The organism is Parabacteroides sp. PF5-9 (assembly GCF_029893105.1).
In the GTDB taxonomy this organism is placed as follows: Bacteria; Bacteroidota; Bacteroidia; order Bacteroidales; family Tannerellaceae; genus JARXWG01.
Genome location: NZ_JARXWG010000002.1, coordinates 1 through 115,343 on the forward strand (window position 1 = coordinate 1; position 115,343 = coordinate 115,343).

Consider the following 115,343-nt stretch of genomic DNA (forward strand, 5'->3'; position numbering starts at 1 on the left):
TGAAAGTTTCGCTGTACATACGATGTTTCTTTTTTGACATAAATTATTTGTTATTTATGTGGCAAAAAAGTGTCAACCTTTTTCAGTGTAAGACAGTTTATGCCAAGTATTTGGCAAACTGGTTCTAATTTACCTGAAAAATTGTCATACGACAGTTTTTTTATGATCGAATCCGCTTTTGGCACTCCTTTTGTTAGATCATAACTGGAAAAATGATCGTATTCATTTCGGGCAAATTGTTAATAAATATATAATATAAAAATAATTGATTGATTATGAGCAAACAAGGAAACATTGGTGTAACAAGTGAAAACATCTTCCCTATCATTAAGAAGTTTTTGTATAGTGATCAGGAGATCTTTCTTCGTGAACTGGTTTCGAATGCAGTTGATGCTACTCAGAAGTTGAAAACCCTCTCCTCTGTAGGCGAATTCAAAGGTGAATTGGGTGATTTAACTGTTCATGTAAAATTTGATGATCATACAATTACCATATCGGATCGTGGTATTGGTATGACAGCAGAAGAAATCGATAAATACATTAATCAGATCGCTTTCTCCGGCGCTGAAGAATTTGTCGAAAAATATAAAAATGATGCTGCTTCTATTATCGGTCATTTCGGATTGGGTTTCTATTCTTCGTTTATGGTAGCCAAGCGGGTGGAGATCGTGACCAAGTCGCACAAAGAGGGTGCAGTAGCGATGAGATGGAGTTGCGAAGGTTCCCCGGAATATACCCTTGAAGAGACGGAAAAAACAGATCGTGGGACCGACATTATACTTCATATTGACGATGAAAGCAAGGATTTTTTAAATAAAGAAAGACTGAATGGTCTGCTTACAAAATATTGTCGTTTCTTGCCTGTTCCCATTGCATTTGGAAAAAAACAGGAATGGAAAGAGGGAAAATATGTAGACAGGGATGAAGATAATATAGTCAATGATACTACGCCGGCATGGGTACGTAAACCGGCTGACATGAAGGATGAAGATTATAAAAAATTCTATCAGGATCTTTATCCGATGAGTGAAGAGCCGCTTTTCTGGATTCATCTGAATGTCGATTATCCGTTTAATTTAACAGGTATATTGTATTTCCCTCGAATAAAAAGTAATCTTGATCTGAATAGAAATAAGATACAGTTGTATTGTAATCAGGTATTTGTTACTGATTCGGTTGAAGGTATTGTGCCCGAATTCCTCACACTTTTGCATGGTGTATTGGATTCACCGGATATTCCTTTAAACGTATCTCGTTCGTATTTACAAAGCGATCAGAATGTTAAAAAAATCTCTTCGCATATCACAAAAAAAGTAGCAGATCGTTTGGAAGAAATTTTTAAAAACGACCGGAAACAGTTTGAGGAGAAATGGGATAGCTTGCGCTTATTCATTCAGTATGGTATGCTTTCGGATGAGAAATTCTATGATCGTGCTGCAAAATTTGCTTTGTTAAAAGATGTGGATGACAACTATTTTACTTTTGAGGAGTATAACACATTAGTCAAAGAAAATCAAACCAATAAAGAGGGCCATTTGATCTATTTATATACAAACAGTAAAGAAGATCAATACAGCTATATTCATGCAGCCAAAGATAAGGGATACAGTGTCTTAATGATGGATGGTCAATTGGATACTCACCTGATCGGTCAATTGGAGCAAAAATTTGAAAAAACACAATTTGTGCGTGTCGATAGTGATACGGTTGATAATCTGATCCGCAAGGATGATGCAGGAAAGGTTGAACTGCTTGAAGATCAGAAAACAGCTTTGCAGGAGATGTTTAAAAGTCAGATGCCGCAAGTGGATAAGGTTGATTTTTATGTCACATTTGAGGCGCTTGGAGAAAAGGCGAATCCGATTATGTTGACACAGAGTGAATATATGCGTCGTATGCGTGAGATGTCGGCGATGCAACCGGGAATGTCATTCTATGGTGAGCTTCCGGATACTTACAACCTGGTGTTGAATACAGATCATTCATTGATTAAAGAAGTGCTTTCCGAAGAGGAGAAAAACTGCAATGAAAAGTTGGCTCCAATACAGGCCGATATCAAAGGTTGGGAAGCGCGTCTAGCTGATCTTCGCGAAGCGCAAAGTAAAAAGAAGGAGGAGGAAATCTCCAGTCAGGAAAAAGAGGATTTATCCGATACGGAGAAAAAGTTAAACGAATTGCGTGATCAACAAAAAAGTATTCTTGCAATGTATGCAGGTACAAATAATATGATCAATCAGTTAATCGATTTAGCGTTGTTGGGCAACGGCATGTTGAAAGGAGAAGCGTTGAGTCGCTTTATTAAACGAAGTGTTCAAATGATCGGAAAATAAAGGGATATCCCCTACTCTATTTAGGGAGCATAAAAATAGGCTGGAATACAAAACTCCAGCCTATTTTCTTGTTATAAAAAAGGAATGATCCATTTTATTTTTTATCCATCTCCTTTAGCTTCTTGATCTTGATTTCAATTTCTTCCCGTTCTTTGATGAGTCGGAGTTCTTCCTGTCCCATTTTTTCTTTACGCATTCTTAATGCATAGGCAATAAGTTCTTCTAAATCGGTAAAAGATAGATGATTAAGGTTGCTTATCATCGTTTTCAACGATGCATCTTTACTTTGTTTTTTAGCTTCTCTTTTTGCACGCATTATTGCTTTTTGCTCTTCTGTCATTTTCTGACCTTTTACTCTTGCCATAATATTATTTAGTTAAATGAAAACTCCTATTTATTAATATAACAATTGTAGCTTTAATTTTGTTTTGGTCGATCTGTTTTTTGAATCAATAAAAACCGTCTAATTTGTTTATATTTGCGCTTATATAAAGGGATGTATATGGTTTTCAATTAATATTAAAAACAGATGAATGATAGCATACAACAAGGAGTAAATCTGCCTCAAAAGGATTATTATGCCCCTATGCATACGGCAGAGCATATTTTAAATCAAACAATGGTTCGAATGTTTGGATGTCCGCGTTCAAAAAACGCACATATCGAACGCAAAAAGAGTAAATGTGATTATCTGTTGACAGACTCTCCTACCCCTGAACAAATGACTGAAATCGAGCATCGTGTGAATGCAATTATAGATCAACATTTGCCGGTAACGGTTGAATTTATGCCGAAAGAAAAAGCCGGGGAAATTGTTGATCTGAGTAAACTGCCGGAAGACGCGAGTGAGACACTTCGGATCGTACACGTTGGAGATTATGACGTCTGTGCTTGTATCGGTGTGCATGTGGAGAATACTTCTGAGATCGGGCATTTCAAAATACTGAGTTATGACTATACAGATGGCAGACTGCGTTTGCGTTTTAAACTAACCGAATAATTTAGAGGAACGAACCACTTGATATACCATTTTTTTGTGTAAGTTTGCAATCGCGCAAAAAAAGCCATTTTAATATCAATTTAATATAATATTATGCAAACGATTGACAATTTCAATTTTGCCGGTAAAAAGGCATTTGTAAGAGTTGACTTCAATGTGCCATTGGATGAAAGTTTCAACATTACCGACGATACGCGTATTCGTGCTGCTCTGCCTACCCTGAAAAAAATTATAGGAGATGGAGGTAGTGTAATTATCGGTTCTCATCTGGGGCGTCCTAAAGGTGTTGAAGAAAAATTTTCATTAAAACATATTTTGGGACATGTTTCCAAATTGTTAGGTGTAGATGTTCAGTTTGCGAACGATTGCGCCGGTGAAGAGGCTGCATCAAAAGCAGCCGCATTACAGCCGGGCGAAGCGCTTTTACTTGAAAATCTTCGTTTTTATGCTGAAGAAGAGGGCAAACCGCGCGGATTAGCAGCAGATGCCACTGACGAAGAGAAAAAAGCGGCCAAAAAAGCATTAAAAGAAAAACAGAAAGAATTTGCAAAGAGATTGGCTTCTTATGCTGATTGTTATGTGAATGATGCATTTGGAACAGCTCATCGGGCGCATGCTTCAACGGCGATCATGGCCGATGATTTTGATGCCGACCATAAGATGTTTGGTTACCTGATGGAAAAAGAGGTTATTGCTGTAGAAAAGGTAATGAAAGATATCAATCGTCCTTTTACGGCAATTATGGGTGGTTCAAAAGTCTCTTCTAAAATTGAGATTATTGAAAACCTGTTGAGTAAGGTAGATAATCTGATTATCACCGGTGGTATGACCTATACATTTACAAAAGCACAGGGAGGAAAAATCGGTAATTCGATTGTTGAAGATGATAAACTCGACCTGGCTTTGGATTTGATAAAAAAGGCAAAAGCAAACAATGTCAATTTAGTGTTGGCTGTGGATGCTAAAATTGCGGATAAATTCAGTAATGAGGCAAATACTAAATTCTGTAAGGTTAGTGAAATTCCTGATGGTTGGGAAGGATTGGATATAGGTCCGGAAACCGAAAAAATCTATGCGGATGTGATTAAAAAATCAAAGACTATCCTTTGGAATGGTCCTACAGGGGTGTTTGAGTTTGAAAACTTTACTCATGGATCACGCTCTGTTGGTGAAGCTATTGTAGAAGCAACTAAGAATGGTGCGTTTTCATTAGTAGGCGGTGGCGACTCGGTCGCTTGTGTCAATAAGTTTGATATGGCAGATAAGGTTTCTTATGTCTCTACAGGCGGAGGTGCTTTGTTGGAAGCTATAGAAGGAAAAACACTTCCAGGTATTGCTGCAGTAAAAGGTGAATCATATTGATTTGATCGCATATGATCTGTTTTAAGAGAGAGACTGTTTGGTTTTCAGGCAGTCTCTCTTCTTTTTTATTCAAGTAAAAGCGGAGCGTATATGCTCTTTTTGCTACCGAAAATATAAAAAATATTAAAAGCCGGAACAAAACGAACAGTTCAATTGTTTTACTTTTTAAACTCGTTAAGAGTTTATGATCATTTAGTGAAAAATACATTTGAAGAGTTTAAAAACACATTTGATACATGAGATCAAAAATTAATCGGTATAAACTTGACGAATAAATCATTAAAAACAAATATAATAAAGGCGTAAAATATGACAAAAAGCGGCAAAGACAAGCGTATATGAGATGGAAATAGAACCCTATTTTCTGAATAATAGACGAAAATGGTGCCGGAAATTGTGTGGTTTACAACTTTATTAATACATTTGTGAGTTGATAGAGTTTGGTTTGATAAAAGTAAAGTGACTTAATGAAGAATTTGGCTTCTGATTATAAGATATTAATCGTTGATGATGTTCCTACGAATGTCATCCTGGTGCAGGCTATTTTAAAGAAAGAAGGTTATACGTTGTTAACCTGTGACAATGGCGCTGAAGCGTTGCGTATTGCACAAGATGAGCATCCTCACTTGATATTGCTGGATATTATGATGCCGGAAATGGATGGTTATGAAGTGTTGCAACGGCTGAAAAGCAATCCTGAAACTAATGATATCACAGTCATTATCATGTCGGCATTAAGCGATATGCAAAGTATTGTGAAAGGATATCAATTGGGAGCTATTGAGTATGTGACTAAACCGTTCCAACGCGAAGAGTTATTGAAACGAGTAGCGCATCGCTATGAGTTATTCAGCATTGAACGTATCAAAGCAGAACTGGAGAACACGATTGAGTCACGGGATACGTTATATTCTGTTATCGCTTATGACTTACGTTCTCCTCTGGGTTCTTTAAAGATGATGAATAATGCGATCTTATCGATGGTCGATAAAGATAAGGTTGGCGGAGATGTCTTTGATATGCTCCAGATGATCAACAAAACATCTGAAGAAATATTCCTTTTATTGGATAACCTATTGAAATGGACTAAAAACAGACTAAAAAAACAACATGTCTACAAGCAGGAAACGGACATTAATACGATTATATCGAAATCGGTCGACGTATATGTACCTATCATGCAACAAAAAGGCATTAAACTGACTCAGGAAGGTCTGGATAAGGAAATTGTGGGTGCAATAGATATTGAGATGCTGAAAACAATTATTCGGAATCTACTCTCAAATGCGATGAAATTCAGTTTTGAAGGAGGCGAAGTCGTTGTCAGTTCAAAAGTAGATGGTGATTTTATTGTAGTGAGTGTTAAAGACTCCGGTAAAGGCATAAAAGCAGAAGATCAGTCTAAATTGCTACAAGCAGATAGCCATTTTACCACTTACGGTACAAATAATGAAAAAGGATCTGGATTAGGTCTGTTACTTAGTAAGGATTATATCGAATCGCATGAAGGTGAAATTTGGTTCGATTCGGAAGAAGGAAAAGGATCTACATTCTATTTCTCTTTAAAAATAGGTGATTAAGAAAATCTATCAGATATAAAACCAGAAACCCTCCCCTAATCAGGAGGGTTTTCGTTTTTTAAATAAGCCGTTTCGACTTTACTCAATCGGTTTTTTAAGCGTTCGGCTTCGCTTTTACGAATACGAAGAATCATTTCGCAATTCATATCAAATTGTTGGGAGACGATAACCGGATTATCTTCTTTTACAATACGCATAATCCCGTTTAAATAAGGATATTCGAACACGACTGTGATCTCTTCATCAACAGTCAGCTCTTCTATCTCCGCAGCAGCAATAGCTTCTGCAGCAGCACTACGATAGGCGACAATCAAACCACTTGTTCCCAGTTCGATTCCTCCAAAATAGCGGATAACAAGAATCAATATATCAGTCAGTTCGTTGGAGTTAATTTGTCCCAGGATCGGTTTTCCTGCTGTCGATGATGGCTCACCGTCATCGTTTGCCCTGAAGGTGGTACGTTCAGGGCCTAACATATATGCCCAGCAAACATGGCGGGCGTCGTAATACTGTTTTCTGTATTTCTCGAGTTCTGCTTTAACCTCTTCAACTGTTTTAACAGGAATGGCATAGGCAATAAAACGACTACGTTTTTCGGTATAATAACCTTCAGCTATAGCTTTGATTGTCTTGTAACTATCATCTGTCATTAATCTGGTATTTTTGTTTTACTCACCTCTTCCCGGTAGGCTTTGAAGTCTTTCATTATTTCTTCTATTTCTTCGATAAAATACGGGTTCTTCACTTTTTGTCTGACCTCTTTGTAATAGGTCTCAATAGCGGCTAAAGCACATATGTCTTGTCCGCGCAGCACAAAATACGGTTCATCTTTTTCGATGCACTGTTTAATCATCTGAATAGGATTCTTCATCTCTCTTTTTTTGAACAAAATTATAAATTTATCGCCTAACCCGCCCCCTAATACAACCTTATTTGAAGGTGCAATTGTTTTAATATTTCATTTTTAAACAATTATCGGCTCAGAATAACCGTTTAAACAGCAAAAAGTCAGTAAAAATGAAGCAAAAGTCATTAAAAAATTGTTTTTTTGTATACAAAATCGTTTTAAGAGATATAGCTTTATTAAAATATGCGTACTTCAGCACTTCAAGATCTTTATTTACAGCGACCTGTGACCATGATGGTTCTCATTTGTATGATATCCGTTCTTCCATGGATCTGTTTAGGTGATTTTTCAACTAAGGGTGAACCTCGTGAGGCTGCTGTTGCCATATCAATGTTAGATAGTGGAAACTGGATTTTACCGCAGACCTATGCCGATGAGTTTGCATATAAACCTCCAATGGCTCATTGGCTGATGGCCATTTTCTCTTACCCTCAGGGATATGTTTCCGAATTCACATCACGTCTGCCCTCTGCTTTGGCAATTATTCTTCTGATAGGATTTACATTGGTTTTTATTGGAAGGAGGACTGCCAAATTTCAGGAAGCGTTTATTGCAGCTTTGTTATTAGTCACCTGTATTGAAATTCATCGTGCCGGCATGACGACACGGGTTGATATGTTGTTGACTACTTTTATTGTTTTAGGTCTGTTTCAACTCTATCGATGGGAAAATATGTTGGAATTAAAGGGACTGCCTGTCATGATTCCACTTCTTTTTGGTTGTGCCATATTAACCAAAGGCCCTGTGGGAATAATTCTTCCGCAGTTTATTTTTGCTGTTTATCTATTTTTATTAAAGAAATATCGTCTACAGACTATTTTCAAAGCAATCCTTTATATCGGTGTTTCATCGTTGTTTTTGCCGCTATTATGGTATATAGCGGCCTATAAACAAGGAGGAGAAGATTTTCTGAATGTTGTCCTGGCTGAGAATTTCGGTCGTTTTTTCCGGATCGAGTCTATAGATATTGACTATAACTTAGGTCATGAAAATGGAGCATGGTACAATATTATGACATTGATTGCCGGTTTTATGCCGTGGACAATTCTGTTTTTCTTTTCCCTGTTTGGAATGAAATTTAAAAAACCGACGAAATCGATCAAAGAAATCCTGAAAAATAGCTGGCAACGAATACTCTCATTAGAAAAAGTAAAACTGTTTAGTCTGGTCGCATTGGTTTGTATCCTCTTTTTCTATTCCATACCATCCAGTAAACGCAGTGTTTATCTGATGCCAGCCTATCCGTTTATTGCGTTATTTCTGGCTCAGTTTACCCTTTATCTCACCGAATACCGGACAAAGGTCACACGTGTGTTTGCCGGTTTTATATCCTCTTTAATCATCATCGTACTGATCAGTGTATCTCTTACAATGATAGGAGTTATTGATCCGGTAAATATGACCAGTCAATTTACAGACGATTCGGTAACGATAGCCACAGTCGATGCTGTTTCCGCTATGTTTACATCTCCGGATTTTATAACCATATTCATATTGATGGTCACATTGGTGGTTTTAGCTACGGTTTTATATCAGATGTTTAAGAAGATTAATATCAAAATATTATATGCAACTATCGCGCTCGCTTTTTGTGTCAATCTCATTACCGACGGTATTGTGATGCGTGGTGTTCGTCAATGCCAATCTTCTCGTCCTTTTGCCGAGCGGATCAAGGAAGAATACCCATTGGATAGCAAAAATATGTTTGTGATGAATAACCTGAAAGAATACCGAAATTTATATGGACTAAATTTCTATATGGGAAACAAGTTTCATGATTTCGCCGATGTGCAACCTTCGGAAGGTTATTTTTTAGCGTCTGAGATCGACATGGGAAAGGTGATGAAAAAATATGAAGGCCAATATACGTTCCGTATATTGACCTCCACTGAAAATAAAATAGACGAAATTCACGATAAAATCGTATTGAGTAGTTTTACTCGTAATCAGTAAATTATTTCAATTCTTTTATCTTTATATTTCTGAAAGCAACTTCATCCCCGTGATCTTGCAATAACAAGTGACCCACGGGTGCTTCCCCGAAAAGTCCGGCTTCATTGTATGCTGCAGCAACATATTTGCTCCCTTTAACCAGTTCACGGAATTCATCACTTCCTCTTTCATATTCAAGTACTTTCAATCCATTCAGCCAATGCTCCACATGGTTGTTGGGAAATACTTTGACGACAGCTGTGTTCCACGCTCCTATTCCATTGAAAGAGATATTTTCACTGGCTTTCAGGTCGTATAAACTGCCGAGTGTACGGCTTCCCGGGAAGGTAGTATACAATTTGGCATCCGGATGAACAGCGTCATCCAATATCTGAAATTCCAGACCGAAAGCAGACCCTTTTTGTTTCTCTTTTTCTGTTACAAAATATTTGATACCGCTATTCGCCCCAGTGGTTATTTTAAAATCAACACTGAATTCAAACGCATTATATTCACCAACAGTGACGATGTCTCCACCATTTGTAGACTCGCTGCCATCAGACTTCAACACAATCAATTGTCCGTCTTCCACTTTCCATCCATGTGTCGGAAAAGCATCTAAATGTGCTCCTCGCCAACCGGTTGTTGTTTTTCCGTCGAAGAGAAGGATCCAACCTTCCGCTTTTTCTTGTTCGGTCAGTTGATTAATGATTGGAGACAGATTGGCCGATGACTCCTGAATAACAGGTTTTTCATCCGAAGGCGACGTTTTTTTACCACCACAACTACAAAACAAGGCTAATGAGATAGCCAGAGATACTGGTAATACTTTCATATAATTTGAATTTAGATATTTGTTATTTGATGTGTTCGCGCACAAAGGTAGAAAAAAATCAGAATAAACAAGAGTCAGACTGTTTCTAATATTTACTTTCTATCTTTGCAACTCCATATAAAAAACAAGGAATAAATGACACTTATGAAAACAGCTCTTTTTGATTTTGATGGGGTTATAGTGGATACAGAACCTATATATGATCTGTTTTGGAACGAAGCCGCCCAACGGTACAATCTGGGTATCGATAATTTTGCAGAACTAATCAAAGGGACTACCCTGCCCTATTTATTAGAGACTTATTTTTCGAAATATCCGAAAGAGATTCAACAAAAAGTGTGTCACGAAGCTACAACATTTGAGAGTAAGATGGATCTTCCCCCTATGCCTGGTTCTATTGAATTTCTTCGCCTTCTTAAAGATCAAAAAGTGAGAATGGGATTAGTCACCAGTTCCGATCTGGCGAAAGTGAATCGCGCAATAGAGATGTATCAGTTAGAAGATCTATTTGACACAATCGTGACAGCAGACCGGATCACTAAAGGAAAACCAGACCCGATGTGTTATTTATTGGCTGCATCTGATTTAGCTGTTTCACCGCCGGACTGTCTGGTGTTTGAAGACTCTTTTGCAGGGATACAGGCCGGAACAGCCGCAGGGATGCGGGTGATTGGTTTGAGTACAACGAACTCACCAGAATCGTTGAAAGATAAAGTATACAAAGTTATTCCCAACTTTTCGGAAGTCAGCTTTGATGATTTCCTTCAATGGTAAATGCGAGTCACCGAGTCGTTTTATTCACAGTATCGATCGATTTATTTGTATCATTACGCATACTTTTTTGTTAGAGGTACGTCTAAAATATTTTAGACGTACCTCTAAACGGATTTACACCTACCTCTAAATGGATTTACACCTACCTCTAAATGGATTTAGACGTACCTCTAACAAAAAACAGAGGTACGTCTGACAGAAAATAGATTTGGATACTTCGAAAAACACTTCATAGCAATGCAAAAAAGAGTCTGGGGGAAGCCCGGAGAGTAATTTTCTCAATAAAAAGACTCCCGGATAACAGCTATCCGGGAGTCTTCAACCTTTTATTTTGATATGTAGAGTGCGTTGTTAGAAGCGATATCCAACCCGCATGCCGATCATCGGTTGGCTAAAGTCTTTTAATATAAGATATTTAACTTCAAATCCCAGGCTGATCTCTTTCGTTGCATAGAATTCACCACCCAGACCGATATTTCCTCCGAAACGGTTAAACGTTTTACTCCAGCCAGCTGCCGAAGTACGCCAGAACGACAGGTCGAAACCGGCTAATGGGTAAAAACTAAATTCATCGGTTATCGGAAAAACGTATTGGGCATTCAGATCAATCGCCCAAGCACTTAAATGATCATTTTTTACAAAATGTGTAATAGAGGGTGTGAAACGAATTTCATCGGTGAAATTATAACGGTAATCTATGCCGATGGTAAAATGATTGATACTATCAAAACCTCCACCGATCGTTAGTCCGAAAGAAGAATCACCTTCTTTTGTCTGCGCCATAGTTCCCAAGCTGATCACAGCCATCATCATCAATAGTGCTAATTTTTTCATGATTCAATTTGTTATACTGTTTAACATTAAATACTTATTTAACCTTCAATCGATCACCGGCACTTCTTACGATACTCCGGTAATACTCTTCGTCATATCCGGGAAAACTCGGATAAGCGGAAAGGCCATATCCGTTTTGTTTGAACTGTCCGTTTTCTTCTTTCTTGACATTGCCATCAATGTATTTGACAATCAGGTATTCTCCCAATTTCTTCCAACGAGCAGTAGCGTCGTCGGCGGTTGTCGTACTGAACCAGGTCAGGAATTTCCTTGCTTCATCCGGGTTTTTACTGTATAATTCCAAAGCGGCCTTATCAATTGCCGGTAAAACATCTTGAAAACCATTTTCCAATTCCTGTTGTACCTTACGGATATCTTCGATCATAAAGCTGTATTTATGATAAGCCATATTAGCCACCCAGTTATGAATCCAGAAAGCAGCTGTCCAGGAGAAAGTCATCATATCGCCATTTCCTACACGGAAACATTCAGGAGAATCCAGGATCGAACAGTAAAGTGGTGCAAAAACGGCCATATCGGCATCGTCGGCCCCAAACCAAAGTACTCCGCCGATTGCATCAGGAAGCCAATTACGCATTTGAGGAACAATCACAAAACCGGTTTGTTGTGTAGCGATTGCCCGTTCATTGATATAGGTTTCTCCATCGACCTTAAACTCCATCGGACGCCAACGATAGGGTACTTTATAAGGACCGGCTCCGGCATCTTTTGACATATCCAGATCTGTTCCTTCATAATGATCGCGCATGCAATTTTGAACATCCTGAACGGATAGTTTACGATTAGGTTTAATATACAGCGGCATTGGCTCTTTCGAAGCATCTCCTTTGATAAAATCGGCATATTTCTCCATCGACTGATCATATTTGCGGAAAAAAGACCATACTCTGGCTTCACATGCTCGTAATGCACTGAAATCGTATGGACAATAGGCTTTAGCAAAACTAAACTCTTCATCTTTACCTTTGAAATAACCTTTCTCACGAGCCAGTGAAACAACATCGGGCGAGTAGATACAGTTTTCTTTATCATTGAATGGGATCTGCTGAATACGAGCTTGGTTGGCATGCGCCGAGATACAATCATCAGGGATGCGGATGGCAACCCATACGGCTCCTTTTTTACCAGGTCCTTTACCGACCAGTTCCATCACCCACGCTTCATTCTTATCTGCAATAGAGAACGATTCTCCTCCACTGCAATACCCATGTTCAGCCACAAGATCAGTCATCACTTTAATGGCTTCTCTTGCTGATTTAGAACGTTGGAGAGCAATATAAATCAAGCTGCCGTAATCAATAATACCGGTTGTATCAACCAACTCTTCACGTCCGCCCCAGGTACTTTCGGTGATCGCCACCTGATATTCATTCATATTTCCGATGACGGAATAGGTTTTTTCGACTTGTGGAATCTGTCCCAGAGGTTTTCCGGTATCCCACTCCGTAACCTGAAGCATCGAGCCTTTAGGCCAGGTTGCTGCAGGCCAACGATAAAGTTCGCCGTACAAGGAATGTGAATCGGCAGAGTAACTGATCATCACAGAACCGTCTGTCGAGGCATTTTTTCCAACTAATAAACCAGTACAAGCCATCGCTCTTGTTCCGGCAAACATTGTTACAAAGGCAACAAATAGTAGTCCATACTTTTTCATATACAATCGTCTTTTTCATTGTTTTGACAGATGCAAAAGTAATGAATTATTAGAACGGTTAGTCTGTATTAAATGAATAAAAAAGAAATAGACCAAACTATTGTAAATACGAACCAAAACAACTATTTTTGTAACTTCATAGTTAAGGTTTTGGTTAAATGTGGGAGGGACAGCTTGTGAAAGCCGTCCCTCCTTTTTATAAATTATAGAGATAACTGATTTCCTGCTTCCACAACGCTTCATCCGGGGTTTCCAATATTAATGGCATTTCATCGAAACGGTCGTCTTCAATCAACATTTGAAACAAAAGGTTACCCATAACTCCTTTGCCAATACTATCGTGTCGGTCTACATGCGTTGCAACCTCTTTTTTAGAATCATTCAGATGCATCCCCATCAGATACTTAAACCCGACAATTTTATCGAACGCGTCAAATGTTTGTTTGTAACCGTTTGCTGTTCGGATCTCATAACCGGCCGCCAATGTATGGGCTGTATCAAGACAGACCCCTACTCTACTTTTATCTTCTACTTTATCAATGATATAAGCCAGGTGTTCAAACCGGTATCCCATATTGCTTCCTTGTCCTGCCATATTTTCTATAACAGCCGAAACACCTTTTGTCTGATCAAGTACCCAGTTTATCGATTCGGCAATCCGGTCAAGACAGGCCTCTTCAGATATTTTATTGAGGTGGCTGCCGGGATGAAAGTTAAGTCGGTCTAATCCTAATTGTTCGCATCGCCTTATTTCATCCAGAAACGCATTCCGGGACTTTTGCAACCCTTCCTGATCCGGATGACCCAGATTGATTAAGAATCCATCATGCGGAAGAATCTGTTTAGGCGTATATCCATACTCCTCACAACGCGCTTTGAATAATTGAATACTCTTTTCGGTTAATGGACTGGATACCCATTGCCGTTGGTTTTTGGTGAATAAAGCAAACGCTTTTGCACCGATTTCATACGCATTCACGGGGGCGTTTTCGACTCCCCCGGATGCACTGACATGTGCTCCTATATATTTCATATTCATCTGATTTAGAAAACAAACATACATATAAAAAATGATTATGTTGTTTTTTGAACGTAATGTAGACAGCGCGAATTGTCTATTTCTGATTAATTGCTATCTTTGGTTGCATAACACTAAAACGTAATGAATATGTTTGCCAAAGAGACTTATATCGCTCGACGAGCGAAACTTAAACAAACGCTGGGATCAGGTTTATTATTGTTCCTTGGAAATGACGAATCAGGCATGAATTATGCCGATAATACCTATCATTTTCGTCAGGATTCTACTTTTTTATATTTCTTCGGCCTTCCTTATGCCGGATTATCAGCTATTATAGATATCGACAATAATCGGGAGATCATCTTTGGAGATGAGTTGACGATTGATGCGATTGTGTGGATGGGTACGCAACCTACGCTGAAAGAGAAAAGTGAATTGGCCGGTATTACCGAGGTGCTCCCCTTTAAAGAAATAGAAAATTACCTGAAGGCTGCCCAAACTAAAAAGCAAACGATCCATTATCTGCCGACATACCGCGCCGAACATCAGGTCAAATTGCAGAACTGGTTAGGCATATATCCAGGAACGGAAAAACCATCCGTCCCGTTTATTATGGGGGTGGTAAATCAGCGTAATTATAAGAGTGATGAAGAAATTGCAGAGATAGAGAAAGCCTGTCAGGTAACAGCAGATATGCATCTGACGGCAATGCGTATGGTTCGTCCGGGTATCCGTGAATCAGAGGTGGCCGCTGCTGTTGCTCAGGTGGCTTATGCGCACGACTATCAACTTTCATTTCCTATCATCGCAACAATTAATGGACAAACATTGCATAACCACTATCATGGCAATAGGATAAAAAGCGGCGATATGTTGTTGTTAGACGCTGGTGCTGAAACAGAAATGGGTTATGCGGGTGATATGTCCTCTACAATCCCTGCCGATTCAAAATTCACGACCCGCCAGAAGGATATCTATGATATCGCTGTTGCTTCGCATGAAGCAGCAGTAGCCGCACTTAAACCGGGAGTATTATTCGAGGATGTGTATGACCTGTCTGCAAAAGTCGTTATGGAAGGATTGAAAGATCTTGGTTTTGTAAAAGGAGATGCAATGGAAGCGGTAAAAGCCGGTGCCCATGCTTTATTTTATCCTTGTGGACTCGGACATATGATGGGTTTGGATGTGCATGATATGGAGAATCTGGGCGAAGTATACGTGGGGTATGATGGACGTGCCAAGAGTACGCAGTTCGGGCGTAAATCACTTCGTTTGGGACGTAAATTGGAACCGGGATTTGTACATACCATTGAGCCGGGTATCTATTTTATTCCGGAATTGATTGATCTATGGCACGGGCAACACAAATTTGAAGAATTCATTAATTATGATAAAGTTGCCACATATAAAGATTTCAGTGGTATACGTAATGAAGAAGATTATTTGATTACCGAAACCGGTGCGCGTTTGTTAGGCAAGAAAATTCCTATTCATACGGAAGAGGTAGAAGCGATACATTGTTGAATCAGTTTTTCCGACTAATAAATATAAAAAATGGCTACTCGGAAAGGATAGCCATTTTTTATATGATAGAATACTTATTTTAAACCTCTGTTTTTAAGCAACGGTTCAGTATTCGGCTCTTTGCCTCTGAAGTTTACATACATCATCATCGCATCATCTATACCTCCAGGAGTAAGTACATAAGTACGGAATTTTGCCGCTACTTCCTGATTGAAAATATCTCCGGTTTCAACAAAGGCCTGATAAGCATCTGAATCTAATACTTCAGACCAGATATAACTATAGTATCCGGCTGTATACCCTCCTCCCATTGTATGGTTGAAATAAGGGGTACGATAGCGGGATGGTATCTGTTTCAATAGGCCACGGTCTCCCAACACTTTATTTTCAAAAGTCATTACCTCAAAATTATCAGGGATTTGTTTTAGTATATGATAATCCATATCCAGATAAGAAGCTGCCAGATATTCCGTTGTAGCGAAGCCCTGTCCGTATTTACCGCTCTTATCCAATTTTTCGATGAGTTCGTTTGGAATAATTTCTCCGGTTTGGTAATGTTTGGCATATACTTTCAGCAATTCCGGTTCAAATACCCAATGCTCCATAACCTGAGAAGGTAATTCAACGAAGTCGCGCGGAACTCCACCAATACCGTAATAATGTACATCACGGAAAAGACTATGCAGACCATGTCCGAATTCATGGAATAAAGTAGAGGCTTCATCCGCACTTAATAATGCAGGTTGTCCTGGTGCTGGTTGGGTAAAATTACATACGATAGTGACAACCGGTGCTACACGTTTTCCGTTTTCATACGTTTGACTGCGATAACCGCCACACCATGCACCGCCTCTTTTACTTGCACGCGGGAAGAAGTCCATATATAATACACCTAAGTGTGTTCCGTCTTTATCTTTACATTCATAAGCTTCAGCATCCGCATGAGGCAATGGTATATTCTTTATCGGAGTAAATGTAATACCATAAAGTTTGTTTGCCAGTAAGAATGCTCCATCACGCACATTGTCTAACTTCAAATAAGGTCTGACTTCATTTTCATCCAGATTAAATTTTGCTTTTTTAGCCTTTTCAAAATAATAACGCCAATCCCAGCCGGCTGCTTCAAAGTTGTTACCTTCTTTTGCAATTTCAGCCTGAATATCTTTTAATTCATCTTTTGCTTTAGCTAATGCCGGAGTCCACAGTTCATCCAAGAGATTATACACATTCTTTGCATTTTTGGCCATACGTTCCTCTAAAACAAAAGATGCATAATCGTCATACCCCATTAACTGTGCCTTTTCCAAACGTTTTGTTACCAGTTTTTTAACGACTTCTTTATTATCTTCACTATTACCGTTATTTCCCCGGTTTATATACCCATTGAAAATCTTTTCACGTAACTCACGTTTATCCGAGTATTGCAAGAAAGGCATTACACTTGGATTGTGTAAGGTAAACAACCATTTCCCTTCCAAACCAGCAGCTTTAGCCGCTTCCGAAGCTGTAGCAATAAGGTTCTCTGGTAATCCGGAAAGATCTTCCTGTTTGTCAATAATCAGTTGAAAAGCATTTGTTTCTTTCAGCATATTCTGACCAAAAGTGAGTTGAAGCATTGCCAGTTCACTATTCAATTCACGTAATTTAGCTTGCTTATCTGCTGGTAAATTCGCTCCGCCACGCACAAACCCTTTATATGTTTCTTCCAGTAATTTGGTCTGTTCTTTATCTAATGCAAGTTGCTCTTTCTTATCATAGACGGCTTTGACCCGTGTAAACAACACTGGGTTCAAGCGAATATCATCACTATGTTTGGAGAAAAGCGGTGACATTTCACGGCTTAAAGCTTCCATTTCACTATTGGTATCGGCACTGTTTTGCCCACTGAAAACGATTCTGGCTTTAGTCAACAATTGCCCACTTTGATCTAAAGCAACAATCGTATTTTCAAAAGTCGGTTCTTCTGAATTATTACAGATCGCTTCAATATCTTTTTTCTCTTCCTCCATCCCCTGTAAAAAGGCAGGTTTGTAATGTTCCAGTTTGATTTGATCAAAAGGAGGAACTCCAAACGGAGTCGTGTATTCCGTCATAAACGGATTTCCTGAATCATCGTTATTAGTCTTTGTTCCCGAGGAACCACAGGCGTTTAACAGAACGGTTAGCCCAGCTACCATAATCATTTGTTTCATTCTTGTGTAAATATTAAAATTAGATTTGTTGCAAATATAGTGAAAACCAGATAAGGAATGATATAACTTCTTTGAACATTTTTATTTACATCTACTTTGGAGAATACGCCGTGACATAATTCCAGGGCAAGCTTGATTCTGTATTCAGCTTTCACTATATTTGTTTGTAGAATCACTTTAAATATTTGACAGATGAACAGGATATGCACTCTTTTCAAGATAAAATACCCTATTATTCAAGGAGGAATGGTTTGGTGTAGCGGTTGGCGACTGGCATCCGCAGTAAGTAATGCCGGAGGTTTGGGACTTCTGGGAGCAGGTTCGATGCATCCTGAGACCCTGAGAGAACATATACAAAAGTGTAAATCAGCTACCAACAAGCCTTTTGGTGTAAATGTGCCATTAATGTATCCGGATATAGATCAATTGATGCAGATTATCGTCGAAGAAAAAGTACCGATCATCTTTACATCAGCAGGAAATCCAAAGACATGGACTTCTTATTTAAAATCAAACGGTATATCTGTTGCACACGTAGTTAGTAGTTCCAAATTCGCATCAAAATGTGAAGAGGCCGGTGTCGATGCAATAGTAGCTGAAGGTTTTGAGGCGGGGGGGCATAACGGTAGAGAAGAAACAACAACTTTGTGTCTGATTCCTGCAGTGCGTCGTGTAACGACTCTTCCTTTATTAGCTGCCGGAGGTATTGGTACGGGTGAAGCGATCATGGCTGCTATGGCGTTAGGTGCTGACGGTGTACAGATAGGAACGCGCTTTGCTCTATCCGAAGAGAGTTCGGCACATCTTAACTTCAAGCAACTGGCTTTGAATTTGAATGAAGGTGACACCAAATTATTATTAAAAAAACTATCTCCTACCCGATTGATAAATAGCAAGTTTTCAACTTTAATTGAAGAGGCCGAATCTCGTGGCGCTTCTACTGAGGAATTGCGGGAATTATTAGGTCGCGGTCGTGCCAAAAAAGGTATTTTTGAAGGAAATCTGGAGGAAGGAGAACTGGAAATAGGACAGGTTTCCTCTCTTTTCCGCAAAATAGAGTCGGTTGATGAGATTATGCGGGATTTAATCGAAGGATATCATTTAATCCGGCAAAAGATACAGGACGATCGTCTATTTCCTCCGGCCTGATATTATATTTTTAGACGAATCCTCATTTTCATCAATATCCAGGCTATCCCAATGATCAGTAATGAGAAAACGAATGACTTGGCTAGTCCCGGTATGCCGGACTGAAGCCAGTCGGGATATTGTATATCCAATAATTCCTGAACACTATACCACGCATAAGGGATAATATAACAGGTTAATGTGACTGTTCCCGCCGGTTTGATAAGATTAAACCAGTGACTTCTTCCTTTCACATCTGTCAGGTGATAGACGAATGCAAAAAGCGGAAAAAACAGGGCACAACAATAGAACAGCCAGGTTGGGGTTGCCTGTATCTTGGATATAATCCAATACTGATGTGCATAGATTGCTGCCGCCAGCATAACAATACCGATACAACTCATAATCAGATAAAAACGTCTCGGATTATACCTGTCGGCAAATCGCTGCATCAATAAAGATGCCCATATACCCGCCATACCAAAGGTATGGAGAGTAGCTTCGCTGGGTATATATGATGTAAATTTCCATTGATCAAATGTGCCTGTTTCGGAGAGAATGGAGCATCCGATCAAAACGATCAACATAAGTGTATTCAAAAAGAGATTTTTCTGTGTAAACAAATAAATAACGGCACAGACCAGATAAGTCCAACCAATCAATCCCAAAATCCCCCACCATTGCGGTGAAAACAACATACCGTTTCTCCCTTTATAAATATAGAACAGATAAACCAGGATCGCTATTCCGATCATTTTCATAACCAAAATCAAGTATTTTTTCCAACCTTTTACCGAAGGGTATACACTCCAGACAAGAAAAAATCCCAATACCATCAATAGCGAAAAGTAAGGCATAGACATCCCTGTAGCCAACGGATCGATTGTATCCCTGTTTACCGTAAACACTCCCATCACCAATAATGCGATTGTTCGTGCAAGTATATGTGCTCCGACCTGTGGGTAAGTATCGCCTTTCTTCAATCTGTTTTCAATGGCAAATGGGATAGCCATACCCATCGCAAATAGAAAACCGGGAAATATCGTATCGGAAAAACCGAGCATATCTTCATTGGCGGTAGCATGCAGTAACCAGTGAGGGATATTTTTCAATCCGGGGATATCATTGACAAAAAGCATCAGGAACATCGTTAGAGCCCGAAAGATATCCAATGCTTCTATCCGACCTGACCTATTGGAGCGCATGTATGTGGTTCGCATGTGAAATTGTGTTTAACGATTGTACCCCAGGTTTTTATACCTGGGGTTATTTATCTGTTTATCTGATCGGAATATACTGGACAAAAGCTTCTATGGCTTCATAAGAGGCTAATCCCAGTTCTTTATACAATTCGGCAGTCGCCCTGTTTCTGTCTTCGGCGCGTTGCCAGAATAAACGTTCATCGTCACCAAGGAAAGGAGCACTTTCCATCTGTGATTGATGTTTAAGGATGGCATTTCGTTTCAGGCGCAATTCTTCCGGACTGATCGGCACAGCCATTTCGATATGGTCCATTTCCCATTCGGCCCATGCTCCGCGATACATCCATACCCGGCAGTTTTTCATCCACGCTTCGTCTTTTATCATATCTATAGCAGCCAAGATAGCATCCAGGCAGACTTTATGTGTGCCATGAGGGTCAGCCAGGTCGCCGGCCACAAACATCTGATCCGGTTTTATTTCATTCAACAGATCAAGGATAATAGCTATATCCGCTTTGGACAAAGGCTTTTTTTGCACCATGCCTGTTTCATAAAACGGCAAATCGAGGAAGCGAATATGATCTTCTTTTGTGATACCGGCATATCTTGCTCCGTGCCGTGCCTCTTCCCGACGGATTGTACCTTTCATAAACAGTACATCCTGACGCTCGGGCTGACCGTCATCTATTTTATCAAACCGCAGATATTGAATAATCTCTTCTGCTTTATTTTTTATACTGTTATCGTTGGGACTGTATCTATCGCTAACATCCCGAAGGTATTCACAATAGCGAACCACCTCTTCGTCTCCTACCGCAATATTCCCGGATGTCTGATAGGCCACATATACATCATGATGTTGATCGCATAACCGGCGGAATGTTCCTCCCATTGAGATCACATCATCATCCGGATGCGGACTGAAGACAATCACTTTTTTGGGATAAGGCGTTGCACGTTCCGGACGATTGGAGTCGTCTGCATTCGGCTTTCCTCCCGGCCATCCGGTGATTGTATGTTGTATATCGTTGAATATTTTGATATTCACATTATAAGCAGAGCCATAAAGAGCCAATAACTCACCCAGACCATGTTCGCTGTAATCTTTGTTGGTCAACTTCAAGATCGGTTTACCTGTTAGTTGACAAAGCCACACGATAGCTCTTCGAATCAGTTTATTATCCCATTCGCAACTGGTCACCAACCAGGGGTGGCTGATACGTGTCAGTTCATAACCGGCCGACAAATCAATAACGACGCTGGCATTCGGGTGATTCTGCAGGAAGGAGGAAGGGATTTGATCAGATACTTTATCTTCAACCGTCTTATAAATAATATTCGCTTTACTTTCCCCCCAAGCCATCAGAATCACCTGGCGGGCTTTCATCATCGTGGAGATACCCATGGCAATAACACCAGCCGGAACACTGTCGACAGAAGGGAAAGTGCGTGAAGCCTCTTTGCGTGCAGCACCTTCCAGCAGAACCAGACGTGTACGGGATGAAATGGTAGTCCCTGCCGCATTAAACATGATATTACTGGTCTCTCCCACTCCCATCAGCATAACGTCTATCCCTCCTACTCTGTCGATCATCTCTTCGTATTGGATACAGAAATCCAAAATCGTATCTTTCGGCATAAATCCGTCAGGGGCATATATATTTTCGGGATGGATATCGATATGATCTAAAAATTCACTTTTCAGTTGGGCTAAATTCCCGGAAGAAATGATGGTCAGTGGGTAAAATTCATACTCAACAAACACAATCACATTGCTAAAACTGAGCGCTTCTTCTTTGTGCATCCGGATAAGTTCCTGATACACATCGAGCGGAGAACGCCCTCCCGGCAGAGCCATCACAAATTTTTGTCCGGCTTCCTGCTTTTTCCGAATCTGTTTGGCAATACCCTCTGCAATCGCATTGGAGCCTTCATGAATCGATTCGTAAATAGATGTCGGAATTTTTTCAAGTCGTGTTAAAACAGAATGTTCAAATGCATTTTCAGGACGATAATACCTCACAGGTATACGTGTCAACGTAATTTGTGAACTAAGGTTCGTTTTCATTTCTTTCGTTTTTTATAGTATTTCAAATCAGTGTAGCAAAGATACATAATTCTGTTGATCTATGATTCTTTGTTTACAAAACAATCCAACTCCATTGTCAGTTCAGTCCACTGATCCATCACGGCGGATAATTTCTCTTTTAATTCGGAATATTGGGCATATAGTGACGGATCGGCCGCCCCTTCGGGGGTTGCCAGTTGCACTTCAACAGAAGCGATATTCAGTTCAAGTTGATTTATTCTTTCTTCTACATCGGCGATCGCTTTTTCTATTTTTTTTATGACCCGGTTTTGCTCTTTTCGGGCTTCATACGACAACTTGTTTTGTGATTGAGCCAATGTCTCTTCCTCTATCACATTCGATAAAGAGGGATTCTTGGGAATACTACGTTCTAATTCACGCAGGTTATCCATTTTTTTCCGTTCCAGAAACTCATAGATCCCTCCCAGATGTTCAATCACCCGTTGATTACCGAATTCATAGACTTTATCGACCAACCCGTCCAGAAATTCACGGTCGTGCGATACCAGGATAACCGTTCCGTCAAATTCACGCAACGCATTTTTCAATACATCTTTGGAACGCATATCCAAATGGTTGGTCGGTTCGTCCAGAATAAGCAGATTAACCGGTTCCAATAATAAACGTATCATAGCTAACCGGCTGCGTTCGCCTCCGGAGAGTACTTTCACTTTCTTATCCGAAGCCTCTCCTCCAAACATAAACGCACCCAGAATGTCTCGTATCTTTGTGCGGATATCTCCCTGAGCCACATAATCGATGGTATCGAATACCGTGAGATTTTCGTCCAACAACTGCGCCTGGTTTTGAGCGAAATAACCGATTTTCACGTTGTGGCCTAACTGGAGTTTCCCGGTGTATTCAATCTCATCCATAATACATTTGACCAAAGTGGTTTTCCCTTCACCGTTTTTTCCGACGAAAGCGACTTTATCTCCCCGGTTAATTGTGAGGGTCACCTGATCAAATACGATATGATTATCATACTTTTTTCCTACATTTTCGGCAATAACCGGATAGGAACCGGATCGCGGGGCCGGCGGGAATTTCAGACTTAACTTAGCGTTGTCGACATCATCAATTTCAATCCGTTCAACTTTATCCAGCTGTTTGATGCGCGATTGCACCTGTACAGCTTTAGTCGCCTTATACCGGAAACGTTCAATAAACGCTTCGGTATCTGCTAATTTCTTTTGCTGGTTTTCATAGGCTCTTAATTGTTGTTCGCGTCGCTCCTGCCGTAAAACCACATAATCGGAATATTTGACCTTATAATCATAGATCTTACCCAGTTCGATCTCAATCGTCCGGAAAGTCGTATTATCAATAAATGCCCGGTCGTGTGAAACCAATATGACGGCATTTGCCCGGGTAGCGATAAAGTTCTCCAACCACTGAATAGATTCGATATCCAGATGATTGGTCGGCTCATCCAGTAAAAGAACATCCGGTTGACGTAATAACAGTTTGGCTAACTCGATACGCATCCGCCACCCTCCGCTGAATTCGGAAGTAGGACGTCTAAAATCATCCCGTTTGAATCCCAGTCCAAGCAGTGTTCGTTCCAGTTCCGCCTGGTAATTATTCCCTCCCATCATCTGAAACTGCTCAGACAGATGAGTGACCCGGTCGATGATTTTCTGGTAAGCTTCCGATTCATAGTCTGTCCGCTGAGCAAGTTCTTCATTCAACTGATTCATCTCTTTCTCCATCTGATGAATATGTTCGAAAGCCATTTCAGCCTCTTCATAGACCGTTCGACTATTGACAAGGCTCATTTGCTGGGGAAGATACCCGATGGTAATATCTTTGGGGATACTGATATTTCCGGAAGTAGGTAGTTGCAAGCCGGCAAAAATTTTAAGCATAGTCGACTTACCTGCCCCATTTTTACCCACTAAAGCCACCCGGTCTTTTTTATTCAACACAAATGAGACATCATCAAACAGAGTAAAACCTCCAAATTCAACTGTTAATCCTTCAACCGAAATCATTTTCTTATCTATTTATGGGCACAAAGATAAGAAATGTAGGAGGATTCGTAAAATTCGTTTTTTTACTGCCCGTGACTCTTATCTGTTTTATTCAAATTCATTCGTTTATTGAAGCTTATACCTTCTCTTTTTGGCTTCGTAAGTTAATCGTCTACCAATTGGAGCCCGATCGTCTACCAGTTGGATCACTTTCGTCTACCAACTGTGTCACTATCGTCTACCAATTGGTAGACGATTAATTTTTTAGGAAAAAACAGTTAGTGGTTCATTAAAAAACGGGGAAGAGTTCTAAAAGAAAAGATCAGGAGATGTGAAAGCTTTTACGGGCTACCTCTTTCCCTTTATACAAAACGGAAAGTATCCACTCTCCGCGTTTATTTTCAATGGGTTCCCAGACTGTGTCACCGAGGAAAAAGAGAAAATCATTGCTGTTCACAAAATAAACGCCTTCAAAAGGAGGAGTGATTTCCCCTTTTTCGTCCGGAAAAGGAGGATGATCGATGCGAAAATCGAGTGATTCGCCTTTACCTCCTTTTACAGAAAGAATAAAACCAAACTCTACCCCTATTTCTGCCGGTATATCCAGGGTATGTCTGATAATTTTAGGCAAAGCCTTTGAGGCTCTATCCCATTGGGTATAGAGGCCATAACTCTTAATTTCGAATGTCGGTTTTATTTTAGGCATAATTGTTCATGCAAAAGTACAAATTTCAGGATAATTGAACTCATTGCTGTCGTTCACTAAATTTTAAATAAAAGTTTTTATCTTCGTACCGATTAATGTAACTAAATAATTAAAATCATGAAAAAAAGAAGTTTTACTTTGTTACTATCAGCAACTGTAGCTTGCAGTGTTCTGTTCTCTTCTTGTATCGGTTCATTTAACTTATCCAACAAACTTTTATCGTGGAACAAAAACATTGACGGTAAATTTGTGAATGAGTTGGTTTTTCTTGCTTTCTGGATCGTTCCGGTTTATGAAATTGCCATGTTAGCCGATGTTTTGGTGTTGAACTCAATTGAATTCTGGACAGGTGATAACCCGGTTGCAGATGCTGGTAGTACGCAAACAATTAATACTGAAAATGGTATATATACTGTAGAAACAAAAACAGACGGATATCATATTCAGAAAAATGGTGAAGAAAAAAGTATCGACCTTGTTTTTGATAAATCCGACAAAAGTTGGAGTGTAGAAGCTGATGGTGAAAGCAGTAAATTGCTTCGTTTTGAAGATGATGACAAAGTGGTTATGTATTTACCTGATGGTGGTGAAATGAACGTAGAACTAAGCCAGGCAGGTGTACTTGCATTCCGTCAGGCTGTTCAAAGTGCTTTTTATGCAGCGAAATAAATCGCTCTAAATAGGATAAAAGAAAAAGCAGACTTATCATAAGTCTGCTTTTTTTTATGTTTTAACATTAAGAGAATGATAGACTTCAAATCGAAGGATATGTGAAGATGTAAAATATAGTGACCAATGCTATCTGGGCTCCTCTCCTGGCCAGGAGAGGGGAACCGCCGCTTGCGGGGGTGGAGAGGTTGTGTTTTAAAGTTAAATGTTTATTACTAAAACACTTGCAGTACTCTCAACCACTCCACCGCTGCGGGGCAGCGGTCCCCCTCGCCTGTCCAGGCAAGGAGCTGAGAATGTCCACTTGCTAATTTTGAAATATTCAAACATTACCCCAACTAAAGATTGTTCGTTATTATTCACCTTATTTTAAGAGTGGCAATAACTCCTTCTCAAAGATTTCGCGACTAATAATCCGGTAATGTGGTGAATAGTTTTCTTCAAACAACAAACTGTGATGTCCGACATATTCACCTCTCTTTAATCGTTCATGAATCTCCTGCTTATCTCTTTCATAATCAGGCAATGACAGGTTCATAGAATGTATGATCGCTTCGATCTGATACCATTGCCTCTCCCACTCCGGAACAGTGATTGGTTGAATGCCATTTACACTTCTGACAAAAGCATCAAAGAAAACCGGATATGAGATTTGTCCGGTTTTAAGCACGGATAGGTTTACCCGTAAAAAATGATGTTGCCAGCCAAGTGGTTCAGTGAGATCTCCGGATATTTCATTGTAGGACGCTAACTCACGTCTCAGATAATTTCCGGCAGAAGTGGTATCACTGATAATATGTCCAGGTCCGAATACATCCTGAAAAAAATTCTTATATAAGTCTTTTAACGTAGATTGGGGATAAAGCTGAAGTTGCCGCGAGACAGACTCACGTACTGCTGTTTCAAAGTCTTTTTCTTCAGTAGCTACGACTGAGATACAGTTGTTAATCATTAGACAAATAAACAGAATTCTCACGACTCCCTTCATTTGATCAATTCTTTTAATGTATTGGGCAGTTCTTCGCCTGTGATGTTTTTTGCCTGAATCACTCCGTTGGGATCAATCAAGATATTCGCAGGGATACCACGCACGCCGTAAAGTGCCGGTATTTCGGAATCCCAATATTTCAGGTCGGACAGATGTGTCCAGGTCAGTTGATCGTCGCTGATTGCTTTCAACCAACTCTGTTTATTATAATCCAGAGAAATACCCAGTACAGTAAACCCTTTATCTTTATATGCCTGAAATGTGTTTACCACATTTGGATTTTCCCGGCGGCAAGGAGGACACCAAGCTGCCCAGAAGTCAATTAAGACATATTTCCCACGGAAATCAGACAAGGATACAGCTACTCCGGCTGTGTCGGGTAATGAAAATTCGGGTGCGATCTTACCGATTTCTACATTTTCCAATTGTTTGATAATCCCATCCAGATCTACAACATACGGGCTGTTGGCAAGAGCAGGAACGAGTTTAGTACGGGTTGCTTTCAATTGATCCAATGTCAGCCGGTAAGTGAAATAACGGTATAAATAGAAGGCGGCTACCGGTGAATCCGGATATTTGGAGACTAAGCTGTCAATATTGAATCCATCTTCTTGTATATGGGCTTCATTACCCAGAAAAATGTCATTAGCAGGAGAATTCAATACGGTAAACTGACTACCGTCTTCATTCATCTTGATCTGCATCGGTCTATTTTCGATAAAGAATTGATTGGGATAACGCATCGTTTCTGTGGCCAGACCAAACAGAAGCGGTTGATCCACTTCGCCGGAAAAGGTAAATTTACCCTCTTTTATTTCTGTTGAGTCTACGTTAAAAAACATCTTGTTACGAAATGTTTTTAAATAGACTAAACCTTCGTTGACTCCGGCTATTTCTCCATGAATAGTATATCCTTTGGGAGACGGCTGGCAGCTTATAAATGCAAAAATGGTCAATACGATTAAAGATAGCTGTTTCATAATCTGCTGTTATTTGTTTGAATGTTTGAATATCGGATGATGATATCGTCCTTTTTTTATGGTGCCTTTTCCATATTCGATCGCTCGAACCGGACAACGGTGAATACAGGCGACACATTGCACGCAGGTATTGCCCCACAACGGTTTACCCGTTTCTGATAAAGTGATTGTTTGGGTGGGACAGACGCGTTCGCATAAGCCACATGCGATACACGCTTCTGTGGCATAAAATGAGTTACGACCAATCGCATAACGACTGAATAACGGATAGATAATGCGGCTCTTCAGAAAAGGCAGACTGCCTGTTTGGTATAAATTTCCTGAAGAATTGTTTGTTATCTCTTGGATAATCTCTTTTATACGGGAAGCTGATTTTTCCAATTTTTGTTTTTCTATTTCTTTGGAATCAACATCAAATCCGGGCAACAATACATAATTATTCGGCATTTCTACCGAATAACTTCCCGATAGGGATATCCCCGATCGATTCAAGCTTTTTTTAAGTATATCTGTGGTGTATCCACATTCATCGCCACAGGTACAGACCGAATAAACCGCTTGTTTATCATAATTTTCGAATCTGAGTCTGGAAATAAACCGCATAACAAAGACAGAAGGTCCCCAAGAGTGTACGGGATAAACGAAAAAAACCTTTTCGTTCTCTTGCAGTACGTAGCTTAATTCAAAAGTGTTTTTACTTAGTTCTTCGGTTATAGAAGATAAAGTCTCATTAAAAGCATCACCTAATGCTTGGGCTACATACAACGAATTACCTGTTCCGGTAAAGTAAAAGATCATCTTGTTGTTTACTTGTTTACAAACACAAAAATAATACATTTCGAATATAAATGATATCTTTGTTCATCTGTATCTAATAATAATGCTTATATGAAAAGAATACTACTTATCTATGCAGTAACAGTCTGCATGTGTATACCAGCACTTTTAGCTCAAGATGCCACTGTAAAAAAAATCATTGAAATCGGTCAGACCGATAATCAAACCATGCGTCATCTGGATATCCTAACGAATCGGTTCGGCGGTCGTCTGGTAGGTTCGGATGCCTATGAGAATGCAGCGGAATGGATGGTTCGGGAGTATAAAAGCTGGGGACTCGATGTGGAGATCGAAGAAGCCGGTAGTGTGCCGGTAGGTTTTAATCGCGGGCCATGGTTCGGACGAATGTTGAGCGACAACGGCATGAACCTGCATTTTGCAACCCCTTCTTACACCTCCGGAACAAAAGGATTACAACGTGGACATGTATTAATTGAACCACGGACCCAGGAGGAGTTTAACCGCATCAAAGGAAAATTAAATGGGGCGTGGGTATTGATCTCTGGGAAAAATACCGGATGGCCGATCGATCGTTCGGTAAGTGGTGATTCAACGCGCGCAGTCATTAAAGCGGAAAATGCTGAAATCACTTTAAAGAATCGTGATTTATCCCGCCGCAATATGCAACAGGGAGAAAATAATGAGTTACAGCCTTATCGTGAGTTTCCGGCGCTTTTCTATCATGAAATGTGCGAAGCCGGCGCTTTAGGTTTTATTCAGTCGTCAACTGTTCCTATTCGTGCGTTATACGACAGGAAGATGTTGAATGAAGGGATGACCTTTGATGAGTTGCCTGAACTTCCGGATATCAAACTGGATGAGCATCAGTTTGCCATCATCGAACAGATGGTGAAAGAACGCCGTGAATTTCAGTTAGAGTTTGATATACGAAATCATTTTAAAATAGGTCCGGTTAAATATCATAATATCATTGCCTCCATAAAAGGAACTGAATTTCCGGATGAATATGTGATAATCAGTGGTCACCTGGATGCTTTCGACGTGGCAACAGGCGGTGTCGATTGCGGAACAGGTATTGCTCCAATGATGGAAGTTGCCCGTATACTTGCAAAATCGGGTGCCAAACCTAAAAGGACAATCCTTTTCATTGCTTTTGCGGCGGAAGAGTTCGGGTTGCTTGGTGCTAAAGCTTTTGTCAAGAGACATCCGGATCGTTTGACCAAAATAGCGAATGTCTTCAACCGGGATGGCGGACCGGTTCCTCCGGTTAGTATTACGGTTCCTCCGGCAGTATATGAGGATTTCAAAAAGTTCTGTGAACCGATCAAACAGATCAGACCGGATTATCCGTTTGAAGTAATCTTACAAAAGGAACCGCGTACCAAACCGGCTCAACCGGGTAGTCATGACGGAACGGTCTTTGCTGTGGAAGGAGTACCGACGATCTATTTTGAAACGGCAGATTTCAAGGGGTACGATTTCAACTACGGAGAAATATGGCACACAGAACGTGACCTTTATACCAAAAACATTCCCGAATACCAGGAGCATACATCTACTGTCACGGCAATTGTCGCATTGGGTATTGCAAATATGAAGAAATTAATGTCGCGCGAAGGGGTTTATAAATAAAGGGGATTTACCCAACGAAAAAAGGTGGTCGGAATTACTCTCTGACCACCTTTTTTATAGGTTATCAATACTGTTCTTTCTCGTTGGGGAAATCGAGTGTTTTCACATCTTCAATATAGGCTTGAACAGCTCCTGTGATGATGTTTTCCAAATCGGCATAACGGCGAAGGAACCGTGGGGAAAACCCTTGTGTCAATCCCAGCATATCATGCATCACCAAAACCTGGCCATCAACACCGCCCCCTGCTCCTATTCCAATAACGGGAATAGTCAGTTCGGATGCAACCTGTGCTGCTAATGCGGCCGGAATCTTTTCCAAGACCACTCCAAAACAACCGATCTCTTCAAGCATATGCGCATCGGATAAGAGTTTTTCAGCTTCAGCTTCTTCTTTGGCTCGGACAGTATATGTTCCGAACTTATTAATGGATTGTGGCGTCAATCCCAAATGTCCCATGACCGGAATCCCAGCCGAAAGGATACGCACAATTGAATCTCTGATCTCCTCTCCTCCTTCAAGTTTCAGACAATCGGCATGTGTCTCTTTCATGACCCGTATGGCTGAAGCGACTGCCTCTTTAGAATTTCCCTGATAAGAGCCAAAAGGCAAATCAACAGCCACTAAAGCTCGCTTAACAGCTTTCATCACAGATTTACCATGATAAATCATCTGATCCAAAGTGATGGGTAATGTGGTTACATTTCCGGCCATCACGTTAGAGGCGGAGTCTCCTACCAGAATCACATCCATACCTGCTTCGTCAATAATTCGTGCCATGGAGTAATCATAGGCCGTCAGCATCGATATTTTTTCACCACGACGTTTCATTTCGATCAGGCGATGAGTAGTCACCTTCCTGTTTTCCAAATCCCTTTTTGCAACTGACATAACTCTTGTTTTTTTTATTGTTACGGCGGCAAATTTAAGGATTAATCCAATCAAAGAGTAACATATTCTTTTATTTTCGTTCAATCTACGGTAAGTCTATGAAAACAAAAAAGGTATCCGCTTTTGGGATACCTTCTTTTTCTTTTATCATCAAGTGATTATAGTTCTTCGATTACAGCTTGTGCAGCAGCAACCCGTGCAATAGGTACACGGAAAGGCGAACAAGAGACATAATTCAGTCCAACTTTATGGCAGAACTTCACCGAAGACGGTTCTCCGCCATGCTCTCCACAAATACCACATTTCAATTCCGGACGTACCGCACGTCCTTTTTCGGTGGCCATACGTACCAACTGTCCTACTCCATTCTGATCCAATACCTGGAATGGGTCAAACTTCAATATTTTCTTCTCTAAGTAGATCGGAAGGAAAGAGGCGATATCATCACGTGAATAACCAAAAGTCATCTGTGTCAAATCATTTGTTCCGAAAGAGAAGAATTCGGCAGAAGAAGCGATACGGTCGGCTGTTAATGCTGCACGTGGGATTTCGATCATTGTGCCTACTTTAAAGTTGATTTCATCACCCTTTTCGGCAAACAATTGTTTGGCTGTGTTGCGGATAATCTTTTCCTGTTCCAGGAATTCGTAAAGAATACCGGTCAACGGTACCATAATTTCAGGAATAGCCGTAATACCTTCTTTCTTTAGTTCCAGTGCAGCACCCAAAATAGCTCTTGTTTGCATTTCTGTAATTTCCGGATACGTATTGCCCAAACGACATCCACGGTGTCCCAACATCGGATTGGCTTCGCATAATGCCTCTACACGTTGACGGATCGTTTCAACAGGTAATCCCATTGCATCAGCCATCTCTTTTTGTCCTTTTTCATCATGGGGAACAAACTCATGCAAAGGTGGATCCAGTAAACGAACAGTAACCGGGCAGTCGTGCATCGCTTTAAATATACCTTTGAAGTCTGCTTGTTGGAACGGAAGTAATCTTTCCAATGCTTTGCGGCGATCTTCTGTTGAGTCAGCCAGGATCATTTCACGCATAGCTACAATTTTTTCGCCTTCAAAGAACATATGTTCTGTACGGCAGAGTCCGATACCGCAAGCACCGAATTTGCGGGCAACACTTGCATCATGAGGTGTATCGGCATTGGTGCGAACATCCATCTTTTTATATTTATCGGCCAACTCCATCAATGCGTTGAAATCGCCTGTTACTTCGGCTTCCTGTGTATCTATTTTGCCTTCATAGAGTTCTCCGGTAGTACCATTGATAGAGATAAAATCTCCCTCTTTGAATACCTTTCCATCGACTTCCATTGTTTTCTTTTTGTAGTCGATGTTCAATGAACCGGCACCCGAGACACAACATTTACCCATACCGCGTGCCACTACGGCAGCGTGTGAAGTCATACCTCCACGAGCCGTAAGAATCCCTTCGGCTACCGCCATACCAGCCAGGTCTTCCGGAGAGGTTTCTATACGTACCAATACGATTTTCTTTCCACCTTTATACCATTCGGCAGCATCCTCTGCATGGAATACGATCTGTCCTGTAGCCGCTCCGGGAGATGCCGGCAATCCTTTAGCAAGGACTTTAGCCTTTTTCAGCGCATTTTTATCAAATACGGGGTGAAGCAATTCATCCAGCTTATTGGGTTCAATCCGCAGAAGAGCTGTTTTCTCGTCAATCATACCTTGGCGAAGTAAGTCCATGGCGATTTTAACCATCGCCGCACCGGTACGTTTTCCGTTACGTGTTTGCAAGAACCACAATTTACCTTCCTGAACGGTGAACTCCATATCCTGCATATCGCGGTAATGGTTTTCCAGTTTGGTTTGAAGGTCATCCAACTCTTTATAAATTACAGGCATTGCCTCTTCCATTGACGGGTATTTAGAGGCTCTTTCCTCTTCAGAGATATTGGCCATTTGTGCCCATAACTGAGAACCTGCTTTTGTGATTTGTTGTGGGGTACGAATACCGGCAACCACGTCTTCACCTTGTGCATTGATCAAATATTCTCCGTTGAATATATCATCTCCATTTCCGGCATCGCGAGAAAAACATACGCCTGTAGCAGAAGTTTCTCCCATATTACCAAAGACCATGGCCTGAACATTCACCGCTGTCCCCCACTCTGCCGGAATTCCTTCCATTTTACGATACAGAATGGCACGGTCGTTCATCCATGAATCGAATACGGCACAGATCGCTCCCCAAAGTTGTTCATATGCATTTGTCGGGAAATCTTTTCCGGTCTGCTTTTTTACAGCAGCTTTAAATTTGCTGACCAATGATTTTAAGTCGTCAACACTTAATTCGTTATCCAGCTTAACTCCTTTGGCTTCTTTTACTTCTTCTATAATTTCTTCAAAAGGATCAATATCTTCTTTATTGGTTGGTTTCATTCCCAATACGACATCACCATACATCTGAACGAAACGGCGGTATGAATCCCATGCAAAACGAGCATTTCCTGTTTTACGGGTCAACCCTTCAACAACATCGTCATTTAATCCAAGGTTAAGAATGGTATCCATCATACCGGGCATAGATGCTCTTGCACCCGAACGAACCGAAACAAGTAACGGATTTTCAATATCTCCAAATTTCGAGTTCATCAATACTTCTACACCGGCAATAGCTTTTTCTACATCAGCTTTTAATAATTCAACTACCTGATCTCTCCCGAGATCATAGTATTCGGCACATACATCTGTTGTAATCGTAAATCCCGGAGGAACAGGTACACCAATCAGATTCATCTCTGCAAGATTTGCACCTTTACCTCCCAGCAGGTTTTTCAACTCTGCTTTACCTTCAGCTTTTCCATTACCAAAGGTGTAAACTCTTTTCTTTTCCATGATACTATTTTCGTGATATTAGATAATTATTGTGTCAAAAAATATGCACAAATCGGTTGTAAAAGTATAACTAATTTTCAAGACTTGACGTAATAAATTTTGTGTTTTAGAACCATATTTCGATTGTTTTTTAGTTGCCCTGAAATCGACAATAAGGTTCGCTCTTTTCCTCTTTTTTATCCGGTTTTTAAGTAGTCGAAAACAAAAATCCCAAACAACGGATTGGTTTTTTTGTACCTTTTGCGACACTTTTTTGTTAGAGGTACCTCTAAAATGTTTTACACCTACCTCTAAATCGATTTAGAGGTACCTCTAAATTTGTTTAGACGTACCTCTAACAGAAAACAGATGTAGGTGTAACAAAAATAGAACTGCGATCTTGTTGCTTTTTCTATCAGATGGAGTAAAAAAAGCGTATAAGAGAAAGTGAAAAAAATAACCGGGTATTGTGATTACTCCTTTTACTTTTCCTGAACCTGAATATATGCATTAAAATATCTACCTTTGCCCCACAAATAATTAAAGACTACTGAATTGGCAAGAAAAAAGAAGGTGTTACCGCTGTTGGAGAAGGTAACGATAACTGATGTGGCGGCTGAAGGGAAAGCGATAGCAAGAGTGAATGAGCAGGTTGTTTTTGTTCCTTTTGTTGCTCCAGGCGATGTGGTGGATATACAAGTGACCCGTAAAAAAAACAGTTATATAGAGGGAAAAGCGATTCATTTCCATGAATATTCGGCTCAACGGACAACGCCAGTCTGCGAGCATTTCGGTGTTTGTGGCGGATGCAAATGGCAACACCTGCCTTATGAAGAACAGATCAAATATAAACATAAACAAGTTATTGATAGTCTGACACGTATCGGAAAGGTCGAACTGGGAGAAATTCTGCCGATTATGGGATCGGAACGAACCACCTTCTACCGTAATAAACTGGAGTTTACGTTCTCAAATAAAAAATGGGTCACCGAAGAGCAGATAAAATCAGGCGAAACGCTTGACCGGGAAAATGCATTGGGTTTTCATATTCCGGGAATGTTTGATAAAGTATTGGATATCCGGAAATGCTGGTTGCAGGATGATGTATCGAACCGGATCAGACTGGTTATCCAGGCGTATTGCTTGTCTCATGAAGGATACCCTTTTTATGATTTGCGTAATCATGAAGGATTTGTCCGGACGTTAATGATCCGAACAGCATCTACGGGTGATTTGATGGTGGTGGTGGTATTTGCCTATGAAGAGAAAGAAAAGCAGGAAGCACTTCTGTCTCATATCGCCTCTATGTTTCCGGAGATCACTTCTTTGCAATATGTGATCAACCGTAAATTAAATGATACGATTACCGATCAGGATGTGATTGTTTTTCAAGGGAAAGATCATATTTTCGAACAGATGGAGGGTTTATCGTTTAAAATCGGACCTAAATCTTTTTATCAGACAAATAGCGAACAAGCGTATAACCTCTATAAGATAACACGCGATTTTGCGGGATTAACTGGAAATGAAGTCGTGTACGACCTATATACCGGAACAGGGACGATCGCTAATTTTGTTTCCAAACAGGCCAAGCTGGTGATCGGTATCGAATACGTACCTGAAGCTATTGCGGATGCCAAGGTGAATGCTTCGCTGAATGGGATTGAAAACGCCCTGTTTTATGCCGGCGATATGAAAGATATATTGACCGAATCGTTCATCAACGAACATGGTCGTCCGGATGTGATAATAACAGATCCGCCCCGCGCCGGTATGCATGACGATGTGATTCAGACTATCTTGTTTGCCGAACCGGATCGGATTGTCTATGTCAGTTGTAATCCGGCTACTCAGGCACGGGATTTGAGCTTATTGGATGCAAAATATGTTGTAGCCAAAGTGCAACCTGTCGATATGTTTCCGCATACGCATCATGTAGAAAATGTGGTGTTGCTTGAAAAACGATAAACAGTTAGATGTTTCGGAAGAAAAAATATAAGCTGCGATTAACGACATTTTTTCTTTTCATATTCTTATTTGTAATTAACACAGGATGTTATAACAATAAGAAAAAGAGTAATGAAAATAATGCTTCGAAAGATCTTCCTCAGTTAAAGGAAGAAGGTCGGATAAAGGTTGTAACTCTATATAGTTCAACATCTTATTTCCAGTACAGAATGGAGCCGATGGGGTATGAATATGATCTGATCAGTGACTTTGCACGTTCTCAGGGATTGAAACTGGAGATCAAGGTGGCGGAAAATAGTGGCCGCCTGATTGAAATGCTGGAATCGGGTGAAGCGGATGTGGTGGCCTATCCCCTTCAGATAACCAATGAGAGAAAACAACGTGTATTATTCTGTGGAGAGGAGACACATTCAACCCAGGTGCTTATTCAACGGGCCAATCGTGGAGACAAGATTTTAAAAGATGTCACGGATTTGATTGGCAAAGAAGTACATGTAAAGAGCCATACGCGTTATGCAGAACGTTTAAAGAGCCTGAATGAAGAATTGGGTGGCGGCATACAAATTACGGATGTCGAAAAGGATACGATCACTTCGGAGGATTTGATCGAATCTGTCTCCAGAGGTGGAATTGCCTATACTGTGAGTGATGATAAAACAGCCCGGTTAAATAAAACGTATTTTCAGAATATAAATGTCAATTTGCCGATTAGTTTTATGCAACGTTCATCCTGGGTCGTCCGCAAGAGCAGTCCCGAATTGGCAAAAGCGATTGATGAATGGGCGTCAGGAAATACAAGCCAGCAGCGTATCAGGGCGATCACCAAACGGTACTTTGAACTGAGTAAACAGCCGTTTGAATCGACCATTCCTGAAGTGATAGACGGGAGAATCTCTCCTTATGATGATTTATTTAAAACGCATGCACCGACATTAGAGTGGGATTGGCAACTGATTGCTTCCATTTCGTATCAGGAGTCACACTTTAATCCCTCAGTGGTTTCATGGGCTGGCGCACAAGGGTTAATGGGGGTTATGCCCAATACAGCCAGGGCATTCGATGTCGATCCGTCCCAATTGAACGATCCTGAAACAGGTATTTTGACCGGTATTGCCTGTTTGCGCCGGTTTCGAAACGGTTTTTCTGAGATAGAAGATCCGCTGGAGAAAATGAAATTCACTTTGGCCTCATACAATGCAGGTATCGGTCATATTTATGATGCACAGCGTCTGGCTGAAAAGTATGGAAAAGATCCTAAAAAATGGGACGAGAATGTCGCCGAATTTGTGCGTTTAAAGAATGACCCTGAATATTATAACGATCCGGTTTGCAAACATGGATATTTGCGGGGATCAGAAACTTATAAATATGTCTTTGAGGTACTTCAACGTTATGCATATTATAAAAAGAATACCTGAAATTATTTACCTTTTTGAACTTGCGATTGAAGGACTTTCGAGTGTGGCGCGACACTCTGTGTAAGCCATATATTACCTCCGATAACAGATCCTTCTCCTATTGTGATACGTCCTAAAATAGATGTGTTTGAATAAATAATCACATGATCTTCAATAATTGGATGACGTAAATTATTTACGGGTAATCCCTGGTCGTCGTAGGTGAAACTTTTTGCTCCTAAAGTCACTCCCTGATAAATTTTTACATGGTTTCCAATAATTGTCGTTTCTCCGATCACGATGCCTGTTCCATGGTCTATGGCAAAATATTCACCGATCTGAGCCCCTGGGTGAATGTCGATCCCTGTATTTGCATGAGCCATTTCTGTTATAATACGAGGAATGATAGGTACATCCAATAAAAGTAATTCGTGAGCGACCCGTTGATGAAAGATGGCTAACAGACCTGGATATGAAAAAATGACTTCACTTGGACTGGTTGCCGCAGGATCACCGTCCAGTATCGCCTTTACATCGGTAGATAATAAGGCTTTGATCCGTGGAATTTCATTGATAAAGGTAAGGGCAATCTCCGATGCCTTACCTTTAGAATCAGGACATTGTATTTCTCTTTCAAAGCATAACCCGTTATAAATCTGCTCGTATAGAAGATCATAGAGATTTTCCAGGTTAACCCCCATATAGTAACGAATAGAACTGACCTGCGACTCTTGTTCTGTTCCGAAAAACCCGGGAAATATAATCTTACGTAACAAATGCATGATTTCCTGCAGTGAGTGAACAGAAGGAGAAGGCTTCTGATGAAGCGGAATATGGGTATACTCTGCCTTGTCTACCGCAGAAAGAATCTCGGCATTTTTCTGAATTTGATGGAGGATGTCTGATCTGTCCATAGGGGGTTATTTATCCCAGCGTGGGTCGTAGCTAATTAATTGTCTGGTGCCTGAACTAAAACCGATATATATACGGTTGTTTAGTGCATACATACAGAAAATCTCACGATTGTTTTCCTGTAGTCGCGATTTTTTTGTCCATTTTTTTTCTTCCGTATTGTATTGCCATATATAACCATTATCATCTATCACATAGATCGATTGATCCAAAGCTACTCCGGCGCGAATAAGACCACCGGTAGAAGGCAGATCTGTTTCAGAGACCCAAGTGTCTCCTAAATCAGAAGATGACCATAACTTTCTACTGCCAGTAGGAGATGTTCCTCTCTCAGTCTCCCCTAATCCGGTATAAATGACGTCATTAATCACGACTGCAATACTGTTGAATTGTGCTTCAGGAAGAGGTGTTTTTTGAATCCATCTTCTTTCTGGTTCGATATAATTCAATACTTCATTTGTTTTAACCCGGTTTTCCTTTTCCCCCCCAATGAAAAAGGCATTATCTTTCACATAACATCCGGCGCTACTGGAACGTGCTTCCGGCAAATCACCATTTATATTAATCTTATACCAGGAGACAGTATATATATTATGATAATAAAAGTCGTTTGTCGGTTTATTATTCTCGTTAATACCGCCAAAAACCATTACAGATTCACTTGTACATGCCGTAGCCATCCAGGATCGTTTCAACGGATAACTTGGGTATTTTTGTATCCAGGTTTCATTGCTGGATTCTTTGTTTGGAATAAACGTCCAGAATTCATCAATCATTGAATGTAAATCGTTTCCTCCTAAAAGATATCCTTGTCCTTTGATCGCGAAAAATGCAGCAGCTCCTCTCATTCGAGTTCCACCATCAAAAACAGCAGAATTTGTAAAAATCAAAGGAGTTGTAAATTCTTTTGTTTGACCATAACTAATACCGGCATCATTTCTGGCATATACCCTTATGTTATAAGTCGTACTTCCTTTAAGTTTTATTGTATGACTAAACGACACCCCATTGAAAGCAGCATGAATCGTATCATTTTTTTCAATTGTTGGTTCAGCAACATCAGATGCCCCCCAACATATACCAACTTCTGAAATTCTCGATATGCCAACATCTTGTATTTCTCCCTTTACAATGACAGCATCTTCACTTGTGGTTAGTGCTATAGAAAGTGTCGAAACTGTAGGTAGTGCCTTTAAGGTTGTAAATTGCAATACTTCAGTTTCTTCTACGCCAAAAGCCTCATTCTCGGCATAAGCTTTGATAAAATAACTCTTTTCAGGTAATAAATTTTCTAAAAATCCACGGAATTGTCCTATACCTCCTCCGACAGTGATTGTATCTGCTATTGCAAAATCTTCCCATTCACTATAATAAAATCCTCTTTCTATAACAGGAGACGCTCCTTCATCAATTATAAGCGCAGAGAATAGAGCACCTGTGTAACCTACTGATTCTTCGACAAATGAGGCAATCGTTGGTTTCCCTTTTTTTGTTGTAAATTCTTTTTGATTACCTATAATGATGCCATATTGGGTTTCTATATATGCCCGGATATAGTATTTGGTGTTTTCTTCAAGATCTTCAAATTTTAATTTAAACGTATAAATATCAGGTTCTAATGCATTGTTGACCTGAACTGAATCTTTATTGATAGAAGATGTGGACATATCTTCTACCGAATAATAAATGCCATAACGTATGACTTCTCCTTCTAAAGTAGGATCAATGATACCACCAGATATGGCAGAAGTGACAGATATCTCTTCCGGATCAATTGTTGTTATTTTTCCTGAACCGGTACGGGTGATTACCGAATCAATTTTGCTGAGTCCAATCTCACCAAGTGAATTTTTTGCATAAGCACTGACATAGTATCTTGTTGAGTCAGCCAGATAATCAATCGAACTTGTAAAATCAGAGGCTATATCTATAACTATTGATTTCGCTTTACCGTTCTTTACTTCAACAGAATCCGTACTCCAATAGAACCCTTTTTCAACGACTTTATCTCCATTTTCCCGAACAACCTGTGCATTTATATTGAACGAAAATGCAGTAATATGGTCTATTCCTATTATCTCAACAGACGGTGCATGTGCATTCTGTATACCATCAGGCATATCAGGGTCATCTATACAACTGAAAAAAAGTGGGATAGTCAATAAAAACGTGATATATAAATATAGTTTATTCATTGTTTTCTGAATTAAAAGAATACTCCTACTCCAGCATTAAGGTCGATATATTCAAAACTGATCGTACTACAACCGATACTCATAAATAACGAATTGTATCTTATCATAAAATCGACTTCTGCAGCAATACCTTTATACGATGTATCCACATTCTTACACCATCTGTCCGATTGGGTGTTTCCATCATAGTCTGTTATACTGACAGGCCATAACAGCGTTCTTTCTCCATATCCCAAACCGATAGAGGTATATAGCCATGGGGTAGTTCTTACTACGCCACCGGCCGTAATAGAATAGCTATTGATCTTTTTTGACCGGCTTTTATCAAACGTATAGGCCAGTTCATCCTCTTTCCCTATTTCCGTAATACTCCCTTTTTCCCAGGTATAATTATTTTTACGAAAGGAGGCATTTGTTTTTGCCCGTACATACCAGCCAACTTTGTCGAACATACCACCTATAGTCAATCCGAATGGTGCCTGAATGGAAAAAGCATAACCGACAAAAAAAACCATATCAGGTTTAGATGTAATCCTTTGTTCATTTTCTATGACTGGGGTAACCGGCTTTTGTAATTGTTTTAACTGACTTTCCCATTGAAGAGCCAGTTCTTCGTTTCGGGAATGTCCAATCCCTTCTGTATAGTAAGTGATTAATTGGGAGATTGCTGTTGTATCATTTTGTACAGCTTTAGCTTCAAGGCAATCAAAGCATTTACTCATCAATATTCGCATGGAAGGGCGCATTTGTTCATTGGCCAGCCATATTGTAGTCAGCTTTTCAATACTATACGGATCACAATAAACAACCCCTTCTTCATACCACATCTGTGCATCTGAAAAATCGCGACGAGCCATTGCTTCATCACCTTTTCTATTATATTCTTGTAGTTGCTGCGCCACAACATAAAGAGGTAGCATTGTATATATTAATAACAATAAAAGTTTTTTCATAAAGCATTTTAATAAGACGTTACACCACCACTTATCAACATTCCTTCTTCATTATAGATGTCGAACAAATTATCTTCACGCTCAAAAGCCCGGTTATTTTCCGATCTTCTGCTCATCAAATATTTACAAGGTATACGTTCATTAGCTTCTTTATCAATCGCTCCATATTTCTGTGTTACTATTTTTCGCACGATCGTTAAATCTCCAAAAGTCATCTTTTCTTCATACAACGATCGTTTTTCATTTATCGCTTTTTCTTTTGCTTTTTCTTTTGCTTCAAAGAGCAGAGCAAGCACCTCTTCTGTTGCTTTAAATTCTGTAGCGCTCGTAAAATCATGTTCGGCTCCCATAAAATCACCCTCACTCATTTTCTTTTTTCCTGATTCGAGAAAAGCTACATATTCGGTATCGGCATTTATTGGAGGAAGACCTTCTTCTGTAATAGTAGGAATCGTATTCTCTTCTATTTGACTGACTATTGCATTATTGGGAACACTTACGCTTTGTTCTGAAAGAGTGCTCTGCTGAATATCAGAAGCGTTTGTTGCCGGTGTCGTGAGCGTTTCAATATCCTGTTGTCCGTTTAATGGATGCTCCTCGTTGTTATTGGTTTCCTCCTGAATAGGATTCACAAATTCAGTCGTCTCTATAATCGTTCTTTGATTATACCAAAACAAGGTTACAGCCGAAGCCACAATAGCAAAACCAATAAAGGCTGCAATTATAGAGCCTTTTCTTTTTTTCCTTTTAGGAAGTAATGGCGGAGTTTGTACCTCTGTTTGTTCATCTTCCAGGTTGAATACTTTTTTCCCTTTTATTTGAGGGTATATAACAGTTGTATCTCCTTCTTCCGATATGTTTTCATCTGAAATTTTTCTTTCCGCAGCAACACTTTTTTCAATAGCAGGAAGTTCTAACGCTTCCATCATTTCACCGATACTGTCAAAACGATCTGTAGGAACAACTTGCATCGCCTTAATAATGACAGCATTCGTCTTTGGGCTAATGTGTGGATTAAGTTCTATCGGCTCTATTAACGGACGTGTCGCTCTCAATATGGACTCAGTCGGTATTTTGCCTGTCAGCAGATTATACATCGTAGCTCCTAGTGAATACACATCAGGACGGGGTGAAAAAATTTGAGTCCCTTTATTATCGTATTGTTCGATTGAGGCATACCCTTTCGACAGTGTCATCATCGTTGTACTGGTCTCATGATGATCGTCGTCATATTGTTTGCTTACACCAAAATCAATCAGACGCGCATTATCATGTTTATCAACAATGATATTACTCGGTTTTATATCTAAGTGAACAATATTATTTTCATGCACAAACTGTAAAGCCTCTCCTATTTGGCGAACATATCTTAAGACTTTTGCTTCCGGCATCAAGCCGTTTCTCTCCATCAATTGTTTAAGAGACAAACCTGAAATATATTCCATGGCAATGTATGCCGTATTATTCTCTTCAAAGACTTCAAGTACATTCACAATATACGGATGATGTACAGCCGACAATATACGTGCTTCCTTGAGTAGCTTTTCCTTAAATTTGTGAAATAAATTTCTTCCGGTTTCAGAATGAACCTGTACTTTATTTGAGGTATCCCTATAGCAATAATCTTTAAAAAAATACTCTTTGATGCAGACAGGGACGTCAGTTTGTATTGTGCCTAATGAGCCTTTTACTTCTGTGTACCAGATGCCTTTGTAGGTAATGCCGAAGCCGCCTTGACCAACTACATTAGCAAGCTTGTATTTTCCTTTTTGCAGAAGATATCCATCAGGCAAGTTCATAGACACAAACGTAATTCTTTTATTAGCCAAAAATACGTTTTTTATACAAAAGAATAAAGAAAAGAGAGAATATTTTGTTTAAAACCTCCATTATCCTGAACATTTTGTATCGGAATAATGTAAAATGAAAAATTATCACGTGTCCGGCCATTACATGATTCAAATAAAACATCTTTAATATTTTCTGATGATTTATGTTGAGAGACGATTTGACTTAATTCAAGATCGTTGATTTGTTCAAGTACTCCATCCGTACACATAAAAAAGATGTCATTCTCTTGTATATCATCTAAAAGTACGACATCTGCTTCTGTGGGACGATCATCGCCCTGTATAGCTCGTAAAATGACATTTTTTTGCGGGTGAAAAGAGGCTTCTTCTTTTGTTATTTTTCCCAATTTCACCAAAGAATTTACCAGTGAATGATCTTCCGTCTGATAGAGAATCTGATTGTTTCTGAATTGATAAATCCGACTATCCCCGATATGGGCGAGTAAAACGCCCGAATGCCCGGTATAAAGAAGGGTCATAGTGGTCGCCATACCTTTGGCTTCAGGATGTTGAGAGATATAACTATCGAAACAAGTTTCAGTATATTGAATAGATTTTTGAATAAAATCAGGAGAAGGGTCTTTGTCTCTTTCCAGATAGGTCGAGAAGTAAGTCGCAATTGATTCACAAGCTAATGAACTGGCTATTTCCCCTTTTTCGGCACCTCCAACGCCATCACACACTAAAAACAAGCGTTGATCAACCTGAATGGCTTCGGGTTGCGGATAAATAGAATCTTCATTATTCAACCTTCCCCCTTTCTCACAGATAGCATTAGGTTTACCAATAGAGATGTTCATATAACAAGAGTCGTTTTATTCATTAAAACGAAGTATTGTACGTCCGATAATTATTTCGTCATTATCATTCAATACAACTACTTCTCCGTTTTCCAGATAGTTCCCATTATATAACGTATGGTTCTTGCTATTATTGTCGGAGAGATAATGTTTATAGTTTTCTTTTGTCTCTTTTTTTACTTCGATGATGATATGCTCCCTGCTCATCGATTTGTCGGTAGTAATAACTCCTATCGTCGCTTTTGACGCTTGTGATTTACGACCGATTATATTAATGCCTTCGAAAAGTTTAAACGTCTGTTCAGGCGTATTTTCGTCCGATGAAACCGTTATTTTACCAGCTGTAAATAGTTTCCGGGAAGTGATAACAATCGTATCGTTATCGTCCTCGGTTTGGTTATATAACAAAGAAATAGGTATTGCTTCTTTGCATTTCGGACATTTGAATGACGATATGTTGGGAGGAAGTTTCCTCTCATCAACCTTTAATCCGACATGACAATGTGGACATTTAATTGAAATCATAGAATAATAGAAAAGTCTGCGCTATCTATATCCATATCGACAGAAGAGATATCAAGCATATCAGCATCTGATAACATAACGGTATCATCTGAAAGCATGATAAAATCAGAACTATCCGGTATTTCATCAATCATAACAGCATCCAATAGTCCGTCTTCTCCATCTACATCAATTACAACAGCATCATCCCACAGTACATCATCACTGTCTATCGTAACAAACGTATAATCTTCCTTTTGCATAGTTGTATTCAATCTAAAATTTATCAAAGCAAAAGTAGAAAAAGGAATGGAAAAACAATCACATAATTTTATCTTATAATCAAAGGGTTGGGATTATTGTACGAAAGGCTTACTTTAGATTACAAAACAGTTATTCTCTTATCCACTTTGCCTGACAGGATGAAACCGGACAGTGTTTTCTGTTTTTCAGAGACTCCCAGGGTATCTCTCCTAAAAAGGTTCCACATTTGGGGCAGACATAGTCTATTTTAAATTGGTTGGTAATATCCTGTAGTAGTTGGGGTATTTTAGCTGATTGTTTTGCTCCCAAATAGATCCCGATTGTCGGGGCGCATACGACAATAAGCAGACTCAATAGAAATAAGTTTGAACTCCCTTTTCCTAAAAAGCCGATGATTACTCCAATGATTCCCGGTATAGCAAATGGAAGCGATTGAAATAATCGGATCTTAAACTGGTTAGATGACTGTATTTTAATTTTGGATTGAATATAATTATCATAAACAGTTTTTAATCGTGCAAACTCTTCGCTATAATCGTTATTGCTTTTTATAACTTCCTGAAAATCTAAAAGATATTTATCACCAAGCCGAATCTTGTCGTTTGGAGTAATCCGTTTTTTCACAACTTGCGACTCATTGACAAACGTTCCGTTTGTTGATCCTTTGTCTTCTATAAACCATACACCATGTTCATCGCGTATCAGGCTGGCATGATGGCGGCTGACATGCGGATCATTTACAACAAAATCATTCTCTTTCGCTTTTCCTATTGTGATAATCATTTTCACCCTTCTTTTTCAACAGGCTTTCCCATTTCCTTTTCAAGCGACTCTTTTAACACTTTTAACGGATCTTTTGAAATGACCAGTTCCTTCGGTTTATTCTCACTACTTAAAAGCAGTAATCGCTGTTTAGGTAAATTTATCTGTAAGATATGGTTTTTATTGATGATATGGCTTTTCCCAACACGCATCAATATTTTATTGGAGCCGGCAACTTGTCGTTCTAACAACTCTTCTATTTTTCCAATGTTTATAGCGAATGTAAATTGTATTCCGCTTGACAGCAACAACTTCGTGTAATTTCTATCTGCTTCAAAATACAATATTTGTCCTATTTTTATTCGTAGTAATTCGTCTCTCGTCTTAATGATCAAATAGCGTTCCATATAGAAGGGAATATTATTTTGTCTTTCATTCAAACAGCAAAAATACATCATTTTTCTGTATTACTCATCCGCTTTGGACACTTTATATTCAATTGTTAACCAACAATTCGATTTTTTAGGATAAAAAAAATGGCTATCCCACAAGGAACAGCCATTTCTAAATATTATTAAGGAAGCTATTATTTGTTCATAGCAGCTTCGATTTCTTCAAATTTATCACCCATATTCAGGTTGTAATAAATACCTCTCAAAGCGACTAAAACGTCTCTCTCTTCAGGTTTTAATTGACGAGCTTTTTCGAAATAAGGAAGTGCCTTTTCGAAATATGCTTTAGCTTTTGCCAACTCTTCCTGATAAAGTTTGTTATCTGTGATCTGATTGGCATCCCCTTGTTTGTTTACCCCTTGGTTGTAATAAATACGTCCCAGGTTAGATAATGCATCTGCATAATTAGGATCGATCTCCAATGCTTTTACAAAATATTTTTCAGCATTTTCCGAATCGTTCATACCTGATTCGTAAACACGTCCCATAACATCATAAAGCTGTGGATTTGACGAATCCTGAGCGATAGCTGCATTCAAATATTCGATCGCCTTTTCATTTCTGTTTGAATAGATGTAATTGTTAATCAAACTCAACAAGAAATATTTCTCTTCCGGATATTTGCTAAAACCTTCTTCTAAAGTTCTTTCCTGATTGATCGAATCGTTTTGTTGTTCGTATTCATAAGCCAGGTATTGATAAACGTCGCTACCTCTGTAATTAAATTGTTTTGCTTTTTCCAAAGTAGCAATAGCCAATGAAGGATTATTCAACTGAGTGGCTGCAACAGCTGCATAGAACTGAACAGTCATATAGTTAGAATCTCTGGCAGCAACAGGTTCGCCTTTAAAGAACGGTAGATCTGAAATCTGCAGATATTGTTCAAATGCATCATACGCTTTCTGGTAATCTTTCGTATCAAAATAAAAAGCCCCAGCGTTGATATAATAGATGTGATTCGCACTTAAAATACCTTTGATATCTTTTGTATGCTTAGGGTTTACTTTTCCTTTTGCATCAGGCAACTGATCTAATTCATAGGCTTTTTCAAAATAAGGTAAAACGCCCATCAAAGCCTGATACATCACCGGTTCATTGGGTTGCTGACCCAGGATTTGTTTGGTTCTTTCAGCACTGAACTGTTGATCTTCAATAAATCCTGCGACATACCATGTTTTCGGATCGTTTTTACTTTCCGGATTTTCTAACGCTCCTTTTATGAGCGTGCGAGCCTCTTCAAAATTACCCTTGGCTCCTTTCGCAGCACTTTGCGCCTGATTAACGGCTTTTTTCTGAGCAAAAGATGCTGTAGCTATTACACATAGTGCAACTGTTAATAATACTCGTTTCATTTTGCGATTCTAATTTGAAATTAATATTCTACTATTTGATTACTCTTGATTTAAATCTTCATTTTCTTCCTGGCTGTCCGTGTTTGCGGATGTTGGATCGGTTGGATCAACATCTGTAGGTAGACCGCTTTCATGTATCGCCATCTCCTGAAGCGCATCACGTTCCGCTTTTTCTTCAGCTATTTTCTCGTCATTTTCAGTCAGCACTTTACAGACCGAAGCAATCTCATCATGACGTTTGCCCAGATTGATCAAACGCACTCCTTGAGTGGCTCGGCCAATCACGTTAATATCTGCAACCTTCATGCGGATTGTTATACCTGATTTGTTGATAATCATCAGGTCATTCTCATCCGTAACATTTTTGATCGTAACAAGTTTTCCTGTTTTATCCGTAATTTGAATGGTTTTAACACCTTTACCTCCTCTGTTGGTTATACGGTAATCTTCAATATGCGAACGTTTTCCGTATCCTTGTTCCGATACGACAAGAATTGTTTCGGCTTCCTTGTCTTTAATCGTAATCATTCCTACTGCTTCATCCGTTTTATCATCGTCTAAAGTCATCCCCCTAACCCCGGAGGCTGTACGTCCCATTGTACGTACTTTACTTTCATGGAAACGGATGGCACGGCCATTTCGGTTGGCAATGATCACTTCATTGTCACCATTCGTCATTTTAACCTGGATCAGGCCGTCGTCTTCACGCAGTGTAATTGCATTCACTCCATTTTGACGTGGGCGGGAATAAGCTTCCAACAATGTTTTCTTGATCACCCCTTTCTTTGTACAGAAGAGCAGGTAGTGTGAATTGATAAAGTCGATATCTGTTGTCAATTTCTTCACGCGAATAAACGCCTGAATCCGGTCTCCTGCTTCAATATTTAACAGGTTCTGGATCGCACGTCCTTTTGCATTCTTCGTGCCTTCGGGTATTTCGTATACTTTCAGCCAGTAACATTTACCACGTGCTGTGAATATAAGTAATGTAGCATGCATGGATGCCGGATAAATATATTCCACAAAATCTTCATCACGCGTTTCCGATCCCTTAGCACCGACTCCGCCACGTCCTTGTGCACGGAATTCGCTCAACGGTGTACGTTTGATATACCCCATATGCGAAATAGTGATAATCATCTCATCATCGGCATAGAAATCCTCCGGATTCAATTCTTCCGAAGCGTATATGATTTCAGTTCTGCGTTCATCGCCATATTTATCTTTGACTTCCTGTAGTTCATCTTTAACGACTTGCATACACAAATCTTCGTTCTCCAGGATCTCTTTTAAATAGGCTATCAGTTTTTCAACCTCTTCATATTCTGCACGCAATTTGCTCTGTTCCAGACCGGTCAGCTGACGAAGTCTCATTTCGACAATCGCACGAGCCTGTATTTCTGAAAGCGAAAAACGATTCATCAAATTGTCGATCGCTTCTTGTGGATTTGTAGAAGCACGAATAATCGCAATGACTTCATCAATATTATCCGAAGCAATAATCAATCCTTCCAGAATATGCGCTCGCTCTTCTGCTTTCTTGAGTTCGAAACGTGTACGACGCATCACCACCTCTTGGCGATGATCAACAAATGCTTTAATCTGGTCTTTCAGGTTCAACTGGCGCGGACGTCCGTTGACAAGTGCAATATTATTCACACTGAACGACGATTGTAAAGCCGTCAGTTTGTACAATTTATTTAATACGACGCTGGAATTGGCATCACGTTTGATATCAACAACGATGCGCATTCCTGTACGGTCGGACTCGTCGTTGACATTCGAAATACCATCCAATCGCTTTTCGTTGACCAGATCAGCAATGTGTTTGATCAACTCCGCTTTATTCACCAAATAAGGTATTTCGGTAATAACAATTTTTTCATGATTGTTTTCAAACTCGATCTCTGCTTTCCCGCGAAGAATAACGCGTCCCCTACCCGTTTCAAAGGCATCTTTTACTCCGGCATAACCATAAATGGTTGCACCTGTCGGGAAATCCGGTGCTTTAACATATTCCATTAATCCTTCTACGTCGATTTCTCCACGCGAATCGATATATGCGATACATCCGTCCAATACCTCGCTCATATTGTGAGGAGCCATATTGGTTGCCATACCGACAGCAATACCGGAGGCACCGTTGACTAAAAGGTTGGGTATACGTGTGGGTAATACAGTCGGTTCTTTCAGGGTATCGTCAAAGTTCAGCTGAAAATCAACCGTGTCTTTATCAATATCCCGAAGCATCTCTTCCGCCATCTTACTCAACCGAGCTTCCGTATAACGCATAGCAGCAGGGCTGTCGCCATCGACTGATCCGAAGTTACCCTGACCATCGACTAAAGGGTAGCGCAAGGACCACCGCTGAGCCATTCTAACCATCGCATAGTAGACGGATGAATCTCCGTGTGGATGATATTTACCTAAAACTTCTCCAACTATTCTGGCAGATTTTTTATAAGGTTTATCGGATGTGTTCCCCAATTCATTCATACCAAATAATACACGCCGATGAACCGGTTTGAAACCATCCCTCACATCAGGAAGCGCACGCGAAACGATCACAGACATTGAGTAATCAATGTAGGCCGATTTCATCTCTTCCTCGATGTTAATCTTTATAATTCTGTCTTGATCAACCATTTAGATTTAAATTTGTTAAATACCATTTCCCATCTCTGAAAAAATCGCACTAAGGTAAGGGTTTTCCGGTGATTACGAAAACAAATAAGCCTAATTTTTACAAATTGACCGGATAGGTGATGGTTATCACAATCGTTTTCTCATGGTCTTTCTTCGGCAAGATGCAAACCTTTATTCAAAAAAACTTCAAACAGTAATTCGTTTGATAACTGTCGAACGATCGTTCTATAATTATCAAACGATCATTCGACAATTGTGAAATGATCGTTTGACAGATGTCAAATGAATTTTTCTCTTCAAAATGAATTTTATATGTAAAGGATCATTTTTCTATACGATCAGGAAAGTATCCTAATATTGCCCTTTGGGGAAGAGAGAAGCGACAAAAATAGTAAAAACAGTTTTCCTAAACATATTTCCTGAACAATGGCACGGATTTTGCTGTTTAGATACAAAGAGTTTATTAAATTTGCATAGTCTACATTTATATATAAAAGATGAAAAATAACTATTCACAAAGATTGATCGATGTCATTGAATACGGCCGCGAAGAGGCTGTCAGATTACAAAACAGTTACATCGGGCCAGAGCACTTAATGCTTGGGATCATTCGGGATGGTGAGGGAAAAGCCTTGCAGCTATTGCATGATTTGAATACAGATGTATTAGATATAAAAAGAGAGATAGAAAACGAAATCAGAAATACATTTGATTCTGAAGAACCTATCCAACAGGAAATCTCAATCAGCAAAATAACCGAACGTATACTGCGTATGAGTATGCTGGAATCACGAATCTTTAAACACGAAGAAACCGGAACAGAACATTTGCTTTTGGCGATATTAAAAGAAGAGAAAAATCTGGCAGCTAAAATATTGAATGATGCCGGTGTGAGTTATCGTGCCGTACACAATTGCCTGATCAGTAGTGAAGGATTGACTCACTATGAAGAGGTCGATGAAATCAGTGACGGATATACTGACGATGATGACGATGAAGAAGAGGATGACAGTTTCTCCGGACGTCGTGAAAATCGACCGGGCTCAGGAGCGGCACAAGGTAAATCGCCTAACGATACGCCCGTATTGGATAACTTCGGTACCGATATGACTCGAGCCGCTGCTGAAAACAGATTGGATCCGATTGTTGGACGTGAGAAAGAGATTGAACGGCTGGCACAAATCCTGAGTCGACGTAAGAAAAACAATCCGGTATTAATCGGAGAACCCGGCGTGGGTAAATCGGCCATTGTTGAAGGGTTGGCTTTACGTATTGTTCAACGGAAAGTATCACGCATTCTGTTCGACAAACGGGTAATAAGCCTTGATATGGCCTCTATTGTGGCAGGAACGAAATATCGCGGACAGTTTGAAGAACGTATTAAAGCGATTCTGAATGAGTTGTCTAAAAATCCGAATATCATCTTATTCATCGACGAGATCCATACGATTGTCGGTGCCGGTTCGGCCTCCGGATCCATGGATGCGGCCAATATGTTAAAACCGGCTCTGGCACGTGGAGAGATACAATGTATCGGTGCAACAACATTGGATGAATACCGGAAAAACATTGAAAAAGACGGTGCTTTGGAACGTCGTTTTCAAAAGGTTATTGTAGATCCGACCACAGCGGAAGAGACCTTGCAAATCCTGAGAAATATCAAACCAAGGTATGAAGAGCATCATAATGTCATTTATACGGATGCGGCACTGGAGGCGTGTGTCAAATTGACAGAACGTTATATCAGTGATCGTAATTTCCCGGATAAAGCGATCGATGCGTTGGACGAAGCCGGCTCCCGGGTTCATATTTCCAATATTATCGTACCCAAAAGCATAGAAGAATTAGAAGCAAAAATTGAAGATACTAAAGTCGAAAAATTAGCTGCTGTTAAGTCGCAAAACTTTGAATTGGCAGCCAGTTTCCGGGATAAGGAACGCCAATTCCTCTTACAGCTTGAAGCAGCCAAATCGAAATGGGAACAGGAGATGCAGGAACATCGTGAAACGGTGGATGAAGATAAAGTGGCAGAAGTGGTCGCCATGATGTCGGGTGTACCTGTTCAGCGTATTGCTACGGCTGAAAATATCAAGCTATTGGAAATGGGTGAAATACTCAAAAAGCAGGTGATTGGACAAGATGAAGCTGTTCAGAAAATCGTGAAAGCGATACAGCGTAATCGGGTCGGTTTAAAGGATCCCAACAAACCGATCGGTACATTCATGTTCCTTGGTCCTACTGGTGTAGGGAAAACACACCTGGCAAAGAAATTGGCAGAGTATCTGTTCGACTCCTCCGACTCATTGGTGCGTATTGATATGAGTGAGTATCTGGAAAAATTTGCTGTGTCCAGATTAATCGGAGCTCCTCCGGGATATGTCGGATATGAAGAAGGTGGACAATTGACCGAAAAAGTACGTCGCAAACCCTATTCTGTCGTTTTATTGGACGAAATAGAAAAAGCACATCCGGATGTATTCAACCTACTCCTACAGGTTTTAGATGAAGGGCGTCTGACAGATAGTCTGGGACGTCGGATTGATTTTAAAAATACGATATTGATCATGACATCCAATATTGGAACCCGCCAACTGAAAGATTTTGGTCGCGGTGTAGGTTTCAATACCCAGGGAGGTGATTCGGATAAGGATTTCTCTCGTGGAGTGATACAAAAAGCGTTGAATAAAGCGTTTGCCCCTGAGTTCCTGAATCGTGTAGATGATATTATCATGTTTGACCAGTTGGATAAAGAAGCGATCCATAAGATTATAGATATCGAACTGGAAGGACTGTATAAACGCGTTTGCGCATTAGGTTATGAATTGGTGATCACAGGAGAAGCAAAAGATTTCATCGCCTCAAAAGGATATGATGTTCAGTTTGGAGCTCGTCCATTGAAACGAGCCATTCAGAAATACCTGGAAGATGAAATGGCGGAAATGATCATTCGTGCTTCTGTGGGTGAAGGCGACCAAATTGTTGTCGGATTTAATAAAGAGGAACAACAAATCGTCACAGAAGTGGTGAAAAGAGATCCGATCGAAGAAACGAATCCGGAGACAACGCCGGAAGGGTAAAGTATACATCCGGCCTTCACAGGTCGGATGTATTTTTTTTGTTAAACCACAAAATGTATCTATTTCATTATTCGGTTTTAATACTATCTACCGGATTAGCATTGGCAACTCTCCAACTTTGAAATGTGACGGTTATTGAGGTGATTACTAAAACAATCAGAAAAGCTAGTATAAAAACCCACCAGTATATCGGTGTTTTATAAGCAAAATTTTCCAGCCAACGTGAAATGGAATAATAGGCCACTGGAGCAGCAAAAACAAAACAGAAGAACACGATCCGAAAGTAGCTGGTATTGAATAGAATCAGTATCTCTTGTGTTGTTGAACCTAATACTTTTCGGACACCAATCTCTTTTTTTCGGTACTCACTTTCAAAAACTACTAATCCGAAAACTCCTACAATAGAAATAAAAATAGCGATCAAACTGAATAATGTAATCTGTGCACTTAAACGTCTTTCCTTTTCATACGTACTATTTAAAACCGAATTATAAAAACGGATGTCAAAAGGATATTCGGAATCAAAGCTTATTAAGGTTTCCTGTACATGTTTCATCGCTGTTCGTAGATCAGAACCTGCTTTTACTTTTACATAGGCATATTGGGGTTGATTACCCCAGTTTTCGGTTCCCCACACATAAAAGGCCATCGGAGTCGTCTCTGTCCGGAAAGAAGAGAACTTAACATCTGGCATGAACCCTATAATTTTTATCCCTTCGATCTCTTCATCTAACTCTAATGCAAAATCATGACGCGCTCGCTGGTTAAAGATAAATACGCCATTTTTTGTCAATTGATCCTCTTCGCGAAAATTACGCCCCTCTAAAACGTCTATTCCTATCACTTCCAGAAAAGAGGCATTAACAGGTAAACATTGAAAAACGATATCTTTGTCCCGGAATTTTCTTCCCCACCCCATATATTGATCCTGACTGGATAACAGATTCTCCGAATAGGTCACTCCATCAATACCAGCAAACGACTGGATTTGATTGGAAAAAGCATCCCTGTTTTTATTTATTGTGCGATTGATATTCGTTACAATCAGTTCGTCTTTGTCATAACCCAGAGACGAATTTTGCATGTAATAATTTTGCAAATACATAAATGAAGCTCCTATAATTAATGCAAAAGAGGCCATAAACTGGATACCGATCAAGATACTTCTTAATTGCTTGCCTTTGGGAGATAAACCAAAACCTCCTTTTAAAACCAATGCTGGAGGAAATGAAGTCATATAATAAGAGGGATAAAGACCTGCCAACAGACCTGTAACTAGGGCAATCACCAATGTACTAATAACGATATACGGGTGAATAAGGATAGAAATATCGGCATCAATTAAGTGAACGGCCGGAGTAAATTGAAGCAAATGCACAAACCCCAAGGCGATTAAAAATGAGATAAAACAGATTATCATTGCTTCAATCACTAAAGAAAGTCGAATTCTATGTTCGTTCTCACCCAACACCTTTTGCGTATTTATGCTTTTTATGCGCATGGGAGTTAATGCCGTACTGAAATTGGTAAAATTAATTCCACCAATCAAGATAATCACAAATGCAATCCCCAATAAGACTAAAAGCGTCTGTTTACTTGTTTTGGGGGCAAAATCGTATGTAGCATCATTTATGAAATGAATATCATTGATATTGGTTAATCGCTGACCAGCATCTCCTACCCACTTATAATTCTCATTTAAAGTGTTCCAGTCAAAATTTCTTCTGAAATTGTCGATTAAATGAATGCTGTTTTCCGGTTGGTCAACCCGTATATAAAGTTCATAATTACTGTTTCCCCAACTATTAATATTTTCATTTGCCGGTATAGAGAGATAAATCCCGTTTTTCACGATTGAATTTTTAGGAAAATCTTTATACACCCCTCCTATTGTATAATTCTGAAATTCTGTATGAATCACTTTATTGACAGCAGAGACCTGACCAAACATTTTCTGAGACAGACTGAACGGGATCAATATTTTTTCCGGATCTTCCAACGCTTTTCCTGAGCCTTCCAATAGATCAAATTCGAAAACATCCATATAAGACGGATAGACTCTGATTATACTTTCTTCAAAAGTATGTCGGTTACCGTTGTTTTCAACGGAAAAAAACATCTCACCTCCAAAAGAACTTGAAATAGCCCCAGCTACAATATGTGGAGAAGATTGGATAATGACATCTGCCAAAGGACGAGATATAATTGCTTGCGCCTGACTGTCCCATGTCAATTCTACCCGATAAATACGATCCCAATTGTGATGCATTTTATCAAAATTGTAATCATAATCCAGTTGCATAAAAATGACCATAAAAGCCATAAATGCAACGGATAAACCTAAAATATTTAGAACTGTGGCTGTTTTAAAACGCCTTAAGATGCTCAGAAAATTGCGTATAATAGTCTTCATCTCTACGGATTATTATTCGGTTTTAATACTATCTACCGGATTGGCATTGGCAACCTGCCAACTTTGGAAAGTAACCGTTGCTGTTGTTATCATAGTCACTAACAGAAACGAAAGTGCGAACACCCACCAATACACCGGTGTTTTATATGCAAAGTTCTCCAGCCAAATACGGATGACATACACTGCAATCGGTATTGCAATCACAAAACAGATCGTTAATATTTGTACGTAACGGGAGTTAAACATCGATAAAATTTCTCCGGTAGTGGAACCTAATACCTTTCGGATACCGATTTCTTTTCGTTTATACTCACTCTCAAACACCACCAGTCCGAAAACACCTACGATAGAAATTAATACGGCTATCAGACTGAACCAAGTGATCAATGAGGTCATGTTTTGTTCTTTTTCATATAAACGATGAAGTATATCGTCATATAATCTTACATTAAAAGCATATTCCGGAGAAAGACTATTTAATGTACTTTTGACATGAGCAATGGCTGCCGACATATCCGTATTCGCTTTTACGCGTATATACGCCCATTTATTCCCGGAAAAATAATAGTCGTTGATAAGGATAAAAGCCATAGGTTCTATTTTATGTCGTAAGGAAGTGACATTAATATCCGGTATAAAACCAATTACTTCACCATTAGACAATTTATCCCCTACAGAAAAACCAAATTCGCGCCGGGCCGATTCATTAAAAATATAGTATGATTTTTCCCCTTCATTCCGATCGCTTTTAACAAAATCTCTTCCGGCTGTTAATTGAATATCCATTGTTTTAAGAAAGTTCAGATCAACCGCTAATACCTGAAACATATAATTCTCTCCTTTCACTTCTCGCGACCATTTAGAATAATAATCGGAACTTGATAACAGATCACCAGCCAAAGCAACACTCTCGATATTAGAAAATGCCAAAAGTCCGTTTTCGAAAGCTTCCTGGGATTTTCGGATATCATTATTCAGATCTGTAATGATGATCTGATCTTTATTGTATCCTAAAGATGTTGTATGTACATATCTTGTTTGCAGATACATAAACATGGCGACAACAATTAAAACAAATGAGGTAACAAACTGTATTCCCATCAATGAATTACGTAATTTGCGACCTTTAGGGGATAAACCAAAACTACCTTTTAATACCAGAGCAGGAGTAAAAGAGGTCATATAGTAGGCAGGATAAATTCCGGCAAAAAGTCCAACAACCAATGCCATTATTCCGGCAATCACCACCAGTTGAATATGGTCGAACAACGCAATATTAATATCCAGTAATGTATTCAAAGAAGAAAGGGATAATAAATGAACTAAACCAATGGCAATCAGCCAGGATATAAAACATATTCCGACAGCTTCTGTTACTAATGAGCCTCTGAGTCCTTTTTCTGATGCCCCCAACACTTTTTGCGTATTGATACTTTTAATACGTAGAGGTGTTAGTGCAACACTATAATTCGTGAAATTAATCGTTGCAATCAGCAAAATGACAAAAGCAATACCCACTAATACAAGTAATGTCGATTTACTGGTTTTATTGACTGTGTCAAATTGCATATTTGTATTAAAATGGATCTGCGTAAATGGAGTGAAATGACATTCTATATTCATTCCGGATTCTTCCCATTGGCCTTTATACTGCTCAGCAATGTGAAGTTCAAGTATTTCTGCAGAAGAAGGATGATCTAAACGTAGATACGATTCATAATTTAAATTATTCCATTCGGTAATGTCTTTTTCCGGGTTAATCTCTTTATAGATGACGTTGGCCACGGAGGTGTTTGACGGAAAATCACGGTATACCCCGCCGATTGTCCAACGAAATGTTTCTCCGATCAATAGCTTATTCAAGGCCATATTATTACCAAACATTTTCCGGGCCATACTCTCAGGAATCAACACCGTATTCGGTTGTTCTATAGCATTGGACAGTCCTTCTGTCATCTCAAACTGAAAAACATCCGGAAACCCTTTAGACACATCTATCACTTTCTCCGAGTACCAATCTTTACTCCTATTTTGTTCGACATAGAAAAAGCTATTATTGACAGATGCCTGCATAGCCGAAACGATAGCGCCTGCTTCTATATGTGGAGAATCCTTTAACAGGTTTTCCAATAATGGCCGGGATGTAATCGCATAATGCTCCCCATCAATCACAGTCTCAATCCGAAAAATACGATCTGCGTTTTTTACGGATTTATTAAATCCCAGATCATAAGCAATCTGCATCATTATAATGATAAAGACACTAAAGGCAACTGATAATCCGGCGATATTTAAAAATGTTGCTGTTTTAAACCGTCTTAATATATTCTGGAAGTTTCGTAGGATTGTTTTCATCTTTTTAGGATATAAAGGTTGTAAGTACATCTTATCTTCACAGGTAAGATGTACCCAATTAAACTAATCTTAAATTCTCAATTAAACTAAAACCAACAAATCAAATAAATTCGCTTACCGAAGAGACAATGCTACCATCAAACAAGTTGATGACACGGTGAGCAAAACTTGCATCATGTTTGGAGTGGGTTACCATAATAATGGTCGTTCCTTCCTTATTCAGTTCAGTTAGTAATTGCATCACCTCTGCCCCGTTTTTAGAATCCAGATTACCGGTCGGCTCATCAGCAAGGATCATCTTCGGGTTGGAAACAACCGCACGGGCTATGGCAACACGTTGTTGTTGACCTCCTGAAAGCTGTTGTGGGAAATGGGCAGCACGATGACTAATATTCATTCGTTTTAATATTTCAGTGACCATTTGTTTCCGTTCCGCAGCTTTAATCTTCAGGTAAGTTAACGGAAGTTCCACGTTTTCGAACACATTCAATTCGTCGATCAGGTTAAAACTCTGGAATACAAAACCGATATTACCTTTACGCACCTGTGTCCGTTCCCGTTCTTTTAAATGCCCGACTTCCAGTTCTCCCAGGTAGTAATCCCCTTCGGATGGATTGTCTAATAATCCCAATATATTCAGCAAGGTTGATTTCCCACAACCAGATGGGCCCATAATAGCCACAAATTCACCGTCTTTTACTTCTAATGATACTTTATTCAAAGCAATTGTTTCCACTTCTTCCGTCCGGAAAAACTTACTTAAACCTTCAATTTTAATCATGGTTGTATGTTTTAATAATTATAATCTTTTATTCTGATAAACCAAAGAGTGTGCCAAATATAATATATCATTGTTTATCAGTCTAATAATATTCTCGTCTCATTTCTTATTGTCCAATTTTTTGACAAGTATGTATAAAATTTAGACAAAAATATCTTGTAAAGCGTTCTTACAAACACGCTTTATTCCCTTTTAATACTATTCACAGGATTCGTATTTGCTGCTCTTTGGCTCTGCCAGAATACCGAAACGAATGAGACCAACAAACAGAAAACACCTGCTGCAATAAAAATCCAGGGACTTAGTGATATATGATAAGAATAATCGGATAACCACCACTTTTTCATAATATACCATATAATCGGAGTCGCAACGACAAAAGCGATTAACACAAAACTCAGGAATCGCCAAATCAGCCGGTTAAGCACCTGTGCATTGGTTGATCCGAATACCTTACGTACAGCGACTTCACGCGAGCGTTGCTGAATGAAATAGGTCGACATAGCCAATAGTCCCAACAATGAAATAAGAATAGCTATAATCGTAAAAACAACGACTAATTTAGCCATACGCGTCTGTTCTTCGTAGGAATCTTCGATCTGTTGATCCACATATTTCCCGGTAAACTCCAATTGAGAAATCCGCTCATACACTTCTTTGATCTGATCGCGAGCCACAAAAGGATCCCCCTGCACTTCAACCATCGCGTTCCAGGGATATATATCTTCGGATTTACGCACTTCGACTATCACCGGTTGTTTCCGGTGTAAAATATTACTTAACTGAAAATCACGGACTATACCGGCTATGATGTACGGATCACCCTCTTCCCACAATTTAAGTTCCGTCACATCCATCGGTAAACCGGTTTCGACAAGTGTCTGTTCATTCAGGTAAAATTGAGATCCTGATGTCGCACTGTTTTGATGAATGATCTCAAAGCCCAGCATATTGAAATACGTACTATCCCCTATTAAGAATTGAAAGGAGATATTTTTATCTTCATAAACAACGGTCGAGTTGTTCCCTCTGTCGAACGGACTACCTTGTGCCAAGGCCACTCTTTTTATTGATGCCAATTGTCGTAACTCATTTGTAAACGTATTTATTTTCTCCCGGCTTTCAAACTGATAAGTAGGGACATACATAATATTGGTTTTATTATATCCCAGTGGCGCATTGATCATGTGATTGATTTGCAAGATCATGGTCAACGATGCTGCCAGCAGCATGATGGTAATGATATTCTGGAAGGTAATAAACACCTTGCTGAACACCATTTTAGTCTTTGTCCGGAATCCACCCTTTACAATATCAATCGGTTTTGAATTGGATATAATCGTCGCGGGAAGAAGTCCGGAAACAAACCCTATACCCACGATCAAAAGCACTGCGAAAAGAGAATTTGTAAAAGTAAAACTACCTTTAAGGTCGATTGTCACTTGTAATAGATCGTTGGCATAAGGCAATACGGCAAAAGCCAACAAAACACCCAATACAAATGAAATCAGACACAAAAGCGTAGATTCCAAAATCAAACGCATAAACAACTCTCCGCGAGAAGACCCTAACAGCCGGCGAGTTGCCATCTCTTTGGCCCGCGAACCGGTTTGCGCCACGGTCAGGTTAATATAATTGATTACAGCAAAGATCAGAATCAGAATGCCGACCAACATAAAGACCAGTACGAATGTCCAATCGCCCTGTTCGAATCCGATGGTATATCTTATGTCCGAAAAATAGGTCTCTTTTAAAGGTATTAATACGACCTTCTGTATAAGTTCCCGTTTATAAATCCAAAAGATCTCTTTCAAAAACTGAGCCATATCTTCCGTTCTGGATTGGATATCAGTCCCCTCTATGACTTGAAAAAAGACCTGACAGCCTGCGGCATTATTTCCAAATTCGGAATCAAGCGCAGGGTTCGTAAAACGGATATTATTTATTTTAACGACGATATCGCTATACGGGATGGTGGAGTTCTTAATATCCTTCATAATCCCATTCACTTTTACGGTCACCGAATCGTTGATCTTGATATATTGGCCAAGCGGATCACGATCGCTGAAGGCTTTTTGGGCAAACGTTTCGGAGATAACCGCATACTCTTTGACTTCCAATACCGTGCGATAATCCCCCTGAAGCAACGGAAAAGTAAACATATCAAAGAAAGTCGTATCTGTATAGAGCAAATCGGCTTTAAACTTCTCTTCGCCCACAAAAACAGGAGCATCCGACCGGTTAACCATCGGACACATCTTTTCAATCTCCGGATAGTGTTCAGCCATACGTTCCCCTATTCGCCAGGCAGATCCGATATTATTTTCATTTCCCAGCGCATAGATGCGATCGCCTTTTTCCTGAAACTTGTCCGTCGAAAGTCCCTGTATCACATACACTGCGATCAAGATGACAAACATCAACGAAACGGATAACCCAAAAACATTGATCGCAGTAAAAACCTTACTTTTACTCAGGAACTTGAGAAAAGATTTGATGTTTAGTAGATTGTACATATTTGATTTTTTAAATTGTTCAAAAAACAGCTTTTTATTCACTCTTCACACTATCTGCCGGATTGGCTGTTGCCGCCCGGTAACAATTTACACCGGACACAACAAGGATAATAGCCCATACAAACAGTCCACATAACAAGAAGTATATGACAGAAAGAGATACTTTATCTGCAAATTGTTCTAACCACTTTGTCAGCACAAAATAGCCAATGCCCCCACCGAATAATAGAGCAGGTATAGCCATACGGGAAATATCGCTCAGGAATAAGGTCTGGATATTCAGAATTGTTGCCCCGTTCACTTTACGGATAGCTGTTTCTTTTTTCCGACGGCTCATCTCATCATTGGTATACCCGATCAATCCAATCAGACAGATCAATAGAGTGATCAGTCCACCCAATAATACCTGATTACGGAATAACTCCGAATCATGATAACGGCCTAACATTTCACCAGCAAAAGAATAGGTCTCTATATTTTTCGTCGGCATTAAACCATTTAACAGATCATTGATATTTTGGATCCCTTCGGGAGTCAGGTTATAGAATTTAATTAAAAGCATAGGAGGCCATTTTGTATCATAGAAAAGAACGGTCGGACGAGTATCATGAGAACCGATTGTTCCCACCATAAACTCTTCATACACCCCACAAATGGTAAATAAATATTCTTTACCATTGCTATGCTCACTCACATAAATACTCTTGCCTATTACTCCATCCTGCCAACCGGTATACGACAGTATTTTATCGACAAAACTCCGGCTCACCATGACTTCATCTGATACAGTCACATTTTCACGGAAATATTGCCCCTCTATGATGGGGATCTCCAGCATATTCAAATAACCATTACCTACCCAATACTGATCGGAGATATTAAACAAATCACGATCATCATCCGGCAGTCCGATGTTATTCCCACTGCCCCAATAAAAGGGTAAATGGCTAAAAGTCGTTACAGCTTCTACCTCGGCCAAACGCCCCACTTCATCAACAGCCTTCTGCCGAAGAGCCGGATCAACACCAGACAGATCACAATAAGCCAGATTTTCATAGGTATAACCCGGATTATTGTTAATCATATAATTATATTGCCGTCCGATAAATAATAATAATGTAACGAAAAATCCGGCAGCGATAAACTGTAAAAAAAGAAGTCCCAGTTTCCATAAGCGTTTGCTCTCGGTAAAATGACGAAATGCCACCGCTACCGGTATACGTGCAAACAGATACGCCGGAATTAATCCGGATACTAAAAAAACAAGTAGACAGACCCCCAGTAATAACATGCTACTTTGCCAGGTAAATAAGGCCGTGATCGACGTATCTATCAAATCTTGAATCACCCCCCTGAAAGCAAAAATCAAGAGAAAGGCCAAGAATAGAGAAACGACCAGATCAACAAATGTTTCCATCAACATTCGATTTCGGATATTATTCTCCGACGCTCCGTAACACTTATAGACAGCCATCTCTTTCGAGCGGTTCACTAATGAGGAAATTACAATCATGACATAATTCATAATTGCAGTAAACAACAAAGCAAAAGCCAGTAAAGAGAGAAGCAGCATTATGCGTTTCACTTCCGGATCGCCGCTATGTACTTCCGATAAAGAAAGAAAACTATAATCAATGGAAACTCCAACTTCTTTCAAGCGTTCCAACGGCAAATATTTTTCTTTCATAACCTGTATCCGATCCGTAAATGATACAGGATCAACTCCCGGTACCACTTTTATATACGCCGAATAACGTTCGTTCCCAGTCCAGCCCAATGATCCGTCCCACATGAAGTTGGAGATCGAATTCATCGAAATAATCAGATCGTATGCCATGTGTGTATTTTCCGGAAGATCCTCAAAGACACCACCGACAGTCAGAACCTTGCCCGGGAAATTATCAAATTGAAATGTTTGCCCCACCGCTTGGCTGACTCCCCCCATATGTTCCGCGATCTTACGGGATACCAAGGCATATAAAGGGCGTCTTAAGGTTTCTTTCACCTCTCCGGCCAATACCGGACGGGGAAAGAGATCAAACAAACAAGTATCTGCTAATATAGGTTGGCTTTTTATCTTTTTCCGGTCTTTTGTAAAGAAGACTCCATCACCGTTTAATGCAGTAAAACGAGTGGCAGCTTCTACTTCAGGAATCATCTCCTTCATGCCAACAGCAACACCACCGCTGATACGTTTTAATGGATCTTTTTCGCCTTCCAATGTCACATAATTCACTTGTATTTGATAGATAGACTCTTTCTCCGGATAAAAATCGTCATATGATTGTTCGAAATATACTTTGGCAATCAAAACTAATCCCATGGACAAGCCTATTCCCAGAGTGAATATTTTCATCAAATTACTCTTGCCTTTTTTGAATAACGACCGTATTAATACTGCATTTATCATGAGTGTTTTTTCTTTTATTCCAAAACTAAGACTTCGTTGTTTTTGTAGCTTTCATAACTGGACACAATGACCTGTTCGCCTGCCTCCAAGCCTTCCAATACTTCGTAGTATTGCGGATTCTGGCGACCGATACGGATCTGACGACGATGCGCTTTTTTACCGTCTTTATCCAGTACGAAAATCCAGCTTCCTCCCGTACTTTGGAAGAATGTGCCTTTGGGTATGATGATACTCTCGGTCGGTTGCCCTAATTCCAGATTGATATAATAGGTTTGTCCCGAACGGATATTATCCGGACGTTCGCCGGTAAAAATAAACTCGGTGCGAAACTTCCCTTCACGCACTTCGGGGAATACCCGGCGGATAGTCAGGGCAAAACTGGCACTTTGTCGTTCGAATGTCGCATTCAATCCAGCTCTTACCCGGTCGATATAATGCTCATCAATCATCGCTTCCACTTTATAATCAGAAAGGTCGTTGACCTGACCGATTTTCTGTCCGGAAGAGATATTCTGTCCTAACACCACATCCAAAAGACCTAATTCACCATCGATCTGGGAGCGGATATTGAGGTTTTCCCTACGCTGACGTACCAACCGAAGGTTTGTTTGCATACTCTCCAGCTGTTCTTCCATCTGTCCCAGTTGTAATGCCCGGGAGATCGAATCCTGGTAAATACGCTCTATCACTAATCCATATTGTTTAACGGCCAGGTCATAATCTTCCTGAGCCTGAAGATAATTTTCGCGGGAGATTAACTCTTCTCCATACAGTTTCTTGTTCTGATCAGCTGTACGGCGTTTGCGGTTGACTTCAAGATCCAATTGTAATTTCATCTTCTCATTATCCAGTTTGGCTTGTTGCATCTGAATCTGTGTATTGCGGAAGATACTCATCTGTTCCGTTAAACTGGCTTCTGATCCGAGTATAGAAAGATCTAATTGTGAATTGGACAGACGCACAATCACCTCCCCTTTTCTGACCTGACTACCTTCTTCTACTACTTTTTCCTGCACAATACCTCCTTCTTCAGGACTGAGTTGTACAACCGTAATCGGTTGAACCTGTCCATCTACGCGGACAAAATCATTAAATTGCGATCGACTCACTTCTCCGATACTAATCCCTCTTGCATCCACCCGTAAGGTTGATGAATGATCACCGAAAATGATCCATCCCAATAAAAAAAGAAATAATACACCACCTATTATATAGGGTATATGTTTTTTCCGAATTCCTTTCTTTTTTTCTAATTTAATATCCATGACTCTATTTTTTTATTTGTTTTTTAGTTGTAAGTATTCTATGTTGTATGTTGATCTATTTAACAAGAGGTTCGCCTTTGTAATAATCCACTTCTTTGCACTTAATCAGGAACATCAATTTCCGCTGAAGCAGATTCGCACGAGATTGAAGCAGAATATTCGAACTGTTCTGCAGATCGAGCGGACTCATCAGTCCTTCTTCAAATTTCCGTAATGTCACATGATAAGAATACTGATCAGAAGTTGTTTTTTTCTCCATTTGTATCATCTCTTTGGCATACCCTTCGCGGTCGAGTACTGCTTTCTCAATAGCTGTTTGCAGTTGCCGGATCGTCTCTGTCTGTTGTTCACGTACTATTCTGACATTATTTCGGGCGCGTTTGACAGACGTAATTTTTCTTAATCCGTCAAACAGCGGGAAACTCAAACGAAAAGTAATGTATTCCCTGCGTTTATTCGACAGCTGATCGGAAAAAGGGACTTGTGTATCCTTTGATTTCAAGTCTTTATAATAATCGGTGTATATACCCGCACTCACAGAGATTGTCGGTAATAATTTACCCTTTTCGATTAAATGTTGCATTTGAGATGCTTTCAGTTTATGTTTTAGTTGTAGGGCGGTGGGGTTATTTTCCAATGCAAAATCAAGGATATCATCGATTTGATCATTTGCCGGAAGAGAGACATCATTTATTAAAGTGGTATCCACCTGAAATTTTTCATCAAACGGGAAATTCATATAATCCTTCAACGTTAAAAGGGAGGTATTATAGAGGTTCTGTTGATTGGTCAGAAAATAATCATCTTCCGCGACCTGGGCTTCCAATTGAACAACATCCGCTTTTCCTTTCAAGCCTAACTCCTGTTCACGGGTGACTTTATAAAAATTGCGGGTGCTCTCTTCCAGTTTTTCCGCAGCATACCGTGAGGTTCCCTCGTAATACAAAACATCAACATAAGCAGCCATCACTTTTATCGCCAGATCATCTTTGGCTTTTTGAATATCATTTTTTCCTAACTTCTCATTCACCCGTGCCAAGCGCCATCCGTTGATCAATTGACCACCGCTGAAAAGCGTCAGATTGGTATAGGCTTCGTAACCGTTCGAAAAGTTCGTTGTATTGGTGTAGTTATAGTTGTCGTCGACACTTCGTCCAAACCCATAACCAGCACTGACCTGTGTTGAGATAGCGGGTAAAAAAGAGGCGATGGATTGGGCATGTTCAGCCTTATAGGTATTATGTGTATGTTCTTCTATATGTACTTTCGGACTATGATCAACAGCATATTGCATACACTCCTCCAATGTCCAGACTTTCTCTTGTGCCTGTCCTTTCAACATTAGTCCAAAGACCATACAGGTGATGTAAGTTATTTTCTTCATTGCATTTTTATTTTATATGTATAGTAAGGTGCAAACCATATGCCAAAAACATATTTGTATGTGATTCAGTCAATTACGCTAAATAGCCACATAAAAGAGTGTCAAAAAAATGGACAGGTATGTAAAAGATTTTGACAGCTTTTCGATCGATTTATTGTACGATCTCATCGATTTATTTACAACTCTTATAACACTTTTTTGTTAGAGGTACCTCTAAATTATTTTAGACGTACCTCTAAACGGATTTACACCTACCTCTAAATTCATTTAGACGTACCTCTAACAGAAAACGGAGGTAGGTCTAACAAAAAAGTGAACAGTATGCTTCTATTATATCCATAGGATGGTATAGAAAATAGATTGTAACTGTACAAATATTAAAGCGTACAAAATGCCCTGAATGAGATTTATGTGTCAAAAAATTGGACAGGAGTTCTTCTTCGAAAATTAATGCAGTTATTGATGTCCAATAATTTGACAATCCATAGGATGTGTAAATCAGACCGATTATATTTGTACGATGATTTAATTGATTTGAAAAACAGATGGCTAAACAAGGTACAATTCTCGTTGTTGATGATAATAAAGGCATTCTGACTGCAGTACAGATGTTGTTGACGACTTCTTTTGAAAAGGTCATTACCCTGTCTACTCCTAACCGGATAAAAACGATTTTACATAACGAGCAGGTAGATGTTGTATTATTGGATATGAATTTCAGTGCCGGAATCAATAACGGAAATGAAGGGTTATTCTGGTTGAATGAAATCAAAAAAGAGTACCCTACTCTTCCGGTGGTTTTATTTACGGCCTATGCAGATATCGACCTGGCTGTACGCGGTATCAAGGAAGGTGCTGCCGATTTTGTTGTAAAACCCTGGAATAATGCCAAATTGATCGAGACCATACAATTGGCATATACTTTACGTTCGGGGAAAAGCGGCGGGAAAGATGAAAAACAAGTGATATCAAAAGAGAGCGGTATGTTCTGGGGAAAAAGCAACGTGATGCAAAATCTACGTATGCTTGTCGATAAAGTGGCTCGGACTGATGCGAATATACTTATCACCGGAGAGAATGGTACCGGGAAAGAGATGTTAGCCCGTGAAATACATCTACAATCTACCCGCAAGAAGGAAGCGCTTATCACCGTTGATATGGGCGCAATCACCGAAACCTTGTTTGAGAGTGAATTATTCGGCCATATAAAAGGTGCTTTTACCGATGCCAGAGCCGATCGGGCCGGGAAATTTGAAGCAGCGGATAATGGGACACTTTTTTTGGATGAAATCGGGAATTTACCTTATCATCTACAGGCAAAACTGTTAACAGCACTTCAAAACCGGAGTATCGTTCGTGTGGGAAGTAACACACCGGTTCCGGTAAATATCCGCTTAATAAGTGCGACTAATCGTGATCTGCAGGAGATGGTACATAAAGAATTATTCCGTGAAGACCTGTTGTACCGGATAAATACCATTCATGTCAAAATACCTCCTCTTCGCGAAAGGCCGGAAGATATTCTTCCACTTACAGAAATTTTCCTGAAAAAATATGTGAATATATATGGAAAAGCGCCGGTGAAATTAACGCCGGAAGTTCAAGAAAAACTGAAAGATCAACCTTGGTACGGCAATATACGCGAACTGGAACATACGGTAGAAAAAGCGGTGATAATCAGTGATTCTTCGGTGTTGGATGTTAACGATTTCGATTTCTCCTCCAAACATCATACTGTTCATCAAAAAGAAGCGACTACTTTGGAGGAAATGGAATACCAAATGATTAAAAGTGCGATGGAGAAATATGGTGGTAATCTGTCTCAGGTAGCCAGTCAGTTGGGTATCTCCAGGCAAACCCTTTACAACAAAATCAAACGTTACGAACTGTAACCGGATATGTTCAATCGATTTAGCAACAGTCTGACACTTCGCATAATACTGCTGGTGGTTTGTACGGCAGGAATGACCTGTTGCGCCCTTATGAAAATGTGGGGCTGGTTTATTTTTCTGACGGTTATATGGTTGATTTCAATATGGATGATGCGAAGATTCTACAAACGGAATGCCCAAAAGGTTGCTTTTATGTTTGATGCGATCGATAATAGTGATTACGCTTTCCAGTATGCCACCAGTGGACGTTCGTCGAATGATAAACTGGTCAGTGAGTCACTGAACCGCGTGACTCAAATCTTGTTTCAGGCCAAAGCCGACACCATCCAACAGGAGAAATATTATGAATTAATCATGAATTCGGTCAATACCGGGATTATTGTGATCGATGATAAAGGGACAATTTATCAAACAAATAATGAGGCATTGCGTCTGCTTGGAATGACCGTATTTACCCATGCCAAACAGTTGGGGCGAATCGACCCGGAATTGGAACAGGTTATTTCGACTATCCGTCCCGGAGATAAACATCAGGTATCGTTTGTCAATGAACGGGGCACTGTTCATCTATCCATTCGTGTCTCAGAAATGACCCTGCAGGATAAACATGTACGGATTATAGCCATCAACGATATTAACAGTGAATTAGATGATAAAGAAATAGATTCATGGATACGTCTCACCCGTGTTTTAACCCATGAGATGATGAATTCGATTACACCTATCACTTCATTAAGTGATACTTTATTGTCTATGCATAAGGATGTTAACAAAGAAATAAAAAACGGACTTGAGGTGATTAGTACAACGGGGAAAAGCCTGATTTCATTTGTGGAATCTTACCGGCGTTTCACCCATATTCCGACGCCCAATCCTTCACTATTTTATGTCGGTCAATTTATCGATCGGATGGTACAATTAACACAACACCACAATAAATTCCCCCATATCCATATAAAAACCGACATCGAGCCAAGTGATCTGATTGTATATGCCGACGAAAATCTGATCACTCAGGTGATGCTTAATCTTTTGAAGAATGCGATGCAGGCGATTGGGAATGAATCGACAGACGGGTTAATCTCCATCCATGCGTTTTGCAATGATGAAGAGGCAGTATTTATTGAAGTGACGAATAACGGACCCACGATTCCACCGGAAGAAATCGAACACATATTTGTTCCTTTTTTTACTACAAAAGAGAGTGGCAGTGGCATTGGTTTGTCTGTTTCCCGTCAGATTATGCGGCTTTCGGGGGGTAGCCTTTCATTAAAAAGTCGCCCGGAAAACGGACAAACGACTTTTATCTTGATGTTTCCCTAAGAAATGAATTGAATGTATCTTTGTATGTATATGGGTGTATGTTGTTTTAATCTGCAAGAAATAAACTACCTTTGTACTCTTTAAAAAGACAATATTATAATATTATGAGCGATATCAAAGTGAACGAAGAAGAGAACAAGAAAAGTCTGAACTTCATTGAAACAATTGTAGAAAAAGATCTTGCAGAAGGGAAAAACAGTGGAAGAATACAAACCCGTTTCCCGCCCGAACCAAACGGTTATCTGCATATTGGGCACGCAAAAGCGATTTGCCTGGATTTTGGTATTGCTCAGAAATATGGCGGAATCTGTAAACTTCGTTTTGATGATACCAATCCGGTAAAAGAAGATGTGGAATATGTCGATTCGATCATGGAAGATATTCAATGGCTCGGATTTCAATGGGACGAAGTGGTGTATGCTTCTGATTATTTCCAACAGTTGTATGATTTTGCCGTAACGTTGATCAAACAGGGAAAAGCGTATGTCGATGAGCAAAGTGCAGAGGTGATTGCTCAGCAAAAAGGAACCCCTACTCAGCCCGGAACAGAAAGTCCTTTTCGGAATCGCCCGGTAGAAGAGAGCCTGGATCTGTTTGAACGGATGAACAAAGGCGAATTTCCCGAAGGAAGCATGATTTTACGTGCAAAGATCGATATGGTCTCTTCGAATATGCATTTCAGAGATCCGATCATGTATCGTATTATCACACAACATCCGCACCACCGTACTGGTACGACATGGAAAGTCTATCCGATGTATGATTTTGCCCACGGGCAAAGCGATTATTTCGAAGGAGTTACTCATTCGTTGTGTACATTGGAATTTGAAGTACACCGTCCATTGTATGATTATTTTATAGATCTTTTACAAACAAAAGATAATTACCGCCCCCGACAGATTGAGTTCAATCGCCTGAATCTGACCTATACGGTGATGAGTAAACGAAAATTGCTTCAGTTAGTCAAAGAGGGACGTGTCAAGGGATGGGATGATCCGCGTATGCCGACACTTTGTGGTTATCGCCGCAGAGGTTTTACGCCACAAGCTATCCGCAATTTCATCGATAAAATCGGATATACAAAATATGATGGTATTATCGACGTGGCTTTATTGGAATATGCTGTACGTGAAGATCTGAATGCGACTGCTCCGCGTGTTTCGGCAGTTATCGATCCGGTCAAACTGATTATCACCAACTACCCGGAAGGAGAGGTCGAAATGATGGAAGCTGTCAATAATCCCGAAGATCCGTCGGCCGGCAGCCATGAGATAGCTTTTACAAGAGAACTCTATATTGAGCGTGACGACTTTATGGAAGATGCACCGAAGAAATTCTTCCGCATGACACCCGGCAAGGAGGTCAGATTGAAAAGTGCATATATTGTGATGTGTACGGGGGTTAAAAAGAATGCCGCAGGTGAAATAGAAGAAATTTATGCCGAATATGACCCGAATACGAAGAGCGGTATGTCAAATAGCGATCGTAAAGTGAAAGGCACACTGCATTGGGTGTCGGTAGAACATAGTCTTCCGGCAGAGGTACGTTTGTACGACCGACTGTTTGGCGTTGAAAACCCCTCGGAAGAGAAGGAGAAAGATTTTCTGGAATTGTTGAACCCGGACTCACTGACCGTTTTAACCAACTGCAGGGTTGAAAAAGAATTGGCCAAAGCAAAACCGTATGATCATTTTCAATTCCAGCGTATCGGTTACTTTAATCTGGATCCGGATAGTCAGAACGGAAAACTAATCTTTAATCGTACCGTACCGTTAAAAGACACTTGGAATAAAGTAAAAGATAAGTGATATATACTGTAAGAACACTTAAATATGAAAAAAGAGGACGTTAATAAACTATTACAACGTTTCTTGTCGGCTCGTGAAGAGAATAAGGAGCCTTATTTTGATGCGGATGAATGTGTGGAGTTGTTGAATCGTTTTGAAGACGAAGATGAATATGTTTATTATGAGGATGTTCTGGCATTAGGTTTACGACTTCATCCGGGAAATATTGATCTGCAAATTAAAAAATGCAGGCAATATATGTATCATGATGAGATCGAAAAAGCATTGGAATCTCTTGAATTTATTGCCGAAAATAAGAATGAAGATCTTGATTTGATCCGGTTGGAATGTTATTGTATGGCCAAAGAATATGGTAAAGTCGTTGAATACACCGAATGGTTAATCTCCAATCAATGTGAGTATCTGGAAACTGTATTCGAATACATCGCTCCTATTCTGAATGATCTTGAGATGTATAAAGATGCCCGCGATTATATCGACAGAGGGTTATTGTTATTCCCGGATAATCTGATACTCAAAGATGAACTTTGTTATATCATGGAGTCGGAAGGCGACCTGTCGAATGCGATAGAGTTGTGTAATCAATTGATTGACAAGAACCCTTACTCCTATGAATACTGGTTTACATTAGGTCGTCTCTACTCCATGGAAGGCGATTTCGACAAAGCGATCGAAGCATTCGATTTTGCGCTTACCTGTGATGATTCGGATTCAGAACTGAAAATTCTGAAAGCATATTGTCTCTACATGAATGAGAGTTACCAAAGAGCAATTGAGATCTACAATGAAATTAGTTCGGATGAAAAAGATAATAACCGTATTCAGCCGTTAATCGCCGAATGTTATATCAAACTGGACGATTTTGAACAGGCTTATCAGCTGCTTAAAGAGCTGGTCAGTGGCAAAGAGGTGATTGATGATCCTACGATCTATATCAACTTTATCCATTGTTGTGTAGAGACCGACCGGGAACAAGAAGCTTCTGAAATTTTGCAACATGCTGCAGGATTATTTCCCGATAATGTGCGTATTTTATCCTTACTGGCACTCACTTACTTGGAAAGCGGCAAAGAAGATTTGGCGATGAATACGACGAATCAATTGTTTCATATTCTTGAAAATATGGATGAGAATGAAGAGGATAGTGAAAGTCTTTTTCGTGCCGCGCAATATCTTTATTTAAAGGGTGAAGTGGATAAGGCCTTGAAATATTACCAGAAGGTTTTTGAACTTGATCCTACACGTCCGTTTATGCATATCCATATGGCTATGGCTTATTTGTCGAAGGGAGATATTAAAAATTTCAGTAACCATTATCGCCAGGCTTCTCCCAAAGAGATGATCGAATATTTGAAGAAATCGGGTGTTGATCTGAATAAAATTGATTTGAAGACCCCAATATTAGCCAAACCGATGCCTTTGGATGAATTAATAAAGGAATATCTGAATAATAAAGACAATAGTAATTAAAATCATGAACAGATCCCTCAAAGCGTATGCGCTTTTAGCTGTAAAAGGTATTGCCATGGGTGCGGCAGATGTTGTACCCGGAGTCTCAGGCGGAACAATCGCTTTTATAGTCGGTATATATCAGGAATTGTTAGATGCTATAAAAAGTATTAATGGTTCAAGCCTAAAAATGCTTTTTACCGGTAAAATCGGTTCTTTCTGGAAAGCGATTAACGGTAATTTTTTGCTAGCATTGGTTTGTGGCATTGCGATCAGCATCTTTTCACTGGCCAAACTGATTACCTATTTATTAGATACTCATCCGATTTTGGTCTGGTCGTTCTTTTTCGGATTGGTATTAGCTTCTACCTGGATTGTTTCTAAAGATATCACGCAATGGAGTTGGAAAACCGTACTGGGTTTTATCATCGGTGTTGTAGTGGCTTATTTTGTAACGGTTGCTACTCCGGCAGAGACACCCGACGGGCTTTGGTTTATTTTTATTAGCGGTGCGATTGCAATCTGTGCGATGATTCTTCCAGGCATATCCGGTAGTTTTATTTTAGTACTGTTAGGGAAATATTATTATGTTATGGAAGCTGTTAAAACGCTCAATATCCCTGTAATAATCGTATTTATCTGCGGTGCGGCCATCGGTATTACCAGTTTTTCCAGGATATTATCCTATACGTTGCGTAAATTTCGAAACATGACTTATGCCGTATTAGCCGGATTTATGCTGGGCTCGCTCAACAAAGTATGGCCTTGGAAATTGGAAGACACGAATATCCTGCCAAATGAACTGATCTGGCAAGCTTTCGGACTCATGTTTATTGGCTTTTTACTGGTTTATTTCTTAGAAAAACTCTCAGCAAAGAAATAAGATAACAGTTCTTATTTTTTTTGCATTTTATAATCCTTATTTGTAATACTATGAGAACTCGACTTTTAATCGTTGTTATTTTTTTCTTTATCCCTTTGTCTATCCTGCAAGGGATAAATCACAATTCAGTGTATACACACAAACCCAATGATCCGAAAGCGCTTTATTTTACACCGGAGCACTATGCTATTAAAGCCGATGGTTCTGTCGATGTTTCGGAGGCACTGCAACAAGCTTTAGTGGATGTCAAAAAAACCGAAATGGGTTATGGGATACTTTTTCTTCCGGAGGGAACCTATCGCATTAGTCAAACGATCTATATCCCAGCAGGAGTGCGATTGATCGGATATGGGACTAAACGTCCGCAAATTGTACTGACAAAAAATGCTCCGGGGTTCCAGGAAGTTACTCCGGAAACGGAAAAAGGAAAATATATGTTCTGGTTTATTGGTGGCACTCCTACAGCCGGACGTCCGGTCGGAGATGCTAATGCCGGAACATTTTATAGTTCGATCCTGAATATCAACCTGAAAATAGAGGATGGTAATCCCAATGCGTCTGCCATACGTGCACATTTTGCCCAGCATTGTTCTATTTCAAACGTAAATATTTACATAGGTAAAGGGCGTTCCGGTATTGTCGATCCTGGGAACCACATGGAAAATATAGCTCTTTTTGGAGGTGATTATGGCATTAATACCGTCAAATCTTCTCCGGGATGGCCGATTATGTTGCTCAATTCTTACTTTGAAGGACAACGCAAAGCGGCGATACAAACAAATGAAGGAGGATTGACCATTGTGCGGATGCATGCGAAGAATACCCCTGTCGCTGTTGAAATTAAAGATGGGGCTCCGGACAGGTTGTTTATGGAGGATTGTATTTTTGAGAATATCAAGAACTATGGATTAATCCTGACCAATGCCGGGAATTCGGCAACTCAAATCAACTTGATGAATATCCAATGTCATAATATTCCTCATTTCTCCTTAGAGCGTGTGACCAACAAAGAGGTGACAGGAAATAGTAAAGGATATAAGGTTAACCGTTTTTGTTATGGTTTTAATATGGACGATCTATCCAAGGAACCTGAGGTTATTCGTTTGGCAGAAATTGAACCGCAAAAAACAATCCAGGCATTAGACGCAAGTGATACTCCTGCCCTGCCTCCGGTGGATTCCTGGATAAATATCCGAGAGTTGGGAGCGAAAGGAGACGGTTTTACCGATGATACTCAGATCTTCATGAATGCGATCGAACAATATACCAATATCTATATTCCTCAAGGATGGTATGTTGTAAAAGAGCCGATGATATTAAAACCCATGACCAATATCATCGGTTTACATCCGGCTACTACTGTTATCCTGACATTAGGAGGTAATCCGACATTCAGCGGTTTTGGGCCTCCTCAGGCACAGTTAACTACTCCCCAGGGAGGGCAGAATATTGTGACAGGGATTTACCTGAATGCGGATGCTTATAACTACCGGGCTGTCAACTGTAAATGGATGGCAGGAGAAGGTTCTTATATGTATGATGTGAAGTTCAGCGGGCACGATAAAGACCGCTTCCATTATAACGGTCAAAGTGCCGCCAATCCGTTGGAGAAACCGCTTGAGAATATCCGGGATATGCATAACCTAACGGTAAGAGCATGGGATAATCAACATTGGAGCCTTTGGATTACAGCAGGTGGTGGAGGGACATTTCGGGATCTCTGGACTGCCAATGAATACAGTTCTACCGGATTATACATCAGTAATACATCTACACCGGGACGTATTTACGGGATGTCTTTAGAACATCATTTGCGAAATGAAGCGACATTCCGGAATGTTTCCAACTGGAAAATATATGACTTCCAGTTTGAGGTTGAAGCTGAAGGGATTGATTCCCAACCGTTGGATCTGATCAATTGCGAGAATCTGATGTTCGCCAACTTCTATTCCTATCGGGTTTCCCGTATGTTGAAATCATATCCCTCCGCTATCCGGACATGGGATTGTCGTAATATCGAGTTGCTAAACGTACATAATTTTGCACATGCGCGTGTTAAATTTACCTCCAATGCCACGTTGTATGATGTGAATACCCGTCGTGAAGCGCGTCAATGGGAACTAGCCCGTCTATTCATCTCAGGCAATGAAAGCCGCAAATACCTGTTAACCGGAGAGGCAAACAAATTGGAACAGGTCGTCACCGGTTTTGAGTTTATCGATGGCTTGACCCACGACAGTCAAGGGAATATCTATTTTTGTGAGCACCGGATGCGCAGGATATATAAGATGGATGCTAAAACTAAACAGATTACCTCTATTGCTGATTTTCCTTGGGATGCTGTTGCTTTGGCCTGTGATACAGATGATAATCTGATTGTTGTTACAAAATATATCGCTCAACCCGGTTATAGAAATGATGATACCCGTGACGGCAACAAACCTCTCTTCGGCTGGAAAGGATCCGGCGGATTATGGGGATTTACCTATGTTCCCAAATTGTATTCCATAAATCCGGACAATGCCGATGCATCCTTTAAGGTTTTAGATGTAATACCTATGACAGAGGTAAAAGATCCTCAGAAAGTCTATTATCTGGGAAATCGGAGTATATCCTATAATGAATATTATGGAGGAACTAAACCGCAAAACTGTTTTATTGCCCCCGATGGCGTTACTATTATCCCCTATTATGAAGATTTATTCCGTTGCTCATCATTGGTTGCAGCCGGAAAAGGAGAATCGATTTATACATTGGATGAATATCATCAACGTGTTGTTCGTTCCGAAATAGATGATAAAGGATATCTGCAAAACAATACAGTCCTGATTGAACGTGGTGATCGTGGAATAACTACCGATGCTGCAGGTAATATCTATGTCTCCAATGGTGATATCTATGTTTATGATCCGGAGGGAAAACGAATCAAAACGATTGAAGTTCCGGAACGGGCGGCCTCTATAATGATATCAGATGATATATTATATATCACAGCAATAACATCCCTGTATAGTATGCGGCTTAAGTAATTCTATTTTACCCTATAAATGTATTCATTATTAATTGTTATATACTTTTTTTTAGGTTAGATATCCGTATGTATTATTAATGCAGTATCTTTGCAGTCCGAGTGCTTGATTAACCTCGTTAAAAACAAGAAAACATGCAAAAAACAGTTACAGTACCTTTCATGCTGCTGGGTATTCTATTTAACATCTGCCTGGTAGCTGCCAATCTTTTAGAAAGTAAAGTTGTTGAAATTTGTGGTATCACAGTGACCGCCGGATTAATTGTGTTCCCTATTTCCTATATCATCAACGATTGTATCGCTGAAGTATGGGGATTCAAAAAAGCCCGTCTGATTATCTGGAGTGGATTTATTTCCAATTTTCTGGTGATCGGATTGGCACAGATAGCCGTATTATTACCTGCTGCCCCTTATTGGGAAGGAGAAGAAGGATTTAATTTTGTATTCGGGATGGCTCCACGAATTGCAGTTGCCAGCCTGATTGCTTTTTTGGTTGGATCGTTTCTGAATGCCTACATTATGAGTAAAATGAAAATAGCCTCCAAAGGAAAACATTTCTCTCTCCGAGCCATTGTCTCTACCTTAATTGGAGAAACGGCCGATTCGTTGATCTTCTTCCCTATCGCTTTTCTGGGGTTATTGCCGATAGAAGCACTCTTTGCACTGATCATTACTCAGGCCATTCTTAAATCACTGTATGAAATTATAATTCTACCTATAACAATTCAGGTCGTGAAGTATATCAAAAAAGTAGACGGAAACGATGTTTACGACGTAAATACTTCTTATAACATCCTTAAAGTAAAAGATATTTAGAAGCTGTTTTATTTTTTCTTCCCTCTGACAATTTTGCCATTAACAATATTTAATGGCTTTTTTATTTTACAATTACGATTATTTAGTAGTTTTACGTCGTGTTAGTAATTTATTATGCAAATTATTACGATTGCACAGTAGTTATTGCATACTATTTTAAATACACAATATGTACCATCTAAAGCAAAAAAACATGTCAAAAGAAACTCCCAAAAACCTATTCATAGGTTTAAAATCTGTCGCATGCATCTGTTTTGTCAGTCTGTTCGTATTCTCTGCTTGCTCGAATAAAGAAAATTCGGCTGCAACATCCGAGAGCTCTCTTCCTCCCGCAGAGGATAAAACCCTTATTGTCACTGCAGCAAAAGACGATACCGTGTTCACTGTTTGCGAAGTGATGCCTCAATTTCCCGGAGGGGATCAAGAATTGCTGAAATTTATTTCCCGAAACATCAAATATCCGAAAAGTGCTCAGGAGAATGGCATTCAGGGACGTGTGGTTGCCTCCATGATTATCGAAAAGGACGGGACAGTAAGCAATATCGAAATCGTTCGTGGCGTCGAGGCTTCATTGGATCAGGAAGCGAAGCGAGTTATCGAAATCATGCCCAAATGGACACCGGGAACACAGCGCGGAAATATTGTCCGTGTAAAATATACGGTACCGATCATGTTCAGGTTGCAATAAGTTCTTCTGTAGAAAAGAGGGTAATCAATCGAATTATCCTCTTTTTTTTAAGACAACACCGTTAGTTTGGCATATTTCAATAATAACTGTTTCCGACCTAAATGAGTGAACTCAACAGTCGCTTTCTTATTACTTCCTTCACCGTCGATAGCAACGACTTCACCGTCACCAAAACGATCATGGTGCACTTTGGAACCAACCTGTAAATCCGGCATATCTCCTATTGAAGATTTGGAAACAACTGATTCTCCGGAAACTTCCGGTTCCAACCGTTTCAACCGTGATTTCTGCCCAGAAGAGGAGGTTGGATAGGTTTCAGTCGTAGCCATACGAGGTTGTTGAAAGGGAGAGTTAAATGGTGAATTTGAATACTCTTTTCGAGCCGATGCAAACGGATCTGCAACCGACAGATCAGCCGGCATATTTAAAAATCGTGTATCAATATCTCGTAGAAAACGACTGGGACTGCACACATTACTTTGTCCGTTTCGAAAACGACTTTTGGCATAACTGAGTATACAATTTTGTTCAGCCCGTGTAATCGCGACATAAAAGAGACGTCTCTCCTCTTCTATTGCTCGTTCGCTATCCTTCGACATGAGCGAGGGGAACAAATCTTCCTCCAGTCCGACGACAAACACATTTTTGAATTCCAATCCTTTTGCCGCATGAACAGTCATAAGCGTCACCTTATTCGCCTGTTCATCCTTATCGTTATCCTGATCAGTCAGAAGAGCGACTTCGGAAAGGAAATCAGCTAATGTCACCTGTTCTTCCCCCTCTTCCATACGAATATCACAATATTCGGCTATTCCTTTAAGCAACTCTTGCACATTTTCCTGTTTGCTCATCCCTTCGACAGAGTTATCCTGGAATAAAGCGGCAAGAATACCAGACTGTTTTATTACACTTGTCGCCATTTCATCTGCCGAACACGTTTTCTCCTGTTGAATAAACGAGTCGATCAACTCCCTGAATTGACTCAGTTTTTTGGCCGTACCACTATTGATCGGCAACGCATACGAAAGCGGATCATTCAGTACATTCCACAAGCTGATACCATTGGCAGAAGCAGCAGCGATCACTTTACCTACAGTCGTATCACCAATCCCACGTGCCGGATAATTAATGACCCGTTTCAAAGCCTCTTCATCATGCGGATTCACGATCAATCTGAAATAAGCGATTACATCCTTAATCTCTTTGCGTTGATAAAAAGATAAACCCCCATAAATTTTATAAGGAACACCCGATTTGCGTAACGCTTCTTCCAGAATACGCGACTGCGCATTCGTTCGGTATAAAATAGCAAAATCACTATAGTCGAAATCGGCAGCACGTCGCATCTCTCCTATTTTTGAAGTCACCGCATACGCCTCTTCATAATCGGAATAAGAAGCGAGAACCAAAATCTTCTCCCCTTCCTCTTCTTCCGAATAAACCGTTTTTTTGATCTGCTCTTTATTCTTATGAATCAGACTGTTTGCTGCATTCACAATATTCTGTGTCGAACGATAATTGCGTTCCAATTTAAAGACCCGGCAATTCGGATATTTCCCTTTAAATTGCAAGATATTATCAATATTGGCACCACGAAAAGAATAGATACTTTGTGCATCGTCACCGACCACACAGATCCGGTTATGTTTCTCCGACAAACGTTGTACGATAAGATGTTGAGCAAAATTGGTATCCTGATACTCGTCGACCAGTATATACTGGAAGAATTCGCGGTACTTCTCCAACACGGCAGGATGGTCGCGGAACAAAATATTTGTCTGCAACAACAGATCATCAAAATCCATTGCTCCGGCTTGTTGACTTCGTAACTGATACCGTTTATAGATTTCCCGTAATAAAGGAACTTTTGATTTCACATCATATTCCACCAACTCCTTGTTTTGTTCATACGCCTTCCAGGTCACCAGCGAATTTTTGGCATTGGATATCCGGTTCTGAATCATCCCCACCCGATACACCTTGTCATCCAGTTGCATCTCTTTGATAATCGCTTTCAATAGACTCTTGGAATCGGCCGAATCATAGATTGTAAAAGTTGGCGGATAGCCAATATATTCGGCCTCTTTTCGAAGAATACGTGAGAAAATCGAGTGGAAAGTACCCATCCATAGACGGCGAGCAGTCTGCTGATCCGTTATAGCAGCAATACGTTCTTTCATTTCCCGTGCCGCTTTATTGGTGAATGTCAATGCCAGAATCGTATAAGGAGGTATTCCCTGCTGTAACAGATAGGCTATTTTATAGGTCAATACACGGGTTTTCCCCGATCCGGCCCCGGCAATAACCAATGAGGGTCCATCAGTATATACCACCGCATCTTTCTGGCTGTCATTTAATTGGTCAAGATAGTTTTCCACGCACATTTGTTTCGAAACAACAAAGATACGATATATTCATTGACTATTGACAATAGAAAGTTGACAATTCGTTTTTCCGCCAAACAGTTCGGAAAATGAAAAAACGGATCTATCGTTACTTATAAATTCGGATTGAGGCGATTCCACTCCTTAATCGGCGGCATAACCCCGGACCGGATAAGTTCGTCTCTCAACTGACAGAGATGTTCATAACTTTGCATTAAAGCGTTATGTTCCTCTGGCGTACCTTTTACCTCTTGATAATGTACTCCGTCTTTATCCAGTTTCGTTTCCATCGCCATCATAATGTTTGAGAACTGGTTATCTGACACATATACACCTACCGGCCAGTCAAATTGCGAACCACCCATCACTGCCTGTATCATCTCTAACGACAAAAAGGCCGGACTCTGAAACGAAGAGCGTCCCCTTAATGTGAGGATCTGTTTTCCACCCTGCACAACTCGTTCTTTGAGCGCTTTCCAAGCTGTATCGGTAAGCATAGAAGAACCGATCAAGCTATTCAACGGTTTCCCATCGACACTTGCCGTAGACGAGAATACAGCCATTTGTTCGCCATGTCCTCCATAGGTTCTGCAATGAGCGATCTGATCGGGCGGTATATTCAAATGTTTGGCCAGTTCATTTCTCAAGCGTGTACTGTCTAAAGCGGCAAGTGTTGAAACTTGTGTCGGTTTTAATCCCGAATAGAGTAACACAAGCAAGCCTGTGATATCTGCCGGATTGAAGATGACAACAACATGTTTGACGTCCGGACAATACTGTTTAATATCCTTCCCACATTGAATGGCAATTTCTGCATTCCCTTTCAACAAATCTTCCCGTGTCATCCCCTCTTTGCGTGCGGCTCCTCCCGAAGTCACGATGTACTTACTCGCTTTAAGCGCCTCTTCTATACGGTCGGTATAGGTGATACGAACGCCTTTGAATCCACACTGCAACAACTCTTCTGCAACACCTTCCAACCCTTTCGTATACGGATCATACAAACAAATATTGGAAGATAATCCCATCAAGATAGCCGATTGTGCCATATTCGATCCAATCATTCCAGCAGCTCCGATAATCGTCAATTTTTCCGATGTAAGAAATTTCATATTCTATTTATTTAATGGTTTATAATATATCGTTCGCTTTCTAAATAAACACACTGGAGAAACATTTGTTTTTATCGGATGAATAGAAACCGGATAAAATCGAAAAAAAACGTTTCAAAGAGAGGTTTTGTCAAAATGTCAAAATGTCAAATGAAGATTGAAATAGATCCTTTTTTTGCTGTTGGTAATAGGGTGGAATCCTTCTATGGCAATCTCCCGGACTTAACGGATGACAAAACGAAAGCTGTGTCCGTGGAATTTGAATATACTGTATGACGATTTGAAACTCATTGAGAAGCATTTTTAATGCATGGTACAGAATTCGCCTTTTCTGTAGCCGATAGTCAATGGATTTCAGGACTGTTTTCCGCACGTTTTAGCGTAAAAAAATGATTCCAACACCTTCTTTTGTCGGTTTCCAATGCTTGAAAAAAAAAATCAACACGTTCATTCCTGAAAATCATTTGGAACGTTGTAGGAAAGTATTTAGAACATTTTTAAAATCTTCAGGGAAAATCCACCATGTGTTCTGCATGATTTTTTACAAGCCTTGTTTTCGTTCTTAACAACAACCGAAAAAACGTCAAAAATCGCTCTATATCGGTCTCTTTTTTTGTTTTACGTGTTAGTAAATAGCCGTATATCCGGTCAAAATCATTCGAAAATGGCTAATATGGCAACTATTTGTTGTGTGAAATAAATAAAAATAACCCCATTCAATGACCCAATCGGCAATTATTACATTTGCAATTATTATATTTGCAATAATTTAAAAAGCAATAATCACATTATGACAAACAAGGTTAGAAATCCTTTTATAATAAGTGGATATCTCTCTGCTGAATATTTCTGCGATCGGAAAACCGAAAGCATAGAACTGACGGGGGCATTACAGAATAGGCGAAACACCGTGCTTGTGTCGCCACGCCGTATGGGAAAAACCGGATTGATCGAACATTGTTTTCATCAAAAAGAGATTACTAAAGCGTATCATACGTTCTTCATCGACATCTATGCAACCGGCAGTTTGAAAGAGTTTGTTTTTATCTTGGGCAAACATATTTTTAACAAACTAAAACCCAAAGGGATAAAATTTGTGGAGCAGTTTTTTGCCACAATAAGTTCATTACGTCCCGCGTTCAAACTTGATCCGGTAAACGGGCAACCGGTTTTCGATATCGGTATCGGTGATATTCGTCAACCGTTACTCTCTATTGAAGAGATTTTCACCTATCTTGAATCGGCAGACAAACCATGTATCGTAGCGATAAACGAGTTTCAACAAATCACCAGATATCCGGAGAAGAATATAGAGGCGATTCTACGCACCCACATTCAAAAGTGCCGGAACACCTCATTTGTCTTTTCCGGTAGTCAGCGACACATGATGCAAAATATATTTTTCTCTGCATCAAGACCGTTTTATCAAAGTGCCTCTTTTATGAACCTCGAACCGATCGCGATCGAACCCTATCGTAAGTTCATACATAAACAGTTCAATAAAGCAGACAAAAAAATATCCGATGAATGTATCACGCGTATATATACTCTGTTGGAAGGACATACATGGTATATGCAAGTTCTATTAAACCACCTCTATGAACAGGCCGATAAGAGTAAAGAGATCACAGTAGCCGAAGCAAACACGGTCCTGCAAGCAACCGTAGAATCATACCGAACAATCTACCAAAGTATGGTAGCCATGTTGCCCGAGCGCCAGAAAGAGGTTCTTTTTGCCATAGCCAAAGAAGGAAAGGCGACAGAAATCACCTCTACGGAATTCATTAAGAGACATGGATTAAACTCGGCCAGTTCCGTGCAATCAGCCGTAAAGCAACTGCTCGACAAAGAATTCGTCACCAAAGAGGGAACGGACTACCAGGTATACGACCGTTTTTTCGGATTATGGCTATCCAAAACTTATGGAATAGGCTATATGCTTTAAATATATTCGGCTAAATGTTTTATCTTTGTTTTGCAATAGCCGTATAATCCAATAAAATAGAAGTAAGTTAAGTAAATAAAAACAACATGAAACGTCGTGATTTTTTAAGAACAAGTGTGGCAGCAGGTGCTGCGATATCATTAAGTTTTGAAGGTTTGGAAGCCGCTTTGACCTCCAATAAAATGGTGGTCGAATCTGCTCCTGATATGGTAGCGGTTATGGGTGGCGAACCTGTGACGATGCTTGAAAAAGCGTTAGCTGAACTGGGCGGTATTAGCCGTTTTGTCCAAAAAGGGCAGAAGATCGTAATTAAGCCAAATATCGGATGGGACCGTACTCCTGAACTGGCAGGAAATACCAATCCGGAGTTAGTGGGTGCGTTAGTCAAAAAATGTCTGGAAGCAGGCGCTTCTAAAGTCACGGTCTTTGACAACACCTGTGACAACTGGCAAAAATGTTATGACAACAGTGGTATTGCCGAAGCGGTACGTAAAGCTGGAGGTATCATCATGCCGGCTCACGAAGAGAAATACTTTAAAGAAGTTTCTCTTCCTAAAGGAGTTAATCTGAAGAGTGCGAAAATTCATGAATCATTGATTGAAGCGGATGCCTGGATCAATGTACCGATTTTAAAAAATCACGGTGGAGCAAAACTGAGTTGCGCCATGAAGAATCTGATGGGTATTGTATGGGATCGCCGTTATTTCCACTCCAACGACCTACAGCAGTGTATTGCCGATATCAATACATGGAATAAAAAGCCGGTATTAAATATTGTGGATGCTTATCGGATGATGCACCAAAATGGGCCTCAGGGCAAAAGTGCAGCGGATGTTGCCACGATTAAATCATTAATTGCTTCTACTGATATTGTGGCAATCGATACTGCTGCTTTGGGTATGTTCAATCAGGTGAAAAAGCTGGATATGGATGCTGTTGGTCATATCGGAAAAGGGCAATCGCTCAATTTGGGTACCACCGACTTAAGCAAACTTAATATCAAACGGGTTAGGATATAATCAATATGAAATCAACCTATTTAAAAGGATTGCGGGTTATTCTCGCAATCCTGTTTTTTACCCCTATATTGCTCTTTTTCCTCGATTTCAGAAATCAGCTGCCGGAAGCAGTCTCCAAACTACTGCATACACAGCTATTCCCGGCAATACTGGCAGGTTTTATAAGCGTATTAATCGTTCAATTTGTATTGGCTTTATGCTTTGGTCGAATTTATTGTTCTGTCATCTGTCCGGCCGGTGTTTTGCAGGATATAATTAATCGTGTTTTTTGCATTGGAAAGAAGAAAAAGAAGGGTTCACGCCGTTTTACTTACCGTCGTCCGATGAATATACTGCGGTATGTTCTGATGGGACTGACTTTGGGGTTGGCTTTATTGGGCTTTCTTGAACTGGGACTTTTACTTGATCCCTATAGCAACTTCGGGCGAATAGCCGCCAATCTTTTCCGGCCGGCAGCAATCTGGATCAATAACATTTTTGCCGACGTATTAGCTCGTTTTGATAATTATACCTTATATCATGTCACTATCGGAACGGTCACTACAGCCGGATTGATCGCCGGATTCGTAGCTTTAGCTGTTTTTATCGGAATGGTTGTGCTCCGGGGACGTTTGTTCTGTAATACATTGTGTCCGGTAGGCGCTTTACTTAGTCTTGTTTCCCGATATTCATTCTTCAAAATCACCATCGACAAAAAGAGATGCATCAGTTGCGGCATCTGTGAACAGGCGTGCAAAGCAGAAGCTATTGACGTTAAAAATATGAAAGTGGATAACTCTCGCTGTGTCGATTGCTTTAATTGCGTTTCATCCTGTAAGAAAGAGAGTATCCACTATCGTTTTCAACCTTTTTTCAAAAAAGAAGAATCTGTAATCGTTCCTGAGGCTACAGCTTCTATGGAGGTAACTCCTTCCGCCGGACGCCGCTCTTTTCTGTCTACAGGAGCAACAGTTGTCGCTTCGTTACCCGTCGTTTCTGCTGTTGCGCAAGTGGCCAATGGACAGAAGGAAAAGGTTCAGCCGGTAACTCCTCCGGGATCAATCAGTCTGGAGCAGTTCAAAGACAAATGTACAGGTTGTCATATCTGTGTTGTCCAATGTCCCAGCCAGGTATTATATCCTGCCGGATTGGAATATGGATTCGGTTATATGTTGAAACCGCATATGGCTTATATCGACAGTTATTGTAATTATGAATGTACGGTATGTATGGATGTCTGTCCAAATCATGCATTGCGTCCATTGACGGTTGATCAAAAAGTCACGACACAGGTCGGTATTGCCGAATTTTTCCTTGACCGCTGTATTGTAGAGACTGAAAACACCGATTGCGGCGCCTGCTCGGAACATTGTCCGACACAAGCCGTACATATGGAACTTTACAAAGAGGGTTCTACACTGACTGTCCCTGTTGTCGAACCGGAGTTATGTATCGGGTGCGGCGGATGCGAATCGATCTGTCCGGTACGTCCGAATCGTGCTATCATTATAAAAGCCAACGAGATACATCAAACGGTAGAGAAGCCGGCTGAAGAGGAAGTGTTGGAAATCGAAATCGATGGTTTTGGCTTCTAAGATTTATTATCAATTGTCAATTATCAATTGTCAATTGAATAAACTACCTTTGTGGCAAATTTTGCGGCATGACGTTCGAATTACAATATAACGACATACAATCAAATGCAAGGGCGGGCTTAATTACTACCGAACACGGAGTTATTGAGACGCCCATTTTTATGCCTGTGGGTACACAAGGGTCTGTGAAAGCTGTTCATATGACTGAATTGCAGGAAGATATCCATGCTGAAATTATCCTGGGAAATACCTACCATCTATATCTACGTCCCGGCATTCAGATATTGGAACAAGTCGGGGGATTACATAAATTCAACAGTTGGAATAAACCGATCCTGACTGACAGTGGTGGTTTTCAGGTCTTTTCGCTTTCCGAGAACAGAAAATTACGGGAAGAGGGAGCTGAGTTCCGTTCACATATTGACGGTTCCAAACATCTGTTTACTCCAGAAAATGTGATGGATATCCAACGCTCTATCGGTGCTGATATTGTCATGGCTTTTGATGAGTGTTGCCCGGGAGACGCCGATTATGATTATGCCAAAAAATCATTGGGGCTAACAGAAAGATGGTTGGACAGATGTTTTAAACAGTTTAACAGTACGGAACCCAAATATGGCTATAAACAAAGCCTTTTCCCTATCGTACAAGGTTGTGTTTATCCCGATCTACGGAAAAAAGCAGCTGAGTTTGTTGCCGAAAAAAATGCAGATGGCAATGCCATTGGTGGACTGGCCGTTGGTGAACCGACAGAGAAAATGTATGAAATGATCGAGGTCGTCAATGCTATTCTCCCTAAAGACAAACCTCGTTACCTGATGGGAGTCGGTACTCCAATCAATCTATTGGAAGCGATAGAAAGGGGTGTGGATATGTTCGACTGTATCATGCCTACACGCAACGGGAGAAACGGTCAACTGTTTACACGTTTCGGAACAATCAATATCAGAAATAAGAAATGGGAAAATGATTTTTCGCCCATCGACTCGGATGCTCATTCATTTGTAGATACATTATATAGTAAAGCATATTTGCATCATCTGATCAAAGTGGAAGAGATACTGGGACTTCAGATTGCATCTATTCATAATCTGGCCTTTTATTTATGGCTGGTAAAAGAAGCACGTCGGCAAATTATTGGTAGTAACTTTACCTCCTGGAAAAAGAGTATGGTAGATCAACTGTCAAACCGTTTATAAGTATGAAGTTTAAACTGCGACGAATAGATACCTATATTATCAAACAGTTCCTGGGAACTTATATTTTCGCCATTGCGTTGATTATTTCCATCTCGGTAGTCTTCGACATCAATGAGAAAATAGATAAATTCCTTAGTCCGGATGTGCCTTTAAAAGCGATCATTTTTGATTACTATTTGAATTTCATCCCCTATTTTGCCAATCTGTTCAGTCCGCTGTTTACGTTTATAGCCGTGATCTTCTTTACATCCAAACTGGCTGATAATTCGGAAATTATTGCGATGCTGGCCAGCGGCATGAGTTTTAAACGATTAATGGTTCCTTATTTTATTTCTGCTACCATTATCGCTTTGGCGACTTTTGTCCTGAATGCATACATTATACCTCCGGCCAATACAACACGTATTGAATTTCAGAATCAATACATCAGAAACAAAAAGGTAGACTATGCCCGGAATATTCAATTGGAAGTAGAGCCTGGTGTGATTGCTTATTTCGACCGTTATGATGCTCGACCGAATATGGGATATCGTTTTTCGCTGGAAAAATTTGAGGGTAAAAAACTGGTTTCCCGTTTAACAGCCAATTCAATCAAATATGATTCATTATACCAGTGGACTGTGATCGATTATTTGATTCGTGACTTTGATGGGATGCACGAACATATCTCACAAGGTTCACGGAAAGATACGACACTGACCATTGTCCCTTCAGACTTCCTGATCTCCCCTACTGATGCAGAGACAATGACAACTCCTGAACTCTCAACCTATATTAGCCGGCAAAAACAACGCGGAATCGGTAATATTCAAAATTTTGAAATTGAATACCATAAACGATACGCATCCATCATGGCTGCTTTTATCCTTACTACCATAGGAGCAGCACTCTCTTCGCGAAAAATTAAGGGAGGAATGGGATTGAATATCGGTATTGGTTTAGGATTGAGTTTCTCTTACATTCTTTTCTTGACGGTGACCTCTACTTTTGCTATCAGCGGATACGTTTCGCCTATGGTTGCCGCATGGATTCCGAATATCATTTATACATTTATCGCTATATTTCTATACACCAAGGCACCGAATTAATTGTCAACATTTTCTCTTTTGCGTTGTTTAATTCTTAGGGTATTAAGAAATATACTACATTTGTGGTTAAGGCAACTGGATTCATTTGTATGAAGAGATTAATTAGTTACATTCTTCTATTTATAACTTCTGTCCACGGGTTATCTGCTCAAAAAGTCGGTTTGGTTATGAGTGGTGGCGGAGCCAAAGGCGCTGCGCATATCGGTGTCATCAAGGCTCTGGAAGAGAATGGTATACCGATAGATTATGTCACGGGTACCTCCATGGGAGCGATCATCGGTAGCCTATACGCAACAGGTTACACACCAGATGAAATGCTAACCCTGATCTTATCCGAAGAGTTCGGCTATTGGCAAACAGGTACAGTTGAAGAAGAGTATAGTTACTACTTCAGTGAATCCAATCCCACGCCCGAGTTTGCACGTTTTTCGATAGACATGACTGACTCGATGCAATTAAGAGCCAGTTTTCTTCCGCAAAGTCTGGTCAACCCGATTCAGATGAACCAGGCCTTTATGGGACTGTATGCTCAGGCTACAGCGAAAGCCGGATGGAATTTTGATAACCTTTTTGTACCGTTCAGAAGTGTTTCTTCCGATATCTATTCTAAAAAAGCGATTATTGCCAAAAACGGAGATTTGGGAGATGCTGTTCGTGCTTCAATGAGTTTCCCTTTTGTCTTTCAACCGATATGGAAAGATAGCGTCCCTTTATTTGATGGAGGGATATACGATAATTTTCCGGTCGGCCCGATGAAAGATGCTTTTAGTCCCGATTTTATTTTCGGTTCATCAGTGTCGGGAGGAAATGCGGCCAAACCTTCGGAAAATCTGTATAGTCAGTTAGAAACAATGATTATGCAGAAAACTGAATACGAAGTGGCAGAGGAAGATGGTATGATGATTCAGTTTCGGTTTCCGACAGTATCGTTACTCGATTTTCAAAAAGCAGAAGAACTTATGGAAATCGGTTACAACCGGACAATGGCTATGATGGACTCGATCAAAGGACGTGTTACCCGGAGAGTCTCTTTAGAAGAGGTCAACCAACGCCGTAAAACATACAAAGAGGGCTTACCTCCGCTTATCTTTAAAAATATCTATGTCACAGGAGTCTCAGAAGGACAGCGAAAATATATCGAGACACAATTGCACCGAGATATCAATCAGGAATTTACGATATACGATTTCAAACGTGCCTATTTTAAAATGTTGACCTTTTCGAAGATTAAAGAAATTATACCACACGCTTTGTACAATCGCAGAGAGGGTAAATTCGACCTTTACCTGGATGTGAAAATGAAAGATGAATTGACCATCTCATTTGGTGGAAATATCTCCTCGCATCAGGCCAATCAACTGTTCTTAGGATTGGGTTATCAACATCTCGGCCGACTGGCTTCCGAATATAACACGAATTTTCAGGTCGGGAACTCTTTCAGCGGCATAATGTTAAATAGCCGTATCTATCTGCAAACAAGGGTACCCATGTACGTGAATGTACAAGGTGTTTATTCGAATAAACGTTACTCGGAAAGCCAATCGCTCTTTTACGAAGATGTTGTTCCGGCCATGATACGCCAAAAAGAATTATTCTTAAAACTGAAATTTGGTTTTCCTTTTCTTTATCAGGCCAAATCAGAGATCGCACTGGGGTATGGACGATTAAAAGATTCCTATCTACAAACGAATAATATTCTTTTCCCCAATGCCCGGTTTGATGAAAGCTGGTATAAATTGTTCAGTGGTTCTCTAAGTCTTGACCGGAATACACTCGACGCCAAACAATATCCGATTGCCGGTAGTCAATATTTTTTAATCGCTCAATATGTCACAGGTACGGAAAACTACAAACCTGGTGCAACTTCTCAGCTGGAAGCTTTTAAAGGAAATACACACAGTTGGTTACAGATGAAAGGGAGATGGCATAAATACCATACGTTCAATAATCGGTTCAATATGGGTTATCTGACTGAAGTAGTGATTTCCAGTAAAAATTTAATGAACAATTATACGGCATCTGTCATACAAGCCCCGGCTTTCACCCCTACTCCACATAGTCAGATTATATTTAATGAAGCTTTTCGAGCCAATCAATATGTAGCCGGAGGTATCTCTCCTATACTAAAACTTAGCCGTTTGCTTCATCTTCGCATGGATGCATACGCTTTTGTTCCACTCTATGAAATCCGAAAAGATGAACATTTTGTACCCTATTATGGGAAATTTATCCGATCATTCGAATATATGGGTGAAACAGCTTTGGTCTTGCAATTGCCTTTTGCTTCAATCAGTGTATATGCCAACGGATACAGCTATCCCAGAAAGAATTTTAATATTGGTTTAAACATCGGTTATCTGATATTCAACCCTAAAATGCTTGATTGAAAGAAAAAGCAATCTATTTTATTTGTTCTTTTAAAAGAAAAATTTACCTTTGCACTCGCAAACGAAAAGAATGGCCGCGTAGCTCAACTGAATAGAGTAGCTGACTACGGATCAGCCGGTTACAGGTTTGAATCCTGTCGCGGTCACACTTCTCGGAAAGCATAAACATTTATTTGACAATGGCCGCGTAGCTCAACTGAATAGAGTAGCTGACTACGGATCAGCCGGTTACAGGTTTGAATCCTGTCGCGGTCACTAAAGCGTCGGAAGTTTTTTCGGCGCTTTTTGTATTTATTTAAGAAGTCGATTGCTTTATTCATTTTACAGGTTGAATAAAAGACGTTACTTTTGTTGATTACAAGAAAAAGATAGTGATGAGAAAAGGTTTTATTCTGTTTATATTATCCTTATTTGTTTACCCTTTTTATGCGCAGAAGCCACTGAGTGAAGAGGCTCAAATCAGTATACTAACCAGTGCTCCTCATGATGAAGAAGTATTTACCCTCTACGGACATGCCGCATTGAGGGTATACGATCCGCAACAAGATTTTGATGGCGTGTTTAATTATGGCATATTTGATTTTTCAAAGCCCAATTTTATCTATCGCTTTGTAAAAGGGGAAACTGATTATATGCTGGGAATCAACAGTTTTCAGGATTATCTGTTGGAATATCAGATGCGCGGCAGTAATGTAACCGAACAGGTTTTAAACCTGACGCAAGAAGAGAAAGAACGGATATGGACAGCCTTGCTGATCAATGCCCAGCCCGAAAACAGGGTATATCGATATAATTTCTTCTTCGATAATTGTGCAACTCGTTTACCTTTACTCATTGAAAAGGGTGTTTCGGGAGAGGTCGCATACTTCGCTCCGCCCCCGCCTAAAACGTTTCGAGAGATGATCAACGATTGTACAAGGAATCATCCTTGGTTGACTTTCGGATGTGATATCGTTGTCGGAAACCCGGCAGACCGTACTGCAACAACGCATGAAATGATGTTTTTACCCGATTATTTAAGGGATGAAATGGACAAAGCAGTTATCGTAGCAGCAGATGGTCGCAGACGTACACTGGTGTCCAAGATACAGCTTCATCGTTCAAAAGCGATGGATCCGGAGAAAAGTATATGGGATACATTGACTCCTTTAATCTGTGGATGGATACTATTTAGTTTAATTGCTTTAATCACTTTGTTCGAATGGCGTTCAGGAAAATATTACCATATATTGGATGGGGTTTTATTCTTTATTGCCGGAATAGCCGGTATGATCATTTTTTTCTTGAGTTTTATTTCTGAGCATCCCTGTATGTGGCCAAACTGGAATATACTATGGCTTCACCCCTTCCATTTAATCGGTGTTGCATTGTTTTGTGTAAAAAAATTCAAGAAGGCAGCATATTACTATCATTTTATTAACTTTGCGGCGCTTACACTAATGCTCGTTTGTTGGACAATGATCCCCCAACACCTGAATGTGGCATTTATTCCGTTGATTGCCTCATTGTGGCTACGTTCCGGTTATAGTAGTGTATTCAAAGGTTTATGGAAAGTAGGATGAGAAAAATTTTATCTTCGCTTATAGTCCTTTTGGCTGTAACCAATCTGGAAGCTCAACAGCAGGTTCCAAAAGTGGTTGTATATATCACTGTCGATCAACTGAGAGGGGATTATATTGAATATTTCTACCATACATTCGGTGAAAGAGGATTTAAAAGATTGATAAACAATGGGGTTGTTTATCAGAATATCCGTTATGATTTCCCGGACCTGGATCAGTCCAATACATTTGCCACTCTGTTTACGGGAACAAATCCGAATTTTCATGGTATCAGTGGAGATAAACAGTACGACTTTGATCGTGAACGTGAAATATCCATATTAAATGACCCGGAGTATCTGGGGAACTATACTCGGGAAAATTACTCACCTAAGCGTCTGATCAGTTCGACCATTGGAGATGAACTAAAAATAGCCTCTCAAGGAAGAAGTGATGTCTATTCGATTGCTCCGAATGCTGAAAATGCCATATTATCGGCAGGACACGCAGCAAATGGCGCTTTTTGGATGGATGACTATAACGGAAAATGGGCAACAACAACATATTACAAAGGGATACCCTGGTATGTTGACCGCTATAATAATGGTGCAGAATCATTAGCTTCCCGGCTTGATAAAATGGTATGGATACCTTCTTTGCCTATCAGTCGGTATAATGCATTTCCTTATGTATTGGATGAAATCCCTTTTCGTTATACCTATAGCGAAAAAACAGCCAATGTATATCTTAATCTGAAAACTTCTCCATTAATAAACAAAGAGGTTAACCGGTTGGCCAAACAGTTTTTTGAATATGCTGCTTTTGGCTCAAGGAGTTGTCCGGATATGTTAGCCATTACTTATTATGCCGGTAATTATCGTCATCTCATGCATAAAGAGTATACCCGTGAGATACAAGACACTTATTATCAACTGGATCAGGATATTGAAGAGTTATTAAATGTCATCGATCGAAAAGTTGGATTAAACAACACCTTAATTGTTTTTACCGGTTCGGGATATTACCGTAGTGAAGAAGAATATTCCGAAGGATTATTGTTGGGAGGAGGAGAATTCTTCCCTAAAAGATGCATCGCTTTACTCAATATGTATCTGATGAATATCTATGGTCAACAGAACAATTGGGTAGAGGGTTATTATAATAATCAGATTTTTTTAAATCGTAAAGCGATAGAGAACGCCAACTTGGATCTGGCAGAAATTCAAAAAAAATCAGCAGAATTTGTACAAGAGTTCAGTGGAGTACAACATGTTACTACTGATCGTGCACTTCTGGCTGGTGAATGGAACGAAGGCACCGCCAAATTCCGACACGGAACACACCATATAGGACGTGGAGATCTGATCATTGAATTGCAGCCGGGATGGAAAGTAAATTTTGAAAATTCAAAGGGAAAAACAAAAGTTGTTCGCAATAATGCAGTACTTACTCCTCTGATATTCATGGGGAATGGTTTAAATCCCAAACATATTTACCGCGAAGTAAAAGCAACAGAAATTGCTCCTACCGTCACTCATATATTAAGGATTAGACCACCGAACGCAGCAAACAGCTTGCCGCTGTTTGAATTGACAATGGACAATTGAAAATTGACAATTTAAGACAAAAAAAGGGAATCACTTACCTACGGCATAGTTTTTGTTCACATTAAAAATAAAGAATATAAATTACCGGCAAATGAGCAGTTTGATATCTGACAATTTAATTGTCAATTTTCAATTGTCCATTGTCAATTAAAATAGAAGTCATGGGATTTAATGAGTTTATGACAAAGCTGTTTGGCAATAAGTCACAGCGCGACTTGAAAGAAATCACACCTTATGTCAAAAAGATTCAAGCTGTTTATCCGTCGATACAGGTACTTAGTAACGACGAACTACGTGCTAAAACAGATGAAATCAAACAACGTATTCAAGATTATGTCGCCGATGAACGGGCACAGGTTACACAACTTCGTGAAGGGATCGATGACAAAGAGTTGGAAGAGCGTGAAGCTGTATGGGCTGAAGTCGATAAGATAGAAAAAGCAATCACCGAAAAATTAGAGGTTATTCTGGAGGAAGTGCTTCCGGAAGTCTTTGCTATCGTCAAAGATACTGCACGTCGTTTTACTGAAAATGAAGAAACAGTTGTTACGGCCAATCAATTTGATAGGGATCTAGCTGCTAAACATGATTTTGTGCGTATTGAAGAGGATAAAGCGATCTATCAAAACCATTGGGTAGCCGGAGGTAGCGAAATCATCTGGAACATGGTGCATTATGATGTACAGCTGTTCGGTGGTGTTGTATTACATAAAGGAAAAATTGCGGAGATGGCAACCGGTGAAGGAAAAACATTGGTGGCCACATTACCGGTCTTTCTGAATGCATTAACACGAAATGGAGTACATGTAGTCACAGTCAATGACTACCTCTCTAAACGTGACTCGGAATGGATGGGTCCATTGTATATGTTCCATGGTCTTTCGGTGGATTGTATCGACAAGCACCAGCCCAACTCGGATGCCCGTCGTGCAGCATATAATGCCGATATTACATTTGGAACAAACAATGAATTTGGTTTTGACTACCTGCGTGATAATATGGCAGTTAGTCCCAATGACCTGGTACAACGTAAGCACAATTACTCTATTGTCGACGAGGTCGACTCCGTATTGATTGATGATGCTCGTACACCTTTGATCATTTCCGGTCCGATTCCACGTGGAGAAGAGCAGTTATTCGAACAATTCCGTCCAAACGTAGAAGTTGTTGTTAATGCCCAAAAGAACTTAACCTCTAAATTACTGCTCGAAGCCAAACAGAAAATGGGCAGCGATGACCAAAAGGTTCAGGAAGAAGGTTCACTCCTACTCTATCGTTCATTCAAAGGTTATCCCAGAAATAAAGCGTTGATTAAATACCTGAGTGAGCCGGGCGTAAAAACGCAGATGCTGAAAACCGAAGCCTTATATATGGCAGAGAATATGCGTAATATGCATCTTGTAACCGATGAATTATATTTCGTTATTGATGAAAAAAATAACAGTATCGAATTAACAGATAAAGGGATTGATTTGCTCACAGGTAAAACTGATGATCCTCATTTCTTTGTGCTTCCTGATATTGCGTCAGAACTTTCTCAATTGGATAATATGCAAGCGAACGAGGAAGAAAAACAAGCCAAGAAAGATGAAATATTAGCCAATTACTCCGTTAAAAGCGAACGCGTTCATACAATCAATCAGTTATTAAAAGCATATACTTTATTTGAAAAAGATGATGAGTATGTGGTCATCGACAATAAAGTGATGATTGTAGACGAACAAACCGGACGTATCATGGACGGTCGTCGCTATTCAGACGGTTTACACCAGGCGATTGAAGCCAAAGAAGGAGTAAAGGTTGAAGCTGCCACACAAACTTTCGCTACAATTACCTTGCAGAACTACTTCCGTATGTACCATAAACTGGCAGGTATGACCGGTACGGCAGAAACAGAAGCTGGTGAACTTTGGGATATCTATAAATTGGACGTGGTGGTTATCCCGACCAATCGTCCGATTGCACGTAATGATATGAACGACCGTATTTACAAAACAAAACGTGAAAAATATAATGCGGTAATTGAAGAGATCAGTCAACTGATTGAAGCCGGTCGTCCTGTATTGGTTGGTACAACTTCTGTTGAAATATCCGAATTATTGAGCCGTATGTTGACACTTCGGAAAATTCAGCACAATGTATTGAATGCTAAATTACATCAACGTGAGGCGGATATTGTTGCCCAAGCCGGACAACAAGGTACGGTAACAATCGCAACCAATATGGCCGGTCGTGGTACCGACATCAAACTATCCCCGGAAGTAAAAGCAGCAGGTGGGTTAGCGATTATTGGTACCGAACGTCATGAAAGCCGTCGTGTCGACCGCCAGTTACGTGGTCGTGCCGGTCGTCAGGGAGACCCCGGTTCTTCCGTTTTCTTCGTTTCACTGGAAGATGATCTGATGCGTCTGTTTGCGTCTGAAAAGATTGCAGGGTTGATGGATAGAATGGGATTCAAAGAGGGTGAAGTGCTTGAGCATAGTATGTTGAGTAAATCTGTTGAACGCGCCCAAAAGAAAGTAGAAGAAAATCACTTTGGTGTCCGTAAACGTTTGCTGGAATATGATGATGTAATGAACTCCCAACGTAATGTCATCTACACACGTCGTCGTCATGCCTTGATGGGTGAGCGTATCGGATTGGATGTGTTGAATACGATTTATGATACGGCTACCGCTATTGTAGAACAACATGCAGACGTGATGGACTATGAAGGATTCAAGATTGAATTATTCCGCACATTCGCCGTTGAATCACCATTTACAGAAGAAGAGTTCAAATCAACAAAATCGGATCAGCTGATCTCTAAATTGTTTGAAGAAATACTGAAAACCTTCAAACGTCGGATGGAGCGAATGACGCAGATTGCCAACCCAGTAATCAAACAAGTTTATGAGAATCAGGGAGCAATGTATGAAAACATTCTTATTCCGATCACCGACGGGAAACGGATGTACAATGTCGCCTGTAATCTGAAAGAAGCGTATGATTCTGAAAGTAAAGCGATATCAAAGGCATTCCAGAAATCCATCGTTCTTCATACGATTGATGAATCATGGAAAGAACATCTTCGTGAAATGGATGAACTTCGACAGTCTGTTCAGAATGCCAGTTATGAAAACAAAGATCCATTGTTGATCTATAAGCTGGAATCATATACTTTATTCAAAAATATGGTGGATGTCATGAATCGTAAGACTGCTGCCGTATTGATGCGTGGACAGATACCGGTACGAGAAGAACAACCTTCTGCCGATCAACAGGCTGCCGCAGCGGCCGGTCGCCGTATTGCCGTACAGCAAGCTGCCCCTGAAAAAAGACAGGATATGAGTAAATACCGTACCGAACGCTCTGAAATCGGAGGAAGTACAGGCGGACGTCAGGTCAATCCAAATGGGCCACAAGATCAACCCCAGCAAAAACTGGAACCTATCCGTACAGAAAAGAAAGTTGGACGGAACGATCCTTGCCCTTGTGGTAGCGGTAAAAAGTATAAAAGTTGTCACGGACAAGGGTTGTAATCCCTTTTACTGATCATCTAATAAAAAAGGGTTGTTTCGAGTATTCGGGACAACCCTCTCTTTTTTTGAGAATATCAGTCTTGGAAAAGAAAATTCACACCAAAGGCACCTCCTGTCAATAAGAATTGTTACTTTTGTCGCCGATTAGGTTAATAAATAAAACTTTAAATAACAATTTATGGCAAAAACAATAAGAGAAGAGGCTCTTCGGTATCATGCTGAAGGAAAGCCAGGAAAAATTGAGGTTATCCCCACCAAACCATACAGTACCCAAAGTGATCTATCATTGGCTTATTCGCCCGGAGTAGCAGAACCTTGCCTTGAAATCGAGAAGAATCCGTTGGATGCTTATACATATACGGCTAAAGGAAATCTGGTAGCTGTCATTTCAAATGGAACGGCCGTTTTAGGATTAGGCGATATTGGTGCAATGGCCGGAAAACCAGTGATGGAAGGGAAAGGATTATTATTTAAAATATTTGCCGGCATCGACGTTTTTGATATTGAGGTCGATGAAAAAGATCCGGAAAAATTTATACAAACAGTTAAAGCGATCTCCCCCACTTTCGGCGGTATTAATCTGGAAGATATAAAAGCGCCCGAATGTTTCGAAATTGAAACACGGTTAAAAAAGGAATTGGATATTCCCGTCATGCATGACGACCAGCACGGTACGGCGATCATATCGGCTGCTGCTTTACTGAATGCGCTCGAACTGGCCGAAAAAAAGATAGAAGAGGTAAAAATTGTCGTCAACGGTGCCGGTGCCGCTTCTATATCCTGTACTAAATTGTACGTTCTACTCGGTGCCCGTAAAGAAAATATCATTATGTGTGATAGTAAAGGGGTTATCTCCACCTATCGGACAGATCTGAATGTTTCGAAAAAAGAATTTGCCACCACACAAGCGATCAAAACACTCGAGGAAGCACTTGTGGGAGCGGATGTTTTTCTTGGATTATCTGTTGCCGATGTCGTCACTGGAGAAATGGTTCAAAGTATGAATCAGAATCCGATTGTTTTCGCATTGGCCAACCCCAATCCCGAAATATCCTATAAAGAAGCTACAAGTAGCAGGAAAGACCTTATTTTTGCTACCGGACGTTCCGACTATCCGAATCAGGTCAATAATGTATTGGGATTTCCTTATATTTTCAGAGGAGCATTAGACACACATGCCACAGCGATCAATGAAGAGATGAAAGTAGCTGCGGTCTATGCGATTGCCGAACTGGCAAAAGAACCGGTTCCCGACGTAGTCAATGCGGCCTATAAATTAAAACGCACGACTTTTGGTCGCGATTATATTCTACCTAAACCGCTCGATCCCCGGTTACTCACCCGCGTTTCTGTCGCTGTAGCAAAAGCAGCTATTGCATCGGGCGTATCACGCAAAACAATTACCGATTGGGAGGCCTATGCCAACCGGTTAAGAGAGATGATGGGGTATGATAACAAAATGCTTCGTTCATTTACAGAGATGGCCAAAGCCCATCCGAAACGTGTTGTTTTTGCCGAAGCCAATCACGTCAATATGCTGAAAGCTGCCGTAGAAGCAAAATCAGAAGGGATCTGTTATCCGATCCTTTTAGGAAACGAAGAACGGCTCGGAAAGATCGCCAAAGAAGAAAACATTAATCTGGAAGGGATTGAAATCGTCAATTTGCGTCACGATCGCGAAAATGAACGGCGTTACCGTTATGCACGTATTTTTTCTGAAAAGAAAGCACGCGAAGGGGTCACCTATGCTGAAGCCTGCGAATTGATGGTCGACCGGAATGCTTTTGGTATGATGATGGTTGCTACGGGTGAAGCCGACGCATTCATTACCGGAGTATACAGCCGTTATTCGGCAATCACCAAACTGGCCGAGCAAATCATTGGTATCCGTCCATCCTACAAGCATTTTGGAGCCATGAACATCATAACCAGCAAACGTGGAACATTCTTTGTGGCCGATACATTGATCAACCGTCATCCTTCAGCTGAAGTGTTAATTGATATGGCTCGTTTGACACATGATTCGGTCAAATTCTTTGCCCATGATCCGGTTATGGCGATGCTCTCCTACTCCAACTTCGGATCAGATAAACAGGGTAGTCCCAAAAAAGTGCACGAGGCTATTGATTATCTGCATACAAATTATCCGGAGATTATGGTCGACGGTGAAATGCAGGTCAATTTTGCATTGGATAAAAAACTGAGAGATGAAACTTACCCATTCAATAAACTCAAAGGAAAAGATGTAAATACACTCATTTTCCCTAACCTGAGTTCGGCAAACAGTGCCTATAAATTATTGCTTGAAATGGGTGTAGGAGAAACAATCGGCCCGATCCAAATGGGATTAAACAAACCGATTCACTTCACCGATGTAGAAAGTACCACGCGAGATATCCTGAATCTAACCACCGTGGCTGTGGTCGATGCGATCGTTCAGGAACAGATAGAAAAAGGAGAAGTACAACAGAAATGATTTTTCACAAAAACAGGTGCAAACTTCTCTCTCTTATTTTTCTATTGAATGTATTCTCGTTCATACATGCTCAGGAAGATACCCATCAGCGTTTCACGCTGATGGGATTAGGTGATTCCATTACGGAGGGTGGAGATACTTTTTCCTCCTATCTTTTTCCGTTATGGGAAAAACTGTTTACAGGTGGTTATCTGGTTGATTTTATCGGCCCACAAAAACAGGCTTGCCGGATAGGTGAACTGCATCATGCCGGATATAGCGGAAAAACAGTTGAATATCTCGAATCAGTCATCGACAGTCTCTACCGGGAATATCCGGCGGATATCGTATTGCTTCATGCCGGACACAATCACTTTGTAGAAGAAAACCCTATTCCGGAAATGATAAAAGCGTACCGTTCTATTATCGGAAAGATAAAAACGATACGTCCCGATGCGATTATTCTGTTGGCACAAGTCATCGAAAGCGGGAAATTACCCAAATACAGTTACATTCCCGACTTGAATAAAGAGATAGCCAAACTGGTTGCATCCTATGATAATCCTCAGATCAAACTCGTCAATCAGGCCGCAGGTTTCGACTGGAAAGAAGATACAGTTGCAGACAAAGTACATCCGAATACACAAGGTGCATCAAAAATGGCTCAAAGTTGGTATCATGCGCTTGAAAAGATATTGCCTGTTCCATCACAAAAATTCTATCCCGAAATAGTCCCCTATAAAATTGTGGACGGAGATACGTTGTCCATGCACATCTTCAAGCCGCAGCCTTCAAGAAACAACTCCCTCAGTCCGGTTATTGTTTATTTTTTCGGAGGAGGCTGGAAGCTGGGTACACCATTGCAGTTTTACCGCGAATGTGCTTATTATGCCTCATTAGGCATGACGGCTGTAACTGTAGACTATCGGATCGAATTCCTACATCATACCACACCCGACGAATCGCTGGATGATGCCAGAGATGCCATCTGTTTTCTACGCGAACAAGCTGATGCGTGGCATATCGACCCTGACCGAATCGCTGCCAGTGGTGCTTCTGCCGGAGGTTATCTGGCCGCAGCTGCAGGTTTAGAAGAATGCAACGATAAGGCTTGCAGCAGTCCTAATCTGCTTGTCTTAAACTACGCGGTTCTGGAACGAATCAAAACATTAAAAAATCACCCCCCTCCTATCCTTTTTCTGGTCGGTTCGGCAGATCATTTAGTTCCGCTTGATGCGGTATCTAATTTCCAGCAAAAAGTACAACAACAAAACGGTCTGTTTGAACTCCATCTATTTGAAGGAGCCCAACATCCCATCTTCTTATACCGGAAAGATCCGGACGCGAACTTTTATAAGGTCAGAAATCTGACAGATATTTTTCTAAAACAGTATGGATATCTGCATTGAGAACTGTTAATCAAACAAATGCACATTCGGATTCACCGGTATCACACAAGGATTGACCTTCACGACAAGACTATTTGATGCAGCTTCTTTACCATTTGCTAAATAAGAACAAACGGTGATCGTGTACATGCCCGGTTTAGTATAGGTATAACTATGCGTCTGGCTACCTGAACCGACATTCGTATCTTTCACAAATGCACTTCCATCCCCAAAATCCCATTCGGTATAGGCGATCTCATCCTGACCGGACTGACTCAATACCACCGTGAAATCTTGCTGCGTATTCACACAGAATATTTGATCAGCCTCGATAGATACCGCAAACCAGTTGGCTGCAAAAGAAGGAAGTCCGACTCGACCCACGCCTGATAAAAAGCCATCTGGAGTTTGATAAATCTTTAAATGATCCAAGTCTTCCGGATTATCCAAAACATACATATAATTCTTCATATATCCGGTGGAATAAATACGTCCATCCGGAGCTAATTGAAGAGAATAAAACGCTGTAGGAAAAGAACCGAAAGTTTTCATAGCAACATTGTTCGGAGTCGAAGAGCCTATTAATTCTTCAAAATCAAACGCATATAAGCAAGAACTAGTTGCACCTCCCACATATAAATATTTTCCCGAAGGTGAGAACTCTATACCATAATTTGAGTTACCTGTCCTCGTTTTTATATTTGAGAATTGTCCTGTGAGGGCATCAAATTCTCCGAAAAAAATAGTCGTCGAACAATGCGTGGCCCAGGCAAATTTTTTACCATCCGGTGTAAATTTGATATATCCATTTGCACTAGTACATGTTACATCCACAGGAAGTTGAGTAACAACAGGAGTTGTAGAGACACCAGATTTCGTAACCAACCAAGCATTCAGATAAGAAGGACTTCCTTTACCCGGAGCGACTACCCAAATATCTTTACCATTGGCATGGCGAATAGAGGTGACCGATTCTCCCGTTTTACCGCTATGATTCACAAAATAAATATTTTTCTGCCCTGAGACGACATCTCCGTATCCATCCTCTAAAGTCATATCAATTATTGAATAGGCCAACTGGTCAGTCTGATTGATGTTTAATGTCACAGCGATATATTTATCCTGAGTCTCCGGATAGGGCATAATAATTCCTGACTGAGCAGACGAATCATGTCCTGTCAATCCGGCACCATTCGGCATTATTACATTCTTACGATTCCAAATGTTTATACCATTTGAATAGAATAAAAGTTGTCCTTTACTATCTGAAAAGGTGAAACATCCTTCCTGAATGACCATAGGAGAACCAGATAAAAAGGTGGGTAGCCCTTTCAACTCTTCGTCTTGTGTACCAAATAGACCGGTAAGCGTAAGATCCTGGGTAGTATTCCAAGTTAATCCTGCTTTATCTCCAAAAAACCAGTTGTTCGCTTCTTTCTGTCCTTGCGCATAAAAAACGGTCATAGCCATCAGGCTGAATAGTAAAATTTTAGTACGTTTCATATTTTAATTCTGAAATTGTAGATTATTCGGTAAATGTTTTGTCAAAAATTAAAACAAAATTAAGAAAAATACGGATAACAGATGTTCTTTTTGCTTGTTTTTACTGTTGGTTTGCCTTTTTATACCCTACAGCACTAATTTCCCTTTTCTTACGGTTGAGTCTTTGTCTAAGTGTAAAACAAGAATTCATTTGACAGTTGTAGAACGATCGTTCTATAATTATCAAATGATCAAACGACAATTGTGAAACGATCATTTGACAATTGTCAAATGAATTCTTGTTTCAGATATTTAAAACTGTTTGATCAGAAAAGAGGGGTTTACACGTACATAGACCCCAAAAGAGAAGCTGGTCGAACCATTTATCGGTTTCCATCCGGTTTCAGGTTCATGCATTTTCCCTGATAAGGTCTGGTACACATCTAAATCGACTCCCAGTGAGAATCCTTTACCCAAAGAACGGGAATATTCCATGCCTAAATAGACCATCTGAGGGCGCTGATAGGTCGCTCCATTTTCACGGGTAGATACGGCACCATAAAAAGGCACACCAAACATGGAAATAAATTCATCACATTGCCAATAAGCTGTTTTTACCCTGAAATCAGAAATATCGGCCATTGCTTTCGCATACAGGCCATACCCGCTGTCAAAAGGCCAGATCTCACCGGCTTGCTGATAATAACCGGCTATATCCAATTCGACATTCAGTTTTTTGAAAACCCGATGTCCGGTATTCCAAACACCTCCTACTCCCAATGCTCCATTCATTAATGTCTGCACAGAACTAACGGTTAGTGTATCAATCTCCCCACCTCTATGTTGCGCCACTCCTTGTATAGGGATATAAAAATGGTATGGAGATGTGGGTGCATTCAGTTTCAGGCGACTTGATAACCCTACTGTAAAAGCTTCCTGATGCGTATCTTCCCGATAAATAAAACTTTCCCAATTCAACCAGGCATCCAAATCAAAGGATTGAGAATGATACAGGAGTTGGACTCCGGCTTCAGGATCTGCTGTCAGATTCAATTCCGGGCTATAGAGTGGTTCAATCAAACGGTGGTTAGATGCACCATAGATATTTCCAACGATCAGATCGATACGATCACTCAATCGCATCTGTACCCGGAAAAACGGAAGAAAATGGGCTCCCTTTTGATACTGATTCCCTTTCCAAACAGGTATATCTTTGTAAGCCATACTTGGGTACTTATGCGCTCCGTGATAAAATAACATATGAAGACCGGCTTCAAGTTTGATGTTGGATAAAGGGTAATAGACTGCCTTGGGTTGTACCCAAAGCCCCGGTAATGAATAGCCTTTCATGACTGTTCCGGCATATTCATTGTTTTTGAAAAAGCTGAGATTATCTAATTCGACAAAAAGCTGCTTCTCTTTTGTGGGATCGATCTGGTAAGCTGTTTGGTATACTCGCTCTTCAAGCTGTGCCAACAAGGGTGTATATAGGAGCCATACTCCTAAAATAAGACAACAGCGAACGAAACAGGTCCTTTTCATCATCATCATTTTTTTTTGCAAACGTAGAAAAATAGGATTGAATAAAAAAACGGAAAGCAGAATTCTGCTCCCCGTTTTTTATGTTATTAAAAACTACCGTACTTGATTAGCGTCTCGGCGTAGCTTCTTTTACAACCATTTGGCGGCCTTCGAATTCTGCGCCATTTAATTCATTAATGATGTTTCTGGCTTCTGCATCATCTGGTACTTCTGCAAAAGCAAACCCTTTTGAGCGGTTAGTGTCACGATCAATGATCAACTTCACTGATTCAATTGTTCCATACTCTTCCAGAACTTGTTGTAAGTCTGACTCTCTAACCCGATAATTCAGGTTTCCAATGTAAATGTTCATAAAAAATAATAAGTAAATGATTAATTAAATAAAACACGGATGTTTTCAAATCAGTCTATTTCTACAAGCGTATAATATGATCGGTGAGATATAGTATAAACCGGGAGAGAAAGAACATAAAAACAATCAGTTGTTTCGCAGCAAAGGAAAGCAAATAATTCGGTTTCGCAATCATAAAAAACGGTTTATTTTCTGCAAAAGATAATTTTTCGGCGAAAAAATGTCAAAAAGAAGATATTTAATAGCATTTTGACCAAATATAAATTAGAATGGAACCGTGTGAAATCACTTATTTCTTATAATTTTGCGCCATTGTTGAATGAACTTTAAAAATATGGAAAAAATCGAAGTTAAAGAAGCCAAGGGTAAACTTGGTATTCTTGTTGTAGGAGTCGGAGGTGCTGTTTCCTCTACATTTATTACTGGTACGTTAGCTGTTCGCAAAGGTATGGGTACTCCTATCGGTTCACTGACCCAGTTAGCAACTATCCGTTTAGGAAAACGAAATGAGAATCGCTTCCCCAAAATCAAAGATGTTGTGCCATTGGCAGAGTTAGATGATCTGGTTTTCGGCGGATGGGATATCTTTTCGGAAAATATATATGAAGCATCTCTTCATGCCGAAGTATTGAAAAAAGAAGATATCGAATGTGTCAAAGAAGAGTTAGAAGCGATTAAGCCGATGAAAGCTGTTTTTGACCAGGATTTCGTTAAAAGACTGCATGGAACACATGTGAAAAACGGAAAGACCCGTTGGGAACTGATGGAACAAGTCCGTGAAGATATCCGGAACTTCAAAAAAGAGAACAACTGCGAACGTGTTGTGATCATGTGGGCCGCCAGTACGGAAGTCTATATCCCGATAAGCGAAGAACACAAAAGCCTTGCTACTTTCGAGAAGGCAATGAAAGAAAACAATACGGAAATTATTTCACCCAGTATGTGTTATGCATATGCTGCCATAGCTGAAGGTTGTCCTTATATTAACGGTGCACCAAACTTATGTATTGATACGCCGGCGATGTGGGAATTTGCCGAACAACAGAAAGTGGCTATCTGCGGTAAAGATTATAAAACCGGACAGACTATGCTCAAAACAGTATTGGCACCAATGTTGAAAACACGTATGTTGGGATTGGAAGGTTGGTTCTCTACCAATATATTAGGCAACCGCGACGGAGAAGTGTTAGACGATCCGGGTTCATTCAAAACAAAAGAGGTAAGTAAATTATCGGTCATTGATACGATTCTGCAACCGGATGTTTATCCGGAATTATACGGTAATGTTTATCATAAGGTTCGTATCAATTATTATCCTCCCCGCAAAGACAACAAAGAAGGTTGGGATAATATCGACTTGATCGGATGGATGGGTTACCCGATGCAGTTGAAGGTCGACTTTTTGTGTCGTGATTCCATTTTAGCTGCACCGCTCTGTCTTGACCTGGTCTTGTTTGCCGATTTGGCACAACGTTGTGGCTTCTCCGGTATACAAACTTGGCTGTCATTCTATTTCAAGAGTCCGATGCATGATGAGCAGCATGTTCCCGAGCATGATCTGTTCATTCAACATACAAAACTGAAGAATACACTCCGCAAAATTATCGGAGAACAAACGATTGATTACTTAGATTAAAGATCGAATAATGATGGTTGGCAGTTGATAATGTGTACGCATTGTCAACTGTTAATTATCCTACCAACGCATAACGATAGATGGATTTTGCAATAATTGCAGCTGGAGAGGGTTCTCGTTTAATACAGGAAGGTGTCAAATGGCCAAAACCGCTTGTTCGTTTAGACGGGATCACATTAATAGACCGGTTAATACATGTGTTTTTACAACACAATCCGACATCTATAAATATTATCATCAACGAAGAGATGAGAGAAGTGCGGGAGCATCTTGAAAAAGCAGATATCCCGGTGCCTTTTCATCTGGTGGTTAAATCCACCCCCAGTTCCATGCATAGTTTTTATGAACTCAGTAAAGTCATAAAAAGTAACAAGTTCTGTTTAACAACGGTTGACACCATCTTTAAAGAAAAAGAGTTTGAGGATTACATCCGAACCTTTGAAAAAACAAACGAATTGGACGGATTAATGGCTGTTACCGATTATATTGATGATGAAAAGCCACTCTATGTTCAGACAGATCGTGATTTTTTCATTCATCAGTTTTCTGATAGTCCGGAAAAAGCGTGTATGTATATTTCCGGAGGTATTTATTGTCTTCAAAGGTCTGCTTTTAAGGTATTAGAAAAAGCGATGAGTGAGGGCGTTTCGCGGATGCGTAATTTCCAACGTATGTTGATATCGGAAGGACTGCAGTTGAAAGCTTATCCGTTCAGTAAAATTATCGACGTAGATCATGCAGAGGATATCCTCAAAGCAGAAGCATTTTTGAAAATACATTAACGTTTAGGTCATACAATGAGTCAAATAAATATAGCAGGTATCAGAAGAGGAAATCAATTTTCTCCCAACCACATCGGGAATGATGCTGCTATTTTTTCATTAACAGTCAAACATCTTCGTGATAAAGGCTGTACGATCAATGAATATATCGAATCAGATCTTCAGATCAAAGAGATCAACGAACCTGTTATTTTTAACATGGTCCGTGACTGGAACTCCATTCGTAAGTTACAGCAGTTAGAGGATCAAGGCGCTACAGTAATCAATTCGGCTTATGGCATTGAAAACTGCACCCGTGAAAAGATGACACGGTTGTTGATGGATAACCATATTGCACACCCCGAAAGTCTTATTGTACGTACAGACGAAGATCCGGCTGAAGCACTTGAAAAGGCTGGAATGTTTAATTGTTGGATTAAAAGAGGGGATTTTCATGCCATCCACCGTGAGGATGTCACTTATGTCAGAAACCCGGAAGAGGCTTATTCTATCCTAAAAGAATATGCGATTCGCGGCATCTCTTCAGCTGTAATCAATGAACATTTGACAGGTGATTTGATCAAATTCTATGGAGTAACCGGTACCGATTTCTTTTACTGGTTTTATCCCTCTGACATACATCACAGCAAGTTCGGATGGGAACAGATCAACGGAACAGCTAAAGGAATACCTTTTGAGACAATCGAACTTCATAACATATGCAATCAGGCTGCAGCAGTTTTAAACGTGCATATTTATGGAGGAGATTGTATTGTATCTGAAGACGGATCCATCCGATTGATTGATTTCAATGATTGGCCCAGTTTCGCTCCTTGTCGGCAAGAGGCTTCTTCTTTTATTGCCCAACGGATATGGGATTTAATTAACTAAAAACGGATATGAAAAAGGAACAACAAATACCCTCTCTGGAATCAACCTATAAATCTCTGGATACGGAAGAATTTATTGATATTCACTTCTATCGCCCTCTCGGTTACAAGTGGGCCTTGTTTTTTCATCGGTTAGGAGTTACACCCAATCAGATTACAGTGGCCAGTATTATACTTGGTATTGCTGCCGGTATTTGCTTCTATTTTCAAAGCCTTCCGATAAATATTCTGGGGATGTTCTTTTTAATATGGGCCAACTCGTATGACAGCGCCGACGGCCAGCTGGCCCGGATGACCGGACAAAAAAGCCAATTAGGCCGTATATTGGATGGGGCGTGTGGAGATATTTGGTTTATTACCATTTATGCTGCAATCTGTCTGCGTCTGACTGGTCAATGGGGCATCTGGATCTGGATATTCGCCGCTATTACCGGTTTTTTCCATAGCAAACAAGCATCCATGGCTGATTATTACCGCAATATTCACCTCTTATTTTTAAAAGGCAAATCGGGTAGCGAACTATCCTACTCTGTTACACTTAAAGAAGAATATGAAAAAACACCTTGGAAAGGTCATTTCATCTATAAGCTTTTTGATTGGTTTTATTTGAACTATACCATTGGTCAGGAACAATTATCTCCTAAATTTCAACAGATGATGCATCTCATCCGAACAAAGTATAATGGAAATGCACCCGATTGGTTTCAAAAAGCGTTCAGAACAAAGAGTCTGCCTTTGATGAAATATACAAACATGCTTTCTTTTAATACACGTATTATAGCCTTATTTATCAGTCTTTTCATTGACATGCCATGGCTTTATTTTGTGTTTGAAATGAGTGTATTGAATATTATGCTGGCCTATATGGTAGGACGACATGAGAAGTTTTGTGTTGAATTCAGTAAAGAACTTGAAACAAATGACTGAAAATCTGTTCCGCTTAGAAAAGGTAAAAGGGATTCTCTTTGATTACGGAGGTACTATCGATAGCAACGGCATGCATTGGGCAGAAGTCATCTGGATGGCTTATCAATACTGTCAGATACCTGTAACCAAAGACGTTTTTCGTCAGGCCTATGTCCATGGAGAAAGAACACTGGGACGTAATCCGATTATTCAGCCCTATCACAATTTCCGGGATATGCTTAAACTCAAAAGTCAGATTCAGTTTGAGTGGTTGATAGAACATAAATACATACCGTCCACCTCCACCGAAGAACCCGGACAAATTGCGGAGTGGTGTTATCGATATGCACAAAATGCCATTAATAATGCCCGTCCGGTACTGGAGGCATTAGCAATACGTTATCCCTTGGTACTGGTCTCCAATTTCTATGGTAATATCGAAGCTGTATTAAAAGATTTTCAGTTGGATCACCTCTTCAATTCGATTGTCGAATCGGCTGTAGTGGGTATCCGCAAACCTGATCCGGAGATCTTCCGGTTAGGCGTCGAACAACTGGCTGTTCCTGCAGAGAACAGTGTTGTTATAGGCGACTCCTATGATAAAGATATCATTCCGGCACAAGAGATCAAAAGTCAAACGATTTGGCTGAAAAATACAGGCTGGGAAGATTATAAAGGAACTGAAACTGCTGATGTCGTTATTTCTGACTTTGTCGAATTAAAAAACCTGTTTTTCGGTTAAATAGATCATCATTTGTTTTTATCCGAACCATATTCTCCCTTAAAATGTCCATTCACGAAGGACAATACGCAATTACCTTTACAACCTGAAACAGAAAAAATAGTTTTATGTATAAGAAATCACTTTTATTTCTTTTCCTCCTCTCACTCATTTCTTGTGATATCTTTGATTATCACCCTTACGATGGACGGTTGAGTTCGGACACAAGTAAAGGGATAAACACAACGAATCTGCAGAAAATCACATGGGATAATGCAGACAAGGACACGATCCGTTTTATCTGGTTTGGCGATAGCGGACGCAGCCTGGATGAGTTAAAGGCTTTTGTGAATCATGCCAATCAAAACGACTCGATCGACTTTGCGATACATTCGGGTGATATCACCGAATTCGGGTTGAAAAAAGAGTTTGAGTGGGCAGACGAGATTCTAAAGAAACTCAAAATACCTTATGTCGCTTTAATAGGCAACCACGATATTATTGCCAATGGAGATAAAGTATTTCAAAAAGTGTATGGAGATGAGAATTTTTATTTTCAGGTAAACGACCTGTTATTTTTATGCCTGAATACCAATGCCATTGAATATGACTATTCCATGGCTGTACCTGATTTCAACTTCATTAAACAGGTGAGGCTTAACAATGCAAAAACGGAAAAACCGGCTAAACGAACGATTGTAACCATGCATGCCCCTCCCTTCAATGAACAGTTCAATAATAATGTAGCAGAAATATTCCAGGAGAAAATAAAAGAATATCCGGATTTACTTTTTTGTTTGCATGGACATACTCACAACTTTGCCACCAATGATTTTTTTGATGATGGCATTATTTATTACGCTTGCGATAATATGGGAAAGCGTAGTTATCTGATTTTTACAATAACTCCTGACAACTATTCGTATGAACTCGTTAAATTTTAAAATAATCCTCTGTTTATCTCTCCTGCTTTTATCGTTACAAGTGGGTGCTCAGGAGCATTTCATAAAAGAAGAAACTCCCCAACATGCACGATTTTACGGTAAACGCATCGAACGATATTACTCGGTCTGGAATGCATTAATTCCAAAATATACCAAAATGCAGTTCGCCGGTTCTATGGGTATGTTATCTTTTGGTGTCGGATGGAATTATGGAAAAGATCGTTGGGAAACAGATATGATGTTCGGTTTTGTGCCCAAATCGACCCATAACTTAAAGACAAATAGTGCAAAAGAGTTGAAAACAATGGGTACTTTCACATTAAAACAAAACTATATTCCCTGGCGTATCCCGATACATAAGGATATTATCTTTGAACCATTATCCTGCGGACTCTATTTCAATACCTTGTTGAATGGTGATTTCTGGACCAAACAACCATCCAAATACCCTGAAGGATACTATTTTTTCTCGACAAAAGTACGTACACTTCTATTTGTCGGTGAGCGAATCACATTTAAACTCAATCACAAATACAGATGGAATAAATCAATCACCCTGTTCTACGAATTCAGCACCTCTGATCTTTACCTCCTTTGTGCTGTAAAAGACAAAGAACTCAAACCTCGTGATTATCTTGGATTATCATTGGGGATTAAATTACAGATCTTATAGAAAAAGCCATCTTCTTTTGGGAAGATGGCTTCATTAGATAGATTAATTGTATCATTCACTTTTTACTGAAGTGTTCCGGCCTGTGCCTCCTGAATCATCTTTTCATTGGCCATGATCAAGATTTCTACCCGACGATTCAACGCACGTCCTTCTACCGTTTTATTATCAGCTACCGGCTCGTGAATACCTTTGCCTTCATAAGTCATACGATCCTGACGCACGCCCTGAGACAATAAATAGTCATTCACACTTTTTGCCCGTTTTTCGGATAAAGTCTGATTGTAATCCACATTCCCTGTACTATCTGTATGTCCTATCACCTTGATATAGGTATCCGGGTTGGCTTTCAACGTGTTTGAAAAATTATACAACGCACTTTTTGAAGCGTCACTGACTGTACTAGAATTGGTTGCAAACAAAATACCCGAATCAAAGGTGATTTTTAAAGCTTCACCATTATTCACCGTCTCTACTGTGGCATCAGGAACGGTTTGTTCAATCTGTTGTTTTTGTTTATCCATCTTCTTTCCGATCAATGCGCCGGCTGTTCCTCCAACTGCGGCACCAATAACCGCACCTAATGCCGTATTTCCGGCAATAGCACCAACACCTGCACCTACTGCAGCTCCACCACCAACACCTATCGCAGTACCTTTAGCTGTATTATTCCATGTACCACAACTTGTCAAAACAACTGCCATACTCAGCAGTACTGATAATAATTTAATCTTTTTCATTTTTCTAGTTGTTTATAAACTCTGTTTTACTTGCGTCCAATTAGAACAACTTATCAGTCGAACATGTTTATCGAATCACAATAAGCCAACTCTCCTTGTACAATAAAAGTCACTTCTTCCGGTTCAAACTTACCAACGCCGTCTTTCTGTGCGTTTTTTACCACATATGCTATCAGTTCGTCTTCATCGATTTCTATATCTCCTTCGTCATCTTCATCATCAGATAAATACCCTCTGCTTTCATAAAAATCGTAGATCAGATCAACGATGTAATTGATATCATCGTCACTGCATTTGCCTTTCATCTCCTGAGGCAGATAATTCTGGATAAATTTCACCGAATCATCCTCGTCATACCTAAAGTCGTCTTTATCACTCATTACATTTACATTTAAATTGTTAGGTATCGACAAAGATACGATTAAAATCGTTTTATTCTCAAAAAGTCTACATACTCTTTTTTTACACCATCCTGTGGAAATAAAAACATTATTCCGACTGTTTTTCGGCAGCATACGGTCTGTTTTTTTGTTACACCTACTTCTGTTTTCTGTTAGAGGTACGTCTAAATGAATTTAGAGGTAGGTGTAAATCCGTTTAGAGGTACGTCTAAAACAATTTAGAGGTACCTCTAACAAAAAAGTATGTGTAATGCTTCCAATAAACCGAGAGCAACATCCCGGTTTTTGTTTGGCTTGCTTCACACAACAGACTACCCAAGAGAGGGAAACTCTGTTGTCTACTTCATTTTTTCATGGATAAAGCAGGTTCAAATTCTTTTATGCTCCAAAAGAGGTAAAAAAAGCATATATTTGTCACCATTTTATAAGACACAACAATGAAGAAGTATTCTTATTTCATATTACTACTTGCAATTTCAGTTATCACAGCTTCATGTAACAAAGACGAAGGTCTGGGAGGTTCTTCTACATTAGAAGGGTATGTCTATAATGTCATACATAAAGATGATAATTTCTCGTTCTCGATAGATACGATTCCCGCAGTAAAAGAAGATGTATTTCTTCGTTTTGGTCATGAGGGTTATTTCGGTGATGATGTTGAAACAGATCATACAGGTATGTATCGTTTCAATTATCTGCGGAAAGGGAATTATTCGGTGTATGCCTTATCCCAATATGCGGACGACCGACAAGAGGCTGTTATCAAAGAGGTTCATGTGGGATCTGGGGTAAATAAAGTCGAAGACATCTATATACATACCGGAAAGGCCTATGGCACAGCGATGGTTAAAGGTTCGGTCAAAGCGCTCTATTATGATAAAGGTCGGAAAGTGGATGAAGGTCCGGCGATCGAAAAACGTGTTTTTATTAATCATTATGGCGAAGAAACCCATTTTGATGATGTGCGCGTTGGTGATCAAGGTGTTTTTATTTTTCAGAAACTATTACCTGGGAAATATGAGATATGGGTGACTACAGAAGATCCGGAGACAGAAAAACTAACCTCCGTCAAACAGCTCATAGAAATCGATGAATGGGGTAAAATATACGAACTGCCGAAAATATTTACGGTAATTATAACAGTCTGATATGTCTATGAAAAAGAGAATTAAATGTATCGCTATCCTATTCATTCTGTTTATGGGCAGTAGCTTTCTGACGACCTTAGTAGCCCAAGTTCAGGAGCCTGTCAAAAAAGAAATTCCCCAAGCGACTCTGGAAAAAAGAGAACGCAGAAAGAATCAGGTTGTCAAAGAGATGAATACCGATGCCAAAGGCAAAAGACAATGGATGGATCATCTAACCGTATGGGATGAAGACGGCCTTAAGCTTGAAGAGATCGAATATGCCGTTTACGGCCAAAGAGAACGGGTGACTTTCGAATATGATGAATACGGAAAATGTATTCGTGAAAATGTCTATAACGATAAAAACAAACTGTACCGAATCAGAAAATTTGAGTATTTCGAAGACGGCAGAAAAAAGATTCAGTACAACTACAATCCGGACGGTAAACTCTATTCAACAAAGATTTTCGAATACTCGTATAAGGATGCGGAATAACTACGATCATATTTTGGAACGTATGACTCCTATTACGCTGGAAGAGATGCGTACAATCCACTTGATGGATCGTATCGATTCAAAATTTGTCATTCCAATCACTACGCTTCCTTTGCTGCTTGAAGCCCTTCAATCTTGTTATAAGGTGCAGTTTCATAATAATAGACGGATAGCTGCATATACCACCCAATATCTGGATACCCCCGATCTGAATATGTTTCTCATGCATCACAACGGCAAACTGAACAGACAAAAAATACGTATCCGAACCTATAAAGACTCACAACTCTCCTTTTTGGAAGTCAAAAACAAAAACAATAAAGGAAGAACGAAAAAAATCCGAATACCGGTCGATCAGTCATCTATCAGCTGTCAGGAAGAGCTAAAAGAGTATGAGACGTTTTTAAAACAACATACTCTATTCGATTGTCAGACGTTAAAGCCGGTATTGTCCAATGAGTTCGAACGGATTACGCTAATCAACAAACAACTGACAGAACGGGTCACCATCGATTCGTACCTCTCTTTTTCGGGTTTCGACAGTATGCAAAAAGAGATGATGAATCATGTAGCCATTCTCGAACTGAAACAAGACCGGAGTAAACACTCCGACTTTAAACAGATACTCTCGCGTTTTCGCATCAAACAATGTGCATTCAGTAAATATTGTACAGGTATTGTATTGACAAACAACGATGTCAAACGGAATCGTTTCAAACAACGTATAAATTCTTTAAATAAATTGATATGATCCAATCAGATTACGACCCTCAAATTGCCGCCGAATATGCACAGGAATTAGCCGAAAAAGGTCTCACCTTTATGGGCGTAGAGGTATTCGATCCGACCAGTTTTTGGATGCTTCTGCTCCGGTTTGCGTTCAACTTATTGGTCTGCTGGATAATCATCCAATTCTTTTACTATCGGAAAAGTAGACGAAAAGATTATTATTTTACATTTATGCTCTTCAGTGTAACGATTTTTCTATTGTTATTCCTGTTAGAAAGTATTCCTATGCAAATTGGGTTTGCATTGGGACTGTTTGCTATTTTTGGCATGATCCGGTATCGGACGGAAACGGTACAGATCCGGGAAATGACCTATCTGTTTGTGATTATTGGTATTTCTGTTGTCAACGGTTTGTCGACAGCCGTACCTTATGCGTCGGTAATTGTGGCCAATCTGCTCTTTATCCTGGTCACCTGGGTGCTCGAAAGCAATAAATTCCTCAAACACACTTCAAATAAGATCATTTTATATGAAAAAATAGAGTTGATTAAACCGGAAAAACACCAGGAACTATTAGCCGATCTGAAAGAAAGAACCGGATTAGATATACTGAAAGTGGAGATCGGGCATATCGATTTTCTACGAGACACAGCTTATCTGAAAGTCTATTATAAAGCAAAATCCGACGAAATCAACACCATA

85 protein-coding genes and 2 tRNA genes (1 of these 87 running past the window's edge) are annotated in these 115,343 nt (G+C 40.0%); 45 read left to right on the plus strand and 42 right to left on the minus strand.

Features of this window, described 5'->3' with window-relative positions:
- Positions 1–275 precede the first annotated feature (275 nt).
- Positions 276–2,330 carry a molecular chaperone HtpG gene (gene htpG / locus M2135_RS01385; protein WP_280746779.1) on the plus strand — a complete coding sequence of 685 codons (2,055 nt, stop codon included), beginning with the start codon at positions 276–278 and terminating at the stop codon, positions 2,328–2,330.
- 94 nt (positions 2,331–2,424) lie between these two features.
- On the opposite strand, the gene M2135_RS01390 is transcribed toward htpG, so the two are convergent.
- Positions 2,425–2,694: a hypothetical protein gene (locus M2135_RS01390; protein WP_280746780.1), complete on the minus strand. Its 270-nt coding sequence runs from the start codon at positions 2,692–2,694 to the stop codon at positions 2,425–2,427.
- Between the two features lie 165 nt (positions 2,695–2,859).
- Between M2135_RS01390 and M2135_RS01395 the strand changes: the two genes are divergently transcribed.
- From M2135_RS01395 to M2135_RS01405, 3 genes are all read left to right on the plus strand, one after another.
- Positions 2,860–3,330, plus strand: a complete 471-nt coding sequence (locus M2135_RS01395) for a hypothetical protein (RefSeq protein WP_280746781.1) — start codon at positions 2,860–2,862, stop codon at positions 3,328–3,330.
- Between the two features lie 93 nt (positions 3,331–3,423).
- Positions 3,424–4,692 (plus strand): phosphoglycerate kinase, encoded by a 1,269-nt coding sequence (locus M2135_RS01400; protein ID WP_280746782.1) that lies wholly within the window; start codon positions 3,424–3,426, stop codon positions 4,690–4,692.
- Between the two features lie 467 nt (positions 4,693–5,159).
- Positions 5,160–6,272: a hybrid sensor histidine kinase/response regulator gene (locus M2135_RS01405; protein WP_280746783.1), complete on the plus strand. Its 1,113-nt coding sequence runs from the start codon at positions 5,160–5,162 to the stop codon at positions 6,270–6,272.
- Between the two features lie 35 nt (positions 6,273–6,307).
- Here M2135_RS01405 and M2135_RS01410 read toward each other — a convergent pair whose 3' ends face one another.
- Both M2135_RS01410 and M2135_RS01415 read right to left on the minus strand, forming a co-directional pair.
- Positions 6,308–6,922 (minus strand): YigZ family protein, encoded by a 615-nt coding sequence (locus M2135_RS01410; RefSeq protein WP_280746784.1) that lies wholly within the window; start codon positions 6,920–6,922, stop codon positions 6,308–6,310.
- Complete coding sequence (locus tag M2135_RS01415; RefSeq protein WP_280746785.1) at positions 6,922–7,143, minus strand: hypothetical protein; 222 nt, start codon at positions 7,141–7,143, stop codon at positions 6,922–6,924. The genes M2135_RS01410 and M2135_RS01415 overlap by 1 nt, the downstream gene beginning before the upstream one ends.
- Before the next feature lie 219 nt (positions 7,144–7,362).
- Between M2135_RS01415 and M2135_RS01420 the strand changes: the two genes are divergently transcribed.
- Positions 7,363–9,132, plus strand: a complete 1,770-nt coding sequence (locus M2135_RS01420; RefSeq protein WP_280746786.1) for a glycosyltransferase family 39 protein — start codon at positions 7,363–7,365, stop codon at positions 9,130–9,132.
- A gap of 1 nt (position 9,133) precedes the next feature.
- Here the strand turns inward: M2135_RS01420 and M2135_RS01425 are convergent, their stop codons facing one another.
- Positions 9,134–9,946, minus strand: a complete 813-nt coding sequence (locus M2135_RS01425; protein WP_280746787.1) for a DUF1080 domain-containing protein — start codon at positions 9,944–9,946, stop codon at positions 9,134–9,136.
- Positions 9,947–10,081: 135 nt separating this feature from the next.
- On the opposite strand from M2135_RS01425, the gene M2135_RS01430 reads away from it, so the two are divergent.
- On the plus strand, positions 10,082–10,720 hold the full coding sequence (locus M2135_RS01430; RefSeq protein ID WP_280746788.1) for an HAD family phosphatase: 639 nt from the start codon (positions 10,082–10,084) through the stop codon (positions 10,718–10,720).
- Positions 10,721–11,071: 351 nt separating this feature from the next.
- Here the strand turns inward: M2135_RS01430 and M2135_RS01435 are convergent, their stop codons facing one another.
- From M2135_RS01435 to nfo, 3 genes are all read right to left on the minus strand, one after another.
- Positions 11,072–11,554 carry a porin family protein gene (locus tag M2135_RS01435; protein ID WP_280746789.1) on the minus strand — a complete coding sequence of 161 codons (483 nt, stop codon included), beginning with the start codon at positions 11,552–11,554 and terminating at the stop codon, positions 11,072–11,074.
- 34 nt (positions 11,555–11,588) lie between these two features.
- Positions 11,589–13,190, minus strand: a complete 1,602-nt coding sequence (locus tag M2135_RS01440; protein ID WP_280746985.1) for a C69 family dipeptidase — start codon at positions 13,188–13,190, stop codon at positions 11,589–11,591.
- A 235-nt stretch (positions 13,191–13,425) separates the two neighbouring features.
- On the minus strand, positions 13,426–14,262 hold the full coding sequence (gene nfo / locus M2135_RS01445) for a deoxyribonuclease IV (RefSeq protein ID WP_280746790.1): 837 nt from the start codon (positions 14,260–14,262) through the stop codon (positions 13,426–13,428).
- A 135-nt stretch (positions 14,263–14,397) separates the two neighbouring features.
- On the opposite strand from nfo, the gene M2135_RS01450 reads away from it, so the two are divergent.
- A complete protein-coding gene (locus tag M2135_RS01450; RefSeq protein ID WP_280746986.1) occupies positions 14,398–15,774 on the plus strand; it encodes an aminopeptidase P family protein in 1,377 nt (458 codons plus the stop codon).
- A 74-nt stretch (positions 15,775–15,848) separates the two neighbouring features.
- Here the strand turns inward: M2135_RS01450 and M2135_RS01455 are convergent, their stop codons facing one another.
- On the minus strand, positions 15,849–17,966 hold the full coding sequence (locus M2135_RS01455) for a M3 family metallopeptidase (protein ID WP_280746791.1): 2,118 nt from the start codon (positions 17,964–17,966) through the stop codon (positions 15,849–15,851).
- Between the two features lie 192 nt (positions 17,967–18,158).
- Between M2135_RS01455 and M2135_RS01460 the strand changes: the two genes are divergently transcribed.
- A complete protein-coding gene (locus M2135_RS01460; RefSeq protein WP_280746792.1) occupies positions 18,159–19,115 on the plus strand; it encodes a nitronate monooxygenase in 957 nt (318 codons plus the stop codon).
- A 2-nt stretch (positions 19,116–19,117) separates the two neighbouring features.
- Here the strand turns inward: M2135_RS01460 and M2135_RS01465 are convergent, their stop codons facing one another.
- The 4 genes from M2135_RS01465 to M2135_RS01480 all read right to left on the minus strand — a co-directional run bounded on the left by M2135_RS01465 (position 19,118) and on the right by M2135_RS01480 (position 25,064).
- Positions 19,118–20,299 (minus strand): DUF5009 domain-containing protein, encoded by a 1,182-nt coding sequence (locus M2135_RS01465; protein ID WP_280746987.1) that lies wholly within the window; start codon positions 20,297–20,299, stop codon positions 19,118–19,120.
- Positions 20,300–20,372: 73 nt separating this feature from the next.
- Positions 20,373–22,364: a glucosamine-6-phosphate deaminase gene (locus tag M2135_RS01470; protein WP_280746793.1), complete on the minus strand. Its 1,992-nt coding sequence runs from the start codon at positions 22,362–22,364 to the stop codon at positions 20,373–20,375.
- A 59-nt stretch (positions 22,365–22,423) separates the two neighbouring features.
- On the minus strand, positions 22,424–24,379 hold the full coding sequence (locus M2135_RS01475; RefSeq protein ID WP_280746794.1) for an ABC-F family ATP-binding cassette domain-containing protein: 1,956 nt from the start codon (positions 24,377–24,379) through the stop codon (positions 22,424–22,426).
- Between the two features lie 301 nt (positions 24,380–24,680).
- Positions 24,681–25,064: a DUF3859 domain-containing protein gene (locus M2135_RS01480; protein WP_280746795.1), complete on the minus strand. Its 384-nt coding sequence runs from the start codon at positions 25,062–25,064 to the stop codon at positions 24,681–24,683.
- A gap of 117 nt (positions 25,065–25,181) precedes the next feature.
- On the opposite strand from M2135_RS01480, the gene M2135_RS01485 reads away from it, so the two are divergent.
- A complete protein-coding gene (locus M2135_RS01485; RefSeq protein WP_280746796.1) occupies positions 25,182–25,733 on the plus strand; it encodes a DUF3332 domain-containing protein in 552 nt (183 codons plus the stop codon).
- A 364-nt stretch (positions 25,734–26,097) separates the two neighbouring features.
- Here the strand turns inward: M2135_RS01485 and M2135_RS01490 are convergent, their stop codons facing one another.
- The 3 genes from M2135_RS01490 to M2135_RS01500 are packed head-to-tail and all read right to left on the minus strand — an operon-like array spanning position 26,098 to position 28,499.
- Positions 26,098–26,721 carry a hypothetical protein gene (locus M2135_RS01490; protein WP_280746797.1) on the minus strand — a complete coding sequence of 208 codons (624 nt, stop codon included), beginning with the start codon at positions 26,719–26,721 and terminating at the stop codon, positions 26,098–26,100.
- Positions 26,718–27,701, minus strand: a complete 984-nt coding sequence (locus M2135_RS01495; protein ID WP_280746798.1) for a TlpA disulfide reductase family protein — start codon at positions 27,699–27,701, stop codon at positions 26,718–26,720. Before M2135_RS01495 ends, M2135_RS01490 begins: the two co-directional genes overlap by 4 nt.
- Before the next feature lie 9 nt (positions 27,702–27,710).
- Positions 27,711–28,499, minus strand: coding sequence for an EFR1 family ferrodoxin (locus M2135_RS01500; protein WP_280746799.1), 789 nt, complete (start codon positions 28,497–28,499; stop codon positions 27,711–27,713).
- A 90-nt stretch (positions 28,500–28,589) separates the two neighbouring features.
- Between M2135_RS01500 and M2135_RS01505 the strand changes: the two genes are divergently transcribed.
- A complete protein-coding gene (locus M2135_RS01505) occupies positions 28,590–30,131 on the plus strand; it encodes a M20/M25/M40 family metallo-hydrolase (RefSeq protein ID WP_280746801.1) in 1,542 nt (513 codons plus the stop codon).
- 64 nt (positions 30,132–30,195) lie between these two features.
- Here the strand turns inward: M2135_RS01505 and panB are convergent, their stop codons facing one another.
- Together panB and ppdK are read right to left on the minus strand one after the other, a co-directional pair.
- Entirely contained in the window at positions 30,196–31,020 is an 825-nt protein-coding gene (gene panB / locus M2135_RS01510; protein ID WP_280746802.1) for a 3-methyl-2-oxobutanoate hydroxymethyltransferase, read from the minus strand.
- Positions 31,021–31,178: 158 nt separating this feature from the next.
- Positions 31,179–33,902 carry a pyruvate, phosphate dikinase gene (gene ppdK, locus M2135_RS01515; protein ID WP_280746803.1) on the minus strand — a complete coding sequence of 908 codons (2,724 nt, stop codon included), beginning with the start codon at positions 33,900–33,902 and terminating at the stop codon, positions 31,179–31,181.
- A 534-nt stretch (positions 33,903–34,436) separates the two neighbouring features.
- Between ppdK and rlmD the strand changes: the two genes are divergently transcribed.
- On the plus strand, positions 34,437–35,849 hold the full coding sequence (rlmD, locus tag M2135_RS01520; RefSeq protein ID WP_280746805.1) for a 23S rRNA (uracil(1939)-C(5))-methyltransferase RlmD: 1,413 nt from the start codon (positions 34,437–34,439) through the stop codon (positions 35,847–35,849).
- Between the two features lie 8 nt (positions 35,850–35,857).
- Entirely contained in the window at positions 35,858–37,267 is a 1,410-nt protein-coding gene (locus M2135_RS01525; RefSeq protein WP_280746806.1) for a transporter substrate-binding domain-containing protein, read from the plus strand.
- A gap of 2 nt (positions 37,268–37,269) precedes the next feature.
- Here M2135_RS01525 and M2135_RS01530 read toward each other — a convergent pair whose 3' ends face one another.
- The 11 genes from M2135_RS01530 to gyrA form a co-directional block, all read right to left on the minus strand.
- Positions 37,270–38,160, minus strand: coding sequence for a serine acetyltransferase (locus M2135_RS01530; RefSeq protein WP_280746807.1), 891 nt, complete (start codon positions 38,158–38,160; stop codon positions 37,270–37,272).
- A gap of 6 nt (positions 38,161–38,166) precedes the next feature.
- Positions 38,167–40,353 (minus strand): hypothetical protein, encoded by a 2,187-nt coding sequence (locus tag M2135_RS01535; RefSeq protein ID WP_280746809.1) that lies wholly within the window; start codon positions 40,351–40,353, stop codon positions 38,167–38,169.
- 11 nt (positions 40,354–40,364) lie between these two features.
- Positions 40,365–41,306 carry a hypothetical protein gene (locus M2135_RS01540; protein WP_280746810.1) on the minus strand — a complete coding sequence of 314 codons (942 nt, stop codon included), beginning with the start codon at positions 41,304–41,306 and terminating at the stop codon, positions 40,365–40,367.
- An 8-nt stretch (positions 41,307–41,314) separates the two neighbouring features.
- Entirely contained in the window at positions 41,315–43,135 is a 1,821-nt protein-coding gene (locus M2135_RS01545; protein WP_280746812.1) for a serine/threonine-protein kinase, read from the minus strand.
- A gap of 11 nt (positions 43,136–43,146) precedes the next feature.
- Positions 43,147–43,956, minus strand: coding sequence for a protein phosphatase 2C domain-containing protein (locus M2135_RS01550; protein ID WP_280746813.1), 810 nt, complete (start codon positions 43,954–43,956; stop codon positions 43,147–43,149).
- Between the two features lie 15 nt (positions 43,957–43,971).
- On the minus strand, positions 43,972–44,481 hold the full coding sequence (locus M2135_RS01555) for an FHA domain-containing protein (RefSeq protein ID WP_280746814.1): 510 nt from the start codon (positions 44,479–44,481) through the stop codon (positions 43,972–43,974).
- Positions 44,478–44,723: a hypothetical protein gene (locus M2135_RS01560; protein WP_280746815.1), complete on the minus strand. Its 246-nt coding sequence runs from the start codon at positions 44,721–44,723 to the stop codon at positions 44,478–44,480. Before M2135_RS01560 ends, M2135_RS01555 begins: the two co-directional genes overlap by 4 nt.
- A gap of 130 nt (positions 44,724–44,853) precedes the next feature.
- A complete protein-coding gene (locus M2135_RS01565; protein ID WP_280746816.1) occupies positions 44,854–45,507 on the minus strand; it encodes an FHA domain-containing protein in 654 nt (217 codons plus the stop codon).
- A 2-nt stretch (positions 45,508–45,509) separates the two neighbouring features.
- On the minus strand, positions 45,510–45,893 hold the full coding sequence (locus M2135_RS01570) for a LytTR family DNA-binding domain-containing protein (protein WP_280746817.1): 384 nt from the start codon (positions 45,891–45,893) through the stop codon (positions 45,510–45,512).
- 179 nt (positions 45,894–46,072) lie between these two features.
- Positions 46,073–47,290: a tetratricopeptide repeat protein gene (locus M2135_RS01575; protein WP_280746818.1), complete on the minus strand. Its 1,218-nt coding sequence runs from the start codon at positions 47,288–47,290 to the stop codon at positions 46,073–46,075.
- Positions 47,291–47,329: 39 nt separating this feature from the next.
- Complete coding sequence (gene gyrA / locus M2135_RS01580) at positions 47,330–49,936, minus strand: DNA gyrase subunit A (RefSeq protein WP_280746820.1); 2,607 nt, start codon at positions 49,934–49,936, stop codon at positions 47,330–47,332.
- A gap of 497 nt (positions 49,937–50,433) precedes the next feature.
- On the opposite strand from gyrA, the gene M2135_RS01585 reads away from it, so the two are divergent.
- On the plus strand, positions 50,434–53,013 hold the full coding sequence (locus M2135_RS01585) for an ATP-dependent Clp protease ATP-binding subunit (protein ID WP_280746821.1): 2,580 nt from the start codon (positions 50,434–50,436) through the stop codon (positions 53,011–53,013).
- Positions 53,014–53,080: 67 nt separating this feature from the next.
- Here M2135_RS01585 and M2135_RS01590 read toward each other — a convergent pair whose 3' ends face one another.
- From M2135_RS01590 to M2135_RS01620, 7 genes are all read right to left on the minus strand, one after another.
- Positions 53,081–55,426, minus strand: coding sequence for an ABC transporter permease (locus M2135_RS01590; protein ID WP_280746822.1), 2,346 nt, complete (start codon positions 55,424–55,426; stop codon positions 53,081–53,083).
- A 12-nt stretch (positions 55,427–55,438) separates the two neighbouring features.
- Entirely contained in the window at positions 55,439–57,781 is a 2,343-nt protein-coding gene (locus M2135_RS01595; protein WP_280746824.1) for an ABC transporter permease, read from the minus strand.
- Between the two features lie 100 nt (positions 57,782–57,881).
- Positions 57,882–58,562, minus strand: coding sequence for an ABC transporter ATP-binding protein (locus M2135_RS01600; protein ID WP_280746825.1), 681 nt, complete (start codon positions 58,560–58,562; stop codon positions 57,882–57,884).
- 182 nt (positions 58,563–58,744) lie between these two features.
- Entirely contained in the window at positions 58,745–61,078 is a 2,334-nt protein-coding gene (locus M2135_RS01605) for an ABC transporter permease (protein WP_280746826.1), read from the minus strand.
- A 34-nt stretch (positions 61,079–61,112) separates the two neighbouring features.
- Positions 61,113–63,434 carry an FtsX-like permease family protein gene (locus tag M2135_RS01610; protein WP_280746827.1) on the minus strand — a complete coding sequence of 774 codons (2,322 nt, stop codon included), beginning with the start codon at positions 63,432–63,434 and terminating at the stop codon, positions 61,113–61,115.
- 68 nt (positions 63,435–63,502) lie between these two features.
- Positions 63,503–64,753, minus strand: a complete 1,251-nt coding sequence (locus M2135_RS01615; RefSeq protein ID WP_280746828.1) for an HlyD family efflux transporter periplasmic adaptor subunit — start codon at positions 64,751–64,753, stop codon at positions 63,503–63,505.
- Between the two features lie 55 nt (positions 64,754–64,808).
- On the minus strand, positions 64,809–66,137 hold the full coding sequence (locus M2135_RS01620) for a TolC family protein (RefSeq protein ID WP_280746829.1): 1,329 nt from the start codon (positions 66,135–66,137) through the stop codon (positions 64,809–64,811).
- A 545-nt stretch (positions 66,138–66,682) separates the two neighbouring features.
- On the opposite strand from M2135_RS01620, the gene M2135_RS01625 reads away from it, so the two are divergent.
- The 8 genes from M2135_RS01625 (at position 66,683) to M2135_RS01660 (ending at position 78,024) form a co-directional block, all read left to right on the plus strand.
- Positions 66,683–68,029 (plus strand): sigma-54 dependent transcriptional regulator, encoded by a 1,347-nt coding sequence (locus tag M2135_RS01625; protein ID WP_280746830.1) that lies wholly within the window; start codon positions 66,683–66,685, stop codon positions 68,027–68,029.
- Positions 68,030–68,101: 72 nt separating this feature from the next.
- On the plus strand, positions 68,102–69,352 hold the full coding sequence (locus M2135_RS01630; protein WP_280746989.1) for an ATP-binding protein: 1,251 nt from the start codon (positions 68,102–68,104) through the stop codon (positions 69,350–69,352).
- 104 nt (positions 69,353–69,456) lie between these two features.
- The gene (locus M2135_RS01635) at positions 69,457–71,160 is read left to right on the plus strand and encodes a glutamine--tRNA ligase/YqeY domain fusion protein (RefSeq protein WP_280746831.1); all 1,704 of its coding nucleotides are present in this window, start codon (positions 69,457–69,459) and stop codon (positions 71,158–71,160) included.
- A gap of 24 nt (positions 71,161–71,184) precedes the next feature.
- Positions 71,185–72,630, plus strand: coding sequence for a tetratricopeptide repeat protein (locus M2135_RS01640; protein WP_280746832.1), 1,446 nt, complete (start codon positions 71,185–71,187; stop codon positions 72,628–72,630).
- Between the two features lie 4 nt (positions 72,631–72,634).
- Positions 72,635–73,492, plus strand: a complete 858-nt coding sequence (locus M2135_RS01645; protein ID WP_280746833.1) for a DUF368 domain-containing protein — start codon at positions 72,635–72,637, stop codon at positions 73,490–73,492.
- A 128-nt stretch (positions 73,493–73,620) separates the two neighbouring features.
- Positions 73,621–76,521: a glycosyl hydrolase family 28-related protein gene (locus tag M2135_RS01650; protein WP_280746834.1), complete on the plus strand. Its 2,901-nt coding sequence runs from the start codon at positions 73,621–73,623 to the stop codon at positions 76,519–76,521.
- A gap of 134 nt (positions 76,522–76,655) precedes the next feature.
- Complete coding sequence (locus tag M2135_RS01655) at positions 76,656–77,336, plus strand: queuosine precursor transporter (RefSeq protein ID WP_280746835.1); 681 nt, start codon at positions 76,656–76,658, stop codon at positions 77,334–77,336.
- Positions 77,337–77,529: 193 nt separating this feature from the next.
- Positions 77,530–78,024 (plus strand): energy transducer TonB, encoded by a 495-nt coding sequence (locus tag M2135_RS01660; RefSeq protein WP_280746836.1) that lies wholly within the window; start codon positions 77,530–77,532, stop codon positions 78,022–78,024.
- 47 nt (positions 78,025–78,071) lie between these two features.
- On the opposite strand, the gene M2135_RS01665 is transcribed toward M2135_RS01660, so the two are convergent.
- Both M2135_RS01665 and M2135_RS01670 read right to left on the minus strand, forming a co-directional pair.
- On the minus strand, positions 78,072–80,408 hold the full coding sequence (locus M2135_RS01665; RefSeq protein ID WP_280746837.1) for a UvrD-helicase domain-containing protein: 2,337 nt from the start codon (positions 80,406–80,408) through the stop codon (positions 78,072–78,074).
- Between the two features lie 113 nt (positions 80,409–80,521).
- Positions 80,522–81,520: a malate dehydrogenase gene (locus tag M2135_RS01670; RefSeq protein WP_280746838.1), complete on the minus strand. Its 999-nt coding sequence runs from the start codon at positions 81,518–81,520 to the stop codon at positions 80,522–80,524.
- A gap of 790 nt (positions 81,521–82,310) precedes the next feature.
- On the opposite strand from M2135_RS01670, the gene M2135_RS01675 reads away from it, so the two are divergent.
- The 13 genes from M2135_RS01675 (at position 82,311) to M2135_RS01735 (ending at position 101,265) form a co-directional block, all read left to right on the plus strand.
- A complete protein-coding gene (locus M2135_RS01675; protein WP_280746839.1) occupies positions 82,311–83,465 on the plus strand; it encodes an ATP-binding protein in 1,155 nt (384 codons plus the stop codon).
- Between the two features lie 86 nt (positions 83,466–83,551).
- Positions 83,552–84,484, plus strand: coding sequence for a DUF362 domain-containing protein (locus M2135_RS01680; protein ID WP_280746840.1), 933 nt, complete (start codon positions 83,552–83,554; stop codon positions 84,482–84,484).
- A 5-nt stretch (positions 84,485–84,489) separates the two neighbouring features.
- Complete coding sequence (locus tag M2135_RS01685; RefSeq protein ID WP_280746841.1) at positions 84,490–86,058, plus strand: 4Fe-4S binding protein; 1,569 nt, start codon at positions 84,490–84,492, stop codon at positions 86,056–86,058.
- 68 nt (positions 86,059–86,126) lie between these two features.
- A complete protein-coding gene (gene tgt / locus M2135_RS01690) occupies positions 86,127–87,257 on the plus strand; it encodes a tRNA guanosine(34) transglycosylase Tgt (RefSeq protein ID WP_280746843.1) in 1,131 nt (376 codons plus the stop codon).
- Positions 87,258–87,259: 2 nt separating this feature from the next.
- A complete protein-coding gene (locus M2135_RS01695) occupies positions 87,260–88,345 on the plus strand; it encodes an LptF/LptG family permease (RefSeq protein WP_280746844.1) in 1,086 nt (361 codons plus the stop codon).
- A gap of 89 nt (positions 88,346–88,434) precedes the next feature.
- Entirely contained in the window at positions 88,435–90,732 is a 2,298-nt protein-coding gene (locus M2135_RS01700) for a patatin-like phospholipase family protein (protein WP_280746845.1), read from the plus strand.
- A 72-nt stretch (positions 90,733–90,804) separates the two neighbouring features.
- Positions 90,805–90,878 (plus strand) — tRNA-Arg (locus M2135_RS01705).
- A 35-nt stretch (positions 90,879–90,913) separates the two neighbouring features.
- Positions 90,914–90,987 (plus strand) — tRNA-Arg (locus tag M2135_RS01710).
- Positions 90,988–91,106: 119 nt separating this feature from the next.
- Positions 91,107–92,294 carry a DUF4105 domain-containing protein gene (locus tag M2135_RS01715; RefSeq protein ID WP_280746846.1) on the plus strand — a complete coding sequence of 396 codons (1,188 nt, stop codon included), beginning with the start codon at positions 91,107–91,109 and terminating at the stop codon, positions 92,292–92,294.
- Positions 92,291–93,880, plus strand: a complete 1,590-nt coding sequence (locus M2135_RS01720; protein WP_280746847.1) for an alkaline phosphatase family protein — start codon at positions 92,291–92,293, stop codon at positions 93,878–93,880. The genes M2135_RS01715 and M2135_RS01720 overlap by 4 nt, the downstream gene beginning before the upstream one ends.
- Positions 93,881–94,041: 161 nt before the next feature.
- Positions 94,042–97,401: a preprotein translocase subunit SecA gene (gene secA, locus M2135_RS01725; RefSeq protein WP_280746848.1), complete on the plus strand. Its 3,360-nt coding sequence runs from the start codon at positions 94,042–94,044 to the stop codon at positions 97,399–97,401.
- A gap of 178 nt (positions 97,402–97,579) precedes the next feature.
- Positions 97,580–99,877, plus strand: a complete 2,298-nt coding sequence (locus M2135_RS01730; RefSeq protein WP_280746849.1) for an NADP-dependent malic enzyme — start codon at positions 97,580–97,582, stop codon at positions 99,875–99,877.
- Positions 99,874–101,265 carry an alpha/beta hydrolase fold domain-containing protein gene (locus M2135_RS01735; RefSeq protein WP_280746850.1) on the plus strand — a complete coding sequence of 464 codons (1,392 nt, stop codon included), beginning with the start codon at positions 99,874–99,876 and terminating at the stop codon, positions 101,263–101,265. The genes M2135_RS01730 and M2135_RS01735 overlap by 4 nt, the downstream gene beginning before the upstream one ends.
- 6 nt (positions 101,266–101,271) lie before the next feature.
- Here the strand turns inward: M2135_RS01735 and M2135_RS01740 are convergent, their stop codons facing one another.
- From M2135_RS01740 to M2135_RS01750, 3 genes are all read right to left on the minus strand, one after another.
- Complete coding sequence (locus tag M2135_RS01740; RefSeq protein ID WP_280746851.1) at positions 101,272–102,747, minus strand: PKD domain-containing protein; 1,476 nt, start codon at positions 102,745–102,747, stop codon at positions 101,272–101,274.
- A gap of 291 nt (positions 102,748–103,038) precedes the next feature.
- On the minus strand, positions 103,039–104,268 hold the full coding sequence (locus M2135_RS01745; RefSeq protein WP_280746852.1) for a hypothetical protein: 1,230 nt from the start codon (positions 104,266–104,268) through the stop codon (positions 103,039–103,041).
- 106 nt (positions 104,269–104,374) lie between these two features.
- Positions 104,375–104,620 (minus strand): RNA-binding protein, encoded by a 246-nt coding sequence (locus M2135_RS01750; RefSeq protein ID WP_280746853.1) that lies wholly within the window; start codon positions 104,618–104,620, stop codon positions 104,375–104,377.
- A gap of 334 nt (positions 104,621–104,954) precedes the next feature.
- Between M2135_RS01750 and M2135_RS01755 the strand changes: the two genes are divergently transcribed.
- The 7 genes from M2135_RS01755 (at position 104,955) to M2135_RS01785 (ending at position 111,151) form a co-directional block, all read left to right on the plus strand.
- Entirely contained in the window at positions 104,955–106,256 is a 1,302-nt protein-coding gene (locus M2135_RS01755) for an inositol-3-phosphate synthase (protein WP_280746854.1), read from the plus strand.
- A gap of 80 nt (positions 106,257–106,336) precedes the next feature.
- On the plus strand, positions 106,337–107,038 hold the full coding sequence (locus M2135_RS01760; protein ID WP_280746855.1) for an NDP-sugar synthase: 702 nt from the start codon (positions 106,337–106,339) through the stop codon (positions 107,036–107,038).
- Between the two features lie 15 nt (positions 107,039–107,053).
- Complete coding sequence (locus M2135_RS01765) at positions 107,054–107,908, plus strand: hypothetical protein (RefSeq protein WP_280746856.1); 855 nt, start codon at positions 107,054–107,056, stop codon at positions 107,906–107,908.
- Between the two features lie 8 nt (positions 107,909–107,916).
- On the plus strand, positions 107,917–108,834 hold the full coding sequence (locus M2135_RS01770; RefSeq protein ID WP_280746857.1) for a CDP-alcohol phosphatidyltransferase family protein: 918 nt from the start codon (positions 107,917–107,919) through the stop codon (positions 108,832–108,834).
- A gap of 4 nt (positions 108,835–108,838) precedes the next feature.
- Positions 108,839–109,555, plus strand: coding sequence for an HAD family hydrolase (locus M2135_RS01775; protein WP_280746990.1), 717 nt, complete (start codon positions 108,839–108,841; stop codon positions 109,553–109,555).
- A gap of 107 nt (positions 109,556–109,662) precedes the next feature.
- Positions 109,663–110,478 (plus strand): metallophosphoesterase, encoded by an 816-nt coding sequence (locus M2135_RS01780; RefSeq protein WP_280746858.1) that lies wholly within the window; start codon positions 109,663–109,665, stop codon positions 110,476–110,478.
- Positions 110,459–111,151, plus strand: a complete 693-nt coding sequence (locus M2135_RS01785; RefSeq protein ID WP_280746859.1) for a hypothetical protein — start codon at positions 110,459–110,461, stop codon at positions 111,149–111,151. Before M2135_RS01780 ends, M2135_RS01785 begins: the two co-directional genes overlap by 20 nt.
- 62 nt (positions 111,152–111,213) lie before the next feature.
- On the opposite strand, the gene M2135_RS01790 is transcribed toward M2135_RS01785, so the two are convergent.
- Together M2135_RS01790 and M2135_RS01795 are read right to left on the minus strand one after the other, a co-directional pair.
- Complete coding sequence (locus M2135_RS01790) at positions 111,214–111,888, minus strand: OmpA family protein (protein ID WP_280746860.1); 675 nt, start codon at positions 111,886–111,888, stop codon at positions 111,214–111,216.
- 53 nt (positions 111,889–111,941) lie between these two features.
- The gene (locus M2135_RS01795; protein WP_280746861.1) at positions 111,942–112,268 is read right to left on the minus strand and encodes a hypothetical protein; all 327 of its coding nucleotides are present in this window, start codon (positions 112,266–112,268) and stop codon (positions 111,942–111,944) included.
- 458 nt (positions 112,269–112,726) lie between these two features.
- Here M2135_RS01795 and M2135_RS01800 point away from each other — a divergent pair, with 458 nt between their 5' ends.
- The 4 genes in view from M2135_RS01800 to M2135_RS01815 are tightly spaced (at most 7 nt apart) and all read left to right on the plus strand, a layout consistent with a single transcriptional unit that may run on beyond the window.
- Positions 112,727–113,437, plus strand: coding sequence for a hypothetical protein (locus M2135_RS01800; RefSeq protein ID WP_280746862.1), 711 nt, complete (start codon positions 112,727–112,729; stop codon positions 113,435–113,437).
- 7 nt (positions 113,438–113,444) lie between these two features.
- Entirely contained in the window at positions 113,445–113,912 is a 468-nt protein-coding gene (locus M2135_RS01805; RefSeq protein WP_280746863.1) for a hypothetical protein, read from the plus strand.
- Positions 113,902–114,663: a polyphosphate polymerase domain-containing protein gene (locus M2135_RS01810; RefSeq protein ID WP_280746864.1), complete on the plus strand. Its 762-nt coding sequence runs from the start codon at positions 113,902–113,904 to the stop codon at positions 114,661–114,663. Before M2135_RS01805 ends, M2135_RS01810 begins: the two co-directional genes overlap by 11 nt.
- Positions 114,660–115,343, plus strand: partial view of a DUF4956 domain-containing protein gene (locus M2135_RS01815; RefSeq protein WP_348537097.1) — the 5' portion only. The gene runs 24 nt beyond the window's last position; 684 of the gene's 708 nt are visible here — the first part of the coding sequence; its start codon is at positions 114,660–114,662; its stop codon lies beyond the right edge, outside the window. The genes M2135_RS01810 and M2135_RS01815 overlap by 4 nt, the downstream gene beginning before the upstream one ends.

Excerpts from the sequence above, each read along its gene's own strand:
- htpG (WP_280746779.1), top strand. The coding sequence starts at position 276 with ATGAGCAAACAAGGAAACATTGGTGTAACAAGTGAAAACATCTTCCCT.
- M2135_RS01390 (WP_280746780.1), bottom strand. The coding sequence starts at position 2,694 with ATGGCAAGAGTAAAAGGTCAGAAAATGACAGAAGAGCAAAAAGCAATA.
- M2135_RS01395 (WP_280746781.1), top strand. The coding sequence starts at position 2,860 with ATGAATGATAGCATACAACAAGGAGTAAATCTGCCTCAAAAGGATTAT.
- M2135_RS01400 (WP_280746782.1), top strand. The coding sequence starts at position 3,424 with ATGCAAACGATTGACAATTTCAATTTTGCCGGTAAAAAGGCATTTGTA.
- M2135_RS01405 (WP_280746783.1), top strand. The coding sequence starts at position 5,160 with ATGAAGAATTTGGCTTCTGATTATAAGATATTAATCGTTGATGATGTT.
- M2135_RS01410 (WP_280746784.1), bottom strand. The coding sequence starts at position 6,922 with ATGACAGATGATAGTTACAAGACAATCAAAGCTATAGCTGAAGGTTAT.
- M2135_RS01415 (WP_280746785.1), bottom strand. The coding sequence starts at position 7,143 with ATGAAGAATCCTATTCAGATGATTAAACAGTGCATCGAAAAAGATGAA.
- M2135_RS01420 (WP_280746786.1), top strand. The coding sequence starts at position 7,363 with ATGCGTACTTCAGCACTTCAAGATCTTTATTTACAGCGACCTGTGACC.
- M2135_RS01425 (WP_280746787.1), bottom strand. The coding sequence starts at position 9,946 with ATGAAAGTATTACCAGTATCTCTGGCTATCTCATTAGCCTTGTTTTGT.
- M2135_RS01430 (WP_280746788.1), top strand. The coding sequence starts at position 10,082 with ATGACACTTATGAAAACAGCTCTTTTTGATTTTGATGGGGTTATAGTG.
- M2135_RS01435 (WP_280746789.1), bottom strand. The coding sequence starts at position 11,554 with ATGAAAAAATTAGCACTATTGATGATGATGGCTGTGATCAGCTTGGGA.
- M2135_RS01440 (WP_280746985.1), bottom strand. The coding sequence starts at position 13,190 with ATGTTTGCCGGAACAAGAGCGATGGCTTGTACTGGTTTATTAGTTGGA.
- nfo (WP_280746790.1), bottom strand. The coding sequence starts at position 14,262 with ATGAAATATATAGGAGCACATGTCAGTGCATCCGGGGGAGTCGAAAAC.
- M2135_RS01450 (WP_280746986.1), top strand. The coding sequence starts at position 14,398 with ATGTTTGCCAAAGAGACTTATATCGCTCGACGAGCGAAACTTAAACAA.
- M2135_RS01455 (WP_280746791.1), bottom strand. The coding sequence starts at position 17,966 with ATGAAACAAATGATTATGGTAGCTGGGCTAACCGTTCTGTTAAACGCC.
- M2135_RS01460 (WP_280746792.1), top strand. The coding sequence starts at position 18,159 with ATGAACAGGATATGCACTCTTTTCAAGATAAAATACCCTATTATTCAA.
- M2135_RS01465 (WP_280746987.1), bottom strand. The coding sequence starts at position 20,299 with ATGCGCTCCAATAGGTCAGGTCGGATAGAAGCATTGGATATCTTTCGG.
- M2135_RS01470 (WP_280746793.1), bottom strand. The coding sequence starts at position 22,364 with ATGAAAACGAACCTTAGTTCACAAATTACGTTGACACGTATACCTGTG.
- M2135_RS01475 (WP_280746794.1), bottom strand. The coding sequence starts at position 24,379 with ATGATTTCGGTTGAAGGATTAACAGTTGAATTTGGAGGTTTTACTCTG.
- M2135_RS01480 (WP_280746795.1), bottom strand. The coding sequence starts at position 25,064 with ATGCCTAAAATAAAACCGACATTCGAAATTAAGAGTTATGGCCTCTAT.
- M2135_RS01485 (WP_280746796.1), top strand. The coding sequence starts at position 25,182 with ATGAAAAAAAGAAGTTTTACTTTGTTACTATCAGCAACTGTAGCTTGC.
- M2135_RS01490 (WP_280746797.1), bottom strand. The coding sequence starts at position 26,721 with ATGAAGGGAGTCGTGAGAATTCTGTTTATTTGTCTAATGATTAACAAC.
- M2135_RS01495 (WP_280746798.1), bottom strand. The coding sequence starts at position 27,701 with ATGAAACAGCTATCTTTAATCGTATTGACCATTTTTGCATTTATAAGC.
- M2135_RS01500 (WP_280746799.1), bottom strand. The coding sequence starts at position 28,499 with ATGATCTTTTACTTTACCGGAACAGGTAATTCGTTGTATGTAGCCCAA.
- M2135_RS01505 (WP_280746801.1), top strand. The coding sequence starts at position 28,590 with ATGAAAAGAATACTACTTATCTATGCAGTAACAGTCTGCATGTGTATA.
- panB (WP_280746802.1), bottom strand. The coding sequence starts at position 31,020 with ATGTCAGTTGCAAAAAGGGATTTGGAAAACAGGAAGGTGACTACTCAT.
- ppdK (WP_280746803.1), bottom strand. The coding sequence starts at position 33,902 with ATGGAAAAGAAAAGAGTTTACACCTTTGGTAATGGAAAAGCTGAAGGT.
- M2135_RS01525 (WP_280746806.1), top strand. The coding sequence starts at position 35,858 with ATGTTTCGGAAGAAAAAATATAAGCTGCGATTAACGACATTTTTTCTT.
- M2135_RS01530 (WP_280746807.1), bottom strand. The coding sequence starts at position 38,160 with ATGGACAGATCAGACATCCTCCATCAAATTCAGAAAAATGCCGAGATT.
- M2135_RS01535 (WP_280746809.1), bottom strand. The coding sequence starts at position 40,353 with ATGAATAAACTATATTTATATATCACGTTTTTATTGACTATCCCACTT.
- M2135_RS01540 (WP_280746810.1), bottom strand. The coding sequence starts at position 41,306 with ATGAAAAAACTTTTATTGTTATTAATATATACAATGCTACCTCTTTAT.
- M2135_RS01550 (WP_280746813.1), bottom strand. The coding sequence starts at position 43,956 with ATGAACATCTCTATTGGTAAACCTAATGCTATCTGTGAGAAAGGGGGA.
- M2135_RS01555 (WP_280746814.1), bottom strand. The coding sequence starts at position 44,481 with ATGATTTCAATTAAATGTCCACATTGTCATGTCGGATTAAAGGTTGAT.
- M2135_RS01560 (WP_280746815.1), bottom strand. The coding sequence starts at position 44,723 with ATGCAAAAGGAAGATTATACGTTTGTTACGATAGACAGTGATGATGTA.
- M2135_RS01565 (WP_280746816.1), bottom strand. The coding sequence starts at position 45,507 with ATGATTATCACAATAGGAAAAGCGAAAGAGAATGATTTTGTTGTAAAT.
- M2135_RS01570 (WP_280746817.1), bottom strand. The coding sequence starts at position 45,893 with ATGGAACGCTATTTGATCATTAAGACGAGAGACGAATTACTACGAATA.
- M2135_RS01575 (WP_280746818.1), bottom strand. The coding sequence starts at position 47,290 with ATGAAACGAGTATTATTAACAGTTGCACTATGTGTAATAGCTACAGCA.
- gyrA (WP_280746820.1), bottom strand. The coding sequence starts at position 49,936 with ATGGTTGATCAAGACAGAATTATAAAGATTAACATCGAGGAAGAGATG.
- M2135_RS01585 (WP_280746821.1), top strand. The coding sequence starts at position 50,434 with ATGAAAAATAACTATTCACAAAGATTGATCGATGTCATTGAATACGGC.
- M2135_RS01590 (WP_280746822.1), bottom strand. The coding sequence starts at position 55,426 with ATGAAGACTATTATACGCAATTTTCTGAGCATCTTAAGGCGTTTTAAA.
- M2135_RS01595 (WP_280746824.1), bottom strand. The coding sequence starts at position 57,781 with ATGAAAACAATCCTACGAAACTTCCAGAATATATTAAGACGGTTTAAA.
- M2135_RS01600 (WP_280746825.1), bottom strand. The coding sequence starts at position 58,562 with ATGATTAAAATTGAAGGTTTAAGTAAGTTTTTCCGGACGGAAGAAGTG.
- M2135_RS01605 (WP_280746826.1), bottom strand. The coding sequence starts at position 61,078 with ATGTACAATCTACTAAACATCAAATCTTTTCTCAAGTTCCTGAGTAAA.
- M2135_RS01610 (WP_280746827.1), bottom strand. The coding sequence starts at position 63,434 with ATGAAAATATTCACTCTGGGAATAGGCTTGTCCATGGGATTAGTTTTG.
- M2135_RS01615 (WP_280746828.1), bottom strand. The coding sequence starts at position 64,753 with ATGGATATTAAATTAGAAAAAAAGAAAGGAATTCGGAAAAAACATATA.
- M2135_RS01620 (WP_280746829.1), bottom strand. The coding sequence starts at position 66,137 with ATGAAGAAAATAACTTACATCACCTGTATGGTCTTTGGACTAATGTTG.
- M2135_RS01625 (WP_280746830.1), top strand. The coding sequence starts at position 66,683 with ATGGCTAAACAAGGTACAATTCTCGTTGTTGATGATAATAAAGGCATT.
- M2135_RS01630 (WP_280746989.1), top strand. The coding sequence starts at position 68,102 with ATGACCTGTTGCGCCCTTATGAAAATGTGGGGCTGGTTTATTTTTCTG.
- M2135_RS01635 (WP_280746831.1), top strand. The coding sequence starts at position 69,457 with ATGAGCGATATCAAAGTGAACGAAGAAGAGAACAAGAAAAGTCTGAAC.
- M2135_RS01640 (WP_280746832.1), top strand. The coding sequence starts at position 71,185 with ATGAAAAAAGAGGACGTTAATAAACTATTACAACGTTTCTTGTCGGCT.
- M2135_RS01645 (WP_280746833.1), top strand. The coding sequence starts at position 72,635 with ATGAACAGATCCCTCAAAGCGTATGCGCTTTTAGCTGTAAAAGGTATT.
- M2135_RS01655 (WP_280746835.1), top strand. The coding sequence starts at position 76,656 with ATGCAAAAAACAGTTACAGTACCTTTCATGCTGCTGGGTATTCTATTT.
- M2135_RS01660 (WP_280746836.1), top strand. The coding sequence starts at position 77,530 with ATGTCAAAAGAAACTCCCAAAAACCTATTCATAGGTTTAAAATCTGTC.
- M2135_RS01665 (WP_280746837.1), bottom strand. The coding sequence starts at position 80,408 with ATGTGCGTGGAAAACTATCTTGACCAATTAAATGACAGCCAGAAAGAT.
- M2135_RS01670 (WP_280746838.1), bottom strand. The coding sequence starts at position 81,520 with ATGAAATTTCTTACATCGGAAAAATTGACGATTATCGGAGCTGCTGGA.
- M2135_RS01675 (WP_280746839.1), top strand. The coding sequence starts at position 82,311 with ATGACAAACAAGGTTAGAAATCCTTTTATAATAAGTGGATATCTCTCT.
- M2135_RS01680 (WP_280746840.1), top strand. The coding sequence starts at position 83,552 with ATGAAACGTCGTGATTTTTTAAGAACAAGTGTGGCAGCAGGTGCTGCG.
- M2135_RS01685 (WP_280746841.1), top strand. The coding sequence starts at position 84,490 with ATGAAATCAACCTATTTAAAAGGATTGCGGGTTATTCTCGCAATCCTG.
- tgt (WP_280746843.1), top strand. The coding sequence starts at position 86,127 with ATGACGTTCGAATTACAATATAACGACATACAATCAAATGCAAGGGCG.
- M2135_RS01695 (WP_280746844.1), top strand. The coding sequence starts at position 87,260 with ATGAAGTTTAAACTGCGACGAATAGATACCTATATTATCAAACAGTTC.
- M2135_RS01700 (WP_280746845.1), top strand. The coding sequence starts at position 88,435 with ATGAAGAGATTAATTAGTTACATTCTTCTATTTATAACTTCTGTCCAC.
- M2135_RS01715 (WP_280746846.1), top strand. The coding sequence starts at position 91,107 with ATGAGAAAAGGTTTTATTCTGTTTATATTATCCTTATTTGTTTACCCT.
- M2135_RS01720 (WP_280746847.1), top strand. The coding sequence starts at position 92,291 with ATGAGAAAAATTTTATCTTCGCTTATAGTCCTTTTGGCTGTAACCAAT.
- secA (WP_280746848.1), top strand. The coding sequence starts at position 94,042 with ATGGGATTTAATGAGTTTATGACAAAGCTGTTTGGCAATAAGTCACAG.
- M2135_RS01730 (WP_280746849.1), top strand. The coding sequence starts at position 97,580 with ATGGCAAAAACAATAAGAGAAGAGGCTCTTCGGTATCATGCTGAAGGA.
- M2135_RS01735 (WP_280746850.1), top strand. The coding sequence starts at position 99,874 with ATGATTTTTCACAAAAACAGGTGCAAACTTCTCTCTCTTATTTTTCTA.
- M2135_RS01740 (WP_280746851.1), bottom strand. The coding sequence starts at position 102,747 with ATGAAACGTACTAAAATTTTACTATTCAGCCTGATGGCTATGACCGTT.
- M2135_RS01745 (WP_280746852.1), bottom strand. The coding sequence starts at position 104,268 with ATGAAAAGGACCTGTTTCGTTCGCTGTTGTCTTATTTTAGGAGTATGG.
- M2135_RS01750 (WP_280746853.1), bottom strand. The coding sequence starts at position 104,620 with ATGAACATTTACATTGGAAACCTGAATTATCGGGTTAGAGAGTCAGAC.
- M2135_RS01755 (WP_280746854.1), top strand. The coding sequence starts at position 104,955 with ATGGAAAAAATCGAAGTTAAAGAAGCCAAGGGTAAACTTGGTATTCTT.
- M2135_RS01760 (WP_280746855.1), top strand. The coding sequence starts at position 106,337 with ATGGATTTTGCAATAATTGCAGCTGGAGAGGGTTCTCGTTTAATACAG.
- M2135_RS01765 (WP_280746856.1), top strand. The coding sequence starts at position 107,054 with ATGAGTCAAATAAATATAGCAGGTATCAGAAGAGGAAATCAATTTTCT.
- M2135_RS01770 (WP_280746857.1), top strand. The coding sequence starts at position 107,917 with ATGAAAAAGGAACAACAAATACCCTCTCTGGAATCAACCTATAAATCT.
- M2135_RS01780 (WP_280746858.1), top strand. The coding sequence starts at position 109,663 with ATGTATAAGAAATCACTTTTATTTCTTTTCCTCCTCTCACTCATTTCT.
- M2135_RS01785 (WP_280746859.1), top strand. The coding sequence starts at position 110,459 with ATGAACTCGTTAAATTTTAAAATAATCCTCTGTTTATCTCTCCTGCTT.
- M2135_RS01790 (WP_280746860.1), bottom strand. The coding sequence starts at position 111,888 with ATGAAAAAGATTAAATTATTATCAGTACTGCTGAGTATGGCAGTTGTT.
- M2135_RS01795 (WP_280746861.1), bottom strand. The coding sequence starts at position 112,268 with ATGAGTGATAAAGACGACTTTAGGTATGACGAGGATGATTCGGTGAAA.
- M2135_RS01800 (WP_280746862.1), top strand. The coding sequence starts at position 112,727 with ATGAAGAAGTATTCTTATTTCATATTACTACTTGCAATTTCAGTTATC.
- M2135_RS01805 (WP_280746863.1), top strand. The coding sequence starts at position 113,445 with ATGAAAAAGAGAATTAAATGTATCGCTATCCTATTCATTCTGTTTATG.
- M2135_RS01810 (WP_280746864.1), top strand. The coding sequence starts at position 113,902 with ATGCGGAATAACTACGATCATATTTTGGAACGTATGACTCCTATTACG.